Annotated in this window: 103 protein-coding genes and 3 tRNA genes (2 of these 106 running past the window's edge); 34 read left to right on the top strand and 72 right to left on the bottom strand. The window is 62.8% G+C overall.

Annotated elements, in window-relative coordinates:
* A protein-coding gene (locus AC5ZG5_RS09105; RefSeq protein ID WP_456644395.1) for a S41 family peptidase crosses the window boundary here: on the bottom strand, positions 1-542 show its 5' portion. The gene continues 793 nt to the left of window position 1, outside the view; the window shows 542 of its 1335 coding nt (coding positions 1-542); it begins with the start codon at positions 540-542; its stop codon lies off the left edge, out of view.
* A 154-nt stretch (positions 543-696) separates the two neighbouring features.
* On the bottom strand, positions 697-1863 hold the full coding sequence (locus AC5ZG5_RS09100) for an NADH:flavin oxidoreductase/NADH oxidase (RefSeq protein WP_456644396.1): 1167 nt from the start codon (positions 1861-1863) through the stop codon (positions 697-699).
* Positions 1864-3109: 1246 nt separating this feature from the next.
* On the opposite strand from AC5ZG5_RS09100, the gene AC5ZG5_RS09095 reads away from it, so the two are divergent.
* The 5 genes from AC5ZG5_RS09095 (at position 3110) to AC5ZG5_RS09075 (ending at position 6944) form a co-directional block, all read left to right on the top strand.
* Positions 3110-3739, top strand: coding sequence for an HAD-IA family hydrolase (locus AC5ZG5_RS09095; RefSeq protein WP_456642377.1), 630 nt, complete (start codon positions 3110-3112; stop codon positions 3737-3739).
* 9 nt (positions 3740-3748) lie between these two features.
* Entirely contained in the window at positions 3749-4960 is a 1212-nt protein-coding gene (locus AC5ZG5_RS09090) for a molybdopterin molybdotransferase MoeA (RefSeq protein WP_456642376.1), read from the top strand.
* Positions 4961-5161: 201 nt separating this feature from the next.
* Entirely contained in the window at positions 5162-5863 is a 702-nt protein-coding gene (gene lexA, locus AC5ZG5_RS09085; RefSeq protein ID WP_028162734.1) for a transcriptional repressor LexA, read from the top strand.
* 293 nt (positions 5864-6156) lie between these two features.
* Positions 6157-6582, top strand: coding sequence for a hypothetical protein (locus tag AC5ZG5_RS09080; RefSeq protein ID WP_456642375.1), 426 nt, complete (start codon positions 6157-6159; stop codon positions 6580-6582).
* A gap of 140 nt (positions 6583-6722) precedes the next feature.
* Entirely contained in the window at positions 6723-6944 is a 222-nt protein-coding gene (locus AC5ZG5_RS09075; RefSeq protein WP_028162736.1) for a hypothetical protein, read from the top strand.
* Between the two features lie 9 nt (positions 6945-6953).
* Here AC5ZG5_RS09075 and AC5ZG5_RS09070 read toward each other — a convergent pair whose 3' ends face one another.
* Positions 6954-9242 carry a ComEC/Rec2 family competence protein gene (locus tag AC5ZG5_RS09070; RefSeq protein WP_456642374.1) on the bottom strand — a complete coding sequence of 763 codons (2289 nt, stop codon included), beginning with the start codon at positions 9240-9242 and terminating at the stop codon, positions 6954-6956.
* A gap of 400 nt (positions 9243-9642) precedes the next feature.
* Here AC5ZG5_RS09070 and AC5ZG5_RS09065 point away from each other — a divergent pair, with 400 nt between their 5' ends.
* Positions 9643-10971, top strand: a complete 1329-nt coding sequence (locus AC5ZG5_RS09065; RefSeq protein ID WP_456642373.1) for an MFS transporter — start codon at positions 9643-9645, stop codon at positions 10969-10971.
* A 153-nt stretch (positions 10972-11124) separates the two neighbouring features.
* On the opposite strand, the gene AC5ZG5_RS09060 is transcribed toward AC5ZG5_RS09065, so the two are convergent.
* Positions 11125-11487, bottom strand: coding sequence for an SPW repeat domain-containing protein (locus tag AC5ZG5_RS09060; RefSeq protein ID WP_063623362.1), 363 nt, complete (start codon positions 11485-11487; stop codon positions 11125-11127).
* 251 nt (positions 11488-11738) lie between these two features.
* On the opposite strand from AC5ZG5_RS09060, the gene AC5ZG5_RS09055 reads away from it, so the two are divergent.
* Together AC5ZG5_RS09055 and glnA (AC5ZG5_RS09050) are read left to right on the top strand one after the other, a co-directional pair.
* Complete coding sequence (locus AC5ZG5_RS09055; protein WP_028162740.1) at positions 11739-11921, top strand: hypothetical protein; 183 nt, start codon at positions 11739-11741, stop codon at positions 11919-11921.
* 115 nt (positions 11922-12036) lie between these two features.
* Positions 12037-13467 (top strand): type I glutamate--ammonia ligase, encoded by a 1431-nt coding sequence (gene glnA / locus AC5ZG5_RS09050; RefSeq protein ID WP_028162741.1) that lies wholly within the window; start codon positions 12037-12039, stop codon positions 13465-13467.
* 23 nt (positions 13468-13490) lie between these two features.
* Here the strand turns inward: glnA (AC5ZG5_RS09050) and AC5ZG5_RS09045 are convergent, their stop codons facing one another.
* Complete coding sequence (locus AC5ZG5_RS09045; RefSeq protein ID WP_130229556.1) at positions 13491-13883, bottom strand: YybH family protein; 393 nt, start codon at positions 13881-13883, stop codon at positions 13491-13493.
* 11 nt (positions 13884-13894) lie between these two features.
* A complete protein-coding gene (locus AC5ZG5_RS09040) occupies positions 13895-15592 on the bottom strand; it encodes a glutamine--tRNA ligase/YqeY domain fusion protein (RefSeq protein ID WP_456642372.1) in 1698 nt (565 codons plus the stop codon).
* 265 nt (positions 15593-15857) lie between these two features.
* Here AC5ZG5_RS09040 and gltX point away from each other — a divergent pair, with 265 nt between their 5' ends.
* On the top strand, positions 15858-17282 hold the full coding sequence (gene gltX / locus AC5ZG5_RS09035) for a glutamate--tRNA ligase (RefSeq protein WP_130229554.1): 1425 nt from the start codon (positions 15858-15860) through the stop codon (positions 17280-17282).
* A 164-nt stretch (positions 17283-17446) separates the two neighbouring features.
* Positions 17447-18751, top strand: coding sequence for a citrate synthase (gene gltA / locus AC5ZG5_RS09030; protein WP_028162745.1), 1305 nt, complete (start codon positions 17447-17449; stop codon positions 18749-18751).
* Positions 18752-18846: 95 nt separating this feature from the next.
* On the opposite strand, the gene AC5ZG5_RS09025 is transcribed toward gltA, so the two are convergent.
* From AC5ZG5_RS09025 to AC5ZG5_RS08945, 17 genes are all read right to left on the bottom strand, one after another.
* Positions 18847-20181 carry a carbohydrate porin gene (locus AC5ZG5_RS09025; RefSeq protein ID WP_456642371.1) on the bottom strand — a complete coding sequence of 445 codons (1335 nt, stop codon included), beginning with the start codon at positions 20179-20181 and terminating at the stop codon, positions 18847-18849.
* A 338-nt stretch (positions 20182-20519) separates the two neighbouring features.
* Positions 20520-21707, bottom strand: a complete 1188-nt coding sequence (gene lpxB / locus AC5ZG5_RS09020) for a lipid-A-disaccharide synthase (RefSeq protein ID WP_456642370.1) — start codon at positions 21705-21707, stop codon at positions 20520-20522.
* A complete protein-coding gene (locus AC5ZG5_RS09015; RefSeq protein ID WP_456642369.1) occupies positions 21707-22564 on the bottom strand; it encodes an LpxI family protein in 858 nt (285 codons plus the stop codon). The genes lpxB and AC5ZG5_RS09015 overlap by 1 nt, the downstream gene beginning before the upstream one ends.
* 19 nt (positions 22565-22583) lie before the next feature.
* Positions 22584-23381, bottom strand: coding sequence for an acyl-ACP--UDP-N-acetylglucosamine O-acyltransferase (gene lpxA, locus AC5ZG5_RS09010; protein WP_208822696.1), 798 nt, complete (start codon positions 23379-23381; stop codon positions 22584-22586).
* Between the two features lie 156 nt (positions 23382-23537).
* Positions 23538-23996: a 3-hydroxyacyl-ACP dehydratase FabZ gene (gene fabZ, locus AC5ZG5_RS09005; protein ID WP_456642368.1), complete on the bottom strand. Its 459-nt coding sequence runs from the start codon at positions 23994-23996 to the stop codon at positions 23538-23540.
* Positions 23996-25063: a UDP-3-O-(3-hydroxymyristoyl)glucosamine N-acyltransferase gene (gene lpxD / locus AC5ZG5_RS09000; RefSeq protein ID WP_028162752.1), complete on the bottom strand. Its 1068-nt coding sequence runs from the start codon at positions 25061-25063 to the stop codon at positions 23996-23998. The genes fabZ and lpxD overlap by 1 nt, the downstream gene beginning before the upstream one ends.
* 32 nt (positions 25064-25095) lie before the next feature.
* Positions 25096-27675 carry an outer membrane protein assembly factor BamA gene (gene bamA, locus AC5ZG5_RS08995; RefSeq protein WP_130229731.1) on the bottom strand — a complete coding sequence of 860 codons (2580 nt, stop codon included), beginning with the start codon at positions 27673-27675 and terminating at the stop codon, positions 25096-25098.
* A 175-nt stretch (positions 27676-27850) separates the two neighbouring features.
* A complete protein-coding gene (gene rseP, locus AC5ZG5_RS08990) occupies positions 27851-29002 on the bottom strand; it encodes an RIP metalloprotease RseP (RefSeq protein ID WP_456642367.1) in 1152 nt (383 codons plus the stop codon).
* A 42-nt stretch (positions 29003-29044) separates the two neighbouring features.
* Entirely contained in the window at positions 29045-30268 is a 1224-nt protein-coding gene (dxr, locus tag AC5ZG5_RS08985; RefSeq protein WP_028162755.1) for a 1-deoxy-D-xylulose-5-phosphate reductoisomerase, read from the bottom strand.
* A 4-nt stretch (positions 30269-30272) separates the two neighbouring features.
* The gene (locus tag AC5ZG5_RS08980; protein WP_456642366.1) at positions 30273-31121 is read right to left on the bottom strand and encodes a phosphatidate cytidylyltransferase; all 849 of its coding nucleotides are present in this window, start codon (positions 31119-31121) and stop codon (positions 30273-30275) included.
* A complete protein-coding gene (locus AC5ZG5_RS08975) occupies positions 31118-31876 on the bottom strand; it encodes an isoprenyl transferase (RefSeq protein WP_028162757.1) in 759 nt (252 codons plus the stop codon). Before AC5ZG5_RS08975 ends, AC5ZG5_RS08980 begins: the two co-directional genes overlap by 4 nt.
* 14 nt (positions 31877-31890) lie before the next feature.
* Positions 31891-32454, bottom strand: a complete 564-nt coding sequence (gene frr, locus AC5ZG5_RS08970; protein ID WP_130229726.1) for a ribosome recycling factor — start codon at positions 32452-32454, stop codon at positions 31891-31893.
* 152 nt (positions 32455-32606) lie between these two features.
* The gene (gene pyrH / locus AC5ZG5_RS08965; protein WP_028162759.1) at positions 32607-33323 is read right to left on the bottom strand and encodes a UMP kinase; all 717 of its coding nucleotides are present in this window, start codon (positions 33321-33323) and stop codon (positions 32607-32609) included.
* Between the two features lie 66 nt (positions 33324-33389).
* Entirely contained in the window at positions 33390-34313 is a 924-nt protein-coding gene (gene tsf, locus AC5ZG5_RS08960; RefSeq protein WP_456642364.1) for a translation elongation factor Ts, read from the bottom strand.
* Positions 34314-34439: 126 nt separating this feature from the next.
* Entirely contained in the window at positions 34440-35438 is a 999-nt protein-coding gene (locus AC5ZG5_RS08955) for a 30S ribosomal protein S2 (RefSeq protein WP_130229724.1), read from the bottom strand.
* Between the two features lie 324 nt (positions 35439-35762).
* Positions 35763-39209 (bottom strand): DNA polymerase III subunit alpha, encoded by a 3447-nt coding sequence (dnaE, locus tag AC5ZG5_RS08950; RefSeq protein WP_456642363.1) that lies wholly within the window; start codon positions 39207-39209, stop codon positions 35763-35765.
* Between the two features lie 768 nt (positions 39210-39977).
* Positions 39978-40724 (bottom strand): outer membrane protein, encoded by a 747-nt coding sequence (locus AC5ZG5_RS08945; RefSeq protein WP_456642362.1) that lies wholly within the window; start codon positions 40722-40724, stop codon positions 39978-39980.
* A 302-nt stretch (positions 40725-41026) separates the two neighbouring features.
* Here AC5ZG5_RS08945 and AC5ZG5_RS08940 point away from each other — a divergent pair, with 302 nt between their 5' ends.
* Together AC5ZG5_RS08940 and AC5ZG5_RS08935 are read left to right on the top strand one after the other, a co-directional pair.
* Positions 41027-41323 carry a DUF3551 domain-containing protein gene (locus AC5ZG5_RS08940; protein WP_130226896.1) on the top strand — a complete coding sequence of 99 codons (297 nt, stop codon included), beginning with the start codon at positions 41027-41029 and terminating at the stop codon, positions 41321-41323.
* Positions 41324-41435: 112 nt separating this feature from the next.
* A complete protein-coding gene (locus AC5ZG5_RS08935) occupies positions 41436-41756 on the top strand; it encodes a DUF3551 domain-containing protein (RefSeq protein ID WP_456642361.1) in 321 nt (106 codons plus the stop codon).
* Between the two features lie 65 nt (positions 41757-41821).
* On the opposite strand, the gene AC5ZG5_RS08930 is transcribed toward AC5ZG5_RS08935, so the two are convergent.
* The 8 genes from AC5ZG5_RS08930 to AC5ZG5_RS08895 all read right to left on the bottom strand — a co-directional run bounded on the left by AC5ZG5_RS08930 (position 41822) and on the right by AC5ZG5_RS08895 (position 50560).
* The gene (locus AC5ZG5_RS08930) at positions 41822-42520 is read right to left on the bottom strand and encodes an ABC transporter ATP-binding protein (protein ID WP_028162765.1); all 699 of its coding nucleotides are present in this window, start codon (positions 42518-42520) and stop codon (positions 41822-41824) included.
* An 8-nt stretch (positions 42521-42528) separates the two neighbouring features.
* Positions 42529-43809 (bottom strand): lipoprotein-releasing ABC transporter permease subunit, encoded by a 1281-nt coding sequence (locus AC5ZG5_RS08925; protein ID WP_130226894.1) that lies wholly within the window; start codon positions 43807-43809, stop codon positions 42529-42531.
* Between the two features lie 74 nt (positions 43810-43883).
* Positions 43884-45203 (bottom strand): proline--tRNA ligase, encoded by a 1320-nt coding sequence (gene proS, locus AC5ZG5_RS08920; protein ID WP_456642360.1) that lies wholly within the window; start codon positions 45201-45203, stop codon positions 43884-43886.
* Positions 45204-45413: 210 nt separating this feature from the next.
* Positions 45414-45941: a copper chaperone PCu(A)C gene (locus tag AC5ZG5_RS08915; RefSeq protein WP_456642359.1), complete on the bottom strand. Its 528-nt coding sequence runs from the start codon at positions 45939-45941 to the stop codon at positions 45414-45416.
* A 31-nt stretch (positions 45942-45972) separates the two neighbouring features.
* Positions 45973-46476: a TlpA family protein disulfide reductase gene (locus tag AC5ZG5_RS08910; RefSeq protein ID WP_028162769.1), complete on the bottom strand. Its 504-nt coding sequence runs from the start codon at positions 46474-46476 to the stop codon at positions 45973-45975.
* Positions 46473-47663, bottom strand: coding sequence for a sialidase family protein (locus tag AC5ZG5_RS08905; protein WP_456642382.1), 1191 nt, complete (start codon positions 47661-47663; stop codon positions 46473-46475). The genes AC5ZG5_RS08910 and AC5ZG5_RS08905 overlap by 4 nt, the downstream gene beginning before the upstream one ends.
* Before the next feature lie 47 nt (positions 47664-47710).
* Positions 47711-50104 (bottom strand): TonB-dependent receptor family protein, encoded by a 2394-nt coding sequence (locus AC5ZG5_RS08900; RefSeq protein WP_456642358.1) that lies wholly within the window; start codon positions 50102-50104, stop codon positions 47711-47713.
* 87 nt (positions 50105-50191) lie between these two features.
* Positions 50192-50560: a DUF2946 domain-containing protein gene (locus tag AC5ZG5_RS08895; RefSeq protein WP_456642357.1), complete on the bottom strand. Its 369-nt coding sequence runs from the start codon at positions 50558-50560 to the stop codon at positions 50192-50194.
* A 447-nt stretch (positions 50561-51007) separates the two neighbouring features.
* Between AC5ZG5_RS08895 and AC5ZG5_RS08890 the strand changes: the two genes are divergently transcribed.
* The 4 genes from AC5ZG5_RS08890 to AC5ZG5_RS08875 all read left to right on the top strand — a co-directional run bounded on the left by AC5ZG5_RS08890 (position 51008) and on the right by AC5ZG5_RS08875 (position 55212).
* Complete coding sequence (locus tag AC5ZG5_RS08890) at positions 51008-51421, top strand: globin (RefSeq protein WP_456642381.1); 414 nt, start codon at positions 51008-51010, stop codon at positions 51419-51421.
* A gap of 210 nt (positions 51422-51631) precedes the next feature.
* A complete protein-coding gene (locus tag AC5ZG5_RS08885) occupies positions 51632-52654 on the top strand; it encodes a sugar ABC transporter substrate-binding protein (protein ID WP_456642356.1) in 1023 nt (340 codons plus the stop codon).
* Positions 52655-52663: 9 nt separating this feature from the next.
* A complete protein-coding gene (locus AC5ZG5_RS08880) occupies positions 52664-54166 on the top strand; it encodes a sugar ABC transporter ATP-binding protein (protein WP_456642355.1) in 1503 nt (500 codons plus the stop codon).
* Between the two features lie 11 nt (positions 54167-54177).
* Complete coding sequence (locus AC5ZG5_RS08875; RefSeq protein ID WP_456642354.1) at positions 54178-55212, top strand: ABC transporter permease; 1035 nt, start codon at positions 54178-54180, stop codon at positions 55210-55212.
* 8 nt (positions 55213-55220) lie between these two features.
* On the opposite strand, the gene AC5ZG5_RS08870 is transcribed toward AC5ZG5_RS08875, so the two are convergent.
* The 3 genes from AC5ZG5_RS08870 to AC5ZG5_RS08860 all read right to left on the bottom strand — a co-directional run bounded on the left by AC5ZG5_RS08870 (position 55221) and on the right by AC5ZG5_RS08860 (position 58174).
* Positions 55221-56183, bottom strand: a complete 963-nt coding sequence (locus tag AC5ZG5_RS08870) for a GntR family transcriptional regulator (RefSeq protein WP_207231051.1) — start codon at positions 56181-56183, stop codon at positions 55221-55223.
* A gap of 123 nt (positions 56184-56306) precedes the next feature.
* On the bottom strand, positions 56307-57332 hold the full coding sequence (locus AC5ZG5_RS08865; protein WP_456642353.1) for an alpha/beta fold hydrolase: 1026 nt from the start codon (positions 57330-57332) through the stop codon (positions 56307-56309).
* Between the two features lie 17 nt (positions 57333-57349).
* A complete protein-coding gene (locus AC5ZG5_RS08860) occupies positions 57350-58174 on the bottom strand; it encodes a phytanoyl-CoA dioxygenase family protein (protein WP_028162779.1) in 825 nt (274 codons plus the stop codon).
* A 178-nt stretch (positions 58175-58352) separates the two neighbouring features.
* Between AC5ZG5_RS08860 and AC5ZG5_RS08855 the strand changes: the two genes are divergently transcribed.
* The gene (locus AC5ZG5_RS08855; protein ID WP_456642352.1) at positions 58353-59591 is read left to right on the top strand and encodes an ABC transporter substrate-binding protein; all 1239 of its coding nucleotides are present in this window, start codon (positions 58353-58355) and stop codon (positions 59589-59591) included.
* Positions 59592-59705: 114 nt separating this feature from the next.
* Here AC5ZG5_RS08855 and AC5ZG5_RS08850 read toward each other — a convergent pair whose 3' ends face one another.
* From AC5ZG5_RS08850 to AC5ZG5_RS08725, 26 genes are all read right to left on the bottom strand, one after another.
* Entirely contained in the window at positions 59706-61508 is a 1803-nt protein-coding gene (locus AC5ZG5_RS08850) for an NAD(P)/FAD-dependent oxidoreductase (RefSeq protein WP_456642351.1), read from the bottom strand.
* A gap of 87 nt (positions 61509-61595) precedes the next feature.
* The gene (locus AC5ZG5_RS08845; protein WP_456642350.1) at positions 61596-62672 is read right to left on the bottom strand and encodes a 2,3-butanediol dehydrogenase; all 1077 of its coding nucleotides are present in this window, start codon (positions 62670-62672) and stop codon (positions 61596-61598) included.
* Between the two features lie 148 nt (positions 62673-62820).
* Positions 62821-63882, bottom strand: a complete 1062-nt coding sequence (locus tag AC5ZG5_RS08840) for a hypothetical protein (RefSeq protein ID WP_456642349.1) — start codon at positions 63880-63882, stop codon at positions 62821-62823.
* A gap of 142 nt (positions 63883-64024) precedes the next feature.
* Positions 64025-64813 (bottom strand): SDR family NAD(P)-dependent oxidoreductase, encoded by a 789-nt coding sequence (locus AC5ZG5_RS08835; protein ID WP_456642348.1) that lies wholly within the window; start codon positions 64811-64813, stop codon positions 64025-64027.
* Between the two features lie 277 nt (positions 64814-65090).
* Positions 65091-66986, bottom strand: a complete 1896-nt coding sequence (locus tag AC5ZG5_RS08830; protein WP_456642347.1) for a sigma-54-dependent Fis family transcriptional regulator — start codon at positions 66984-66986, stop codon at positions 65091-65093.
* A gap of 261 nt (positions 66987-67247) precedes the next feature.
* The gene (locus AC5ZG5_RS08825) at positions 67248-67523 is read right to left on the bottom strand and encodes a DUF1467 family protein (protein WP_028162786.1); all 276 of its coding nucleotides are present in this window, start codon (positions 67521-67523) and stop codon (positions 67248-67250) included.
* Between the two features lie 106 nt (positions 67524-67629).
* Positions 67630-68034, bottom strand: a complete 405-nt coding sequence (gene mce / locus AC5ZG5_RS08820; protein WP_028162787.1) for a methylmalonyl-CoA epimerase — start codon at positions 68032-68034, stop codon at positions 67630-67632.
* A 55-nt stretch (positions 68035-68089) separates the two neighbouring features.
* Entirely contained in the window at positions 68090-69760 is a 1671-nt protein-coding gene (locus AC5ZG5_RS08815; protein ID WP_456642346.1) for a ribonuclease J, read from the bottom strand.
* Positions 69760-70572, bottom strand: coding sequence for a biotin--[acetyl-CoA-carboxylase] ligase (locus AC5ZG5_RS08810; protein WP_456642345.1), 813 nt, complete (start codon positions 70570-70572; stop codon positions 69760-69762). Before AC5ZG5_RS08810 ends, AC5ZG5_RS08815 begins: the two co-directional genes overlap by 1 nt.
* Positions 70573-72009: an NADH-quinone oxidoreductase subunit NuoN gene (gene nuoN, locus AC5ZG5_RS08805; protein WP_208822644.1), complete on the bottom strand. Its 1437-nt coding sequence runs from the start codon at positions 72007-72009 to the stop codon at positions 70573-70575.
* A gap of 11 nt (positions 72010-72020) precedes the next feature.
* The gene (locus tag AC5ZG5_RS08800; RefSeq protein WP_028162791.1) at positions 72021-73532 is read right to left on the bottom strand and encodes an NADH-quinone oxidoreductase subunit M; all 1512 of its coding nucleotides are present in this window, start codon (positions 73530-73532) and stop codon (positions 72021-72023) included.
* Positions 73532-75601, bottom strand: a complete 2070-nt coding sequence (gene nuoL, locus AC5ZG5_RS08795; protein ID WP_456642344.1) for an NADH-quinone oxidoreductase subunit L — start codon at positions 75599-75601, stop codon at positions 73532-73534. Before nuoL ends, AC5ZG5_RS08800 begins: the two co-directional genes overlap by 1 nt.
* 7 nt (positions 75602-75608) lie before the next feature.
* On the bottom strand, positions 75609-75917 hold the full coding sequence (gene nuoK / locus AC5ZG5_RS08790) for an NADH-quinone oxidoreductase subunit NuoK (RefSeq protein WP_028162793.1): 309 nt from the start codon (positions 75915-75917) through the stop codon (positions 75609-75611).
* Complete coding sequence (locus tag AC5ZG5_RS08785; protein WP_456642343.1) at positions 75914-76552, bottom strand: NADH-quinone oxidoreductase subunit J; 639 nt, start codon at positions 76550-76552, stop codon at positions 75914-75916. Before AC5ZG5_RS08785 ends, nuoK begins: the two co-directional genes overlap by 4 nt.
* 59 nt (positions 76553-76611) lie before the next feature.
* Positions 76612-77100 carry an NADH-quinone oxidoreductase subunit NuoI gene (gene nuoI, locus AC5ZG5_RS08780; RefSeq protein ID WP_027575308.1) on the bottom strand — a complete coding sequence of 163 codons (489 nt, stop codon included), beginning with the start codon at positions 77098-77100 and terminating at the stop codon, positions 76612-76614.
* Between the two features lie 7 nt (positions 77101-77107).
* The gene (gene nuoH / locus AC5ZG5_RS08775) at positions 77108-78178 is read right to left on the bottom strand and encodes an NADH-quinone oxidoreductase subunit NuoH (protein ID WP_456642342.1); all 1071 of its coding nucleotides are present in this window, start codon (positions 78176-78178) and stop codon (positions 77108-77110) included.
* A gap of 10 nt (positions 78179-78188) precedes the next feature.
* Positions 78189-80264, bottom strand: a complete 2076-nt coding sequence (gene nuoG, locus AC5ZG5_RS08770) for an NADH-quinone oxidoreductase subunit NuoG (RefSeq protein WP_456642341.1) — start codon at positions 80262-80264, stop codon at positions 78189-78191.
* A 4-nt stretch (positions 80265-80268) separates the two neighbouring features.
* A complete protein-coding gene (locus tag AC5ZG5_RS08765; protein WP_130227009.1) occupies positions 80269-80757 on the bottom strand; it encodes a hypothetical protein in 489 nt (162 codons plus the stop codon).
* Positions 80758-80762: 5 nt separating this feature from the next.
* Complete coding sequence (gene nuoF / locus AC5ZG5_RS08760) at positions 80763-82088, bottom strand: NADH-quinone oxidoreductase subunit NuoF (RefSeq protein ID WP_130227010.1); 1326 nt, start codon at positions 82086-82088, stop codon at positions 80763-80765.
* 19 nt (positions 82089-82107) lie between these two features.
* Positions 82108-82272 carry a hypothetical protein gene (locus AC5ZG5_RS08755; RefSeq protein WP_165420951.1) on the bottom strand — a complete coding sequence of 55 codons (165 nt, stop codon included), beginning with the start codon at positions 82270-82272 and terminating at the stop codon, positions 82108-82110.
* Between the two features lie 41 nt (positions 82273-82313).
* Positions 82314-82925 (bottom strand): NADH-quinone oxidoreductase subunit NuoE, encoded by a 612-nt coding sequence (gene nuoE, locus AC5ZG5_RS08750; RefSeq protein ID WP_130227011.1) that lies wholly within the window; start codon positions 82923-82925, stop codon positions 82314-82316.
* 11 nt (positions 82926-82936) lie between these two features.
* Positions 82937-83896: an FkbM family methyltransferase gene (locus tag AC5ZG5_RS08745; protein ID WP_456642340.1), complete on the bottom strand. Its 960-nt coding sequence runs from the start codon at positions 83894-83896 to the stop codon at positions 82937-82939.
* Positions 83896-85092 (bottom strand): NADH-quinone oxidoreductase subunit D, encoded by a 1197-nt coding sequence (locus tag AC5ZG5_RS08740; protein WP_028162801.1) that lies wholly within the window; start codon positions 85090-85092, stop codon positions 83896-83898. Before AC5ZG5_RS08740 ends, AC5ZG5_RS08745 begins: the two co-directional genes overlap by 1 nt.
* Positions 85093-85094: 2 nt before the next feature.
* Positions 85095-85712 (bottom strand): NADH-quinone oxidoreductase subunit C, encoded by a 618-nt coding sequence (locus AC5ZG5_RS08735; protein WP_456642339.1) that lies wholly within the window; start codon positions 85710-85712, stop codon positions 85095-85097.
* Between the two features lie 11 nt (positions 85713-85723).
* Positions 85724-86314, bottom strand: coding sequence for a NuoB/complex I 20 kDa subunit family protein (locus tag AC5ZG5_RS08730; protein WP_456642338.1), 591 nt, complete (start codon positions 86312-86314; stop codon positions 85724-85726).
* Positions 86305-86670 (bottom strand): NADH-quinone oxidoreductase subunit A, encoded by a 366-nt coding sequence (locus AC5ZG5_RS08725; protein WP_130227014.1) that lies wholly within the window; start codon positions 86668-86670, stop codon positions 86305-86307. Before AC5ZG5_RS08725 ends, AC5ZG5_RS08730 begins: the two co-directional genes overlap by 10 nt.
* Positions 86671-87205: 535 nt before the next feature.
* On the opposite strand from AC5ZG5_RS08725, the gene AC5ZG5_RS08720 reads away from it, so the two are divergent.
* From AC5ZG5_RS08720 to AC5ZG5_RS08700, 5 genes are all read left to right on the top strand, one after another.
* Positions 87206-87406 carry a hypothetical protein gene (locus AC5ZG5_RS08720; RefSeq protein ID WP_130576959.1) on the top strand — a complete coding sequence of 67 codons (201 nt, stop codon included), beginning with the start codon at positions 87206-87208 and terminating at the stop codon, positions 87404-87406.
* Between the two features lie 352 nt (positions 87407-87758).
* Positions 87759-88748, top strand: coding sequence for a UbiA family prenyltransferase (locus AC5ZG5_RS08715; RefSeq protein WP_456642337.1), 990 nt, complete (start codon positions 87759-87761; stop codon positions 88746-88748).
* Between the two features lie 2 nt (positions 88749-88750).
* A complete protein-coding gene (locus AC5ZG5_RS08710) occupies positions 88751-90376 on the top strand; it encodes a hypothetical protein (protein ID WP_456642336.1) in 1626 nt (541 codons plus the stop codon).
* A 49-nt stretch (positions 90377-90425) separates the two neighbouring features.
* Complete coding sequence (locus AC5ZG5_RS08705) at positions 90426-91007, top strand: haloacid dehalogenase-like hydrolase (RefSeq protein WP_456642335.1); 582 nt, start codon at positions 90426-90428, stop codon at positions 91005-91007.
* A 96-nt stretch (positions 91008-91103) separates the two neighbouring features.
* Positions 91104-91304: a hypothetical protein gene (locus AC5ZG5_RS08700; RefSeq protein WP_130227018.1), complete on the top strand. Its 201-nt coding sequence runs from the start codon at positions 91104-91106 to the stop codon at positions 91302-91304.
* Between the two features lie 29 nt (positions 91305-91333).
* On the opposite strand, the gene AC5ZG5_RS08695 is transcribed toward AC5ZG5_RS08700, so the two are convergent.
* Positions 91334-92701, bottom strand: a complete 1368-nt coding sequence (locus AC5ZG5_RS08695) for an O-antigen ligase family protein (RefSeq protein ID WP_456642334.1) — start codon at positions 92699-92701, stop codon at positions 91334-91336.
* A 362-nt stretch (positions 92702-93063) separates the two neighbouring features.
* On the opposite strand from AC5ZG5_RS08695, the gene AC5ZG5_RS08690 reads away from it, so the two are divergent.
* From AC5ZG5_RS08690 to pepT, 3 genes are all read left to right on the top strand, one after another.
* Positions 93064-93140: transfer RNA gene (locus AC5ZG5_RS08690), tRNA-Asp, on the top strand.
* A 368-nt stretch (positions 93141-93508) separates the two neighbouring features.
* Complete coding sequence (locus AC5ZG5_RS08685) at positions 93509-93808, top strand: HU family DNA-binding protein (RefSeq protein WP_027580650.1); 300 nt, start codon at positions 93509-93511, stop codon at positions 93806-93808.
* Positions 93809-93939: 131 nt separating this feature from the next.
* Positions 93940-95196 carry a peptidase T gene (pepT, locus tag AC5ZG5_RS08680; RefSeq protein ID WP_456642333.1) on the top strand — a complete coding sequence of 419 codons (1257 nt, stop codon included), beginning with the start codon at positions 93940-93942 and terminating at the stop codon, positions 95194-95196.
* Positions 95197-95335: 139 nt separating this feature from the next.
* Here the strand turns inward: pepT and AC5ZG5_RS08675 are convergent, their stop codons facing one another.
* Positions 95336-96196: a class I SAM-dependent methyltransferase gene (locus AC5ZG5_RS08675; RefSeq protein WP_456642380.1), complete on the bottom strand. Its 861-nt coding sequence runs from the start codon at positions 96194-96196 to the stop codon at positions 95336-95338.
* On the bottom strand, positions 96196-96486 hold the full coding sequence (locus tag AC5ZG5_RS08670; RefSeq protein ID WP_028162818.1) for a hypothetical protein: 291 nt from the start codon (positions 96484-96486) through the stop codon (positions 96196-96198). The genes AC5ZG5_RS08675 and AC5ZG5_RS08670 overlap by 1 nt, the downstream gene beginning before the upstream one ends.
* Positions 96487-96663: 177 nt before the next feature.
* Here AC5ZG5_RS08670 and AC5ZG5_RS08665 point away from each other — a divergent pair, with 177 nt between their 5' ends.
* Together AC5ZG5_RS08665 and AC5ZG5_RS08660 are read left to right on the top strand one after the other, a co-directional pair.
* Positions 96664-97032, top strand: a complete 369-nt coding sequence (locus tag AC5ZG5_RS08665) for a hypothetical protein (RefSeq protein ID WP_028162819.1) — start codon at positions 96664-96666, stop codon at positions 97030-97032.
* A gap of 229 nt (positions 97033-97261) precedes the next feature.
* On the top strand, positions 97262-97705 hold the full coding sequence (locus AC5ZG5_RS08660) for an NUDIX domain-containing protein (RefSeq protein WP_456642332.1): 444 nt from the start codon (positions 97262-97264) through the stop codon (positions 97703-97705).
* 124 nt (positions 97706-97829) lie between these two features.
* Here the strand turns inward: AC5ZG5_RS08660 and AC5ZG5_RS08655 are convergent.
* The 4 genes from AC5ZG5_RS08655 to clpX all read right to left on the bottom strand — a co-directional run bounded on the left by AC5ZG5_RS08655 (position 97830) and on the right by clpX (position 102480).
* A tRNA-Val gene (locus tag AC5ZG5_RS08655) sits at positions 97830-97906 on the bottom strand.
* A gap of 50 nt (positions 97907-97956) precedes the next feature.
* Entirely contained in the window at positions 97957-98361 is a 405-nt protein-coding gene (locus tag AC5ZG5_RS08650; RefSeq protein WP_456642331.1) for a GFA family protein, read from the bottom strand.
* Between the two features lie 113 nt (positions 98362-98474).
* Complete coding sequence (gene lon, locus AC5ZG5_RS08645) at positions 98475-100898, bottom strand: endopeptidase La (protein WP_456642330.1); 2424 nt, start codon at positions 100896-100898, stop codon at positions 98475-98477.
* Between the two features lie 307 nt (positions 100899-101205).
* On the bottom strand, positions 101206-102480 hold the full coding sequence (gene clpX, locus AC5ZG5_RS08640) for an ATP-dependent Clp protease ATP-binding subunit ClpX (RefSeq protein WP_024506813.1): 1275 nt from the start codon (positions 102478-102480) through the stop codon (positions 101206-101208).
* A 179-nt stretch (positions 102481-102659) separates the two neighbouring features.
* Between clpX and AC5ZG5_RS08635 the strand changes: the two genes are divergently transcribed.
* The gene (locus AC5ZG5_RS08635) at positions 102660-102908 is read left to right on the top strand and encodes a hypothetical protein (protein ID WP_456642329.1); all 249 of its coding nucleotides are present in this window, start codon (positions 102660-102662) and stop codon (positions 102906-102908) included.
* 2 nt (positions 102909-102910) lie between these two features.
* Here the strand turns inward: AC5ZG5_RS08635 and AC5ZG5_RS08630 are convergent, their stop codons facing one another.
* The 3 genes from AC5ZG5_RS08630 to AC5ZG5_RS08620 all read right to left on the bottom strand — a co-directional run bounded on the left by AC5ZG5_RS08630 (position 102911) and on the right by AC5ZG5_RS08620 (position 105390).
* Complete coding sequence (locus AC5ZG5_RS08630) at positions 102911-103546, bottom strand: ATP-dependent Clp protease proteolytic subunit (RefSeq protein WP_028162822.1); 636 nt, start codon at positions 103544-103546, stop codon at positions 102911-102913.
* Between the two features lie 241 nt (positions 103547-103787).
* The gene (gene tig / locus AC5ZG5_RS08625) at positions 103788-105149 is read right to left on the bottom strand and encodes a trigger factor (RefSeq protein ID WP_130227026.1); all 1362 of its coding nucleotides are present in this window, start codon (positions 105147-105149) and stop codon (positions 103788-103790) included.
* A gap of 156 nt (positions 105150-105305) precedes the next feature.
* Positions 105306-105390 (bottom strand) — tRNA-Leu (locus AC5ZG5_RS08620).
* A gap of 149 nt (positions 105391-105539) precedes the next feature.
* Here AC5ZG5_RS08620 and AC5ZG5_RS08615 point away from each other — a divergent pair.
* Entirely contained in the window at positions 105540-106835 is a 1296-nt protein-coding gene (locus AC5ZG5_RS08615; RefSeq protein ID WP_456642328.1) for a multicopper oxidase family protein, read from the top strand.
* A gap of 18 nt (positions 106836-106853) precedes the next feature.
* Entirely contained in the window at positions 106854-107939 is a 1086-nt protein-coding gene (locus tag AC5ZG5_RS08610; RefSeq protein ID WP_456642327.1) for an enolase C-terminal domain-like protein, read from the top strand.
* Positions 107940-107958: 19 nt separating this feature from the next.
* On the opposite strand, the gene AC5ZG5_RS08605 is transcribed toward AC5ZG5_RS08610, so the two are convergent.
* The gene (locus AC5ZG5_RS08605) at positions 107959-109458 is read right to left on the bottom strand and encodes an NAD(P)H-hydrate dehydratase (protein WP_456642326.1); all 1500 of its coding nucleotides are present in this window, start codon (positions 109456-109458) and stop codon (positions 107959-107961) included.
* A gap of 355 nt (positions 109459-109813) precedes the next feature.
* Here AC5ZG5_RS08605 and AC5ZG5_RS08600 point away from each other — a divergent pair, with 355 nt between their 5' ends.
* The 4 genes from AC5ZG5_RS08600 to AC5ZG5_RS08585 all read left to right on the top strand — a co-directional run bounded on the left by AC5ZG5_RS08600 (position 109814) and on the right by AC5ZG5_RS08585 (position 113431).
* Positions 109814-110152, top strand: coding sequence for a P-II family nitrogen regulator (locus AC5ZG5_RS08600; protein WP_011441447.1), 339 nt, complete (start codon positions 109814-109816; stop codon positions 110150-110152).
* 146 nt (positions 110153-110298) lie between these two features.
* Positions 110299-111708 carry a type I glutamate--ammonia ligase gene (gene glnA, locus AC5ZG5_RS08595; RefSeq protein ID WP_456642325.1) on the top strand — a complete coding sequence of 470 codons (1410 nt, stop codon included), beginning with the start codon at positions 110299-110301 and terminating at the stop codon, positions 111706-111708.
* 874 nt (positions 111709-112582) lie between these two features.
* Positions 112583-112963, top strand: a complete 381-nt coding sequence (locus tag AC5ZG5_RS08590; RefSeq protein WP_456642324.1) for a hypothetical protein — start codon at positions 112583-112585, stop codon at positions 112961-112963.
* A gap of 90 nt (positions 112964-113053) precedes the next feature.
* Positions 113054-113431, top strand: a complete 378-nt coding sequence (locus tag AC5ZG5_RS08585) for a hypothetical protein (RefSeq protein WP_456642323.1) — start codon at positions 113054-113056, stop codon at positions 113429-113431.
* Between the two features lie 297 nt (positions 113432-113728).
* Here the strand turns inward: AC5ZG5_RS08585 and AC5ZG5_RS08580 are convergent, their stop codons facing one another.
* A protein-coding gene (locus AC5ZG5_RS08580) for a tetratricopeptide repeat protein (RefSeq protein ID WP_456642322.1) crosses the window boundary here: on the bottom strand, positions 113729-114447 show its 3' portion. The gene runs 382 nt beyond the window's last position; the window shows 719 of its 1101 coding nt (coding positions 383-1101); the start codon falls outside the window, past its right edge; its stop codon occupies positions 113729-113731.

Genomic DNA, 114447 nt, shown 5'->3' with positions numbered 1-114447 from the left:
TCGATCGGCTTGTCGGCATCCTTGCGGATGATCTTCAGCTTGGTCTGGCTGTTGGGCGGGCCCTTCATCTTGTTGACGGCCTGATCCAGCGTCATGCCCTGGATCTGTTCGTCATCGATCTGGGTGATGATGTCGCCCGACATGATGCCGGCACGCGAAGCCGGCGTGTCGTCGATCGGCGCGACGACCTTGATGAAACCATCCTCCATCGTGACTTCGATGCCGAGGCCGCCGAACTCGCCGTGGGTGGTCTCCTGCATGTCGGTCCAGCCCTTCTCGTTCATGTAACGAGAATGCGGATCGAGCGAGGAGATCATGCCGTTGATCGCGCCCTCCATCAGCTTGGAGTCGTCGGGCTTCTCGACATAGTCGGTCCGGACGCGCTCGAACACGTCGCCGAACAGATTGAGCTGGGAATAGGTATCGGAGCGGACCGCGGCCTTGGCGACCGCAACCAGATTGGCGCCCTGCGGGGCGGTGACGAGAAGGGTAAGGCCGACGCCGGTGACCGTGCCGAGGAGAAAGCCAAAATTCCTACGCATGCGTGCGATCCTTCCCGCTGTAGCCGCCACGACTGTGATGAATCGTCGTTCTCACCCGACGTGGACAAACACACAATGCCTTTTTGGTCGGATCAAGGCCAATTGTACCGGAGAAATACCGTCGCTCACGACATCGTGCGTTGCTCGTGCGCCGCTATGGACGTCCCTCCTGGAGGCCGCTCTGCCAGGTCGACGGATTGGTTCCAAAGCCGCGTTTGGCGCGCGTGCCCAGCCAGTAGCCGAACTGCGGCGGAACATTACGGAATGGCCCGTCCACGCCAAGCTTCAGCGCGGCGTCCATCGGCCAGTTCGGGTTGTTGAGGATTTCGCGCCCAATCGCGATCAGATCTGCCTGTTTTTCGCGCAGGATCTGTTCCGCCTGGTCACCATGAATGATGAGGCCGACGGCCATGGTGAGGATGTCGGCGTGACGGCGGACGTATTCCGATAGGGGCACCTGGTAGTTGTACTTGATTTCCTTGCCGAGGATCGGCGCGATGTCGGTGATGCCGCCGGACGAGCAATCGATGACATCAACGCCTTTCGCCTTGAGGATGCGGGCGAGCCGCACGCTCTGCTCCGGCCCCCAGCCCGCATTGTCCTCCACCGACAGCCGCACGAACAGCGGCTTGTGGTCGGGCCAATGGCTGCGCACCGCCTCCGTCACTTCGATGATGAAGCGCATGCGCTTCTCTTCCGAGCCGCCATACTCGTCGGTGCGCTGGTTTCCGCGTTCCGACAAGAACTCATGCACGAGATAGCCGTGGGCGCCGTGCAATTCGAGCACGTCGAAGCCAGCCTCATTGGCGCGGCGCGCGGCTTGGCCCCAGGCCTGCACGAGATCTTTCACCTCGCTGCGCTCCAGCGCCCGCGGTACCGGCCAGCGCGTGCTATGCGCGATTGCGCTCGGCGCCACCGGGGTCCAGTCGTCCCAGTCCTCGATCTCAGGCGACCGCTGCAGCGGACCGTCGCCTTCCCACGGCCGCGTTGCGCGCGCCTTGCGTCCGGAATGGCCGAGCTGGATGCCGGCAAGCGCGTTCTGTTGCTTGATGAAGGTGACGAGCCGATTGAGTGGCGCGATGAACTTGTCGTCCCAGATGCCGAGATCACCGACCGTGCCGCAGCCGCGCCGCTCGACCTTGGTCGACTCGACAATGACGAGCCCCGCGCCGCCGGCGGCGAACTTGCCCGCATTCATCAAATGCCAATCGGTCGGAAATCCCTTCACGGCCGAATATTGATGCATCGGCGGCACCACGATCCGGTTCTTCAGCGTGATCCCGCGGATCGTCATTGGTGAGAACAGGAGCGTATCGGACATGGTTTTCCTCGCATCACTGGACATCGTTACCCGCTATTTCACGGGGGTCGGTTTCCTGCCGCGAACGATATATGTGCCGTCAATGACGGCAAAGCCGAAATGCGGGAGGCTTCCATGCCCAATCGGCGATTGCCGAAGCACGAGTCTTGCGCTCGTCCGTCGCACTTATGCTTCACCCGTTGCCAACTGCCGCGGTCATTCCGGGGCGGCCGCAGCGCGAGCTATGATGTGCAATTGCACATCAGAGAATCCATTCATCCGCTGGCGCAAGCTGCGAAATGGATTCCGGGCTCGTCCTTCGGACGCCCCGCAATGACAGCCTCCGTCATTGCGAGCGGAGCGAAGCAATCCATGCCTCCGTTCGCTGCGCTATGGATTGCTTCCCGGAGCCTGTCATCGGACGGCGCTTCGCGCTTATCCGTTGGCTCGCAATGATGTTGTGGTTGCTTTGGGTGCGACATATCAACCCGACGGGCAAATCAGCAGAAACGTGTCCAGACTATCAGCGAAAAACATTTCGCTTTCGCCGTCGGGCAAATCAGTGATTTAACTCCGCGCGTCTCACCCAAGAGAGGGGCGGCTCGCGATCGTCACGAACGTTGCGGTGAGATGCGGTGGACGTGATGGGTGTGACTGACGAGCACACACAGCACGGACGGCGAAGTCGTGTGGTCCTGGCGCCCCGACGCTGGCGCTAAGTTTTTGCGCGAAGAAGTTTGCGCGAGAGACGACGGTGGCAAGAAAGCCCGGTCACCGGGGAGAGTACGAAGTAAGCCGTAACACCATCGCGCAGGGAAAGCCGGAATGCTTCGGTTGAACCTGTGGTCCTACTCCCGTGCTTTTTGTTGCACGGGACCCATGGGTGCAACCAGCACCCGGCTTTCCCTGCGCCCTCTGTTCGATGAGAGGGCCGAGAGTAACGCAAAGCTCGGGCGAACAACGCCGCGAGCATGCGGACTCCTCATGCTGTTTGAAAGTTGAATCAGAACCCATCCCCGTCATTGCGAGCGCAGCGAAGCAATCCATCGCGCCACTTGCGGAGAAATGGATTGCTTCGCTGCGCTCGCAATGACGGTGGAGAGAGCGTTTCCCAGGACTACGGTCGTAGGATGGGTAGAGCGAAGCGAAACCCATCATTCGCGCCGCTTGCTCCATCGGGATGGGTTTCGCTTCGCTCTACCCATCCTGCAGGCCCGCGAACGAAGACATTGCCGCCCCCTTGGGATTTTCGTACACAACCGTCGCCATGACCCAACCGTCCCTTTCCCCCGGCTCCGCCGATGTCCTGTTGTTCGACCTCGGCCGCGTCGTGCTCGATATCGATTTCGGCAAGGTGATGACCACCTGGGCCGGCCATGCCGGCTGCGAGCCCGGCGAGCTCGCCACCCGCTTTGTCATGGACGAGAGTTACAGACATCACGAGGTTGGCAAGATCGATGACGCCGCCTTCTTCGCAGGCCTGCGGCAGTCGCTCGGCATCAGCATCTCCGACGCCCAGTTCCTGGAAGGCTGGAACGCGATCTTCGCCGGCGAGATGCCGGGAATCGCCGAGCACCTGGCGCGCGCCAAGACGCGCCTGCCGCTTTATGCGTTCTCGAACACCAATCCGCCTCATATCGAGCATTTCTCGACAGCCTATTCGGACGTGCTCGGCCACTTCCGTCAGATCTTCTTCTCCTCGACGATCGGGCTACGGAAACCTGACGCGGACGCCTATGATTACGTGATAAAGGCGATCGGCGTGCCGGCTTCGCGCATCGTGTTCTTCGACGATTCCGCCGAGAACATTCGCGGCGCACGGGCGATAGGTCTCACGGCCATTCACGTCACATCGCCGGATGATGTGACGAACGCGCTTGTCGCGCTCGGAATTTAGGAGTTGCCCGTGGCACTGATGCCGGTCGCCGATGCGCTTGCCGCGGTCCTCGCCGGCGCGGAACCATTGCCGGAAGAGATGGTCGCGCTCGATGCCGCCTATCACCGCACGCTTGCCCGTGACGTCGCGGCAAAACGTACTCAGCCGCCACTCGCGATGTCGGCGATGGATGGCTATGCGGTGCGATCCGCCGACGCCGCCGACTTGAGCGCGCGGCTGAAGGTGATCGGCGAAGTCGCCGCGGGCCGGCCGTTCGGTCGGGAACTTGGTCCGCGGGAAGCGGCACGGATCTTCACCGGAGGCGTCATTCCCGCCGGCGCCGATGCGGTCGTGATCCAGGAGGACGCCCAGGTCGATGGCGATCACATCACCATCACCGAGGCCGCTGTCGCCGGGCGGCATATCCGGCCCGCCGGCGTCGATTTCCGCGAGGGTGACGTGCTGCTCAGGCGCGGAAGCCGGCTGACCGACCGCGCGCTGTCGCTGGCGGCGTCGATGAACTATCCGGAACTCCCCGTGCGGCGCCGACCCAAGGTCGCCGTGCTCGCGACCGGCGACGAACTCGTGATGCCGGGCACCTCTCCGGGTCCAGGCCAGATCGTCTATTCCAACGGCTATGCGCTGCGGGCGATGGCGCGTGCGGAAGGCGCTGAAGCGATCGATCTGGGGGTCGCCGCCGACACGGTTGCCGCCACCACTGACGGCATCCGCCGCGCGCATGCCGCGGGCGCCGACATCCTCATCACCACCGGCGGCGCCTCGGTCGGCGACCATGACCTCGTGAAGCCGTCGCTTGAGGCCGAGGGCGTGACCATGGCGTTCTGGAAGATCGCGATGCGGCCGGGCAAGCCGATGATGCATGGCCGGCTCGGCGCGATGCGAGTGATCGGCCTGCCCGGCAATCCGGTGTCGTCCTATGTCTGCGCCTATCTGTTCCTGGTGCCGTTGATTCGGGCCCTGCTCGGCCGCTCGGCGATTCATCACGTGACGGAAAGCGCCCTGCTCGGCCGCGATCTCGCCGCCAACGATCAGCGCGAAGATTATCTTCGTGCGCTACTCGAAGAGCGCGACGACGGCACGCTGATCGCAACGCCGGTCACCAAGCAAGACAGTTCGCTGCTTGGGAATCTCACTGCGGCGCAGGCACTTGTGATCCGTCCGCCATTCGCGCCAGCCGCAGCAAAAGGCGCGCCTTGCGACATCCTCCGATTGCCCGAATGACGCTGCGACCAGCATCTGCCGGAGCATCTCTGGTCGCGTTCACCAGAAATTAAGTGGTTGCGGAACACATATCGAACATATAGTGTCCGTTCATGATTTGTTTCGAAACTCGCTGTCTACGAATGGGAGTGCGTGACTCCCGAGATCAGCTCTTCTCAAGTCTCGGATCGAACGACGCTACCAACCGGGGGAATGCTCGCGATGCTTACGCGCAAACAGTATGAACTTCTGCGTTTCATCAACGAACGGCTGAAAGAGGCCGGCGTGCCTCCTTCCTTCGACGAGATGAAGGACGCGCTCGACCTGCGCTCGAAGTCCGGCATCCACCGCCTGATCACGGCGCTGGAGGAACGGGGCTTCATCCGCCGCCTGCCGAACCGCGCCCGCGCGATCGAGGTGATCAAACTGCCTGAGCTCTCCGCTGCCGGCAACGGCCGCCGCGGCTTCACGCCGAGCGTCATCGAGGGCACGCTCGGCAAGCGCACGACCAGCGCGGCCGTGGCCGAAGACGATGGCAACCGTCCCGTCGCCGTTCCCGTGATGGGCCGGATCGCGGCGGGTACGCCGATCGAGGCGCTGCAGACCCGCAGCCACACCATCAGCGTGCCGCCCGACATGCTCGGCTCCGGCGAGCATTATGCGCTCGAGGTGCGCGGCGATTCCATGGTCGAGGCCGGCATCCTCGACGGCGACATGGCGCTGATCCAGCGTAACGACACCGCCAACACCGGCGACATCGTGGTGGCGCTGATCGATGAGGAGGAAGCGACGCTGAAGCGCTTCCGTCGCCGCGGCGCGTCAATCGCGCTTGAGCCTGCCAATGCGGCCTACGAAGTCCGCATCCTGCCGCCGAACCGGGTGCGGATCCAGGGCAAGCTGATCGGGCTTTATCGCAAGTACTGAGCCGACGAGGACGCAGCAGCTCGTCTGGTACTTTGGTGGGTGATCTGCCCTCAAGGACACTGACAAGAACGATTTAGAGTGATTAGAATAAGAGCCCCGGTAAGTTCGCCGGGGCACTCTCGGTGCAAGGAGATGTGCGGCAGCGCCTCCTATCGTGTTTGTGAACGGCTAGAGGGCGCGGGCCGTACAAATGCCAAGAACGGAGCAGAGGCTTATAAGTTATCGTCCACTCTGATAGAGGCCTGCGCCTCTTCCCAGGCACGGGTCGGCTATCTCGAATGAGGAGCAATCCGATGTGTGACTATAGCCTGCATGCCGTGGCGACGCGTCCCGCCCAAGTTGGAGAGACGCTTATCACCACCACCTTCCGCGGCACTTCGACCCGCGGCTTCGCTTCGGAAAGCGATCCGACGGTCGCAGTCTGCATGCTTCCCGGGACCGAACTCGCGTTCGCCGATAACGTCCGCTACGACAATCGCTGGATCTGGACCAAGACGACCGGCTTCCGTGTCGGCAAGTTCAACCAGATCGATGCGCATATTCGGGATCGTCATCACGACGCGATCGAATTCCCCGATGGCAGCCATGTGCTGGTGACCCAGCTCTGCGAAGGGCAGCGAGCGACCGTGCTGCAATTGCCAGTGACGCATCATGTTGCAGAGCCGGCACCGAAGGCGGTCGACCAGCGCCCCGCGCCGAACCCGCTGTTCATCGGCTGAGAGCTTCGGGCAGCGTGCGCCGCCGGTCTCGGCCGGCGGGACGTTGCCGCGGGTGAAAAGCAAAGTATTTCGAGCGGCCCCGGAGGCCATCCGGGGGCGCATGCGATTTTTTGTTGAACTATTCGCAAGGGGCATGATCGGTGGTCACCAAGATCACATGGCAAAAAGCCGGACGGGTGGCCCAGCCCGGCCGATACATGTTCAGGTTCGGCTGGCTCACCGTCGCAGCGGAAGATCTCGCGATCTGGGAGCGATTTCCGGATGCGAGTTTCACGCTCGTGCAAGTGCCGTCGCATTCGGGCGGTCCGGACGAATTTCGGCTCGGCGCCTTCGAGCTGCCGGCCAACGCCGGTGGAGATTGACGGGAGCGCTCAGTCTTCCGGCTGCAGGTCGGACTCGGACGGGGTCGCATCGATGGCGCGCGGCGCGGGTGCCCCTTGGATCCGGATCGTGGTCTCGGGTTCGCCTTCGCCTGACACCGCAGGCGACCACGGCCGGTCGAGGCCGGCAGGCTTGACCGCATCGATGACGAAGCCGTTCCGGTTCCGCCGCAGCGCCAGCCCGCCCTGCCGCCGCAGGCGCTCGGCATCGATGACCGCCGCCGCACAGCCTTGTGGCACCGGCCGTGCGGTCACGATCAGCACCGCCCGTTCGCAATCGTCCGCGAGCGCCTCGGATCGCTGCGTGAGCGCAACGAACGCGCCGCCCGCGGCCGGGGTCACGCAGCCGCCCTCATCGCATGAGACGCCCTCCGTGAGCGACGGGTCGCTTGCAGTGCGAGCATCGGCATCCGCGGCAAGCCACTCCTTGGCGAGAAACGCGTCCTTCGCGGTGCGCATCAGGTGCAACCGCCCGTCACCGCCGCGAACGGCGACATTGCGGCCGTCGCCGGAAATCAGGATGTCGGGTTGCGGCGCCCTCACCGCCCAGACCACCGCAATGAGAAGCACCGCCGCGCCGGCGAAGCGCAGCGGCGTGCGCAACAGCCCGAGCAGGATGACGCCCAGGCTCGCGGCGATCAGCGGGCCGATCCCGAACGCACTGACGTGGCCGACTGCGCCCGGCAGCGCGGCGACCCATTGCGCAACCACGATCATCCAGTCGATGCCGCTGCCCATGATCGCCCAGAACACGCCGTCGAAACCGAACGGCATCGCCAGCAAGCCGAGGAGCCCGGCCGGCATCACCAGCGCCGACACCACCGGCATCGCCGCCAGATTGGCAAGCACGCCGAAGGGCGCCACCCGATGGAAGTGAAAGGCGGCATAGGGCGTGGTCGCCAGTCCCGCTACCAGCGAGGCCAGCAGCAGCATCGCAATCTCGCGCCCGCCCCACAGCGCGATCCGCGCGGTCGCGGAATGATCGGGCGCGGCAAACAGATGCGGCATGCCAATCTGCACCAGCGCCACCAGCCCGAGGGTCGCCGCAAAAGACATCTGGAAACTGGGGTGAACCAGCGCTTCCGGCGCGATCGCGAGCACAATCATGGCCGCGACTGCGAGCGTCCGGAACGTCACCGCGCGGCGGTCGACCATGACGGCGATCAGCACCACCGCGGTCATGAAGAACGAGCGCTGCGTCGCGACCTCCGCTCCCGACAGCAGCAGATAGAAGGCGGCAGCGACCAGCGCCGCCGCGGCGGACCATTTCTTGATCGGAAAGCCCACGGTGAGCACCGGGAACAGTGCGAGCAAGGCGCGGACTGCGAAGAAGACCACGCCCGCGACCACCGCCATGTGATAGCCCGAGATCGAGAGCACGTGGCCGAGCCCCGAGATGAACATCGCATCATTCACCGGCTCGGAGATCGCATCGCGCCGGCCGGTCAGGAGTGCGGTCGCGATCGCGCGATTGTCGCCTTCGAGCACGTTGCGGATCCGCGCATCGATCGCATCGCGCATGCCTTGCATGAACGCCGCATAGCGCAGCGCAAATCCGCGGCCTTCCGGCGACGCCGTCGTCTTGATCGCGCCGAGAACGAAACCGGAGGCGCCGATGCCCTGGAAATAGAGATCGCGGCTGAAATCGTAGCTGCCGGGCCGTAAGGGAGCGAGCGGCGGCTGCAGCCGTGCCTTCAATTCGACGAAGCCGCCGACTTCAGGGGCAGTGCCCTTCTTCACCGACAGCCTGACACGCTCGAGCTTCGGCGCGCCGCGCTGGCTTTCGATGCTCGCGACGCGCAGCACGAAACGGTCGGTACGCTCGCGGATGTCACGTGTCTCGACAAATCCGGTGAGCGACACCGAAAACATCGGCCGCGCCAGCACGCCATGTGCGACCCGCGCGGTGCGCCAGGTGGCAACCGCAAAACCCGTCGCAACGGCGGCAATGATGACGGCGGCAGCGAACGCCTGCCGCCGCCTGAGCAGGAACGCGACAGCGCATAGCGCGATGGCGACGATGACCGCGACCGACAGCACTGGCTCATGGTCGGCGGCGAAGTAAAGCGCGATGCCGCAGCCGAACGCGACCGGCACCCAGGGCAGAAGCCGTCCGGCGCCCGCTTCCGCCCGGATCCACTGACGCAACGTCTCGACGATTGGCGGCCAGGCGCCGACGCCGATCGGGGCATACCCACCCGCCGGCGCCACCGCCTCGCGGGGCGGCCAGGTGCCGGCATAGCCGCGCCTGCCGCCCGGCGTCCTGCCCTCGTCCGACATCCTGCGCCCTGGAGTATTCCTGCTTCAACAAAGCTACCGGAACCGGGTATCCGCGGGATAGCGGAACAGATGCGGAATACGGAGGAAAGAACGCGCTGCCGGCGCGTTTCCGATCTTAGCGCTCCAAGCCCGATTGAGCCGAAAGTCTCATAAGGCCACAGTCCCATTGAGGATTAGAGTACCGTTACGCCTCCACCCGGACAGATGGGAAAGAGGCAGTGGTGGCTCGCGGTTCGAAGACCGCTGGAGCCCTTCTCAGGTGGTTCAAGGCTTCCCTGAGACCGGCGTTGCCGACGCAACTCGCAAATCAGGCCTGTAGCGTCACGCATCACGCGCACTCCGCGAGCGAACAGAGCGCTGAAAAACGCGAGGAGAAGCCTTTGAACCAAAGGAGCAGCACATGGCAATTCAAGTACCGAGCGATTTTCGCCGGGTGATCGTTGCCGCGTCGGTCGGAAACATCATCGAATGGTATGACTTCTATATCTTTGGCAGCCTGGCCGCCGTTCTGTCGGTCAAGTTCTTCGAACAATCCCACCCCGTCGCAGCCCTGCTGAGCACGATCGCCCTATTCACTGCAGGATTCCTGATCCGTCCACTCGGAGCATTCCTCTTCGGATGGATGGGCGACCGAGTCGGCCGCAAGTACACGTTCCTCATCACGCTCACCGGAATGGGACTGGGAACGGGCGCGATCGGCCTGATCCCGACTTACCAGTCGATCGGTCTCACCGCAGCGTTCGTGCTGTTCGGGCTGCGCATGATCCAGGGCCTGTGCCTCGGTGGCGAGTATGGCGGCGCCATCACCTATGTTGCCGAGCATGTGCCCGACGACAGACGCGGCTACTACACAGGCTGGCTCCAGACCTCGCCGACGCTCGGGATCGTGGTGTCGCTGGCCGTGATCATTCTGACCCGGATCTATTTCGGCGATCAGGCCTTCAACGAATGGGGATGGCGCGTTCCGTTCCTGCTGTCATTCCTGCTGGTGGCCATCGCCATCTACATCCGCCTCCAGCTCCAGGAGACGCCGATCTTCCAGGAGATCAAGGCCCGCGGGCAGATGACCAGGAATCCCTGGAAGGAGGCGTTCCTCAGCTCGAACATCAAATACATCGGAATCGCCATCATCGTCCTGATCGGACAGGGCGTGGTGTGGTACAGCGGTCAGTTCTGGGCGCTGTACTTCCTGCAGCAAGTCTCCAAGGTGGACGCGCTGACCTCGTCGTACATCGTCGGGGCTGCGCTGCTACTTGCGACGCCGAGCCTGATCTTCTTTGGCTGGCTGTCGGACCTGATCGGCCGCAAACCGGTGATCCTGGGAGGCATGCTGCTTGCCGCGATCACCTATTATCCGCTGTATCTGTGGCTCGGAACGGTCACGCAGCCCGGAAACATCAACTATCCGATCGCAATCTTCATCATCTTCGTCCTCGTCTGTTACGTCGGGATGGTGTACGGGCCGGTCGGTGCGTTCCTGGCGGAGTTCTTCCCCAGCAGAATCCGGTACACGTCGGTGTCGGTGCCGTATCACATCGGCAATGGCTGGGGCGGCGGCTTGGTGCCGTTCATCACCTCCGCGGCTTTCGCCGCCACTGGCAGCGTTGGCTACGCGCTGATCTATCCGATCCTAGTTCCTGCGATCTGCTTCGTGCTCGCCGTTTTCCTGATGCCGGAAACGAACAAGACCAGCATCTGGGAGCAGGTCGAACCGCGAACCGCATCGTGACGCCCAATAGCCCTTGCCGCGGGGCTACCAAGCCCTGTGGCGGGGGAATCCAACATCCGGCAGGAGCGGGTCGACACCTCTGCCGCAACAATCCCCTCGCGCCGGCCGCTACCGCGTAGCGGTCGGACCGATGGCTCGGCCAAACCCGCCTTCTCAGCCGGCGCGGTGATGCCAGCGATCGTGCCACCAGGCGGTGAAATCACGATCCGTCAGCAGCTCCCAGCCGGCCAAGAGGATCACCAGCATGCCCGACAGCACGCTGCTTACCGTCGCCGAGACCTGCTCGTAGCCGACCGTCCACGGCGCCAAGAGCAGAGCCAGTCCGAGCAGCATCTCTCCCCATTCCTCCAGATAGGACGGAATGACAAATGCCTCGACGGCAAACAGGATGACAGCCAACCCAAGCGCGATGGTGATCCAGACGGCCGCTCCGCCGAAGCCCAGGGCAAACGGCGACCCGACCAGCCACACACCCACCAACAAGCTGGCAACGTCCTGCCAGTGTTGAATGCGCATGACGCTCACCTCCCCTCTCCCATGCATATGGTCACGCGGCGCGGCGCCGGAAAGACATCCCGCCTGACCTGCGTTGTGTTGCGGCTCTCCGTGTTCCGGAGCCGCCTCCCGCCGCCCATCACCCGGAAAGCACGCTTGCAAGTGCGCCGCAGCAGGATGCAAACTGCTGCGCTCAATCAGGTGTCAACGTCTACGGCTCTCGGCCCGACCGGAATTCAAGGTTGCGTCCAGAACGAGAGGAGCATGACGCCATGCGAGAAATCGAAATCCACGATTATGCGCGGCAGCTCTTGGAAGCACATGGTGCCAAGGCCATTGCGGAAGCTGCGCAGAATGCCATCGAGCTCGAGGCAAAGGGCGAGGTCGAACTCGCCAAGACCTGGCGGCATATCGAAGACGCCATGAAGCTGATGCGCGGGCCGCACCAAAGCTGACGCTCCGGTGCGGGAACCGCGAACGTGGCGCAGGATTCGTCGCAAGCCGCTTTAACGCGCGGCGGAGCGACAACATGATCTCTAGTGACCGGCTCTCCATGACAGGAGCGAAGCCATGTTTCCCAGATGTACGACAGCCGAAGATCTCGTGAAGGCGATCACCGATGAGAAGGTGCAGATGATCGATCTGCGCTTCACCGACCTGCCGGGGGTGTGGCAGCATTTTTCCGTCCCGCCGAGCGCGGCGAGTATCGATGCTCTCAGCGAGGGCATTGGCTTCGACGGCTCATCGATCCGCGGCTTTCAGGAAATCCAGGAAAGCGACATGCTTGTCGTCGCGGATCCGACCACGGCTTTCCTCGACCCGTATTCGCTGGCATCGACGCTGGTCCTGATCTGCAACATCCGCGACCCCGTGACCGGTCAATCCTATAGCCGCGATGCTCGCTACATCGCGCAGAAGGCCGAGACCCATCTGAAGGGCACCGGGCGCGCCGATACGAGCTACTTCGGTCCGGAGGCCGAGTTCTTTGTGTTCGACGACGTCCGCTACGGACAGGGCATCAATTACGCCTTCCACGAAATCGATTCCGGTGAAGGCAGTTGGAACACGGGCAAGGAGGAAGTGCCGAATCTGGGCCACAAGCCGCGCCCGAAAGAAGGATACTTTCCCGTTCCCCCCACCGACAGCATGCAGGATCTCCGCGCCGAAATGGTGCTGACGATGGAAGAACTCGGCATCCAGATCGAAGCCCATCACCATGAAGTCGCGACCGGCGGCCAGAACGAGATCGACATGCGCTTCACCACGCTGACGCGCATGGCGGACAATCTGATGATCTACAAATACGTGGTGAAGAACACCGCGAAGCAGCATGGCATGACCGCGACGTTCATGCCCAAACCGCTGTTCGAGGACAACGCCTCAGGGATGCACGTTCACCAGTCGCTATGGAAGGGCGAGACCAATCTGTTCTACGACAGGGGCGACTATGCCGAGCTGAGCCAGCTTGCCCGCTACTATATCGGCGGTCTCCTGACCCACGCCTGGGCGCTGTGCGGGCTTTGCGCGCCCACCACGAACTCCTATCGGCGCCTGGTGCCGGGCTATGAGGCCCCGATCAACCTGGTCTACTCCCAGCGCAACCGCTCGGCCTGCTGCCGCATTCCGATGTATTCGCCGAATCCGAAGGCCAAGCGCGTCGAGTTCCGCTCGCCGGATCCTTCGTGCAATCCCTATCTGGCTTTCTCCGCGATGCTGATGGCCGGCCTTGACGGCATCAACAACCGGATCGACCCGGGCAGCCCGATCGACAAGAATCTTTACGACCTGCCGCCCGCCGAGGCGAAGGATGTGAAGTCGACGCCCGGATCGCTGGACCAGGCCCTCGACGCGCTCGAGCGCGATCACGCCTTCCTGCTCCGTGGAGACGTCTTTACCGCCGACGTGATCGAAACCTGGCTCGACTACAAGCGGAAGAAAGAGGTCGATCCAATCCGGCTACGCCCGCATCCGTACGAGTTCCACCTCTATTACGACATCTAGCGACGACCGCCCGGGTGACCGGCCTATTGGTCAATCAGCGGCGTCTTCGATGAAACGTGATGGCTGGCGATTTTCCAGTCGCCGTCTTCACGAACGATGACCCAGGTGATCTTGACTGAGAGCGTCGGATCACTCTCGCCCAGAAAGAACGACGCGGTGCCAGCCATGTTGATGAGATCAGGGCTGACCTGCGCCGCGCGCACGTCAGAGAACTGAACGGTCGGCGAGCGCCATCGCGGCAGGCCGTTGAAGTAGGCCTCAACCCCTTCCCTGCCGCGATAGAGCGTCGGATTGGAGCCGAAGAAGAACGCGCGCTCCGAATAGAGCGAAGCGAGTGCTGCGGCATCCAGCCTGCTGAAGCCGGCCGACCATTTTGCCATGATGGCGGAGACGATCTCCTCGGCTTCGCCCTGCATCTCGCCCGCCGCTAGCTCTTGCCGCCGACTTCCTTGGCGAAGGTATCGCGGAGTCCAATGGTGCGGTTGAACACCATCTTGTCCGACGTCGAGTCGGCATCGCGCACGAAATAGCCCTGGCGCTCGAACTGCATTACCTCGTTCGAATTGCTCTCGGCGATCGCCGGCTCGATGCGCGCGTCCGTCAGCACTTCCAGCGACTGCGGATTAAGGTCGGCGGCGAAGTTGCCGGCGTCCGGACTGGGCGTCGCGAAGAGCTGGTTGTAGATGCGGATCTCGGCCGGTTTCGACTGCGCCGCCGGCAGCCAGTGCATGGTCGCCTTCACCTTGCGCCCGTCGGGGGCGTTGCCGCCCTTGGTCGCGGGATCATAGGTGCAGCGCAGCTCGACGACCTCACCGGCGTCGTTCTTGATGACGCCGGTGCACTTGATGAAATAGGCGTAGCGTAGCCGCACTTCGGTTCCCGGCGAGAGGCGGAAGAATTTCTTCGGCGGGTTCTCCATGAAGTCGTCGCGCTCGATATAGAGCTCGCGGCCAAAGGCAATCTTGCGGGTGCCTGCCGAAGGATCATCGGGATGATTAATCGCCTCGATCTCCTCGACCTGCCCTTCCGGATAGTTCTCGATCACGACCTTGAGCGGCCGCAGCACCGCCATGCGCCGGAGCGCGGTGCGGTTCAGCTCCTCGCGGATGCAGAACTCCAGCATGCCGACGTCGACGACGCTGTTGGACTTGGCCACGCCGATCCGCTTGATGAACTCGCGGATCGCCGCTGGCGGCACGCCGCGCCGCTTCAAGCCTGCAATCGTGGGCATGCGGGGATCGTCCCAGCCGGCGACATGTCCCTCGCGCACGAGCTGGGTCAGCACGCGCTTGGAGAGCAGCGTGTAGGTCAGGTTCAGGCGCGCAAATTCGTACTGCCTGGGCTTGGACGGCACCGGCAGCTTGTCGAGCAGCCATTCATAGAGCGGGCGATGATCCTCGAATTCGAGCGTGCAGATCGAGTGCGTGACGCCCTCGATCGCGTCCGACTGCCCGTGGGCATAGTCATAGCTCGGATAGATCGACCATGTGTCGCCGGTGCGCGGATGGTGCGCGTGCAGGATCCGGTAGAGCACCGGATCGCGCATGTTGATATTGCCCGAGGCCATGTCGATCTTGGCCCGCAGCACGCGCGCGCCGTTCGGGAACTCGCCGGCCTTCATGCGGCGGAACAGGTCGAGGTTCTCCTCTACCGAGCGGTCGCGATAGGGCGAGTTCTTGCCGGGCTCGGTCAGCGTGCCGCGCGCGAGGCGAATCTCCTCCTGGCTCTGGTCGTCGACATAGGCATCGCCCTGCTTGATCAGTTCCTCGGCCCATTCGTAGAGGCGCTCGAAATAGTCGGAGGCGAAATAGAGGTTATCGCCCCAGTCGTAGCCGAGCCAGCGCACGTCGGCCTGGATCGAGTCGATATATTCCTGCTCCTCCTTGGTCGGATTGGTGTCGTCGAAGCGCAGGTTGCAGTGGCCGGGAAACTCCTGCGCGATGCCGAAGTTAAGCGCGATCGACTTGGCGTGGCCGATGTGCAGGTAGCCGTTCGGCTCCGGCGGGAAGCGCGTCACGACGTGGCTGTGCGTCTTTGACGCGAGGTCAGCCTGGACGATGTCGCGAATGAAATCGCGTCCGGTCTCCGCCGCCACCGCTTCTGCCGCCACTGGTTCTGTCGTCATCGAGGGTTCCTATGCATGGTCCAGAAAACCGGAAGCCGCTTTCCCGAAAGATCATGCTCAAAAAAGGGATCAGCCGCCCTTCTGCCAAATTCGCCCCGGCCCGCCAAGCCCGCTTTCGAGGCCGCCGCTTTCGAGGCTGCCGCTTTCGAGGCTGCCTTTGGGACAGCCCAAGTGGACAGCCAAGGCTTTGGTAAGGCCAAGGCTTTAGTTATGCGTTGTTCCTGCTATACACCAGCGCCGTTCAAGCCCGAGTTCGCATCCGGTCATGTCTGATTCCGTCGTCACACGCTTCGCCCCCTCGCCGACCGGCTTCCTCCATATCGGGGGTGCCCGCACCGCGCTGTTCAACTGGCTCTATGCCAGGAAGCACGGCGGCAAGATGCTGCTCCGGATCGAGGATACCGACCGCGAGCGCTCCACCAAAGAGGCGATCGAGGCCATCCTGGATGGCCTGACCTGGCTCGAGCTGAATTGGGACGGCGAGGTCATCTACCAGTTCAGCCGCGCCGCCCGCCACCGCGAGGTCGCCGAGCAGTTGCTCGCCGCCGGGCGCGCCTATCGCTGCTACGCCACGGCAGAGGAACTTGCCGCCATGCGCGAGAAAGCGCGCGCCGAGGGCCGCACCCGCCTCTACGACGGAATGTGGCGCGACCGTGATCCGGCCGACGCGCCGGCCGGGATGAAACCCACGATCCGGCTGAAGGCGCCCCTGACCGGCGAGACCGTGATCGAGGATCAGGTCCAGGGCCGCGTGGTCTGGCAGAACGAGAACCTCGACGACCTCGTCCTGCTGCGCGGCGACGGCACGCCGACCTACATGCTCGCGGTGGTGGTCGACGACCACGACATGGGCGTGACACATGTCATCCGCGGCGACGATCACCTGATCAACGCCGCGCGCCAGAAGCAGATCTACGACGCACTGGAATGGAACATCCCGAGCATGTCCCATATCCCGCTGATCCATGGCCCCGACGGCTCAAAGCTCTCCAAGCGCCACGGCGCGCTCGGCGTCGATGCCTACCGGGCGATGGGCTACCTGCCGGCGGCGCTGCGCAACTACCTGGTCCGGCTCGGCTGGAGCCATGGCGACCAGGAGATATTCTCCACGCAGGAGATGATCGAGGCGTTCGACCTGCCGTCGATCGGCCGTTCAGCGGCGCGGTTCGACTTCGCCAAGCTGGAGAACCTCAACGGCCACTATATCCGGCACAGCGACGATCAATCTCTCGTGACGCAGTTCGAGAACGTGCTGGACTACGTTCCCGACGGCGCCGCCATCAAGGCCAAGCTCAACGAGGAGACGCGCGCGCAATTGCTGCGGGCGATGCCGAGCCTGAAGGAGCGCGCCAAGACGCTGCTCGAATTGATCGCGGGCGCCTCTTTCATCTTCGCCGACCGGCCGATCCAGATCGAGCCAAAGGCCGCCGCGCTGCTGACGCCGGAAACGCGCGCGCTGATCGGCAAGCTTCGCGCGGCGCTGGAGACGGTCACCGACTGGCGGCTGGAGACCACGGAAGCCGCCATGCGGAATTTCGCGGAGCAGAACAATCTCAAGCTCGGCGCCGTCGCTCAGCCGCTCCGGGTGGCATTGACGGGACGCACCACCTCGCCGGGTATTTTCGATGTCCTGGCGGTATTGGGGCGGGAGGAAAGTCTTGCCCGGCTGGGCGATCAGTCGGCTGCGTAAGCCCCCTGCCATGCCCCTCCGAGGGTCCACCTTGCAGCGCACAGGGCAATAAGCTACGCATTCCGCGAGGCCTTCTAGACAATCCGGCTTGTCCCGACATCCGCCGTAGAAACGGCAACTCGGGCAGGCTCGATTTTCGCAACAAATTCATCGGGGACTACACGATGGACGCACAATCCAGCAGCAAAACAGCTACCCTCACGATCGGCAACAAGACCTACGATTTCCCGATCCTGAGTGGCACCGTCGGCCCTGATGTCATCGACATCGGCAAGCTGTACAACCAGGCCGGCGTGTTCACCTACGACCCGGGCTTCACCTCGACGGGGAGCTGCCAGTCCAAGATCACCTATATCGACGGCGACGCCGGTATCCTCGAATACCGCGGCTATCCGATCGAGCAACTCGCCGAGCACGGCGACTTCCTGGAGACCTGCTATCTCCTGCTCTACGGGGAGCTTCCGACTCCGGCGCAGAAGAAGGATTTCGACTACCGCGTCACCCATCATACGATGGTGCACGAACAGATGGCGCGCTTCTTCCAGGGCTTCCGCCGCGACGCCCATCCGATGGCGATCATGGTCGCTGCCGTCGGCGCACTCGCCGCGTTCTACCACGACTCCACCGACATCAACGATCCGCAGCAGCGCATGATCGCTTCCATGCGCATGATCGCGAAGATCCCGACGCTGGCGGCGATGGCCTACAAATACACCATCGGCCAGCCCTTCATGTATCCGAAGAACTCGCTGAAGTTCGCCGAGAACTTCCTCAATATGTGCTTCGGCGTGCCTTGCGAGGAATACAAGATCAACCCGGTGCTCGCCGACGCGCTGGAGAAGATATTCATCCTGCACGCCGACCACGAGCAGAATGCGTCGACCTCCACGGTGCGCATCGCCGGCTCTTCGGGCGCCAACCCGTTCGCCTGCATCGCGGCCGGCATCGCCTGCCTGTGGGGACCGGCGCATGGCGGCGCCAACGAAGCCGCGCTGAACATGCTGTACGGCATCGGTAAGGTCGAGAACATTCCGGACTTCATCGCCAAGGTGAAGGACAAGAACAGCGAAGTCCGCCTGATGGGCTTTGGCCACCGCGTCTACAAGAACTACGATCCACGCGCCAAGATCATGCAGAAGATGTGTCATGCCGTGCTGAAGGAGACCGGCCACGGCGACGATCCGATGCTGAAGGTGGCGATGGAGCTGGAGAAGATCGCGCTCAGCGACCAATACTTCATCGACCGCAAGCTCTATCCGAACGTGGACTTCTATTCGGGCATCACGCTGAAGGCGATGGGTTTCCCGGTCGACATGTTCACCGTGCTGTTCGCGGTCGCCCGCACCGTCGGCTGGATCAGCCAGTGGAGCGAGATGATCGAAGATCCGCAGCAGAAGATCGGCCGTCCGCGCCAGCTCTACACCGGCGTCGCCCGCCGCGAATACGTCCCGATCGACAAGCGGAAGTAAGCTTCAAGCTTTCTGCGAAGTTTCAGACGGCGCCATCGTTCTGATGGCGCCGTTTTTGTTTGCCGCGGGCTGCGATCTCCGCCGCCGACGGCTCGCTAATACGCGATCGTGCTGCGTACGCCGATCAGTGCCCCGCTCTTCACCGGCGAATTCGGCAAGATCGGATCGGGAACGTGTCCACCGGGATGGACGATGTATTCAAAGACAGGCTGAAGCGTCCAGCCTGGCTTGATCTGAGCCTGGTAGGAGAGCTCAATCGTGAGCTCGAAATCTCTAAGCGGCTGATGGACTCCAGTTAGGTCGATGATGTCGCGATCGAGCGCGCGCGCCCGATCGGATATATGCGCGCAGATGAACGACGCTCCGAACTTGTCGTCAGGTCTCCCGGGCAGCAGTCCTGAGAACACGATTCCGGTGTCGACGAAGAAGTCGATCAAGTTGCGATCCGATGGAGTGCCCGAGATCCGGCTGAACACGGCGATGCCGCTTGCGGCATCCCCGCCCTCGGGGCGCCAGATCTGCTGATCAATGATGCCGTAGATGCCGCTCGACCCGCGAAACAGACGAGCGTTCCCGCTGCTGAACGGGCTCGCCTGCGAAAGGCCAGCATCGTCGAACCTCATGTCCGCGAACATCCCGAAGTGGTGCCATCCGCCAAGCCGTAGCGTGCCGGCCAGCCCGCGCGAATCCTTGTCCTGATTGTAGCGATACTGCAATTCCCCCATCAGCAAGGGCGGATCGTTCACGCGGAAATTGGTGCCGGCGCGATTGACGGTCGCCTGCCCGCCTGGATCGCCGTTGAACAATCCGACCAGGGTCGTCCAGCTCGGGCTGGGATCGAATTTCAGCCGGATGCCGGGCGTTGCGAGAGGATAAGCGGGACCGCCACTCGGCAAATTGCCACCGGCGATTGTCGGCCAATCGCTGCTGATGAGCGTCTTGCTGTAGTCGCTGACGAAGAACTCGGTGTCCGCCGCAAGCTGGCCGAGGCGGATGCTGAAGCGATCGTCGAACAATTTCTGCTCCAGCCATAGCTCGGACAGCCGTGTCGACGGCACAGCCTCGATGTTGCTGATCGTGATCAGGCTCTCGAAATGCTGGTCGCGCAGCCCCGCCGTATGATGAATCTGGAAGGCGTTGGCGAAGAAACCCAGCCCTGACCACCCCGCGAGCTTCTCCAGGTCGGCCGCGACGAAGGCCTCGAGCTTGCCCTCATAGAGCCCACCGCGCCGCACGCCTCCGGACAGGTTGCGCAACGCTTCGCCGGTGTAGATCAGCCCAAAAGTGATCCCGCGTTCCGCGAGCCATTTGCGCACGCCGGTGGGATCGCCCTCGTCCGGCAGGCTGGTCGCCATCGACGACGGGGGAATGCCGTTCAGCGAAGCGGCGTCGTCAGCGGCGGCAGGCGCGGAAACCAGAAACGCAGCCACCAAGCCCACCACCACTGACACCTGGGATCGTCGACTGGAACCAGGGAGATGCAATTGCGATGCATTCGCAATTTCATTGTGGACCACTCTTAAATCGTCGATCTTACGCCGCACTCCCACAGTCGCCCCACCCCAGTTGCGAGCTACTCGCAATCAGGATTGACATAAGCGGTTCCGCTAGGCAAGCTTCATGCAACTAAGTCGCAACTGCAATAAGCTGCGGAGCCTTGCTTGGGGCCAAGCACGGCTCGAGCGCGACCGACCGTAAGGCTCATAGGGATGGATGAAGACGAACCAGATGCCGGCGTGCTGGCCGGGTGTCTTGAACGACGGCTAATTTAGTTCGTCTGCCGGCCGTTCCGCATTGTCGCCAGCACGATGTCGGCGGCGCGAACGCTTGGCGGCTGGTCGCCGGTCGACATGATCGCGTCCATCGTGGCGAAGGCCTCGATCTGGCTGCGGCGCAGCGCGGAATCCGCGAGCACCTCGCCGAGCGCCTGCGACAGCTTTTCGGGCGTCGCGTTCTCCTGCAGGAATTCCGGGATCACCTCCTGGCCGATCACGAGATTGGCCAGGATCACCGATGGCACGCGGATCGCGCGGCGCAGGATGAAGGCCTCAATGGCGCCGACGCGGTAGGCCGTCACCATCGGAACGCCTGACAGCGCCAGCTCCAGCGTCACGGTGCCGGATTTGGCGAACGCGGCATGTCCGATCCTGAACGCGGCGCGCTTCTCGCTCTCGCCGACCACGATCTGCGGCTTGACCTGCCAGCCCTGCACACCCTCGCGGATCACAGCTTCCAGATGCGGCATGGTCAGCAGGACCGGCTCGAACGCAACGCCGCTTGCGCGCAATTGCGCCAGCGTTTCGCCGAACAGCGCGAGGTGATGCCTGATCTCGCTGCGCCGGCTGCCGGGCAGCACCAGCAGAACCGGCGGCTGCGCATCGCGCCGCTTTGCTTCCTCGGCATTCGGCCGCAGCGAGGCGAACTGCTCGGTCAGGGGATGGCCGACATAGCTGCAGGGCGGCCCGCGCAGCTTGCGATATTCTTCCGGCTCGAACGGCAACAGCGCCAGCACGTGATCGACATAGCCGAGCATCGCGCGCGCCCTGCCCGGCCGCCAGGCCCAGACCGACGGCGACACATAGTCGACGATCGGAATGGTAGGATTGCGCGCCCGGACGCGACGGGCGACGCGATGGGTGAAGTCGGGGCTGTCGATGATGACCAGCACGTCCGGCGCCGCATCGATCACGGCATCCGTAGCGTGCCGGATCAATCGCAGGATTTTCGGCAACTGCTGCACGACAGCGGCAAGGCCGACAATCGAAAGTTCTTCGATCGGAAACAGCGACGTGAGGCCCTCGCGCGCCATCATGCGGCCGCCGACGCCGGCAAACTGCACGGCATCGCCGAGCCGCTGGCGCAGCACCTTCATCAGCGCCGCCCCGAGGCGATCGCCGGATTCCTCAGTCGCGATCAGGAAGATCTTGCGTGTGATGTCTGGGGCGCGGCCGTGCATCAGCTTGGCACACCGATGACGAACACCCGTCTTGCGTCCGCAGCCTCGATCATCGCCTGCGGTTCGGCGGCAAGCGTATTGCCGGCAATGACGGCAATCCCGGCAAGGCCCGCTTTCGCGGCGCCCTCGACCGTGCGCGGCCCGACTGTCGGCAGATCGTAGCGCAGATCCTGGCTGCTCTTGGGCGCCTTCACCAGCACGCCGCGACCGCTCGGGGCACGGATGCGGCCGTCGGCACGCAGCCGCGCCACACGCGCCAGAAGCCCGTCGGTGCCCTCGATGTCCTCGACGGCGACCACATGCCCGTCGATCACGACCGCAGCCTGGCCGATGTCGAACGGACTGAGCGCGGCAAGCACCTCGCGCCCCCTTGCAATGTCGGCGCTGGCGTTGCCGGCCGGCGTCGTGCGCGTGATGCAACCTTCGGGCATCAGCAGATCCGGGGCGACATCCTTGATCCCGACCATGCGAAATCCATCCTGCTCGAGAATGCGGCCCACCCCCGATAGCAGATGATCGTCACCGCCTCGAAACGCGCGGATGACGTTTGCGAGAACACGGAGCGTCTTCAGATCCAGCCGGATTTCCGACAGCGCCGGCCGCATCAAGGTGCCGATGAAGATCAGGTCGCGGCAGCCCTCCTCGCGAAACAATCTGGTCGCCCGCCCGAGCTGGCCGACCGAAATCCAGCGATGGCGGAACCCCTCGACACGGACCGGATCGCACGCGCCGCGCAATGCGAACAGCACCGGCGCGATACCGCGTTTGGCAAGCGACTCCGCGACCGCAAACGGCATGGCGCCGCCGCCTGCGATGACGCCAACCGGAGAGGAAATCGCTGGAGCCGCTGACGTCATGGCTCGGGCGCCCCTCGCATCAGTGCTTGCCGTCGACAGCCGGAAGACAGAGCGGCCGCTTGCCCTTGCCGATGAAGGCGAGGATTTCGGCGATCGCCGGATCCTCGGCGGCCAGCGGCTGCACCGCGGCCAATCGCTCGGCGAAGACGCCCTCGCCATGGAATAGCTTCTGGTAGAAGGCGCGGACGGTCACCAGCCGCTCCCTGGTGAACTTGCGGCGCTTCATGCCGATGATGTTGAGACCTTCGAGCACGGCATATTGGCCGTTGGCGAGGCCGAACGGGATGATGTCGTCGCGCACGCCGCAGACGCCGCCGACCATCACCTGTCGCCCGATCCGGGTGAACTGGTGCACGGCCGAGAGCCCGCCGATATAGACGAAGTCCCCGATCTCGCAGTGACCGCCAAGCGTGGCTGATGTCGCGAAGATCACATCATTGCCGACCATGCAGTCATGACCGACATGGCTGTTGTTCATGAAATAGCCGCGGTCGCCGACGCGCGTCAGCCCGCCGCCTTTCACCGTGCCGATGTTCATCGTCACACCTTCGCGGATGGTGCAGCCGGTGCCGATCTCAAGCCGCGTCGGCTCTCCGCGGTAGCTCAGATCCTGCGGCGGCCCGCCCAGCACCGCAAACGGCGAGATCACGCATTCCGCGCCGATCGACGTATGGCCGGAGACGGTCACATGCGCATCAAGCTTGCAGTTCGCGCCGATCGCGACGTTGGGGCCGATGATGCAATAGGGGCCGATCGAGGTGCCCTCGCCGATCACGGCGCCATCCGCAATCCGCGCGGTGGGATCGATCATGCTCATTACGACAGGCCCGCTACTGGTTGATGCGCAAGCGCGCTAAACAATCGAATTTTCCGGCTGTTAGCGCGACATTGCCCGGCATGTCCAGTGACGTATCATGACTGCATATTGCAGCGCGCGGTACACGGGACGAAGATTGAAGGCGCGCCGAGCCGATCAATCCGTCAGCATCGCGCCGACATCGGCTTCGGCGACGATCTGACCGTTGACCTTGGCGTCGCCGTGAAACCACCACATGGTCTTGCGGCGGCCGATCGAGCGCATGTGGTACTCGATGGTGTCGCCGGGCATCACGGGCTTACGGAATTTGCACTTGTCGATGGTGAGGAAGTAGACCGCGCGCGGCTTCTCGGTGCCCTCCACCGACTTGATGCCGATCACGCCGGCAGTCTGCGCCATGGCCTCAATCATCATCACGCCGGGATAGACGGGACGTTCGGGAAAATGCCCGAGGAACGATGGTTCGTTGTACGTGACGTTCTTGACGCCGATGCCGCTATAGTCGGCGCGGATGTTGACGACCCGGTCGATCAACAACATCGGATAGCGGTGCGGCAGCGTCTTGAGGATGTCGTTGATGTCCACAAGCTCGAACCTGACCGGTGACTCCTCCATCACTCCCTTTCCTCGCCTTTCGAATTCGGCGCACCGTCACGCACCAGGCGCTCCACCGCAAGGATCTCCCTAAACCACTGTTTGGTCGGTTTGGCAAAGTGACCGCCCCAGCGGCCGTTGGCTGGAATGTCGTCCTTCACGGCACTCATCGCGGTGACCTGGGCGCCGTCGCCGATCTTCAGATGGTTGTTGATGCCCACCTTGGCGCCCAGCGCGACATTGTCGCCAATGGTCAGGCTGCCCGCGAGCCCGATCTGGGCCGCCAGCAAGCAGTGCCTGCCGATGGTCACATTGTGGCCGATCTGGACCTGGTTGTCGACTTTAGTACCCTCGCCGATCACGGTGTCGCGCAGGCTACCGCGGTCGATGGTGGAACCGGCGCCGATCTCGACATTGTTCTGGATCAGGACCCGACCGGTCTGCGGCACCTTCAGATGGCCGTCGGGCCCGAAGAAGATGAAGCCGTAGCCGTCCTGGCCGATGTTGCAGCCGGGATGAATCAGCACGTTGTTGCCGATCAGCGTGTTCTGGATCGTGGTCTTGGCGCCGACATTGCAGTCGCGTCCGATCTTGACATCGGCCCCGATCACGGCGCCCGCCCCGACGACAGTCCCCGAACCGATCTCGACCCTGGCCCCGATCACGGCCAACGGGTCGACGATCACGCCGTCCTCCAGATGCGCCGTGGGGTCGATAATCGCCGACGGCGCGATGCCTTCGACACCGAACCACGAGCCCGGCCTGAGCGCGTCGCTGTGCCATTGCCGGGCCAGTTGCACGAAGGCGTGGAACGGCTTTGCGGCCCGCAACACGGCCACATGGGCAGGCACGTCCGCCTCGAAGCGCGGGCTGACCAGACAAGCGCCGGCCTTGGTTGCGGCGAGCTGGTCGACATATTTGAGATTGTCGAAAAACGTCAGATGCATCGGGCCAGCCTCGTCGAGCGAGGCAAGCCCCTTGATCACATGATCGCCCCTGGCGGGATCGACCAAATGCGCCTTCGTCAACGCGGCAATGTCGGCCAGCGTCGACGAAGGGGGACTCTTGAAGAAGATCGGCAGCGCCATTCCATCCGTCGCAGTGCGGCCGACGATCGCGGTTAGAACGATGTTCCGCCGCCAAACTTGAATTGCTGCACGCGATCGAACTGACCCTTGGTAAGTGGGACCGCGTAGTCGAACCGCAGCGGACCGAACGGCGATTGCCAGATCAGGCCGACACCGACCGAGGTGCGGACGACGTTACCATTATCGTACTGCAGTCCGAGGCAGGTTCCAGGATTGGACGGGACCACCCCATTGCCGACAGTTGGCGGAATGCAGCCCGGCACGTTGACCTCGCCCGTCTGCGCCCACGACGTCGGTCCCTTGTAGTCATAGAGACCACCGGCGTCAGCATAGATCGACCCCTTGAGCCCGACTTCCTTCGGCAGGAACCAGAACGGCATCTGCAATTCCGCCGACACGCCCCAGTACTTGGTGCCGCCGAGCGCGTCCATCGTGCCGAACGGGTTGATGTCGCGCGGACCAATGCCGTTCGGAGCAAAACCGCGGACCAGGTTCGGACCCATCTGGAAGTGGTCGAGCATCCGGATCTGATCGTTGCCGACCTGGTTGAGGATACCACCCTGGGCATGGATCAGGCCGACGATATCGGCGACGAGCGGGGTGTAGTACTTCACGTCGATCGCGGACTTGATGTAGCTGACGTCGCCACCGACGCCGGCGAAGTCCTGCTTGAAGTCGACCAGCAGGCCGTCCGTCGGGTTCTTGTTGTTGTCGAGCGTGTTGTAGTTGAGCGAGTAGCCGAGCGCCGACGTGAGCGTCTTGCCGCCCTGCAACTCCTTGCGAACCGGCAGCGAAGCTTCGCCGTCGCTGTAGCACCACAGGCCGAGTCCGGAGCTGTCGGTGGCGCTCTGGCCCCCGGCCGTCGCAGTGCCTCCCGCGGGAATTCCGTTCAGTTGCGCGAAGGCCGGCGACGGGTTGAAGGCAAGCAGGCCGTTGTTGGGATTGTTGTTACAGTTCGCGAGCTGGTACGGCAGGCTGATCTTCTGCTGATAGATCGAGTAGCGGAGCTGCAACGCGAGGTCTTCACGCAGGCTGAAGCCTAGCCGCGGGCTGAAGCCGAGCGTTTCGGTACCGTACGAAATGTAGCTGTTTGCGAGTTGCTGGCGCTGGTACAGGTCGAGACCGAGCGCGACGCGATAGTCGAGCAAATACGGCTCGACGAACGACAGCGAGTAGCCGCGCGCATATTGTCCGTAGGTCACCGACGCCTTCGCAAACAGGCCTCGTCCCAGGAAGTTGCGTTCCGAGATACTGACTTCGGCGAGCGCACCGTCCGTGGTCGAATAGCCGCCCGAGACCGAGAAGTCGCCGGTCGACTTCTCCTCGAGATCGACGACCAGGACGACGCGGTCGCTGGACGAGCCCGGCTCGGTGGTGATCTTCACGCTCTTGAAGAAGTCGAGGTTCTTCAGCCGCCGCTCGGCGCGGTCGACCAGGGCGCGGTTGTAGGCGTCACCCTCGGAGAGATCGAACTCGCGGCGGATCACGTAGTCGCGGGTGCGGGTATTGCCGCGAATATTGATACGCTCGATATAGGTCCGCGGGCCCTCGTCCACGGCGAACACGATCGAGACCGTGTGATTCTCGAAATTGCGATCGCCGCGCGGCCGCACGACGGCGAAGGCGTAGCCGCGCCGCGAGGCTTCGATCTGCATTTCCTCAACCGATTTCTCCAGCGCCTCGGCGTTGTAGAGCGAGCCGACGGAAACACGCGAGAACGAGCTCAGCGAGTTCGGATCCAGCGTCGCGATCGAAGACTGGTAGCTGACGGACGCCACCCGATACTGCTGTCCCTCCTCGATCTTGAAGGTGACGAGGAAGCCCTTCTTTTCGGGATCGTATTCGGTCAGCGCGGCCACCACCTGCACGTCGGCGAAGCCGTGCTTGAGGTAGAAACGGCGAATCAGGTCGCGGTCGGCCTCGACCCGATCGGGATCGTAGGTGTCGGCGCCGCCGAGGAAGCTCAGCAGGTTTGATTCGCGGGTCTTGATGACGTCGCGCAGGCGATAAGAGGAATAGTAATTGTTGCCGATGAACTCGATCGACCGGACACCGGTCTTCTGGCCTTCGGTGATGGTGAAGATCAGGTCGACGCGGTTGTTCGGCTGCTCGATGATCTCCGGGTTGACGCGCACGTCATAGCGGCCAGAACGGCGGTAGATTTCGACGATACGCTGGGCATCGGACTGCACCATCGGGCGCGAGAAGGTACCGCGCGGCTTCGACTGGATTTCAGCCGAAAGCTGGTCGTCCTTGATCTTCTTGTTGCCCTCAAAGGCGATGCGGCCGATCACGGGGTTTTCGACCACGGTGACGACGATCCGGCCGCCGGCGGGCGTGATTCGAACGTCCTGGAACAGGCCGGTCTCGATCAGCGCCTTCAGGCCATCGTCGATGTCAGCCTGGCTCAGGCGCCCGCCCGGACCCGGCTTGAAGTAGGAGCGGATGGTCTCGACCTCGACACGGCGGTTCCCCTCCACCGTGATCGATTCCACCGTCTGCGCAACGGCAGGCGCAGACACAAACATTGCCGCCAGCGAGGCAGCTACCGGCACAGCGAACATGATCAGAGCGGCAAGCAAGCCCCCCCGCACTCGCATTCCAACAATCATGCGCACCGCGCCCTTATCATTCCACGGCCGGCCCGTTCCCCAACGGACCGGCAGATTCCCAACCTTGCTGCACAGCTTGTAGCCAATTTTGTTACGTCGGCAACCGACTGACGGCTGTGCAATTCCATTTTCATTCCAAGACGTTGCCGTTAGGCAACGCCACAAAAAAGCCGTTTCACGATGCCGCGAGATGGAGAATGTCGTTGTAGGTCGCGAACACCATCAGCATTAGCACCAGAGCGAGGCCGATTCGGAACCCCATTTCCTGAGCACGTTCAGATAACGGCCGGCCGCGGATCGCCTCGACCGCATAGAACAGAAGGTGACCGCCATCGAGCAGCGGTACCGGGAACAGGTTGAGAAGCCCGATCGAGATCGAGAGCACGGCGGCAAGGTGAATCAGAGCGGCAATGCCGATGCTGGCGACCTGGCCCGAGATTCGCGCGATCCCAAGCGGCCCGCCGACCTGGTTTGCCGCCTCGCGCCCGGTGAACACACCGCCGATATAGGACAGTGTCCGATCGACCACGAACCAGGTCTCCTTCACCCCGAGCCAGAGCGCGGTGGCGGGATCGACCCGCTCGGTCACCTGCTCGCCCGGAGCGGTGGCGCGGGTGATTCCCAGGATGCCCTGCCGGTGGGTGTTCCCGAAGGGATCCTTGATGTCGCGAAGCTCAGGCGTTGCCTGCAACTGGATCGTGGAACCGTTGCGTTTGACGGTGAAAGTGAGCTGATCGCCGCCGTGGATGCTGACGACGCGCTGCATGTCCGAGAAGCTGCCGATCGTAGTACCGTCGATCGCGGTGATGACGTCACCGACCTGAAAACCGGCGACCGCCGCGGCACTTCCCGGCTCGACCTTATCGACCTGCGCCGTGGTGCTCGGCTTGCCGAAGAAGGTGAACAGGCAGGTGAAGATCACGATCGCCAGGATGAAATTGGCAATCGGGCCGGCGGCGACGATCGCCGCGCGCGGCGCGACCTTTTTGTGATGGAAGCTGCCCTTCCGCTCCTCCGCCGTCATGCCCGAGAGGGTCTCGGTCGAGGGCGTGGAAGCTTCACTGTCATCGCCGAAGAATTTGACATAGCCGCCGAGCGGAATCGCGGAGAGCTTCCAGCGCGTGCCATGCCGGTCGTTGAAGCCGAACAGCTCCGGCCCGAAGCCGAGCGAGAAGGTCAGCACCCTGACGCCGACCCAGCGGGCGACCAGGAAATGGCCGAGCTCGTGAAAGAAGACGACGATGGTCAGGACAAACAGGAAGGGAACCACATAACCGACGAGCCCGTGGCTCAACGTGTTGAAACCATGTACGAAAAACTCGGTCATTCAGTTCCCCTCAACCAGGGCAACAGGCCCGGTTCCAACCCTCTAAGATGCCTTTAAGGCAATTTGAGGCAATAGGGAGGCAGCCCTATTTCTCGCGTTATGGTCAACGGAAATCGCATCATCTGCCGATGTCAGAGGCGCCAGATTGCCGGACCTGATCCAGTCGTCCAGGGTCGCCTCCACCAGCCGCGCGATCGCGCCGAACTTGATCTTGCCGGCGATGAAGGCGGCAACCGCCACCTCATTGGCTGCATTATATACCGTGGTCGCGCCCCGACCGGTCCTTAACGATTCGTAAGCCAGCCGCAGCCCCGGGAACCGCTCGAAATCCGGCGCCTCGAAGGTCAACTGGCCGATCTTGGCCAAATCGAGCTTGGCCGACGGCCCGACGATCCGGTCCGGCCAGCCGAGGCAATGCGCGATCGGGATGCGCATGTCGGGCGTGCCGAGCTGCGCGACCACCGAACGGTCCGAGAATTCCACCATGCCATGGATGATCGACTGCGGATGCACGAGCACGTCGATCTGATCCGGTGTCAGCGCGAACAGATAGGAGGCCTCGATCACCTCGAGCCCCTTGTTCATCATCGAGGCCGAGTCGATCGTGATCTTCTGACCCATGCTCCAGTTCGGATGCTTCAGCGCCTGCTCCAGAGTAGCCTGCTCGATGTCAGCGGGAGCCCAGGTGCGGAACGGCCCGCCGGAAGCGGTGATGATCACCCGCACCAGTTCCTCGCGATTGCCGGAGCTCAGCGCCTGAAACAGTGCGTTATGCTCGGAATCCGCCGGCAGGATGCAGGCGCCCGCCTTCAGCGCGCGCTGCATGAAGAAATCGCCGGCGCAGACCAGGCATTCCTTGTTGGCGAGCGCGACCGTCGCTCCGCGATCGACCGCCGCGAGCGCCGGCTTCAGGCCCGCTGCGCCACTGACCGCCGCCATCACCCAATCCGCCGGCCGTGCGGCGGCCTCGATGATCGCGCTGTCGCCGGCGCCGCATTCGATCCGGGTGCCCGCCAGCGCATCCTTCAATTCGGACAGCTTGCTCGGATCGGCCACGGCCGCAAAACGCACGTTGAATTCCCGGGCGAGCTTGGCCAGGGCCTGCGCATTGCCGTTGGCGGTCAGCGCCTCGACGCGGAAACGGTCGCGCGCACCGCGCAGCAAGTCCATGGTGCTGTCGCCGATCGAGCCGGTGGCGCCCAGCACGGTCACCGTGCGGACCGCGGAGGCCGCAGCCTTGTTGTTTCGCAATGGGACAGCACTCATTTTCTCACCAAACCATAAGACCGCGGCCGACGCCATCCGCGCCGCCCCGCAAGAAGCCAAAAATTGCGGCAACGGCAACCGCGGCGACGAAGCCGTCCAGCCGGTCCATCAGCCCGCCATGGCCGGGAATGAGATGGCTGGAATCCTTCACGCCGAACCGCCGCTTCACTGCGGACTCGAAGAGATCGCCGAACTGGGAAACCACCGAGAGCACCGCGCCCAAGACCAGCAGCGGCACAACCGCGCCGAGGCCGAACACCGCAAAACCCGCCGCGACGACGAGACTACCGACGAAGCTGCCGACCGCGCCCGCCCAGGTCTTCTTCGGGCTGACCCGTGGCCAGAGTTTTGGGCCCCCAATGCTGCGACCGGCGAAATAGCCGCCGATGTCGGTCGCCCAGACGACCAACAACACGAACAGCAGCGCCACAAAGCCTTCTTCCGGATCCTGCCGCAGCAGGACCGAGGCGACTTCCGCGACGGCGGCGTAACAAAATCCAGCGATCGTCCACCGACGTTGCTCGGATGAAATCACAGCGATCACGATCAGCCCGATCGCCAGCACCGATACCGCGGCGTCAAGCCGCCCTGCCCCGAGACAGAGCCCAGCAGCCGCCAGCGCAAGCGCACCGGCCATGGTCATGCGCAGCGTGTGTCCGGCGCCAATGACCATCAGCCATTCGACATAGAGGCCGATCGCGGCGAGCGTGACCAGAAGCGTCCAGAGAACACCGCCCGCATAGGCGATTGCAATCGCAACCGGCGCCAAGACCAGCGCCGCGATGATGCGCATCAAGAGATTGCGCGAGGACGGCTCGCTCCTTGCCGCGGGTGCGGCTTTATCTTGGGTCACGATGCGGTTTTCGCAGCCAGACCGCCGAAGCGGCGCTCGCGTCTGGCGTATTCGGCGATCGCACTTTCCAGCGCCGCCTTGTCGAAGTCCGGCCAATGGATCGGCACAAACACGAGCTCGCTATAGGCCGCCTGCCACATCAGGAAATTCGACAGCCGCTGTTCGCCGCTGGTGCGGATGATCAGATCGGGATCAGGAATGTCGGGCGTGCCGAGATATTGCCCGAGCGTGTCGGCGTCGATCGATGCGGGATCGCGCCTTCCTTCCGCCACCTCCCGCGCCAGCCGCCGCGCGGCGCCGGCGATCTCCTGGCGCGAGCCATAATTGAAGGCGACGACGAGATTGAGCTTGGTGTTTGCCCTGGTCAGCTCTTCGGCTTCGTTGAGCAGCGCGCAGATATCCGGATCGAGTCCCTCGCGCTCGCCGATGACGCGCACCCTCACCCCGTCCCGGTGCAACGTCGCCAGATCGTTGCGGATGAAGCGGCGCAACAGGCCGAAGAGATCGCCGATCTCGGTCGCCGGACGCGACCAGTTCTCCGACGAGAACGAGAAGATGGTGAGATAGAGGATGCCGAGTTCGTGCGAGGCCCGCACCACCCGGCGCAACGCCTCCACGCCGCGCCGATGTCCCTCCGCGCGCGGCAGGCCGCGTGCCGCCGCCCAGCGCCCGTTGCCGTCCATGATGATCGCCACATGCAACGGACTGCCGGTTCGATCCGGTCCGGCAGTTGCAGGTGCGGGGGCGTTCGACATTGGCGCTGTCCAAATCAAACGGTCAGGATTTCCTTTTCCTTGGCCGCCAGCAACTGATCGATCTCGGCGATCACGCCGTCGGTCGCCTTCTGCACCTCGGCGGCGAGCCGCTCCTGATCGTCCTCGGAGATCTCGTGATTCTTCTCGAGCTTCTTGACGACATCGAGCCCGTCGCGGCGGACATGGCGGACCGCCACCTTGGCCGCTTCCGCATATTTATGCGCGACCTTGACGAGTTCCTTGCGACGCTCGGCGTTGAGTTCGGGAATACGCAGCCGCAACACCTGGCCTTCGGTCGCGGGCGAGAGGCCGAGATTCGAATCGACGATCGCCTTCTCCACCGCCTTGACCATCGTCTTGTCCCAGACCTGCACCGAGAGCAGCCGCGGCTCGGGCACGCTGACGGTAGCGAGCTGGTTGAGCGGCATATGCGAGCCATAGGCCTCGACCTGGACCGGCTCCAGCATCGACGCCGCGGCACGGCCGGTACGCAGGCCGCCCAATTCGTGCTTGAGGGACTGGGTCGCACCTTGCATACGGCGCTTTACTTCGTTGATGTCAAAACCAGGCGTGGGCATGACGCTCTCCCTTCCTCTGCATCAGCGTCCGATCAGGTCGGATCGGATCACGATCTAATCACTTCGTTTGAGCATGATCTCTGCGGAAAACCGGTTTCCACTTTTCCGGATCATGCTCGAGAAACCAACCGCCTTGCCGCAACGCCCAAGCGTCAGCCGGCGACGACCGTACCGTGGCCCGTGCCGCGCAGGATGGCGCCGATCGAACCAGGCTCGGCGATCGAAAACACAATGATAGGCAGCGACGTCTCGCGGGCAAGCGCGAATGCGGTCGCGTCCATGACCTTGTAACCGCCGGCAATCGCCTGCGAATGCGTCAGGCGATCGAAACGTTTGGCCGACGGGTCCTTCTTGGGATCGGCGCTGTAGACGCCGTCGACATTGGTGGCCTTCAAGACCGCGTCCGCGCCGATCTCGGCCGCGCGCAGGACCGCGGTGGTATCGGTGGTGAAGAACGGATTGCCGGTTCCACCACCGAGCAGGATGATCTTGCCCTCGGCGAGGTATTTGTGCGCCGCACTGCGCGTGAACAATTCGGAGATTTCCGGCATCACGAAGGCTGACAGGGTGCGCGCCGGCGTGCCCTTGCGCTCGACCGCCGATTCCAGCGCGAGGCAGTTCATGACGGTCGCCAGCATGCCCATGGTGTCGCCGGTGGTGCGGGACACGCCATGGGACGACACCTGCACGCCGCGTACCATATTGCCGCCGCCGACCACGACCGCAATCTCGGTGCCGAGATGGCGCGCCGCGATCAGGTCGTCGGCAATGCGGTCGATGGTGGGCTGGTCGATGCCGAAGGATTGGCTGCCGGCGAGGTATTCGCCTGAAAGCTTGATCACCACGCGACGATAGACCGGCTCAGCCATGATGCTCCCTCATCCCGCGCAAGCAGGTTCCGGCGCGATGGCGCCGGAACCGTTCGACCCACGCGGTTACTTCTTGCCGCTGGCCGCCGCGACTTCGGCTGCGAAATCGGATTCCTGCTTCTCGATTCCCTCACCAAGAGCATAGCGCACAAAACCGGCAATCTTCACCGGGCCGCCGACCTTGCCCTCAGCTTCCTTGACCGCCTGCGCCACGGACTTTCCGCTATCGTGGATGAAAGCCTGCTCCAGCAGGCAGACTTCCTTGTAGAAGGTCTTCAGGCCGGACTCGACGATCTTCTCGATCACGTTCTCGGGCTTGCCCTGCTGACGGTACTTGTCGGCCAGCACATCTTTCTCGCGCCGGACGACGTCAGGATCGAGCCCGGCGGGATCGATCGCCTGCGGGTTGGCCGCGGCGACATGCATGGCGAGCTGGCGGCCGAGCACGGCAAGCTCATCGGTCTTGCCGGCCGATTCCAGCGCCACGATCACGCCCATCTTGCCGGCGCCCTCGATGACTGCGTTGTGGACGTAGCTCGACACCACGCCCTTGCCGACCTCGAGCGAAGCCGCGCGGCGCAGCGTCATGTTCTCGCCGATGGTCGCAATCGCATCGTTGATCGCAGCCTCAACAGTGACGTCGCCGACCTTGGCCGCCTTGATCTTCTCGACGTCGGCGCCAACCTCGAGCGCGACCTGGGCGACCATCTTGACCAGGCCCTGGAATTGATCGTTGCGCGCGACGAAGTCGGTCTCGGAATTGACCTCGACGACGACGCCCTTGGTGCCCTGGGTCAGGGCGCCGATCAGGCCCTCGGCGGCAACGCGACCGGCCTTCTTGGCGGCCTTCGACAGGCCCTTCTTGCGCAGCCAGTCCTGCGCGGCCTGCATGTCGCCGGCGGCCTCGGTCAGCGCCGCCTTGCAATCCATCATTCCCGCGCCGGTCGACTCGCGCAGGTCCTTGACCATCGCTGCTGTGATCGTTGCCATCATTGAATTCCTTCTTGCCTGTGAAGCGCGGCGGCGCCCTTAGGGCGCCGCCGTCAGCGACAGGGAATGCCTTGATCTGGGAATTGAAGCGGTGGCCGGAAAGGTCCGGCCACGCGGCCGTTCAGGTTATTCCGCTTCCGCGGTAAGCGCCTTGGCCTGGGCGACCCAAGCGTCGGCACGGCTCGGCAGACCGACCTGTTCGCCGATCTTGTGGGCGGTGTCGTGATCGAGCTCGGCGAGCTGCCAGTAGTGGAAGACGCCGAGGTCATTGAGCTTCTTCTCGATGGTGCCCGACACACCGGTGAGCTTCTTGAGGTTGTCGGCAGTGCCACGCGGCCCCGGCAGACCCTGGAAGCCGGTCGTCGCCGACGGCGCCGGGAGTTCTTCCTGTTCCGGCTGGACGGAGGCGCCGATATCGATGCCGGCATCGCCCTGCGCGCGCGAGATGCCGTCGATCGCGGCCCGCGCGACCAGGTCGCAATAGAGCGAAATCGCCCGGCCGGCGTCGTCGTTGCCCGGCACCACATAGGTGATGCCCTTCGGGTCCGAATTGGTGTCGACGATCGCGGCGACAGGGATGTTGAGCCGCTGCGCTTCCTGGATCGCGATGTCTTCCTTGTTCGTGTCGATCACAAAGATCATGTCGGGCAGGCCGCCCATGTCCTTGATGCCGCCGAGCGAACGGTCAAGCTTGTCGCGCTCGCGCTGCAGCGTCAGCCGTTCCTTCTTGGTGTAGGAATTGGCTTCGCCGGACGAGAGCACCTCGTCCAGATGGCGCAGCCGCTTGATCGAGGCCGAGATCGTCTTCCAGTTGGTCAGCGTGCCGCCGAGCCAGCGCGAATTGACGAAATACTGCGCCGAGCGCTTGGCCGCATCCGCGACCCCGTCCTGCGCCTGCCGCTTGGTGCCGACGAACAGGATACGGCCGCCCTTGGCGACGGTATCGCTGACCGCCTGCAACGCACGGTGCAGCATCGGCACGGTCTGGGCGAGATCGATGATATGGATGTTGTTGCGGGCGCCGAAAATGTACTCCGCCATTTTCGGGTTCCAGCGGTGGGCCTGGTGGCCAAAGTGCACGCCAGCTTCCAAAAGCTGACGCATGGTGAAATCGGGTACCGACATCGTTTTGATTCTCCGGTTGGTTCCTCCGGAAACGTGTGAGCAAGCGAGCCTTGTCGGCCCGGCTGCCACCGGACGGCCTTCTAGAGCCATGTTTCCGTGTGAGATGGCGCGCTGTATAGCGCGATTTCCGCCAGAAGCAAGGAAATATGGGCGGATTTGGGGGCGCCTGGCGGCTTTAGGCGATTGGCGACGATTCGCACGCCCATTTCCTCGACATCTCGGCGGCGACACCATTTCCCAATAGCAGCAATCACTTATCTCGGTTCAACAACCGAATCTGTGAAGAATGCAATCCGCCGCGCCGTCGGATCCGCAATCCGGCGCTCACAGCGTTTCGACCATCTCGACGCCGGTCACCGCCTTGATTGCGCCGGCGATCTGCGGGGATACCTGGAAGCGGCCTTCGAGCTTGAATTCGACCTCGGTCTCCAGATCGAGCCGCAGCACCAGCGCGACGTCGCCACCGGTGCCGTTGCCCGGCTGAAGCCGCTTGGCGATCGAGTCCAGCGGCTTGGTGTCGCGCAGGAAGATGCGCAGGCCCTTTTGCGTCTTGGCGGCTGCGGCATCGAGCGGCTCGGCATGCAGCACGCGGGCGCGGACGTCCTCGCCCTGCAGCTCGGCGCCGAGCTGCAGCAGCACGGCTGCGCCCGGCTCCAGCACGTCGCGGTATTGCGCCAATCCTTCGGAAAACAGCACCGCCTCGAAATGGCCCGTGGGATCGGACAGGCCCATAATGCCCATCTTGTTGCCGGTCTTCGTGCGCCGCTCCATGCGCGACACCACGGTCGCGGCGACCTTGCCCGCGGTCGCACCGGTTTTCACCGCGCGCGAGAACTCGGCCCAGGATTGCACGCGCAATCGCTTCAAGGCTGTGGCGTAGTCATCGAGCGGGTGACCCGAGAGGAAGAATCCGATGGCGTCGTATTCGCGTCGCAGCCGATCCGCCGGCAGCCACGGCTCGACCTGCGGCAGCACGATGCTCGGCGCGTCCGAAAGCCCGCCAAACATATCGTTCTGGCCCGATGTCGCGGCCTCATGGCTCCGCTGGCAGGCGGCGAGGATCGCATCGGCGCCGGCGAAGACGCGGGCCCGGTTCGGGTCGAGCGAATCGAAGGCGCCGGCGGCGGCGAGGCTTTCGATGATGCGCTTATTGATTGCGCGCGGGCTCACGCGCGCCGCGAAATCGGCCAGCGATGTGAAGGCCCCCTTGCGCCGCTCCTCCACGATCTGCTCGACCGCCTGCAGACCGACGCCTTTCAGCGCGGCCAATGCGTAGTAGATCGTCTTGTCGCCGACATCGAACGTTGCGCCGGAACGATTGACGTCGGGCGGCTCGACCTTGATCCCCAGCCGCTGTGCCTCGGCACGGAATTCGGAGAGCTTGTCCGTATTGTTGAGTTCGAGCGTCATCGACGCTGCCAGGAACTCCACGGGATGATGCGCCTTCATATAGGCGGTCTGATAGGAGACCAACGCATAGGCCGCGGCGTGGCTCTTGTTGAAGCCGTAGTCGGCGAACTTGGCGAGCAGTTCGAAGATCGTCTCCGCCTGCCCTTTCGGCACGCCATTCTTGACTGCGCCGGCGACGAAGATCTCGCGCTGCTTCTCCATCTCGGCGCGAATCTTCTTGCCCATGGCGCGGCGCAACAGGTCGGCTTGGCCGAGCGTGTAGCCCGCCATCTGCTGCGCGATCTGCATCACCTGCTCCTGGTAGATGATGACGCCGAACGTCTCTTTCAGGATCGGCTCCAGGATCGGATGCAGATATTCCGGCTCTTCGTCGCCGTGCTTGCGCGCGCAATAGGTCGGGATGTTGGCCATCGGGCCGGGGCGATACAGCGCCACCAGCGCGATGATGTCCTCGAAACGGTCCGGCCGCATGTCGATCAGCGCGCGCCGCATGCCCTGGCTTTCAACCTGGAACACGCCGACCACATCGCCCCGCGCCAGCATCTGGTAACTTTCGGCATCGTCGATCGGCAGCGTCGCCAGATCGACATGCACATCGCGCTGCTTGAGCAGCCTCACGGCGACATCAAGCACCGTCAGCGTCTTCAGGCCAAGGAAGTCGAACTTCACAAGCCCCGCCGGCTCGACCCATTTCATGTTGAACTGGGTCACCGGCATGTCGGATTTGGGATCGCGGTAGAGCGGCACGAGCTCGCTCAAGGGGCGGTCGCCGATCACGATACCGGCGGCGTGGGTCGACGCGTGCCGCGTCAGACCTTCCAGGCGCTGCGCGATATCGAAGGCGCGCGCGACCACCGGATCCTCGTCGCGGAAAGCCTGCAGCTTGGGTTCGCCCTCGATCGCCTGCGCCAGCGCCACGGGCGCGGCGGGATTTTGCGGCACCAGCTTGGTTAGCTTGTCGACCTGGCCATAGGGCATCTGCAGCACACGGCCGACGTCGCGCAGCACGCCGCGCGCCTGCAGCGTACCGAAGGTGATGATCTGCGCCACCTGGTCGCGGCCGTAGCGCTCCTGCACATAGGAGATCACCTCGCCGCGACGATCCTGGCAGAAGTCGATGTCGAAGTCCGGCATCGACACGCGTTCCGGATTGAGGAAGCGCTCGAACAGCAGCCCGAATCGGATCGGATCAAGATCGGTGATCGTCAGCGCCCAGGCAACCAGCGAGCCTGCGCCGGAGCCACGGCCCGGCCCGACCGGGATGTCGTGGGCCTTGGCCCATTTGATGAAGTCGGAGACGATCAGGAAGTAGCCCGCATAGTTCATGCGGTTGATGACGTCGATCTCGAAGGCGAGACGCTTCTGATAGTCCTCTTCCGTGATGCCCGGCGACAAGCCGTGGATCCGCAGACGCCTCGCGAGCCCCTCCTCAGCCTGGCGCATCAGCTCCGCCGCCTCCTCGCTTGCCGCATCGGAGGCCGATCCGGCGCCGACCGTGAAGCGCGGCAAGATCGGCTTGCGTGTCCTCGGCCGAAACGAGCAGCGCTCGGCGATCTCGACCGTCGACGCCAGGGCTTCCGGAATATCCGCAAACAGCACCGCCATCTCGGCGCGTGTCTTGAAGCGGTGGTCGGGCGTGAGCTGCTCGCGATCGGTCTCTGCGATCAGCCGGCCGCCGGCAATGCACAGCAGCGCATCGTGGGCCTCGTAGTCGTCGGTGCTCGCGAAATAGGGCTCGTTGGTCGCAACCAGCGGCAGCCCCTTCGTATAGGCAAGATCGATCAGGCCGGCCTCGGTGCGGCGCTCTTTGTCGATGCCGTGGCGCTGCAGCTCGATATAGAGGCGGTCGCCGAACAGGCTTGCCAGCCGGTCGCAACGCGTGGCCGCAAGGCTCGCTTGATCGGCCGCGAACGCAAGCGTGATCGGCCCGTCCGGACCGCCGGTCAGCGCGATCAGGTCCTCGGCATCGTCCGTCAGCCAGTCGAACTTGATATGCGGCAACTGGTGGACGGGCGTCTCCAGGAACGCCCGCGAGTTCAGCCGCATCAGGCTGCGATAGCCGCGTTCGCGCGCGGCGAGCAGCACGATTCGGGCCGGAGCGCCGGCCAGCACACTGCGCGAATTCGGATCGACGTCGCCGAAATCGATCGCGAGCTCACAGCCGACAATAGGCTGGATGCCATAGCCGGCCATCTTGTCGGAGAATTCCAGCGCCCCGAACATGTTGTCGGTGTCGGTCAGCGCCAGCGCCGGCTGGCGGTCCGCCTTGGCGAGTTCGCCGAGCTTGGCGATCTTGATCGAACCCTTCAGCAGCGAATAGGCCGAATGAACGTGAAGATGGACGAATCCGGCACTGGGCATGGGTGATTCGAACGGCCTTGGTTTGGTGGAGGAACGCAACTGCCGGGCCTGGGCACATGGCCGCCGATCCCGACTCGCCATTCAATGGTGATGCGTCCGATCCCCGGAGTCCACGCCGAACGCGCCATCATGATGCGGCGTCCCGCTTTTCCCCAAGGGGATGGCAACCGACGGCGGCCGACGAAATCGGCGCGGCCCTCCTCCCACTCAGAACTGCGGAATCAACTGCGCCCAGACCGCGATCATTCCAATGAACAGCGTGATCGATGCCAGCGCCGCCGCCTCTTCGACGAAAATCTTCAACATCGGCCGTCTCCTTGATGAGAACATACGCGGAACATTGTTCCTTATTTGTTCATGGAGTCAAGGCCGAGCCGTCGGGCTGCCGCGGAGAATCGAACGCGAATGAAGCGGGTGGTTAATGCGCGGCCGCAACCGGCAAGGTCATACGAACACTTTTTCCGGTTGGACCGTCAGCCTGTGAGCGACGTAGGGCTCCTCGCTGTAGCGCTCGAGGATTTCATTGCAGACGAGGCAACGGAATTCCCCCGGCTGACCGGGAAGCGAATCGACCTCGATGCGGCGGTAACCGGCTTCGCATCTCGGACATTGCACGTCGGATTTCAGCGGGGCGTTGGGGATGCGCCGCGATCGCGGCATTTTCGCGCCGCGCGGCGAGAATGATCAGGAGCCGATCGCAGGCAAACCAAGAAAAAAGCCCCGGGCAGATCGCCCGGGGCTGATTGTGCCGCGTTGGTTTCGCGAGGATCAGTACTTGCCGATGAGCGGAGCGCCACCGAAGCCGAACTTGTAGTTCAGGCGGACGGTGACGAGGTCGGCGTCCTGCTTGATGTCGTCGAGACGCGTGACGCCGAAGCCCGGGTTGACGAAGGTGTTGCGCTCGGTGTCGAGGAACAAGTGGTTGTACTCGACGCCAGCCGACCAGCCCGGAGCGAACGCGAATTCGAGGCCTGCACCAATGCTGCCACCCCAACGGGTCTTTTCCACGCTGTCGCCGACCACACCGAGGAACAAGCCCTCATGCTTGCTGTTGACGACCGCTCCACCGCCCTTCACGTAGAGCAGGACGTTGTTCCAGGCGTAACCGACCTGGCCGGTGAACAGGCCGAAGGCGTCGATCTTGGTGCGGTTGGTGACCAACAGGGCATTGCTGGCGTTGGAGCCGCTGAAGTCGGCCCAGTTGCCCTGCGCTTCCACGCCGAACACCCAGTTGCCAGTCTGCCAGCGATAGCCGACCTGACCACCGACCGTGCCGCCGGTCGAATCATGGGAACCCTCGCCGACGGGGAAACCGAAGTCCGACACGTTGGTCCAGGTGTTGTGGCTCGAGCCCCAGCCGCCGTTGACGCCGATGTAGAAGCCGCTCCAGTCATAGATGGCGGCAACCACCGGCGGAGCCTTCGTATAAGGACGCGCAGCGAGATCCGCAGCGACCGCGGGCGCAGCGGCGCCAAGGGCGACCAAGCTCGCCGTTACAAGCAAAACCTTTTTCATTTTATTTCCCGTTCCAGATGTGACGACCCCACGGCCTTCACGCGCCTCAATAAACAGGGTTCCCCAAAATTGCTGTAACTTGGCTGCAACAGATACGGCGAAACGATTCTGACGAAAACGTGAGTTAATGTTGTATTACTTACACTTAGCCCCCGAAGATCGTACCGTCCCCGCCACAAAAAATTCACAGTTCGGCCTTCGCCACACTCCTTGTGTTGCATATTTGTTTGACGTCCTCTCGGTTGTACGGCTTGGATCGGGTGACGAACGAACGAGCGACGAGCTGCGATCAAGGAGAAGAGATGCGCAACGTAATCCTGGTTTTGTCCGCGGCCGCCGCGATCGGCGCCCTTGGAACCGCGCCGGCCGCAGCGGTCGGCACGCGCTATCCATTCTGTATCCAGGGGAACGAACAGCCCGGGCTCAGCAACTGCACCTTCACCAGCTATGAGCAGTGCCAGGCAACGGCGTCCGGGCGCTTCCTGTGGTGCGTACCCAATCCCTTCTATGCCGGCGGCGGCAACGGTCCGCGGGCTTCGCGCCGGCCTCTGCCGCCGCCCCCGCCCGCAATCCCCTTCTTCGAGCCTTTCAACGATTGAGTCGGGGTGCACGTCCGCTCCGCGAAGACCATATGATCGGCGCGGGAACGTGACTTGACGGTCCCGCCCGCGAATACTCTGTTCCGCGCGGGGTTAGCGATGGGAGGACGGAATGGTCGTCCTGACGCGGGAGGAACCGATGCGCATTTCGATGTTGGCGATCCTGACGCTTGGCGCGGTCGCGGCGGCGTCATCCGCCCGCGCGCAGACTTATGACCCGAATTATCCGGTCTGCCTGCATGTCTACGGCCCCGTCACCTATTACGACTGCAGCTACACCTCGCTGCCCCAATGCGCGATGTCCGCGTCGGGCCGGGCGGCCCAGTGCGTGATCAATCCTTACGCGGCCAACGCCTACCCTCATCCTTACGCGGCCAACGCGTATGTCGACTCGTCACCGCGGCGTCACAAACGATATCGCCGGGTCTACTGAGAGACCTTTGTTTGAGCATGATCTCCGCGCAAACGCTTCGCGTTTGTCGCGAGGAAAAACGTGCTCTAATCAAGCTCGACCACCTGCCCGTTCGCCAGCGACACGCGGCGGTCCATCCGGGCGGCAAGGTCCATGTTGTGGGTCGCGATCAGCATCGCAACCCGCGTCGCCTTCACCAGTTGCATCAGCGCGTTGAAGACGTGGTCAGCAGTCTGCGGATCAAGGTTGCCGGTCGGCTCGTCGGCCAGCAGCGCCCGTGGCGCGTTCGCAACTGCGCGCGCAATCGCGACCCGCTGCTGCTCACCGCCGGAAAGCTCGGCTGGCCGATGCTTGATACGGTCGCCGAGGCCAAGATAGGACAATATCTCGGTCGAGCGTTTCACGGTCTCGGAGCGTTTGAGGCCGCGGATCATTTGCGGCAGCATCACGTTCTCCAGCGCGGAGAATTCCGGCAACAGCCGGTGCGACTGGTAGACGAAGCCGATATCGGTGCGGCGAATCTGGGTCCGGTCGATATCCGACATTTGCGAGGTCGGCGTGCCCCCGACATAGACTTCGCCGTCGTCGGGAGTCTCGAGCAGACCCGCGATGTGCAGGAGCGTCGATTTGCCCGAGCCGGACGGCGCCACCAGCGCCACGGACTGTCCCGGCCACAGCGCGAGCTTGGCGCCGTCGAGAATCGTCAGCGTCGCCTCACCCTGCCGGTACTGGCGCTTGATGTCGTGGAGATAGATGACCGGCACATCTTGCGCCCCCTCCGCCATCTCAGCCCTCATTCGTAGCGCAGTGCTTCGACGGGATCGAGCCGCGCGGCCCGCCACGACGGATAAAGCGTCGCCAGGAACGACAGCGTCAGCGCCATGATGACGACGGCCGTGGTTTCGCCGAAATCGATCTCGGCCGGCAGCTTCGACAGGAAGTAGAGCGTCGGGTCGAACAATTCGGTGCTGGTGAGCCAGGACAGGAATTGCCGGATCGATTCGATGTTCATGCAGATCAGCATGCCCACGAGGAAGCCGACGATGGTGCCCACGACACCGATCGAGGCGCCCGTGATCAGGAAGATGCGCATGATCGATCCTTGCGAGGCGCCCATCGTGCGCAGGATCGCGATATCCTGCCCCTTGTCCTTTACCAGCATGATAAGGCCGGAGACGATGTTGAGCGCCGCGACCAATACGATCATGGTCAGGATCAGGAACATCACGTTGCGCTCGACCTGCAGCGCGTTGAAGAAGGTCGAGTTGCGCTGCCGCCAGTCGACCAGGAACACTGGCCGTCCCGCGGCTTCCGTCACGGTCTTGCGAAATGTGTCGATGCGATCGGGATTGGTGGTGAATATCTCGATCGCGGTGACGTCGTTGTTGCGGTTGAAATAGGCCTGCGATTCCGCAAGCGGCATGAACACGAAACCCGAGTCATATTCGGACATGCCGATCTCGAACACCGCCGCGATCTTGTAAGGCTTGATACGCGGCGTCGTCCCCATCGGCGTCACCGCACCGCGCGGGGCCACCAGGGTGATGCTGTCGCCAGCATGCAGCGATAGTTGATCGGCCAGGCGGCGGCCGATCGCGACCCCCTGCGCTTCGTCGAAATTCTCGAGGCTGCCCTGCTTGATGTTCTTCGCGATCGAGAACAGGTTGTTCAGATCTTCCGCCCGCATGCCGCGCACGAGCACGCCGGAGGCATTGAAGGCGGAGGACGCCAGCGCCTGGCCGTCCACCACCGGCGCCGCAAGCCGGACGCCCTGCACCTGGCTGATGCGCTCGGCGACATCCTTCCAGTCGGTGAGTGGCGATTCCAGCGGCTGGACCAGGAGATGGCCATTGAGGCCGAGGATCTTGTCGAGCAATTCCTTGCGGAAACCGTTCATCACGGCCATCACCACGATCAGCGTGGCGACGCCGAGCATGATGCCGAGAAACGAAAAGCCGGCAATGACGGAAATGAAACCCTCCCTGCGACGCGCCCGCAGGTAACGTCCGGACAGCAGCCATTCGAAGGGCGCAAAAGGCGGGGTACGGACTTTTTCGGTCATGGCCTCATCCATGTGTCGATAATCCCATGATTCGGGGCCAAATGTGGCCAGACTGGCCAACCGCACGCGGGTGCGGTGGATAAACGCTATCCCGCGATCTTCACAAGCGCGTCGTCGAGCGTGAGGTTTTCGCGCGTGCCGTCGCTGCGCCGCTTGATCTCGACCTTGCCTTCGGCCAGGCCTTTCGGGCCGACCAGGACCTGCCAGGGGATGCCGATCAGGTCGGCGGCGGCGAATTTCGCGCCGGCGCGCTGGTCAGTGTCGTCATAGAGCACGTCGACGCCCTTGGCCTTCAAATCCGCGTAGAGCTTTTCGCAGGCCGCATCAACGGCGGCATCGCCCTGCTTCAGGTTCAGGAGTGCCGCCTTGAACGGCGCAACCGCCTCCGGCCATTTGATGCCGGCATCATCGTGGCAAGCCTCGATAATGGCGCCGACCAACCGCGAGACCCCGACGCCATAGGAGCCGCCGTGGATCGGCACCTCCGCGCCGTCGGGCCCCGCAACCAGCGCCTTCATGGTGTCGGAATATTTGGTGCCGAAATAGAAGATCTGGCCGACCTCGATGCCGCGGGTGTTGACCCGCTTCTCCGCCGGCACCTCACTCTCGAAGCGCGCAGCATCATGGACGTCCTCGGTCGCGGCATAGACCGAGGTCCATTGCTTGATGATGTCAGTGAGATCGCCGTCGTAGTCCACGTCATCGGGCGGAATCGGCAAATCGAGCACGTCGCGATTGCAGAACACGCCGGACTCGCCGGTCTCCGCCAGCACGATGAATTCGTGGCTCAAGTCGCCGCCGATCGGCCCGGTCTCGGCGCGCATCGGGATCGCCTTCAGCCCCATTCGCGCGAACGTGCGCAGGTAAGCCACGAACATCTTGTTGTAGGCGCGCCGCGCACCGGCCTCGTCGAGGTCGAAGGAATAGGCATCCTTCATCAGGAACTCGCGGCCGCGCATCACACCGAAGCGCGGCCGCTGCTCGTCACGGAACTTCCACTGGATGTGGTAGAGATTGAGCGGCAGGCTCTTGTACGACTTCACGTAGGCACGGAAGATTTCCGTGATCATTTCCTCGTTGGTCGGCCCGTAAAGCAGCTCGCGCTTGTGGCGGTCGGTGATGCGCAGCATTTCCGGGCCGTAGGCGTCGTAGCGGCCGCTCTCGCGCCAGAGGTCGGCGAGCTGCAGGGTCGGCATCATCAGTTCCAGCGCGCCGGCGCGGTCCTGCTCCTCGCGCACGATCTGCTCGATCTTCTGCAGGACCTTGAAGCCGAGCGGCAGCCAGGCATAGATGCCCGCGGCCTCCTGCCGGATCATGCCGGCGCGCAGCATCAGACGATGCGAGACGATCTCCGCCTCTTTCGGGTTTTCTTTCAGGATAGGCAGGAAAAACCGCGACAATCGCATGGGCGCACTCAGGAATCAGTTGAGGAGGCAAGAGAAACGCAGTGAAACCGGATCGGGTGCGAAAACACAAGGCCGGCAATTGCGAAAAAGCCGCCAAATAAGCCGATTTGCGGGCGTTGCGCCGATTTGTAATGAGATCGCCGGGGGTGGGTAAAGCGAACCTTACCAGCCGTTCACACTAAATCTGGCCCACCCCACGGCTCCATTGCCTCACTTGCTGCCGGAATGATCGTGCGACTTCTTCATTTCCATGTGGCCGCCCTGATCGCCGCCCGGCGCCTGTGCGCCGACGGCCTGCACATCGAGCGACAGCGTCACCTTGCCCGCCTTCTCGAATTCGAGCGTGACCGGCACCTTGTCGCCCTGCTTCAGCGGCTGCTTCAGGTCGAACATCATCAGATGATAGCCGCCGGGCGCGAGCTTCACGGTCTTGCCGGGCTCGATCGCGAGGCCCTTGTCCAGCGGCCGCATCTTCATCACGCCGTTCTCCGTCGCCATCTCGTGCACCTCGAGCTTGCCGGCGATGTCGCCGGAGGCCCCCACCAGCCGGTCCGGTGACGAGCCCTTGTTCTCGATCGTGAGATAGCCGCCAGCGACCTTCGCGCCGCTCGGCGTCGCCCGGCTCCAGGCCTGGCTGATGACGAGATCGCCGGCCTTGATGTCTTCGGCCTGCGCCGGGGCACCGAACAAGACGGCCAGCAGAGGAGCGAGCGTGATGATGGAAGAGAGTTTCTTCATGTTGTTCTATCCCGTATTCCAGATTGACTTGTTATCTTGATCCCGTCGTCGCGGCCTGTCCTTGTGCCCATTTGTCGAGCTCCGGCATCTCGGCCGCTCCCTCGATGGTGGTGACTGCGCCGCCGCGCGCGATCAGCATCGTGCGCGGAATATCGCCCTGCCAGGCCGGATCGATTTCAAATCGCAGCCGATCGGCAAAGCCATCGCTGAACATCCAGTTCTCGGCCGCGGAGAGCCCGGCTTTCTGCAGCATCGATTGCGTCGCCTCCGGGAGGTTGGGCACCAGGTCCGCACTGATCGTGACCACATCGATTCCAGGATGGTCCTTCATGAACTTGCCGAGCTGGGGCAACTCGACCTTGCACGGACCACAGGTCACGCCCCAGAAATGAACCAGGGTCGGACGACCGGCGTGTGAACGCAGAATTTGCTGCCAGCTTCCGCGTTCGAATGACTTGAGCTCGGCGTCATCCGCGGTTGCTGCGGCGGAAAGCGTCCCCAACAGAAATGCTGCGGCAAGCAGTTCGCGTTTCATGGCTGTCTCTCGATTGGTTGGAAACGATATCCATCGGCCTTCGTCATCCAGGAGAGATAGACTCTCCGGCTGTCCGAGACGAGCAGCGGATGGTCGGAATTGTCGGTCGTGCTGGCGATCACCCCGGATGTCGACCAGGTCGCTCCATCATCCTGTGATTTCATCAGCTTCACCTCGGTCTTCTCGCCGTCGAACTCCTTCCAGACCATCACAAGCCCTTCCGGTCCGGCGATGACCTGCGGCCGCGACGGGCTTCGGCTGGGCTCGCCGACCGGCAGCGGATTCGAGAAGGTTTTTCCGCCGTCGGTCGAGCGCGCATAGAACAGCCCCTTACGCGCCTTGCCGTTCGTGTACCAGGCGACATGATAGGTTCCATTCGGCGAGATTGACAGGCTCGGTCCGTGGTGCGGACAAGCCGCGATCTGCCAGTCATCCCGGCTAACGCGGTGAACCTCGCCCGGCGAGGCCGAACCTGAGAAGGTGACGACGGCATGATCGCGGACACCGCCTTCAAAGATGTTCCTGAATACGATGACCGGGCGGCCGCTACCATCCAGGGCCAGGCCGAGGCGACAACATTCGCAGGTGTTGTCGGCGACGAGCTGCGCCTCGGAGTAAGTCGAACCGCCGTCCTTCGATGTCGCGAAGAACAGGCCCGCGCCATCGTAGGGCTTGCCGTTCTGCCGCGCCGGCACGCGGTTGCGCTTGTCGAGCCAGGCCGCGAACACGGTGCCGTCAGGCTCCAAGGCAATGGCCTCGAAGCGCTGGCTCTCGTTATCAGCGGTGATCGGGCGCAACGGAGCAAAGCTCTTGCCGCCATCGCTCGATTGTGTCGCGAGCACCTGACCGTTGAAGGCCTTGTCCCTGAAGATCGAGAACGCCAGCACAATCCGTCCCTTGCCATCGATGGCGATCTTCGGACGAGCGTCCGGCCCCCAATCCAGATTTAAGCTCTCGCGCGTGACCTGTACCGGCGAGGAAAAGGTCTTTCCGTCGTCCTTCGAACTTGCAACGGAGATCTGGCCGCCGGCCATCCACACCAGCCAAAGCGTGCCGTCGGCACCGAACGCGGGCGTGACCTTGCTTGCACAGCGCAGGACCGTCTCCTCGCACGCGGCTTCCGATGCGTGCTGATGGTTCATCTGCGCGAATGCACCGCCGTGCCAAAGCGTGAAGACGGCCGCCATGGCGGCAGCGCCAAGGATGGCTCTGAGGTCCCTCATGACAACGCACCTCATTTGAACGCCAGTTTCATGCCGGCCACAAACGTTCTTGGCGCTCCGGCATAGATCGAGCCGGTGGTGTTGGCCAGCACGCTCGCGGGGTTTTGAATGCCCGCCGCCGTTACCGTGTCACCAATGTTGTTGGCGGAAGCCACGTATGTGCGGTCAAAGACGTTCCGCACCTCGAGGTAGAAGTTGACCGCCTTGAAGTAGTCCGAGACCAGGTCGGTGCCATAGTGGACATTGAGGTTGACCAGCTCATAGCCGGGCGCCTTCAGGAGATTGGCGTTGTCCATGTAGAAGGAGTCCTTCCACTGCACTTCCACGAACGCGCCGAGCCCCCGCAGCGGCCCAGACAACTGGTCGTAGGAAAGCCGTGCGGTCAACTCGTTCGGCGAGATGCCGGGGATCTTGTTGCCCGCGCGGTTGAAGCCGAACACCGCACCATTGGTGATGTTCTCGATGTACTCCGTGTAGATCTCATCGAGATAGGTGTAGGCTGCCGTCAGCCGCCAGCCCGAATAGAAACGCCAGTCGACGGCAAGCTCCACGCCGCGATGCTCGGATCGCGGTGCATTGAACGTATAGCTCGCATTGGGTGCTCCGACCGGCGTTGCCTGCGTCACCAGTTCGTCCTTGAAGAACTCATAGAAACCGGTGGCGCTCAGCCTGAGCGCGCTGTTCGGTGTCCAGTCGAAGCCCAGATCATAGCCGAGATTCTTCTGCGCTTGCAGCCCTGTATTGTTGCCGTTCTGGCCGTTCGGCAGCACGAAGAGATTGCTGACCTGCGGCGTCCCGTAGCCGGTCGCCACCCTGCCGCGGAATTGCCACTCGCTGTTCAGCCTGTAGAGAAGCGCAAGCTCCGGCGCGGTGTTCTGGAATTGCCGATCAGCGGTCGTCACCATCGTCGTCGTGATCGGTATCGGCCCCGTATAAGTGTACGCCGTGTTCCTTCCCTTGAGGTTGGTCGTTTCCCAGCCAATGCCCGCAATCGCCGTGAGCTGCGGGTTGAGCTTGAGTTCCTGGCGCGCGCGAACGCCGTAGTTGGATGTATCGCTATAGAGATTGCTGGATAGCGCGCCGAGCGTGGCATTGCCGCCCGGCGCGACATTGCGCGTGTCGCTGGAGGCGACGAGCGTGTTGTACCAACCCCCGAAATAGGTGGTCGATTCCATGCCAAGGATCTCGCCGCGCCGCGTGACGTCGCTCATATAATTGTAGGACGGGAAGTCGCCGATCGCGCTGGTCGCCCCGGTGGGCTGGTTGATGTTGCGGTCGTCGAACACGAACTGGTTGCGCCAGGTGGTCTGGTTGTCGAAATCGTGCTCCCAGCGGCCGCCGACGATGGTGCGGCGATCGTTGCGACCGAGGCCTGCCTGCAGCGCAGTCTCCCTGTCGATTCCTGCCGCTGCGTTGAAGCCATTGTTGAACAGCGGCACCGTTGCGCAGCCAAGCGCGGCCGTGGCTCCGGTGACGCAGCCCCGCTGGAACGGGTTTTGGTCATATTGATTCAACGACAGCCGGATCGGCAGCCGCGCGCTCAAGTCGTTGTTGATGAACTTGACGGTGAAGCGGTCATCGGGCGTGGCCTGCAGCGTGCCGAGGAAATTCACCGTCTGGGTGTTGAACCAGCTATTGGTGATGTAACCGTCGCCGCGCGCATCGCTCGCAAACAGCGAGCCCTCGAAATTGCCGACCTTCTTGCCCGCAGCCAGATAGTTGTTCAGGTAACCGAAGCTGCCGCCGTCGACGCCGTATTCGACACCGTCGATCGTACCGCCCGGCCGCGTCCGGAAATTCAGCGCGCCGCCGGTTGCGTAGTTGCCGTAGAGCGCCGAGGACGGTCCACGGATCACGTCGATCGCGCCATAGGCGTGCGGATCGATCAGGTCGCTGCGCGACAGTCCGTCCGGCTGGGTGACCGGAAAGCCGTCCTCAAAGATGACGAGGTTGCGAATCCCGAAGCCGTTGCGGGCATTCGATCCGCGGATCGAAATGCCGACGTCGCGCGGCCCGTTGCCCTGCTTGATCGAGATGCCGGGGCTCTCTCGCAGCACGTCTCCGACCGAAAACGCCGGCCGATTGTCGAACTGACTGCGGTCGACGGTAGTTTGAGTTTGGCCACTGGGAGCCTGGTTCAGCCCGTCGCGCAGAACCGTGGGCGTGACGTCGCGCTGCACCACGACGGTCGGGATGGCGGTGGTCCTTGGCGGCGTCACCCGCGGCCGAGCGGCGAGCGTGCGTCCCGCCGGCTTCGGTTTCGCCGGCTTGGCGCGGGCTTCTCGGGGAGCCTCCACGTTGACCGGCGGCAAGGCGGTTTGCGCCGTAGCCGGTGATGGATCGGTGGCGAGCATGGCACCGAGCACCATTGTGCCGGCACCGCTCAGGAAAGCGAGGCGTAACATTGAGAAATTCCTGACACCGGCTCTGCGGCCGGCTTGATGGACGACGTCAACCGGCGCAGCGAAGGCCTAACCGGCAGCGAACGGCAGTCAGGAAATCGATGGTGGGGCGCGCGCCTGCGCCTGGGAGCGTGCCCGGACATCCGCCAGACGGGAGACGAAATCGAGCCATGCCACCTGTTCGGGCGACCGCTCGACAACGCCGGCGGTCATCTCGGGTGGATCGACCGGAGTGCCGGTCTGCAGCACATTACAGATCGAGCAGCAGCCGTCGCGGACGTGCGGCCCGCCAGGGTCGGTTTCGCCGGAACCGGCGCTGTTGTCATGGCAGATGATGGCGGCGGCCAGCGGGTCGGAGGCGGCGATTCCGGCCGCCCAACAGGCCGCGATCGGCGCAAAGATTTGCACCATCAGCGCAATCAGGAAAACGGGCAGAAAATTCTTCAGCCGCCGGCGCATCGCAAAACCCATCCGATGGCGGAACTAATCACTGCGTCCGGCCGGAGTCGAGAGCGGAAACGCCGCCTTTTTGTCCCGGCACAAGGAATAGTCGGGTTCGGATCGGCAGCCCCATACCCCTACTTTCGTACCCCGTGACGGGTCTTAAACGCGGATTTACAACCGATAGTGGCGAAATCCCAATCATTTCGCAAATTGCTCGAATTTTGAACAATCGTTGCTGAAATTGATGACAAAACAAAAAAGATGGTCTACCAATTCAGGCTCAGGCCAGCCACAGGGCGGACGGTCTGGTGGTCCAAGTCTCGGGAGGAGCCCGGCGCGCAGAAGCAGCGTCACCCCATCAATCAAGATCAAATCCGAATTTTTGGGGAAATAGGGTCGACACAATTCCTCGAGCAGGGCTAGGAGCCCTGCTCTTTTTTCTTTGGGCCATCGCGATCGCTGATCATGTCATCGGCAAATCCGATCGAGCGCAGCTTCGAACTTGCGGCGGCGCGCTGCGATGATCTGACACCGCTGATCTATCGTCGCTTGTTCGAAGCGCATCCCGAAACCGTCGCAATGTTTCGCACCGAAGGCAGTGAGCTCGTCAAAGGCGCGATGCTGGCGCTGACGATCGAAGCGATTCTCGATTTCGCCGGCGAGCGGCGCGGCAACTTCCGGATGATCGAATGCGAGGTCGCCTCGCACGATGCTTACGGCACGCCCCGAGATTTATTCGTCGCGTTCTTCGCCGTGATCGCGGGCACGCTCCAGGAAATTCTTGGTGTGGAGTGGACAGCCGAGATCGATGCTGCGTGGCAAAAACTGCTGCGCGACATCGAAACGATCGTGATGCCGGATGTCGCTAAAGCATGATCCGGAAAAGTGGGTACCGGTTTTCCGAACAGATCATGCTCAAACAAAGAGCTAAAGCGGGACGACGATTCGAAGAAGCGTCGTCTCGCTTTAGCAGCCGCGGAATCGGAACCGTTGGCATGAACGCTCCGATTGTGACAGACTTTCCCTGATCCGCGGCGCGCGCAACAGACGCCGACGGCGCCAAGAACAGACATCAGGGAGCGTGCGATGCCAGGGAAGGACACATCTTCAAGGACCAGGCGCGATCTTCTTCAGACGGCGGCAGCCGGCGGCGCAGCAGCCGCGCTGCTCGGCGGGATTGGCGTGAGCCCCGCGCTCGCGGCGGAAGTGGGACGTTCCGAGAAACCGCTGAAGGCTGCATTCTCCAACGCCGGCCTGCAGGCCACCTGGTGCGCGCAAGGCAAACAGGCGGCCGAATATTGGGGCAAGCTCTTCAACGTCGAGGTCACATGGTTCGACGGCCAGCTCGATGCGGTCAAGCAGCGCGCCGCGATCGACAATATGGCGTCGCAAAAATGGGACTTCGTCGCCATCCAGGCGTTCGGCATCGGCACGCTGACCCAGCCGGTGCAGAAGATGATTGACGCCGGCATTCCCGTCATCGACATGGATACGCTGATCGCTCCGCTCGATCAGATCAACGTCCATTCCTTCCTCGCCCCGGACAATGAATTCATGGGGTCCTCGGTGACGCAGGCGCTCGTCAACGCCATCGGCGGCAAGGGCAAGATCATCATGACGCAAGGCGCACTCGGCCATACCGGCGCGCAGGGCCGCGCCAAGGGCTTCAACGCAGTCGTGAAGCAGTATCCGAACATCGAGGTGCTCGACACCCAGCCGGCCGATTGGGATGTCTCCAAGACCGCGCGTCTGTGGGAGACCTATCTCACCAAATACCCGCAGATCGACGCCGCCTTCTTCCACAATGACGACATGGCGCTCGCCGCCTACAACATCATGAAGGCGCGCAACCGCACCAACATCCTGATCGGCGGGGTCGACGCCATGCCACCGGCGATCCAGGCGGTGAGCGAAGGCCGCATGTTCGCGACCGTCCGTAATCCATCGTGCCGCATCCACGGCGGCGCCATCATCGCGGGCGTCGCCGCGGTGACCGCGGGCGAGAAGAGCGGACAGGGCATTCCAAAGAGCGTGGTGACCGACGGTCCGGTGGTAACCAAAGCCAATGCCGCTGGCATGCAATGGATGGAGGATCATTATCTGATCTGAGCCGCCCGCATGCCACAGGGACGCTCACCGATCCTCGAATTGAAGGAGATCACGAAGGCTTTCGGCGGTGTCGAAGCGCTTCGTGGGGTCGACTTCGCGCTTTACGCCGGCGAGATCCACGGTCTCGTCGGCGAAAACGGCGCGGGAAAGAGCACGCTGATGAAAATCATCGCCGGCGTGCATCCGGAATTCTCCGGCCGCTTCGTACTCGACGGACGCCAGACCCGTTTCCGCAGGGCGAGCGATGCCCATGCGGCCGGTGTCGCCATGGTGCATCAGGAACTCAGCGTCGCGCCCGATCTTTCCGTTGCCGAGAACGTCTTTCTCGGGGCGCAGCCGACCAACCGTTTCGGTATCGTTCAGTGGCGGAGGATGGCGCGCGAGGCGGGCGAGCAGCTTGCGCGCTTCGGCATCGACGTCGATCCGATGACGCGGCTGGGCGATCTGCCGATCGGCCTGCAGCAACTGATCGAGATCGCGCGTGTGCTGTTCTCCGGCGCCCGCATCGTCATCCTGGACGAGCCAACCTCGGCGCTCTCCCCGCCCGAGGTCGAGCGGTTGTTCGCGACTTTGCGACGGCTGCGCGACGAGGGCACCGGCATCGTCTTCATCTCCCATTTCATCGAGGACATCCTGCGCATTTCCGACACCGTGACGGTGTTCCGCAATGGGCGGAAGGTCCACGAAACCGAAGCCGCCGCGGCCAGCAAGGCCGCACTGATCGAAGCGATGATCGGCAAGGGCCGCGAGGCGCTGGAAGAGACCTATGCGCATGACATCACGCTGCCGCCGCGCGGTGACCGTCCAGTGGTCTTGAAAGCCGACGCACTGTCGCTCGCCCGCAGCGTCCAGGACGTCTCGTTCGACGTGCGCGCCGGCGAAGTGCTCGGCATCTACGGCTTCATGGGATGCGGCCAGTTGGAATTGGCGCGCGTCCTGTTTGGCAAGATCAAGCCCGACAGCGGCACGGTGGTCATCGACGACAACCGCACAGCCTTCCGCAGCACGGCCGCGGCCCGGCGCGCCGGAATCGCCTTTGTCCCCGAGAGCCGACGCGCGATGCTGTTTCACCAGGAGCCGGTGTACAAGAACATCTCGATCAGCGTGCTCGACCGTATATCTGCACTTCTGCTCAAGCCGTCGCGCGAGCGCTCGATTGCCGCCCGGCAGGTCGAGCAATTGCAGATCCGCCCGGCGGCGGTTGAGCTCGACCTCGGGATGCTCTCGGGCGGCAATCAGCAGAAGGTGGCGCTGGCAAAGTGGCTGAGCTATCCGCCGCGGGTGCTGGTGCTGTGTGAGCCGACCCGCGGCATGGATGTCGGCGCCAAGAACGATGTCATCAACATCGTCCGCGAGCTCAGCGCCAAAGGGCTCGCCGTCATCGTGCTCTCGACCGAACCGGAGACGGTGTTGTCGCTTGCCGATCGCATCATCGTCATGAAACGCGGCGTGGTGGTGCGCGAATTTGCGGGTGAGGTGGTCAGCAAGGACCGCCTGCTCGAGGCGGCCTGACGGAGAACAGCATGGCAAGCAGCGAAGGGGTGACTGCAACGGTGCATCGCGGCGGACAGCGCAGCGCGACTGCGATCCTGCGCTCGCAGATGCGCAACATCGCGCCGTTCCTGACACTGATCTGCCTGAGCGGGTTCTTCGCAATCGCGAGCCCCTCCTTCGCGACCCTCGACAATCTCGGCAACATCCTGACGCAAGTCTCCGTCACCGGCATCATCGCCGTCGGCCTGACCTTCGTGATCCTGTGCGCCGAGATCGATCTCTCGATCGCCGCCATCGCCAACGTCACCGGGATTGCCGTTGCCTATTTCACGCTGCAGGAATCCTATGTGAACATCGCCAATGTACCGTTGCCGGGCTGGGCGGCGATCATGCTGTCATTGGCGCTCTGCGCACTGCTCGGCCTCGTCAATGCCCTGGGGCTGACCGTGATCGGCATCCCCTCCTTCATCATGACGCTGGCGATGATGCAGATCGCGGCCGGCATCTCGGCGCTGCTGGTGCGCGGCCAGATCGCCTACAAGGTGCCCGACCTGGTCGCGACGCTCGGATCCGGATCCATCGGCGGCATTCCATGGATCGTGATCGTCGCGGCGGTGATGCTGCTCGCCGGCCACCTGGTGCTCACCTACACCCGCATCGGCCGCTACGTCTACATGGTCGGCGGCAATCGCGAAGCGGCGGAATATTCCGGGCTCAACGTCAAGCTGATCCTGGGCAGCGTGATGGTGATCTCAGCAGTCTGCTCCGGCATCGCCGGCATGCTCGGCGTCGCGCATTTCGGCAGCGCGCAGCAGAACGAATTCGACACCTACCTGCTCGATTCGATCGCCGCTGTGGTGGTCGGCGGCACCAGCCTGTTCGGCGGCCGCGGCGGCATCGGCAACACCATTGTCGGCCTGTTCGTGCTGGGCGTGCTCAACAACGGCCTCGACCACGTCAATATCGACAGCTTCCTGAAAATCCTGATCCGCGGCCTGATCCTGCTCGCCGCGCTCGTCATCAATGTCTACGCGCAGCGGCTGCGAGCACGGACGGCGGAATAGTGTGCGGATCAGCTCGAACCCGTATCCTTGAACGGAGACAGATAAGGCGGCAGCGGCGACCGGTCCGCCTTCGAAAAAATCTCGAAACGCTCGAGCCAGCGTGTTGCTGCGGAGCCCAGATGCTCGCGCAACAATCTGGCGGCCTTGCTGACATTGTCGCGACGGAGCTGCTCGACGATCGCGAGATGCTCCTCCAGGGCATCGTGCATGGTCCCCTGCGGAACGCTCAGGCTGGAGTCGAGCAGATAAAGGCTCGGCACAAAGAGGATATGCGTTCTCTGCAGCGCCTTGACGATCTCGCGGTTGGGACAATGGTCCAGCAGATTGATGTGGAGGTCAGTTTCGAGTTGCCCGACTGGTCCGATTTCGACCGGACCGTTTGATATCGCACGCCGCAGGTCCGCATGCATGCGTCCGAGTTCCGCAGCTGGCGCCAGCGGCGCGGCGCGCATCAGCGCCTCCGGCTCGAGGATCGCACGCATCTCGAACAGTTCGCGGATCTTGTCCGACGACACATGCGGCGCAATCCAATGGCCGAGCCCGTCCTTTCCGACCATCCCCACGCTGTGCATGCGGGCAAGGACATCGCGGGCGACGGTGCGGCTGACATTGAAGAAGTCAGCTAACGCCGCTTCGGTAATCCTGAGCGATCCGAACAGCACGCGAATCCAGAGTTCCTGCTCGACCTTCTTGTAAACCCGTTCCCATTGCGGCAACGGAGCGATCCGCGATTCGCCAAGCGAGGCGATCTGCCCGACATGCTCAGCCTTCGGACGGCCGGCGACCTGGTAACCCCGCCCCTCCAATGGATGGACGATCTTCGCCTCGCACAGCGCCCGCAACGCATGTCTGGCGGGTGAACGGCTGATGCCGAATGCTTTGGCGACCTGCACTTCCAGCAATTTCTCACCGGGCCGAATCCGCCCCTGCTCGATCATGTCCTTGAGCAACAGAAATGCATCCCGTTGCATCGACGTCTTCTCGAATGCTTCGGCAGTAGCGGCGGCTTGCGGTGACGCTTTCATGTTCCCAACGTCTGGTTGCAGACTTCGCCGGAACTTAACCGGCGAACAGCGCTTCGCGAAGATATACCTTCATCGCAGGAAGGCAGCTATCCGCCGGTTCAGCTCGGAGGCGGCGGCTGGATCGGTTGCACTGGCAACCTGGTGGCCGGAATCCGACATCACCTCCACCAATTCGCAATCGGCGATGTGCTGCGCCGCCCAGCGGCCGGCTTCCGTCGGATTGTAGAGGTCCAGCGGCGGGATCGCGATCAGCGTCCGCGCCCGGATCGATCGCAGCGCGGCGATCGTATCTCCCCGAAAGCCTGGCGTATCACCGACATCATGGCCGTCATACGCGAACGACTGATAGATCCAATCGAGCGGATCGAAACCCTGCTCCAGCCAGAGCCGCGTACGATCTAACAACCAGCGCCTGATCTCATCAGGACCGCTGAACTGCCTGTCAATATGCTGCGGCGTCCGCGCGCCGAGAAGCTGCATGACCGCGCTCCAGCTTTCCCAGCGGTTCGGAAGCTGGTCCGGACATGTATTCGGGTCCGCCGCATGGCTTTGCAGGGCAAGCCGCGCGGCATGGTTGACGGCGCCCGACCAGGCGGTCGTCTTCGCCATCGGCGTCATGGCCACGACCTGCCGCACAATATCGGGATAGGAAACCGCCCATTGCAGCGCCTGCATCCCGCCCATCGAGGCGCCGATCACGAGATCGACGGTTTCGATGCCGAGATGCTGCATCAGCAGCTTCTGGCTGTTCACCATGTCGCGGATGGTGAAGCGGGGGAAGTTCAGCCGCGGCTGCCTGCGCGACAGTGACGGTGAGCTGCTCAGGCCGTTGCCGATTGCATCGATCGCGAAGATCCTGGCCCGGCCGGGATCGAGCGCCCGGCCCTCCCCGATCAGGAAATCAAGCCGGTGGTGGCTGCTTCCGATGGCGCAGAGGGCGACGATGACCGGAAGCGAACGATCATCGATGTCGCCATGGACGGCATAGGACAGCTCGAAGTCCTCGATCGCTTCACCGCTCTCCAATACAAGGCGCGGCAGGCTTAGCCGTCTGTGCGGTGCATCGATCCAGCCGGGCTGCACGGGTGGGTGCATGGGGTCTTTCAGTGCCTCTATGCCGGGACCTTCACGCCCTTATAGAGGATCTTCACTGAACGTTCGTGCTGCTTGCGATGAAACTCGACCGCCACCGGGTCCATGTCGCGGCTTGGAATCGGTTCGTGCTCGAAGGTCCGGTAAGTATCGACGCCACGCACCAGCGAGGCGCTGTCTTCCCCTTCGAGCTGCCGCACCGACGTCGGCATGTAGCGGATCGCAAAGCCGATGCGGCGACGCTTCGACGGATTGGGCGCCGAGCCGTGGATCAGGCGCACATGGTGCAACGACATTTCGCCCGGCTCGAGTTCGAGCATGACCGCCATTTTCGGATCGACCTCTACCGCAACCTCCTGTCCGCGCGTCAGCATGTTGTTTTTGGAGAACGTATCGCGATGCGGGATCTGATCCTGCAGATGCGTGCCGGGCACGACTTCCAGGGCGCCGTTCGCTTTGTTGCTCTCCGACAGCGCAACCCACGCGGTGACGACATCCGGGCTCGACAGGCCCCAATAGGTGGAGTCCTGGTGCCATGACACGAATGACGGGTCCTCCGCTTCCTTGATGAAGAAACTGCTCGCCCAACACAGGATATTCTCGCCGTAGAGATCCTCGATCGCATCGACGATCCGCTCTTCGCGGATCAAGTCGTTCAGCCAGGTGAACAATAGATGGCTCCGTCCGCGCAGCGACCCGCTGAGCGGACCGCCGATGGTTCGCTCGAACGCCTCAAGCTTCGCGCGGATCGAAGCCGCTTGCTCGGTCGATATCGCGCGGATGGGAGCGACATATCCATCTTTCCAAAAGCCTTCGATTTGCGCAGGCGACAACACCTTCGGCATTTCCTTCTCCCCTTGTTCTTCCCTACCCTCTTATGATGTACATTGCATTCAATGTACATTGATGGCAGGATATCGCGTCAAGTTCGGACCGGTCAACCCTCCAGCATGACGGTCCGGCCGGACCGATCCAATGAGGCCGCGCGAAGAAAGCGGCCCGCGCAAGCTAGGGAGAGTTGGAATGTCATTGAGCCATACCGTCCGGCGGGTGTTTTTCGCGGCCGTCGCTGTGCTTGCCGCAACCAGCACGGCCTCGGCGCAGAAGAAATATGACGTCGGCGCCACCGATACCGAGATCAAGATTGGCAACATCATGCCCTATAGCGGGCCGCTGTCCGCCTATGGCGTCATCGGCGAGACCGAAGCGGCCTACTTCAGGATGATCAACGAACAGGGCGGCATCAACGGCCGCAAGATCAACTTCATCTCATATGACGACGCCTACTCACCGCCGAAGACGGTCGAGCAGGCCCGCAAGCTGGTCGAAAGCGATGAAGTGCTCCTGATTTTCCATGCATTGGGAACGCCGACCAACAGCGCCATCCACAAATACATGAACACGAAAAAAGTGCCGCATCTCTTCGTCTCCAGCGGCGCCACCAAGTGGAACGACCCGAAGCACTTCCCCTGGACCACGGGCTGGCAGCCGAACTACCAGAGCGAAGCCCGCATCTTCGCGAAATACGTTCTCAAGGAGGAGCCCGACGCCAGGATCGGCGTATTCTTCCAGAATGACGATTCCGGCGTCGACTTCATGAAAGGCTTCAGGGACGGGCTGGGCGACAAGGCTCGCTCGATGATTGTCGCCGAGGAGAGCTATGAGACCTCGGAGCCGACGATCGACTCGCACATCGTGAAGATGAAGTCAGCCAATGTCGACGTCATCGTCAACTTCGCGACTCCCAAGTTTGCAGCGCAAGCCATCAAGAAGATCGCGGAAATCGGCTGGAAGCCCATGCACGTCATGACCAGCGTCTCGATTTCGGTCGCGAGCGTGATGAAACCGGCCGGCCTGGAGAACGGCCAGGGCATCGTATCCGCCACCTATCTGAAGGATGCGACCGACGCCCAGTGGAAGGACGATCCCGGCATCCGCCGTTTCGACCAGTTTCTGGTGAAGTATTATCCGAGGGGAAATCGGGCCGACGTGCTGGTGCTGACGGGATATTCAGCCGCCCAATCGCTGGTCCATGTCCTGAAAGCCTGCGGCGACAACCTGACGCGCGAGAACGTCATGAAGCAGGCCGCTTCGCTGAAGGACGTCGAGCTTGACGGGCTGCTGCCGGGCATCAAGATGAACACGAGCGCCAACGATTTCGGCCCGATCCAGGACCTGCAGCTCATTCGCTTCAACGGCGAAAGCTGGGAGCGCTTCGGCGACGTCATATCCGGACGCCGCTCCGCGAGCGAGACGAACTAGTCTAGCGCTCGGGCGCCCCCTCTCCCTGTAAGAACGGAGAGAGGGAGGAAGAAACCCGGGCTCGCTTCGCGTGCGGCGACAGAAATCGCCGCACGCCACCCGCGCAAATGAACCTCAGGAAAGATGATGGACTTCCTGCAGGCCGTAAACCGGCGTCGCAAGTCCCTCCTTTCGGGCCTTTAGCTGCAACGAAAGATACTGCGAGTAGTGGCGCGACTGGTGCAGATTGCCGCCGTGGAACCACAGACCTTCCTGTTGCGTCGGTTTCCACATGTTGCGCTGTTCGCCTTCCCACGGACCAGGGTCCTTGGTCGTGTTGGAGCCAAGTCCCCAGCATTTGCCGACCTTGTCGGCCACGTCCTTGGAGATCAGGTCCGCAGCCCAACCATTCATCGAGCCGTAGCCGGTGGCGTAAACGATCAGATCCGCATCCAGCTCGCGGCCATCATCCAACAGGATGGAATGCTCCTTGAGCTCGCGAACGTTCACGCCGCTCACCAGCTTGATCCTTCCATCGGCAACGAGATCGCAGGCTCCGACATCTATGTAATATCCCGAGCCGCGGCGCAGATATTTCATGAACAGGCCGGACTCGTCGTCGCCGAAATCCAGCATGAAACCTGCCTTTTCCAAGCGCTTGTAGAACGCTGCATCCTTCTTGCGAATGGCGTTGTAAATCGGGATCTGGAATTCGTGCATGATGCGATAGGGGAGCGAGGCGAAAATCAGATCCGCCTTGCGGGTCGTCATGCCTGAGGCGACGGCACGCTCGGAATAGAGATCGCCAAGGCCGATTTCCATCAGCGAGTCCGATTTCACGATGTGGGTCGACGAGCGCTGCAACATCGTGACATCGGCCCCGGCTTCCCAGAGCGCCGCGCAGATATCGTGCGCGGAGTTGTTGGATCCGACGACAACCACCTTCTTTCCCTTGTAGGCGTCCGGTCCCGGATGTTGCGACGAATGCTGCTGCTCGCCCTTGAAAACATCCTGCCCCCTGAACTTCGGGATGTTTGCCTTGCCCGACATCCCGGTCGCCAACACGAGCTGTTTCGGTTTCAGCACGATCTCCTTGCCGCCACGCTCGACGACGACCGTCCACTCCTTTGCCTTCTCGTCGTACTTGGCGGATTTGCACGTCGTGGAACTCCAGTAGTTCAGCTCCATGACCTTCGTGTACATTTCCAGCCAATCGCCGATCTTGTCCTTGGGCGCGAACACCGGCCAGTTCTCCGGGAACGGGATGTAGGGCAAGTGGTCGTACCAGACCGGATCGTGCAGGCAGAGCGACTTGTAGCGCTTGCGCCAGCTATCGCCCGGCCGCTCGTTCTTCTCGACGATAATGGTCGGCACGCCGAGCTGCCGCAATCGTGCGCCAAGGGCGATGCCGCCCTGACCGCCGCCGACAATAACGACGTAGGGTTGCGTCTTGACGCCGAGCTCGGCGATCTCCTGTTCGCGCTTTTCCTTCCAGGTCTTGCGAGCAGGATCGCTGCCGTGCTCGGCCCCCATGGGCCGCATCGACCCTTTCGGCTCCTCGTGGCCTTTCAGCTCCGTCATGGTTGTGAGCAGCGTCCATATCAGTCCGTTCTTCAGCCGGATATGGCCGTAGCCGCGCGCCACTTCGGTTTCGAACTCAAACCAACCATCCGCGACGCCGTCGGCCTCGCTCGCGGGATTGCTTGCGTCCTGACGAAAATGGCGGGGTTTGATGCCGGCGAGCTGCGCCGTCAACATCTCGCGAACCTGGCCCTGACCTTCCATGGTGCGCAGGTTCCAGGTGAAGGCCACGAGATCGCGCCAGTAGCAATCGGCCTGAAACAGATTCACCGCAACATCGATCTTGCCGCCGGCGAGCGCGTCCTCCAGCTTACCGAGGGCAGCCTCCACCTTGGTGTGAGGGCTATTGTCCAGCATAGTCGTCTCCTCTCTCTTGTATTTTGGTAACATCAGTCAACGCGGGCGCTCGCCATGCATGGCGAGCGCCCGCGCCTTTCGCAGAAGCTATTTCGTCAGATCGATCAGGATTTTCAGATGCTGACCGGCGGGATCGAGCAGCACGTCGAAGCCTCCTCCGACCGCCTGATCCAGCGTGATCTTCTTGGTCACCACCTTCTTCGCCGGCAGCAGACCGGTGCTGATCAGCCTGATGACACGCGGCCAGTAATGCGTGGGATAGGCCCACGATCCGCGTATATCGATGTCCTTGAACGTGACCTGGAACCAGTCGAGCGGATTTTCGTGGGGATGAAGACCGGTCTGCACCACGACCCCCTGCTTCCGCAGCGCGTCCGTGCAGGCCTTGAGAGCCTGCTCGTTACCGACGCATTCGATCGCGACGTCGCAGCCGACATTCCCTTCGCTCAGCGAGCGGACCACATCGCCGGGATTGTCGCGCTTCGGATTGATGGTGACGACGTCAGGCAAGATGGACTTGGCGAATTTCAATCGCGCGTCGTTGATGTCTGAAACGAAAAGCTGAGCAGCACCCGCCGCCCGGGCAGCCAGCAGCGTCAGTATCCCGATTGGGCCTGCGCCGGTGACCAGCACGCTGTTGCCTGCCGTCACGCCACCGCGGTCGCAGGCGTAGACGGCCACCGCTGTCGGCTCGACAAGCGCGGCTTCCTCATCAGTCATCTCGTCTGGAATCTTCTCAACATTGTATTCGTTGAGCAGGGCATATTCCGCCATTCCGCCAGACACCCAACTCAACCCCGCCAATGCAAGTTGCGGGCTGAGATGGAAGAGACCGCGGTCGGCGAAATAGTCGCCGGCGCGTGGCATGATCAACGGCTGAACCGATACGCGGTCGCCCGGCTTCACCGATGTAACCCCCCTCCCGACCGCTTCGACCACGCCGCCGAATTCGTGACCGAGAACCTGCGGCCCGCTGACACCTGTAAACGGATGCGGTTCGACGGGGATGAAGATCGGCCCGTAGGCATACTCGTGCAGGTCGGTGCCGCAGATGCCGACGAAGCGGTTCCGGATCAGGACCTGACCCGCGGCTGGCGTTTCCGCCGGTATTGGAATCGTATCGAGACGCAGATCTTTGGCTGCATGAAATCGCAAGGCTTTCATTCTTTCCTCCTGTAACTATTTGCGTTTGTGGTTTGCTGCATTCGGCTTCAATGCCTGGTCCGGCTCATGCCGGGCTGGAGGTCATGGAAGGAAATTTGCCTGGACCGGCTATGATCGCGAGTTGCCCGGTTCGGCTTCTCTCTCATCCTCACGGGACATCATCCCATGAGCCTGGTGTCCTCTGTCCCTTCCAGAGATAGGGCTTGGCCAGCCCGTAACCGAACAGCATCGGAACTATGAAGGACCAGTGCGTGCCCATGTAGCCGTAGGTGAAGGCTTCGCTGATGTTGCCGAAAACCGGCCCGATCAGGTCAAACAAGAGTTTCGTCACCAGATAGGCGAGCAATAGGCAAAAGCTGGACGCCGCCAATCCACCCCACGGCATGGGAATCTGGGAGAACGGCCAGTTGTGAATGGGGATCAAAACGCCATAGGTAACCGAACAGGCGACCATGAACCACAGCAGCCAGTACTGATCGTCGGTGAAGTATCCGATGGACCAGAAATTCCCGACGCCGGGCTTAGCAGAATCCCACAGCCCCAAATAGCGGCTGACCCATAGGCAGAGCAGCACGGTCAGGAAGAGGATCGCCATCTGCGTAAACCCGCGACCCGGCTGTTTCATACCCCGCGTCCAGTATGCGAGCAGTCCCGTAGCGGCCCCCATCTGCACGAAGGGAAACCACCAGGCCGGTATCCACCGCACCACCGAACTCGTAACGAGATAGGTGCAGAATCCGATCAGAACCAGCAGAATGAAAAACTGCCGGTACGGCGGCATACCCGCCACGATCCAGTTCTCACCCGTGAACGAAAAGAACGCCAGAAAGAAGAAGATGCATCCGACGATCGGAAATATCCAATCGGCGCCAAGCCCGCTCCAGTAGATCGACTTTGCCGATAGCCAGCCCAACATCCACGAAGCTGCAACGATGACAAATCCGCGCGCGAGATTGCTCTTGATCCGATCAAACGGCCAGCCGCAACATACGATTGACAGCAGGGCCCACCACAGACTGAGCAATTGCCAGGTGACGTTATCCAGCCAGAACATCTGGCTGATCTGATCGCTGCTCCATGGTCCGATCGGCATCGCCTTCACGATCAGATTGACGATGAAACACGAAAGTATCGTGAGCCCGTAGACCAACGCCAATCCCTTGATCGACGAATTAAGTCGTAATGGCGCAACCTCGATCGCATACTGCATGTTTGTTTCCCCTCCTGGAGCCTTTCCGGCGCTGATGGAATCAAGCCGGGGTTCTGGTTTGTTTTGATGCGGTTTCTTCGCGCGAACCGCTTTTCACGTCGCTCAAAAACGCAATAGAGCGTGATGATTTTTCTTCGCGACCTCAGATAAGAACCATGCCTCCGTCGACGACGAGACTCTGGCCGGTCATGTAGTCGGATGCGGATGACGCCAGGAACCGCGAAACACCGCAGAGATCGTCCGCCGCGGATGGACGCCCGAGCAGAATCCCGGCAGAGAACGTCTCGAAGGCTTCGTTGTCGCGCGAGGTCAAACCCTCGTCCTTGAAGCCCTTGTCGATGAGCTTCCACATGTCCGTCGCCACGACACCCGGACAGATGGCATTGACGTTGATCTTCTGCGCTCCGAAAGCGCGGGCCGCCGCCTGCGTCAACGCCACGACGCCGAACTTGCTGGCCGAATAATGAGCGAGCGGTTCATAACCCTGCTTGCCCGCGATAGAGGCGGTGTTGATGATCTTGCCTCCGTGGCCCTGCGCGATCATCTGCTTGATCGCCTCCTGCATGCAGATGAGAACACCGAGACCGTTGGTATCCATAACCCTGCGCCAATCCTGCTCGGTGATGGACAGGAACGGCTTCGTCTGCGCTATGCCCGCATTGTTGAAGATCACATCCAGCTTGCGGTGCGCCCTCACCGTCGCGGCGATCATGGCCTTGACGCTGTCGCGGCTGGTGACATCGACGCGGACGGCAATCGCCTTGCCGCCTGCGGCGCGAATTCCTTCCGCGACTGTCGAAGCATTGCCTTCGTCAATGTCCGCGATCGTCAGCAGCGCCCCATCCGCCGCAAGACCGCGTGCGATGGCTTCGCCGATGCCGCGGCCGGATCCGGTCACGACAATCGCGCGCCCCTCGAGATCGAATGGCATGAAAATCCTCCCATTTGCTGTTGCACTCTTACGAATGCTTGCAAATGAAAGGAGCAATCGCCGTGCCAACGGCAAAACCCGAAGAAATCCTTCGTTTTCTGGAGCGTTTTCGAGCGAAGGGGACACCGGTTCGCGTGAAGAAAACGCGTCAAAACAAGAATCTAGAGCTTCGGTTCTGATTCAATCAGAACCGAAAATGCTCTAGCGAAACAGCGGCCGCTACTGTTGCACGGCCTGCAACAGATGCCACACCTGTTGCAGTCGCACCGCGACAGCGTCAGGTACGTTGGCTCAAACCGTATCGCTTGATTTGACGATGAACGGTGGACCGGTCGACACCCAGCCTGCGCGCGGCTTCCGAAATATTTCCGCCGCAGGCCGCAAGCATCGTTTCCAGCATCGTCTTCTGCGAATGCGGCTCTTTCGCCTTTGCGACGCCGGTCGTTCTCAGTAAAGCATCCGGAAGATCGTGAGGTTCGATGACGCCGTTCTGACAGAGCGCCGCGGCAACCGAGATGACATTGTCCAGTTCACGGATGTTGCCAGGCCAGGCGTATGTCTCAAGCACATCGAGCGCTGCCGGGGACACCACCAGCGAATCTTCCTTCGCCCGATGCCTCTCCACGATCTTGCCCAGCAGCCACGCAAAGTCGGATCGCTCCCTGAGCGGCGGCAAGAACAGCGTTGCGGCGTTCAGCCGGTAAAACAAGTCCTCACGAAAGGACCCTTCCCTCACGAGCGTTTCGATCATGCGGTGGGAGGCGGAGATCACGCGAACATCGACCGGCTTCGGACGGGTCGCACCGATCGGCATCAGCTCCTTCTCGGCGAGCACACGCAACAACCGGCTCTGCAGCGGCAGCGGCATGTCACCGATCTCGTCGAGGAACAACGTGCCGCCGTCAGCCTCTTCAATCAGACCCTTGCGGCCCTTGGCATTGGCCCCGGTGAAAGCCCCCGGAACATGGCCGAACAGTTCGCCTTCGATCAACTGCTCGGGAATCGCCGCACAATTGACGGCGACAAACCTGCCCTTGACGGCGCTGCTGTCATGGATCGCACGGGCGAGATATTCCTTGCCGGTCCCCGTTTCGCCCTGAATGAGGATCGACAACGGCTTTGCGGCAAGTTTTGCAGCCTTGACCTGAAGTGTCGCGATTTGCGGATCGCCTCGGCCGAGATCGCGCAACGAGGCGGGAATCTCGTGCCTGATGCTTGCGGGGGCGTGCACGGCGATGTTCGGTTCGATCGCATGGGCAAACAGCGCGTTGCCGTCGCGGGCAAAGACGAGGCGATCCTGCGTGCGGCGTTGTCGTGTCAGATTCGGCAAGTCGTTGATATCAATTTCAAAGAAGCGCGAAAGGGGCTGCCCGATCAGATCGTCGGGCTGGCGCCAGTCGCGGCTCACGGAACGTGCCAAGATCTTGGCGCCACCATTGGTCATCCCGATGATGCGTCCAGATCCGTCGATGGAAATGGCCGCCTCCGGATCGACGTCCAGAAATTCCGGCGATCGGGCGAAGCGCAGCACCCATTCCCGGCTTGCCTGCGCCATCAAGTTGGCCAGTTCGATACGCCGCACGGTCGCCGTGACCAGGTGCAAAGCGAGATTCTGGCTCGCCTTCTTGATGGGAGAACTCAGGAGCGAAATGTCGAGCACCGCCGCGAGCGCACCGCGAACATCGTAGATCGGCGCAGCAGTGCAGGACAGCGGCGTGTGCGTATTGTCGAAATGATCGGTCTGATGAATGCTTAGCGCATCCCCGCTTTCGATGCAGGCGCCGACGGCGCAGGTACCCGCCCGGGATTCCGACCACTCTGAGCCAAGATAGAGCCCCGCCTTGCGCAGATTATTGTCGAACAGCGGATCTCCAAGAAATTCGACCGTCACGCCCTGGCGGTCCGAGAGCAGCAACACATAGTTCTGGCCGGCGACCTGCCGAAACAGGTTCTCAAGTCCCGAGCGCGCGATCGATATCAGTACTTCCGACTGCTGACGGTGCTCACGCAACTCGGTATCGGGAACGATATAGGCTTCGCAAGCCTGTGCTGGATCGAGCCGGTGTTGGTTGATGCAGCGCAGCCAGCTCTGCACGACAATATCATCACGGTTGGTTGCCGCGCCGAGACTGACGCTTTCGATTTCGCGGATATGGTCAGAATGCGAAAACATGCGACAATCCGCGCTGCCTCCCAACGGCCACGGCCATATTTTCTCTTTTTTCCCAGGCCGGGCAAGTCTGCACGAGTTTTGTCGAATGTAAACACGCTTCTTCCAGCGGATCGGTTCGCATCAAGCGCCTGTGTCCACCGCATCGCACAGCAGCATCTCAAATAGACCGGACCGTGCCGGAAGGCCCAAGACCGAAGCGCCCATCCTTCCCATGAGGAACAGGCCGAAAAGTCAGTGGACTAGTCAAAAAAACAACGCGCGCTAGAACGGCGTTCCCATCAACTTCGACAATCTTTCGATGCTGAGATAGCCGGCGTTGTAGGCCCACATCGCAACAGCAAAAATGGCCGCCGAGATCAGCGTGGTCCAAAGCAGCTTGCGGCCCATCCGCGCCATGATCGGCGCGCCGGGATCGGTGCCTTCGACGCCCCCGCCCTCCTCGTGCTGGCTGCGCACGCCGAACGGCAGCGTCAGGAACAGCACGACCCACCATAAGACGAAGTAGATCGCGAACGCGGTTGAGATGCTGTAGGCCATACCGTAGCGTTTTCAAGCGAAGTGGATGCCGGTTCGCGTCAAGAAAACGCGTCGAGACAAAAGCTAGAGCCTGATCGGTTCTGATGCAATCAGAACCGATCAGGCGCTACTCCTGCTCAATCTCGACCAGCGCGCCGGAAAAATCCTTCGGATGGAAGAACAGCACCGGCTTGCCGTGGGCGCCGATCTTGGGCTGGCCGTCGCCGAGCACGCGCGCGCCTTCGGCGATCAGCCGGTCGCGCGCGGCGATGATGTCGGGCACGTCATAGCAGACGTGATGGATGCCGCCGTCGGCATTGCGCTCGACGAATTTTGCGATCGGCGAAGCATCGCCGAGCGGCTCGATGAACTCGATCTTGGTGTTGGGCAAGGTCACGAACACGGTGATGACACCGTGCTCCGGCAACGGCACTGCATCCGAAATCTCGGCGCCGAATGCCGCGCCGTAGATCTTGGCCGCCTTCTTGGCGTCCTTGACCGCTATCGCGACGTGGTTGAGCCGGCCCAGCATGTTGTCTCTCCCTCGCAGATACGCTTATTCTTGTCGCCGCCGTGCCGAACCGGCGTCAGACCGTCAGCACGTGAACGACGCAAATCGGCTTTTTGCCCCAATGCTCGTTCACGGTCCCGCGCACTGCGCGGCGGACCGACTCCGCGACCGCATCCGGGTCGCGCCGGCGCGCCCGCGGCAGGCCTTCCACGGTCGATACCACCACATCGAACACGATCTCGTCGAGCGCCTCGCCTACGCTATTTTTCTCCGGCACGCCGACCAGGTCGACCTCCGGATCCTCGGCCAATTCCCCCTGTGCCGTCATGACGATCGCGACGAAGGCGCAGCCGGCAAATCCCAGCCGCCGCCGCTCGACCACGGCGCGCGACTTGGCGTCCTCCAGAATGATGCCATCCTTGTAGAGCCGCCCTGAGGGCACCTCGGCGATGATCCCGGGCTCGCCGGGCCCGAGCTTGACCAGGTCGCCATTGCGGCACTCGATCACTTTTGGCACGCCCGCAGCACGCGCAAGCTTGGCGTGCTCGTGCAAATGCAGCGCTTCACCATGTACCGGGATCAGAATCTGCGGCCGCACCCAGGACAGCAGGTCGCGCACCTCGTCGCGGCGCGGATGGCCGGAGACGTGGACCAGATGGTCGCGATCGGTGATGACCTCGATACCCTGCTCGACCAGATCGTTGATGATCGAGCCGACCGCCTTCTCATTGCCTGGAATGGTGCGAGAGGAGAAGATCACGCAATCGCCCTTGTTGAGCGTGATCTCAGGATGATCGTCCTTGGCGATCCGCGCCAGCGCCGCGCGCGGCTCGCCCTGGCTGCCGGTGCAGATCGCCAGCACCTTGTCAGCCGGGAAGTGGCCGTAGAGATCGGGCCCGCGGAAATTCTGCACGCCGTCGAGGTAGCCGGTCTCGCGCGCGACCTGGACCACGCGGTCCATGGCGCGGCCGACCACCACGACCTCGCGGTCCGCTATCCGCGCCGCATCGGCCACCGCCCTGATGCGTGCGACGTTGGAAGCAAAGGTCGTCACCGCGACGCGGCCCTTCGCGCTCTTGACCAGCCCGGCGATGGTCTTCGACACCTCGGCTTCCGAGGGCGAACGCCCGTCGCGTACCGCGTTGGTGGAATCGCCGACCAGCGCCAGCACGCCGGCGTCGCCAAGCTCGCGCAAGCGTTTTTCATCGGTCGGCGGCCCGACGGTCGGCGTCTGGTCGAGCTTCCAGTCGCCGGTGTGCAGGACGGTGCCGACCTCGGTGTGGATCGCGAGCGCATGCGACTCAGGGATTGAATGCGCGACCGGGATGAATTCGACGTTGAACGGGCCGATATCGACGCGCCCGCCCGAGGGCACCACGGTGATCGGGATTTTCGGCGGGTTGCGCTCGGCGGCGCATTTGGCCTCGAACAGCGCCGCGCTGAACTTCGTCGCGTAGATCTTGCACTGCAGTTTCGGCCAGAGATCGATGATGGCGCCGAAGTGGTCCTCATGGGCGTGCGTCAGCACCAGGCCCATCAGGTTCTGTCGTTCCTTCTCCAGGAACGAGATGTCGGGCATGATCAGGTCGATGCCGGGCAGATGCTCCTCGTCACCGAAGGAGACGCCGAGATCGACCGCGAGCCAGGACCGTTGCTGGCGGTTGCCGAGCCCATAGATCGACAGGTTCATGCCGATCTCGCCGACGCCGCCGAGCGGCGCAAAGGTCAGTTCATCCGGCCGCGCCATCAGGCAGATCCTACTGAGGCCGCCGTACCGAAATAGACCTCGCCTGCGGTTACGGGGACGTGCTTGCCGTCGGGCAGCCGGATAATCATGCAACCTGTCTCATCGATGGTGTCGAACGTGCCTTCGAGAATAGCGTTCCCCGTCTGGACCGCCACATTCTCCCCCAGCCGGGCCGCACGCGCGAGCCAAAGCCTGCGGATTTCCGCAAAACCGCGGCCGTTGTCCCAGACGCCGCGGAATTCCACCCAGGCCTCCGAAAGCGCGGTAAACAGCTCCTCGGCGCCGACATGGATGCCAAGAGCGGCCAGCGAGGTCGCGGGCGTCGGCGTGCCCTCCGGCGCCCCTACGACATTGGTGCCGATGCCGACCACGACGGCAAGGCGGCCGCCCGCGACGATCTCGGCCTCGAGCAGGATGCCGGCGAGCTTCTTGTTCCCGGCCAGCACGTCGTTCGGCCATTTCAGGGAGAACTTCAGCGCATCCGTCCCGCCCAGACGCAGCGCCGCCTCGACGCTGATCTTTTGCAGCGCAGCCTCCAGCGACAGCCCCGCGGCAAAGCCGAGCGTCGCCGCGACCGCGGGCGCGACGTCCATGACCTCAAGGATGCTGCTGGCGAGATTGCCGCGTGGGGCGATCCAGGTCCGCTGCCGTCGGCCGCGCCCCGCCGTCTGCTCAGTCGTCACGAACCACATCGGTCCGCGCTCGCCTTCACGGGCGCGGACCAGAGCCTCCGCATTCGTCGAGCCGACCTGGTCAAAGGCGGCTAGCCTGTAGCCGGCGGAAGTGGCGCGATGACCAAGCGTAAACGGCATCTAGAAAAGTGACTTCGCCGCGGCGGTCGCAACGCTGACCAGCGGTCCTGGATAAGCGAAGAAGAAGATGTTGAAGAGGCCCGCGACCGCCAGCACCCCGCGCAATTCGATCCGGACCGGATCGAGCTTGCCCACCGGCTCGTCGAAATACATCGTCTTGATGATGGCGAGATAGTAGTAGGCGCCCACCACGCTGGTCAGCACGCCGATCACGGCGAGTGTGAACAGGTTGGCCTTGATCGCCGCGACGAAGACGTACCACTTGGCGAAGAAGCCCGCGAGTGGCGGAATGCCGGCGAGCGAGAAGAGGAGCATCGCGAAGAAGAAGGCGAGCAGCGGATTGGTGCGCGAGAGGCCTGCGAAATCGCTGATCTGCTCGACATGCTGTCCGTTGCGCTTCATCGCGAGGATGATTGCGAATGAGCCGAGCGTCATCGCGACATAGATCGCGACGTACATCAGCACGCCCTGCGCGCCTTCCACCGTGCCGGCGGCGAGCCCGACCAGCGCAAAGCCCATGTGGCCGATCGAGGAATAGGCCATCAGGCGCTTGATGTTCTTCTGCCCGATCGCAGCGAATGAGCCGAGCGCCATCGAGGCGATGGAGACGAAGACGAGGATCTGCTGCCACTGCGGCACGATGCCGGGGAATGCGGTCAGCGTCGCACGGGTGAACACTGCCATCGCCGCGACCTTCGGCGCGGAAGCGAAGAACGCCGTGACCGGCGTCGGCGCGCCCTCGTAGACGTCGGGCGTCCACATGTGGAACGGCACTGCCGAGACCTTGAAGCAGAGGCCGGCGAGCAGGAACACCAGCCCGAACACGATGCCGGGTGTGCCGGTCGTCGCAGCCGCCGCGATGCCAGCGAAGTTGACGGTGCCGGTGAAGCCATAGATCAGCGAGGCGCCATAGAGCAGCATGCCCGAGGACAGCGCGCCCAGCACAAAATACTTGAGTCCGGCTTCGGTCGACTTGGCGTTGTCGCGGTGGCTGGCGGCGACGACGTAGAGCGCAAGGCTCATCAGCTCGAGCCCGAGATAGAGCGCAATCAGGTCGCCCGCTGAGATCAGCACCATCATGCCGAGCGTCGAGAGCAGCACCAGGATCGAATATTCGAAGATGCGACGCGACGGGTCGGACAGGAATTCCGTCGACAGGATCAGCGTTGCCGCCGAGCCGATCAGCGCGAGGATCTTCAGGAAGCGGGCAAAGTCGTCGACGATGAAGCTGCCGCCGAAGGTGACGAGCTTGCCGGACGGCAGCATCAGTATGAGCACGCCGGTGAGGATGAGCAGCAACGTCGCAAGCGTGGTCACGAGCCGCGTCGTCCCCTGCCCGCGATAGGCCCCGATCATCAACAGCACCATCGAGCCGACCGCGAGCACGAGCTCGGGCAGCACCGGCTGCAACTGATAACCTGCACTCGAGAAGCTCATGGGTTAAGGCCTTACTGGAGCAGCGCGGCTGCCTTCACGGCAGTCACGGCGGTGTTGTAATTATTGACGAGCTGCTGGACCGATGCTTCGGACATGTCGAGCACCGGCTTCGGATAGACGCCGAACAGGATGGTCAGCGCCACCAGCGGGAACAGGATCAGGCATTCGCGCGCCGTCAGATCCTTGATGCTCATCAAGGACGGCTTGACCAGCGCGCCGAACACCACCTTGCGATAGAGCCACAACGCGTAGGCCGCGGACAGGATCACGCCGGTGGTGGCAAGCACCGTGGTCGGCAGCGACACCTTGAACGTGCCGAGCAGCGTCATGAATTCGCCGATGAACCCGCTGGTCCCGGGCAGGCCGACATTGGCCATGGTGAAGACCATGAACACCAGCGCATAGAGCGGCATCCGGTTCACCAGGCCGCCATAGGCGGCGATCTCGCGGGTATGCATGCGATCGTAGACGATGCCGACGCAGAGGAACAGCGCGCCGGAGACGATGCCGTGGGAGATCATCTGGAACACGCCGCCGGCGACACCCTGCATGGTCCCGGCGAAAACGCCCATGGTGACGAAGCCCATATGGGCGACGGACGAATAGGCGATCAGCTTCTTGATGTCCTCCTGCATCAGGGCCACCAGCGAGGTGTAGATGATGGCGATGACGGACAGCGCGAAGACCAGCGGCGCGAAGTCGTGCGACGCCAGCGGGAACATCGGCAGCGAGAAGCGCAGGAAGCCGTAGCCGCCCATCTTCAAGAGGATTGCGGCTAGGATCACCGACCCCGCGGTCGGCGCTTCGACGTGGGCGTCAGGCAGCCAGGTGTGCACCGGCCACATCGGCATCTTCACCGCGAAGGAGGCAAAGAACGCGAGCCACGCCCACTTCTGCAGGTTGTACGGCACGGCGGTGTGCATCAGGGTCGGAATGTCGGTCGTACCCGCGTTCCAGTACAGCGCCATGATGGCAAGCAGCATCAGCACCGAGCCGAGCAGCGTGTAGAGGAAGAACTTGAAGGAGGCATAGACCCGGCGCGGCCCGCCCCAGACGCCGATGATCAGGAACATCGGGATCAGGCCGCCTTCGAAGAACAGGTAGAACAGCACGAGGTCGAGCGCCGAGAAGGTGCCGACCATCAGCGTTTCCAGGATCAGAAACGCCATCATGTATTCGCTCACGCGCTGCGTGACCGATTTCCAGCTCGCTATGATGCAGAACGGCATGACTGCGGTGGTCAGGATCAGCAACGGCAGCGAGATGCCATCGACGCCCATGTGATAGTTGATGCCGGTGGCGAGCCACGACGCCTTCTCGACGAACTGGAAGTCGGCGTTCGCCGGATCGAACCGCACCACCAGGATCAGCGAAATCAGGAAGGTGATCAGCGTGGTCCAGAACGAAATCCAGCGGGCGTTGCGGTTCGCGGCTTCGTCCCCGCCCCGCGCGAGCAGATAGACCAGAAGCGCGCCGAGCGCCGGCAGGAAGGTAACTACGGAAAGGATGGGCCAGGTCGTCATCACTGGCCTCCCAGGCCGAACATGAACCAGGTGATCAGGCCGGCAGCCCCGATCAGCATGGCGAAAGCGTAGTGGTAGAGATAGCCGGTCTGGATCTTCACAGCATTACGGGCGACATCGAGCACACGCGCCGACACGCCATCCGGCCCGAAGCCGTCGATGATGGCGCCGTCACCCTTCTTCCAGAGCGTGTAACCGATCCACTTGGCGGGCCGCACGAAGATCAGATCGTACAGCTCGTCGAAATACCACTTGTTGAGCAGGAACTGGTAGAGCATCGGCTGCTGCTTGGCGAGCTCAACCGGCAGATAGGGCCGGCTGATGTAGAAGAGATACGCGATCAGGAAGCCCAGCACCATCATAACCGTCGGCAGGAAGGCGATGCTCTCAGGGATGTGGTGCATTTCCTCGATGATATGCGGGTTCATCTTCACGGATTCGCGGAAGAACTCCTCGATGCCGTGACCCGCGAACAATTCCTTGAACGGGAAACCGGCGAGGAAGGAGCCGACCGCGAGCACGCCGATCGGGATCAGCATCCAGATCGGGCTCTCATGTGCAGCCTCGTAGTGCTCCTCGTCGTGCGGCGTGCCGTGGAAGGTCTTGAAGATCAGGCGCCAGGAATAGAACGAGGTCAGGAGGGCAGCGAACACCGTCAGCAGGAAGCCGTAGAACGCGAACGGATTATGCGAGGCATAGGCCGACTCGATGATCGCGTCCTTGGAGAAGTAGCCGGCGGTCAGCGGGAAGCCCGTCAGCGCGAGCGTGCCGACCACCATCACCGCGTAGGTATAGGGGATCTTGCGCCACAGCCCGCCCATGTTGCGGATGTCCTGCTCGTGATGCATCGCGTAGATCACCGAGCCGGAACCCAAGAACAGCAACGCCTTGAAGAAGGCATGGGTGAACAGATGGAACATGCCGACCGAATAGGCCCCCGCTCCCATCGCCACGAACATGTAGCCGAGCTGGGAACAGGTCGAATAAGCGACGATGCGCTTGATGTCGTTCTGTACCAGGCCGATGGTCGCGGCAAAGAACGCGGTGGTCGCACCGAAGAACATCACCACGGCCTGCGCGTTCGGCGCCAGCTCAAACAGCGGCGACAGCCGCGCCACCATGAAGACGCCGGCGGTCACCATGGTCGCGGCATGGATCAGCGCCGAGACCGGCGTCGGGCCTTCCATCGCGTCCGGCAACCAGGTGTGCAGCAGGAACTGCGCCGATTTGCCCATCGCGCCCATGAACAGCAGGACGCAGGTGAGCGTCAGCGCATCGACATGCCAGCCGAAGAAATTGATGGTTTTGCCGGTCAGGCCCCCGGCGCCGCCGAAGATGGTGTCGAAATCGGTCGAGCCGATCAGCGCGAAGATCGAGAAGATGCCGAGCAAGAAGCCGAAATCGCCGATACGGTTGACGACGAACGCCTTGATCGCGGCGGCATTTGCTGTCGGTTTCTGATACCAGAAGCCAATCAACAGGTAGCTCGCCAGGCCCACGCCTTCCCAGCCGAAGAACATCTGCACCAGATTGTCCGCGGTCACCAGCATCAGCATCGCGAAGGTGAACAGCGACAAATAGGCGAAGAAGCGCGGCCGGTTCGGGTCCTCGTCCATGTAGCCGATGGAGTAGAGGTGCACGAGCGAGGACACGGTGTTGACGACGACCAGCATCACCGCAGTCAGCGTGTCGATCCGTAGCGCCCAGGAGACCTGCAGGTCGCCGGAAGTGATCCAGGGAAACAGCGGGACGCGGGCGTCGTGGTGCAGGAAGCCGACGTCGACCAGCGCGAACCAGGACAACGCCGCGGAGACGAACAACAGCCCGGTCGTGATCAACTCGGCCGCGCGTGAGCCGGCGGCCGGCGGCTCGCTCACGTGGTGGTCGTCGTGGCCATGATCGCCGTGGGCATGTTCATCGTGGGCCGTGGAGGCATGGGCATCGCCATGCGCATCGTCGTGATGTTCGACGGTGTCGCCGCTCGGGTTGCGCGCATGGGCGCCGACGATCGCGATGAGCCCTGCGAGAATGGCGCCCAGCAGCGGCAGGAAGACGATTGCCTGGTACATCGGCGCGTTAGCCCTTCATCAGATTGACGTCTTCAACCGCGATCGAACCGCGGTTGCGGAAATAGACCACCAGGACGGCAAGCCCGATCGCGGCTTCCGCGGCCGCCACCGTGAGCACCAGCAGCGCGAACACCTGGCCGACGATGTCGCCGAGGAAGGTCGAGAACGCCACCAGGTTGATGTTGACCGAAAGCAGGATCAATTCGATCGACATCAGGATGACGATGATGTTCTTGCGGTTCAGGAAGATGCCGAGGATCCCGAGCGTGAACAGGATCGCGCCAACCGAAAGATAGTGTCCGAGCCCGATCGTCATTTCACCCACTCCGCCGCATCGGCTTCCTGCAGCCCCTGCCCCGACGTCACCTTGCGCAGCGCCATCGCCATTTCGGGCGTGCGCGCGTTCTGCACGGTGATGTTCTGCCGCTTGACGTTGGCCTTGTGGCGCAGCGTCAGCACGATGGCGCCGATCATCGCGACCAGCAGCACGAGCCCCGCGATCTGGAAGTAGAAGATGTACTTCGTGTAGAGCACAAGCCCGAGCGCCTCGGTATTGGAGACGTTGGTCGGGATCGCCGCGGTGATCGTCTTGGTGACGGCGGGATTGATCACCCAGGCGCCGGCTATCAAGAGAAGCTCGAACAGGAAGATGCCGCCGATCACAAGGCCGACCGGCAGGTATTCGAGGAAGCCCTCGCGAAGCTCGGTAAAATCGACGTCGAGCATCATGATCACGAACAGGAACAGCACCGCGACCGCGCCGACATAGACGACGATCAGGATCATCGCCAGGAACTCGGCGCCCATCAGCACGAACAGGCCCGAGGCGTTGACGAAGGCCAGGATCAGATACAGCACCGAGTGGACGGGGTTGCGCGACACAACCACCATCACCGCCGACGCCACGCAGACCGCGGCAAACAGGTAGAAGAACAGTGCGGGAAGGATCATCGGCGAGCCTCCGCGCCCCGGAATGACGTGGGAATGTTCTGAAGGATCATGCCCTCACCTCAGCGGTATGGCGCGTCGAGCTCGATCGCCTTTGCGATCTCGCGCTCCCAGCGGTCGCCATTGGCGAGCAGCTTGGCCTTGTCATAGTAGAGTTCCTCGCGAGTCTCGGTCGCGAATTCGAAATTCGGTCCTTCGACGATCGCATCGACCGGGCAGGCCTCCTGGCACAGGCCGCAATAGATGCACTTCACCATGTCGATGTCGTAGCGCACGGTGCGGCGAGTGCCGTCGTTGCGGCGCGGCCCAGCCTCGATCGTGATCGCCTGGGCCGGGCAGATCGCCTCGCACAGCTTGCAGGCAATGCAGCGCTCCTCGCCGTTCGGGTAGCGGCGCAGCGCATGCTCGCCGCGAAAGCGGGGCGAGATCGGGTTCTTCTCGAAGGGATAGTTGATGGTCGGCTTCGGCTGGAAGAAATAGCGCATGGCGAGGAAGAACGCCGAGACGAATTCCGAGAGCAGAAGCGAGCGGGCTGTTGCGTTGATATTCATGACGGCCTCACTTCGGCGCGATGCCGGCGAACTGCAGCACAGCGGCAACGACCACCACCATCACCAGCGACAGCGGCAGGAACACCTTCCAGCCAAGTCGCATCAGTTGATCGTAGCGGTAGCGCGGCACGATCGCCTTCGCCATCGCGAACAGGAAGAACATGAAGAAGACTTTCAGCGCGAACCAGATCACGCCGGGGATCCAGGTGAACGGCGGCAGCGCCACCGGCGGCAGCCAGCCGCCGAGGAACAGGATCGTCGCCAGCGCGCACATCGTGGTGATCGCGACATACTCGCCAAGCATGAACAGAAGATACGGCGTCGAGCCGTATTCGACCATGAAGCCCGCGACCAGTTCGGATTCCGCTTCCACGAGGTCGAACGGCGGGCGGTTGGTTTCCGCCAGCGACGAGACGTAGAACACCACGAACATCGGCAACAGCGGCCACACATACCAGTTCAGGATGGTGAGCTGCGGCAGGCCGATCAGGTGGGCCAGCCCGCGGGTGTTCTGCGCTTCGACCACCGCGGAGAGATTGAGCGAACCGGCGCAGAGCAGCACGGTGATGATCACGAAGCCGATCGAGACTTCATAGGACACCATCTGCGCCGCCGAGCGGAGCGCGGCCAGGAACGGGTATTTCGAGTTCGACGACCAGCCGGCCATGATGATGCCGTAGATCGACAGCGAGGAGATCGCGAAGATGTAGAGCACGCCGACATTGATGTCGGAGATCACCCAGCCGAAATTCATCGGGATCACCGCCCAGGCGGCAAGCGCGAGGACGCAGGACACCAGCGGCGCCAGCAGGAACACGCCCTTGTTGGCGCTTGCCGGGATCGTCGGCTCCTTCAGCACGAACTTCAGGAGATCGGCGAAGGATTGCAGCAATCCCCAGGGTCCGACCACGTTGGGGCCGCGGCGGATCTGCACCGCCGCCCAGATCTTGCGGTCGGCGAGCAGGATGTAGGCGATCGCGATCAGGAGCACGACGAGCAGGAGCACGCTCTGGGCCAGCATGATGATCAGCGGCCACAGGAAGCCAGTCCAGAACGAGCTTGCGAAGAAATCAGCCATCAGGTCACGCTCACTCCGCTGCCGTCAGCATCCGCGCCGAGGCCAGGCGCGAACACTCCGCCATCACGGCGGACGCCCGGGCGATCGGGTTGGTCAGGTAAAAGTCCTCGACCGGACTCTGGAACACCGCCTTGTCGGCGCTTCCGCCCTTCGACGCAAGCGCCTTGATATCGTCGGCCTTGCCCGGTTCGATCTGGTCGATCCGCATCAGATGCGGCACCGCCTTGAACAGCGCCTGGCGCAAGGCAGCCAGCGAATCGTAAGGCAGCTTCTTGCCCAGCACGTCCGAGAGGGCGCGGATGATGGCCCAGTCCTCGCGCGCTTCCCCGGGCGGGAACGCGGCGCGGGCGGCCATCTGTGCCCTGCCCTCGGTGTTGACGTAGATGCCGGACTTCTCGGTGTAGGCCGCGCCCGGCAGGATCACGTCGGCGCGGTGCGCGCCGCGGTCGCCATGGGTGCCGATATAGACAACGAACGTCCCGTCCGGCACCTTGATCTCGTCGGCGCCGAGCAGGAACAGCACGTCGAGCGTGCCAGGGGTCGTCATCTGCGTCGCATTGAGGCCGCCGGCGCCGCCCGAAAAGCCGACGTCGAGGGCACCGACCCGGGAGGCGGTATCGTGCAGCACGCCGAACCCGTTCCAGTCGTCCTTCAGCGCGCCGAAATCGACCGCGAGCTTCGCCGCCTGCGCCAGCACCGCCGCGCCGTCCTGGCGCGCGAACGCGCCGGCGCCCACCAGCACGATCGGGTTCTTGGCATTCTTGAGCACGTCGGCGAAGGAATGCTTGCCGGCTGCGAGACCTGCAAGCGTCTCCGGTCCGGCGCCAAGATAGTCGTAGTCGTAGGTCAGGTCCGCCTTGGCGCCGATCACGCCGATCTTGAGTTGGCCGGTCCGCCAGCGCTTGCGGATACGCGCGTTGATGATCGCGGCTTCCTTGCGCGGGGTTGAGCCGATGATCAGGAGCGCGTCCGCCCGCTCGATGCCTGCAATCGTCGGATTGAAGATGTAGCTGCCGCGGCCCGCCTTCGGATCGAAGGCATCGCCACCCTGCACGGCAAGGTTGGACGAGCCGTATTTCGCCAGCAGCTCCTTCAGCGCGAACATCTCTTCGACCGCGGCAACGTCGCCGGCGATGGCGCCGATCCGCTTGCCGTCGATGCGGCCGGCCTTGGCCGCAATCGCTGCGAAGGCTTCCTGCCACGAGGCCGGGCGGAGCTTGCCGTTCTCGCGGATATAGGGCCGGTCGAGCCGCTGGGTACGCAGGCCGTCGACGATGTGGCGGGTCTTGTCGGAGATCCACTCCTCGTTCACGGCCTCGTTGATGCGCGGCAGGATCCGCATCACCTCGCGGCCGCGGGTATCGACCCGGATCGCCGAGCCGACGCCATCCATCACGTCGATCGACTGCGTCTTGCCGAGCTCCCAGGGCCGCGCCACGAAGGCGTAGGGTTTGGAGGTCAGCGCGCCCACCGGGCAGATGTCGACCAGATTGCCCTGCAGTTCCGAACTCAGCGCCTGCTCCAGATAGGTCGTGATCTCCATGTCCTCGCCGCGGCCGGTCGCCCCCATTTCCGGGGCGCCCGCCACTTCCGCGGAGAACCGGACGCAGCGCGTGCACTGGATGCAGCGGTTCATCGAGGTCTTGACCAGCGCGCCCAGATATTTGTCCTCGACCGCGCGCTTGTTCTCGGCGAAGCGGCTGGTGTCGACACCATAGCCCATCGCCTGGTCCTGCAGGTCGCATTCGCCGCCCTGGTCGCAGATCGGGCAGTCCAGCGGATGGTTGATCAGCAGGAACTCCATGACGCCTTCGCGCGCCTTCTTCACCATCGGCGAGCGGGTGGAGATTTCCGGCGGCTCGCCCTTGGGGCCCGGACGGCAGTCGCGCACGCCCCAGGCGCAGCTTGCGACCGGCTTCGGGCCGCCCTTCACTTCGACGAGGCACATCCGGCAGTTGCCGGCGATCGACAGCCGCTCATGGTAGCAGAAGCGCGGGATTTCGGCGCCGGCGGCCTCGCACGCCTGCAGCAGCGTGTATTCCGGCGGCACATCGATCTCTTTGCCATCGATGATCAGTTTGGTCATTTCTTTACGTCTTTCCCAGCTTGCAGTCGGGCGGCACGACGCTGGCGGTTTTCAGTGAAGCCTTCACCCATTGCTGGGTGTCGGCGCTGTAGGTCGCGAGATAGGCCGGCTCGGCGGCGACCTTGGCGCAGAGGAACGGCAGATGCGGCCTCAAATCGTAGTCGCAGGAAGCCGCCCATTCGCGCCGATTGGCAAACGCCGACATCGCCTCCTCGCAGGCATAGAGGAAGTACGAGACGAAGCTCTCGTACTGCACCTGGTCCTCCTGGCTCCCCGCCTTGATCCGCTCATAATCCGGCTGCGCATATTTCGGGTTCTTGAAGGCAAGATCGGTGTAGCCAAGAAACGCCTGGCGCGCGCTGGAGGCGCGATTGCCGGTGCGCAGCTCGTTGATCTGGAACAGGATCGCAACAAAGCCGAGCAGCGCCACGGCCGCCTGCGCCATCTGCGCCAGCGTCCCGTATCTCTGCCACCAGAAGCTCGGTTGCGACATTACCATCACTCCGCCGCCACCATGTGCGCGGGATCGAGCACGCCGACATCATCAATGTCAGCCTTGTGCGAATATTGGTCGATGCGCGCTTCGATCTCATGACGGAAGTGCGCGATCAGGCCCTGGATCGGCCAGGCCGCGGCATCGCCAAGCGCGCAGATCGTGTGACCCTCGACCTGTTTCGTCACCTCGAGCAGCATGTCGATCTCGCGCTTGTGCGCGCGCCCCTCGGCCATGCGGGTCAGCACGCGCCACATCCAGCCCGTACCTTCTCGGCACGGCGTGCACTGGCCGCAGCTCTCGTGCTTGTAGAAATAGGAGATGCGCGCGATCGCCCGGATCAGGTCGGTCGACTTGTCCATCACGATCACGGCCGCGGTGCCGAGGCCCGAGCGCAATTTGCTCAAGGAGTCGAAATCCATCGGCGTGTCGATGATCTGCTCGGCCGGCACCATGCGCACCGAGGAACCGCCGGGGATCACCGCTTTCAGATTGTCCCAGCCGCCGCGGATGCCGCCGCAATGCTTTTCGATCAGTTCGCGGAACGGAATCCCCATCGCCTCTTCGACGTTGCAGGGCCGCTCGACATGGCCGGAGACACAGAACAGCTTTGTCCCGACATTGTTGGGCCGGCCGATCCCGGCAAACCAGGCCGCGCCGCGGCGCAGGATGTCGGGAGCAACCGCGATCGACTCCACGTTGTTGACGGTGGTCGGGCAGCCGAACAGGCCGACATTGGCCGGGAACGGCGGCTTCAGCCGCGGCTGGCCCTTCTTGCCCTCGAGGCTTTCCAACAGCGCCGTCTCTTCGCCGCAGATATAGGCGCCGGCGCCATGGGCGACGTAGAGGTCGAACGGCCAGCCGTTGACGTTGTCCTTGCCGATCAGCCTGGCTTCATAGGCCTGATCGATCGCAGCCTGAAGATGCTCGCGCTCGCGGATGAATTCGCCGCGGACATAGATGTAGCAGGCATGCGCGTTCATCGCGAAGCTCGCGAGCAGGCAGCCTTCAATCAGGAGATGCGGATCGTGCCGCATGATCTCGCGATCCTTGCAGGTGCCCGGCTCGGACTCGTCGGCGTTGACCACGAGATAGCTCGGCCGGCCGTCGGTCGATTCCTTCGGCATGAACGACCATTTCAGGCCGGTCGGAAAACCAGCCCCGCCGCGGCCGCGCAGACCGGAGGCCTTCATCTCGGCGATGATCCAGTCGCGGCCCTTGTCGATGATCGCCTTGGTGCCGTCCCAGGCGCCGCGGCGGCGCGCGCCCTCGAGGCCCCAATCGTGGAGGCCGTAGAGGTTCTTGAAGATGCGGTCCTTGTCGTCGAGCATGCCTAGAACTTTCCAAACATCAACGATTGGCCTGGGCGTAAGCGAGCCCCGCAGCGCATCCGCCGAAGGTCAGCGCCCACAACAGGCTGGATTCGAGCGAGGCGTTCAGCCCATAGCGCTGCAGCAGGAAAATGAACGCGGCAGCGACTGCCGCGTGGAGAGCGATGTAACGCCAGTGTTTCATCGCGACCTCCCTTCCCGCCCGCTGCCATGCGAGACCAAGCCTCATGTGGTTTCCTTCAGCGTGGTCGGCCCGCCCGCTGGCGCCGAGAACTGACGGTCGACCTGCGGACCCGGCTTCGGCGGATTGCCCGAGGCGAAACCATCGAGCACTTTGCCGAAGCTCTCCTTGGTCAGGTCCTCGTAGGTATCCTTCCAGATCTGGACCATCGGCGCGTTCACGCAGGCGCCGAGGCACTCGACCTCTTCCCAACTGAAATTGCCGTCCTTCGACAATTCGAAGGGCTCGTGACTGATGCGATGCTGGCAAACTTCGATCAGGTCGCCGGCGCCACGCAGGCGGCAGGGCGTGGTGCCGCAGACCTGCACATGCGCCTTCTTGCCGACCGGCTGGAGCTGGAACATCGTGTAGAAGGTCGCGATCTCGAGCACGCGGATGTGGGGCATTTCGAGCATGTCGGCGACGGTGCGGATTGCGGCTTCAGAAACCCAGCCCTCGTTCTGCTCCTGCGCCCGCCACAGGATCGCGATCACAGCGGAGGCCTGACGTCCCGGCGGATACTTCGCGATCTGCTGCTTGGCGAAAGCGAGGTTCTCCTCCGTGAACGCAAAGCTCGCGGGCTGCAATTCCTTCGGGGCAAGACGACGGACCGACATTTCTTACTCTCTCATTGCATGCGGCGAACGGGCTTCGCATTCAGCGCGTTGATCCGGTCCTGCCAGAAGGCGCTTGCGGTGCCGAACACGTTGTAGCCGACATGGGTCGATACCTTGATGCGATCGAGGATCGATAGCTCGGTCACGGTTTCAAGGCGATTGGAGCTGGGATCGTAGACGATCAGCTTGAGCGGGGTCTGTTCGAGGATGTAGCGCGACACGGTGTGCTTGCGATCGCTGCCATGTTCCTCGCACAGCAGCACGCTGTCGCCCTGCATCAGCCGCAAGCCGCCCTTCATCGCCTCGATCTCGACGCCCTCGACGTCGAGCTTGATCAGATATTTTCCATCCAGCGCGATCTTGCCGTCGTCGAGCAGATTGTCGAGCGCGATCACGGGCACGTCCTCGCCGCCGGTCTGGTCGCCGGCGATGCTGAACGCCTCATGCTTGGTGCCGGAGAGCTTTCCCGTACCCCTGCCTGCGCCGATCGCGCATTTCATCGTCTCGAAGCGATTGCCGTTGATCGCGGCGTTGTTCGCAAGCTTGGGAAAATTCTGTCCCGACGGCTCGATCGCGATCGCCTTTTGCGAACCGAACGGCTTGCTCGAAACCAGCACCGACCAGTAGCCGTAATTGGCGCCGCAATCGATCAGCGTGTAGTCGACGTCGGCGGAATCCTTGAACAGCAGCTCGAGCTCATCCTCGTAATGGTAGGAGCGGTTGAGCAGCTTGCTCCAATAGCCGTCCCCATAGGGAAACTCGAACACCGCGTCCTCATTGAGCCGGATGGCGATGTTGCGCTCGGGCAGCGTCTTGCGCAGCAGGTTCGCGCAGGCGATGTAGCCCATGTGGGAAAAATGCGAGGAGATCTTCGAACCGGTCGACAGCGCCAGCGCAGCCGTCCGCTCCCACAGGTTGGCTCCTTCGAGAGCCCCTGAGGCGCGGTCAAACTGGATGGGCGGCTGCACCATCACCGATCGACCTCTCCGAACACGATGTCGAGCGAGCCGAGGATCGCCGAGACGTCGGCGAGCAGATGGCCCGTGCAGATGTGATCCATCGCCTGCAAATGGGCAAAGCCCGGCGCCCGGATCTTGCACTTGTAGGGCTTGTTGGTGCCGTCGGAGACGAGATAGACACCGAACTCGCCCTTGGGCGCTTCCACCGCGGCATAGACTTCGCCGGCCGGTACGTGCACGCCCTCGGTGTAGAGCTTGAAGTGATGGATCAGCGCTTCCATCGAGCGCTTCATCTCGCCGCGCCGCGGCGGCGCGATCTTGTTGTCCTCGACCACGACCGGCCCCTGCCCGTCGGGCGATTTCAGTTTCTGGATGCACTGCTTCATGATGCGCACCGACTGGCGCATCTCTTCCATCCGGATCAGGTAGCGGTCGTAGCAGTCGCCGTTCTTGCCGATCGGGATGTCGAAATCCATCTCGGCATAGCATTCATAGGGCTGCGACTTGCGCAGATCCCAGGCCGCGCCCGAGCCGCGCACCATCACGCCGGAAAAGCCCCACTCCCAGGCTTCCTTCAGCGACACCACGCCGATATCGACGTTGCGCTGCTTGAAGATGCGGTTACCGGTGAGCAGCGTGTCGAGGTCCGCGACCACTTTAAGGAACGGATCGCACCACGCCTCGATATCGTCGATCAGCTTCGGCGGCAGGTCCTGGTGAACACCGCCGACGCGGAAGAAGGCGGCATGCATGCGCGAGCCGGAGGCGCGCTCGTAGAACATCATCAGCTTTTCGCGTTCCTCAAACCCCCACAGCGGCGGGGTGAGCGCGCCGACGTCCATCGCCTGCGTGGTGACGTTGAGCAGATGCGACAGGATGCGGCCAATCTCGCAATAGAGCACGCGGATCAACTGCCCGCGCCGCGGCACCTCGATCCCCAGCAGCTTTTCCGCCGCGAGGCAGAAGGCATGCTCCTGGTTCATCGGCGCGACGTAATCGAGCCGGTCGAAATACGGGATCGCCTGCAGATAGGTCTTCTGCTCGATCAGCTTCTCGGTGCCGCGATGCAAGAGCCCGATATGCGGATCGACGCGCGCAACGACCTCGCCATCGAGTTCAAGCACCAAGCGCAGCACACCGTGCGCCGCCGGATGCTGCGGTCCAAAGTTGATGGTGAAGTTGCGCAGATTCTGCGGTTGCTCGTTCATGATCAGGCCTTCGGCTCCGCCTTCGCCTTCTCGTCTCCGGGCAGCGGATAATCCGCACCTTCCCAGGGCGAGAGGAAATCGAACTTGCGGAATTCCTGGTTGAGGCGCACCGGCTCGTACACCACCCGCTTCTCCTGGTCGTCGTAGCGGACCTCGACGAAGCCGGTGAGCGGAAAGTCCTTGCGCAGCGGGTGGCCGTCGAAGCCGTAATCGGTCAGCAGCCGGCGCATGTCAGGATGGCCGGTGAAGATCACGCCATAGAGGTCGTAGGTCTCGCGCTCGAACCAGTCGGAGCCAGGAAAGACCTCGATGATCGAGGGCACCTGCGTGTTCTCGTCGGCCTCCGCGCGCAGGCGGATCCGTGTGTTCAGCGTCGGTGACAGGAAGTGGTAGACGACGTCGAACCGCTTGTCCCGCTCGGGATAATCGACCGCGGTCACATCGGTGATGTTGACGAAACGGAGAGCCGGATCGTCGCGCAGGTGCCTGACGACGTCGACGATCTTCTCGGCGTCCACGTCAACCGTGAGCTGATTGAATGCAACCGAATGCGCCTTCGCAGCGCCGGGAAGCGCGCTAACGATCGTCTGCCCCAAGGCGTCAAGCTTGGCGTCGTCCATGACGTAATACCTTAGCGTTCGATAGTGCCGATGCGGCGGATCTTCTTCTGCAGCAGCAAGACGCCGTAGAGCAGCGCTTCCGCCGTCGGCGGACAGCCCGGCACGTAGATGTCGATCGGCACGATGCGGTCGCAGCCACGCACCACCGAATAGGAATAGTGGTAGTAGCCGCCGCCATTGGCGCACGAGCCCATCGAGATCACGTAGCGCGGCTCCGGCATCTGGTCGTAGACCTTGCGCAGCGCCGGCGCCATCTTGTTGGTCAGCGTGCCCGCGACGATCATCACGTCCGACTGCCGCGGCGACGCGCGTGGCGCAAAGCCGAAACGCTCGACGTCATAGCGCGGCATCGAGACCTGCATCATCTCAACCGCGCAGCAGGCCAGGCCGAACGTCATCCACATCAGCGAGCCGGTACGGGCCCAGGTGATCAGGTCGTCGGCAGCCGCGACGAAGAAGCCCTTGTCGGAGAGCTCGTGGTTGATCTCGCGGAAATACGGATCATTGGCGCCGACCGGTCTGCGGGTGGCGGGATCAAGGATGCCCTTGGGCGCTGGCGCGATCGCCGGCCGGGGCGTTGCGACGGTAGGGCTCAATCCCATTCGAGCGCGCCTTTCTTCCATTCATAGGCAAAGCCGACCGTCAGCACGGCCAGAAACACCATCATCGACCAGAACCCGGTTGCGCCCAGCTTGCCGAACGCCACCGCCCAGGGGAACAGAAACGCCACTTCGAGGTCGAAGATGATGAAGAGGATCGCCACCAGATAAAAGCGGACGTCGAACTTCATACGGGCGTCGTCAAAAGCGTTGAATCCGCATTCATAAGCGGAGAGCTTTTCCGGATCGGGCTGCTGGAATGCGAGCAGGAATGGCGCAATCAGGAGCGCCAGGCCGATCACGCTCGCGACCCCGATAAACACCACAAGTGGAAGATAATTCTGCAGGATGCCGTTCATCGGCGGTGCCTTCTTGCTGCGGTTTCGGACGGCCGCAGATTCGTGTCATTGGAATTATTCTTGAGCCTTAGCGCAGCGCAACAGAGGGCGCAAGACAAGCTATTTTAAAGCTCTGCCGGGCGGAGCCGGCTCCGATCAACCGGTGTTGAATGCTCGTTCTCGCCCCACATGAAGAACGCGTGACCTCGAAGGTTCGTGCCCCAGATTTGCAGCTCCCGATCGCTCAAATCCACGGTGGCTAATAATCGCCCGGCCGTCTCTGCGCGCCTCTCGTTTAGTTGAACCGCAGCGGTCCTGTCGGCCGACACGGTATGTTGGCCCGCCGCCCCTGTGGCAGCGTTATCCCCAGGGAATCCTCCTTCGTTTGTGACTTTTTTCCTTTAGCCCCAGCCGCCTGCGGTCAGACACGCTTCGCACGAAACCAATCCCGCCGAGCAACGAAACCATTTTGGGGAACCCGCGAAACCATCCTGAAACAGATTAAAGCTACCTGTCTTCCCGACAGGCGGCGGCAAAGTTCGCCCGGAGGCGTCAGATGAACCACTCAATTCACTCGGCGGATCGCTCGACCCACCTGAAGATCGTGGTGGTCGCGCTGGTGGCGGGCATTGCGGTCGCAGCCTTGGGTATCGCCGCGCGCAACAATTCGGAGTTCACCCAGACCGCCCAAACCCAGGTGGTGAAGGCTGGCAAGCCGGTGGCGATTACCAGCTCGGGGACCTCCACGGTCCGCTGACCCGCACATTCCCTGACAAGGCACCGAAGGCCGCCTCCGGGCGGCTTTGTTCTTGGTGGGCTTGCGAAGCTGACAGGCTGCCCGGTTTGGAACAGCCTGTACCAATCCGGCGCAGGCGCTGGCAAAATCGCCCCCACCTTTCGCCGCCGCCGACCTGGATTCGGCTGAACGACGGCTATGCGGCGGGCCGAAAACCCCGAAAACCCCGCCTCCGCTACCGCCGTTAACCGCATTACCTGGGTTTCGGCCCCCCTGATGGCCTCCCTCGTCACTTCGGCACGATCGCTGCCCTTCCAAGGCATCTTCCGTCGCATCCGCCCCGATGCGGCACAGAGGCAGCCTGGAGGATTGCATGTCCGTCACCCACTACGCGCCGCCGTCGGCGGGTCTCGCCGACTACATCGCCATCGCCCGGCCCGATCACTGGATCAAGCACGTGCTGATCGTGCCAGGCGTCGCCTTCGCGATGATCATGGCAGGGACCGGACCGGTCGACTACGCGACGGTGGGAGAACGCCTGCTCGCCTGCCTGTTCGTCGCCATGGCGCTGTCGTCCGCCAACTACACCATCAACGAATGGCTCGATGCCCCCTTCGATGCGATGCACCCGACCAAGCGGTCGCGTCCGGCAGTGCAGACCGCGATGTCGCCGAGCATCGTCTTCGCCCAGTATATCCTCTTGACCGGCCTGGGCCTGCTCGTCGCCAACCAGCTCGGCCGGAGCTTCGCCCTCACCGCCGCCGTATTCGCCGCTTTCGGCGTCATCTACAACGTGCGCCCGATCCGCGCCAAGGATCGCGCCTTCCTCGACGTCATTGTCGAGTCCCTCAACAATCCCCTGCGCTTCCTGTTCGGCTGGTTCGCGGTGGTCCCGCATATCGCCCCGCCGATCTCGATCCTGCTTGCCTACTGGTGCGGCGGCGCCTTCCTGATGGCCGCCAAGCGCGTTTCCGAACATCGCGCCATCGTCGAGGCCGGCGGCACCGCCAACCTCGCCGCCTATCGCCCCTCCTTCGCCGTCTATACGCATTCGAGCCTGGTGACGAGCTGCCTCGTCTACGCCCAGGGCTTTGCGTTCATGATGGCGATCTTCCTGATCAAGTACCGGATCGAATACATCGTCGCGATCCCGTTCCTGATCGCGCTGTTCGCCGCTTATATGCGGCTTGCGCTGACCCCGGATTCTGCGGCCGCGCGGCCTGAGGAGCTGATGCGCCAGCCGTCGATGCTGATCGCCGCCGCCGTCACCATGGCGCTGTTCGGCATCCTGACTTTCGTCGACCTGCCGCTGCTCAACAGCCTCACTAGTTCGGACCTCATCCGTCTCAGCGGGGGTCGCTGACCATGTCGATGACGGCCTCCCTGAGCGCCCCACGAAACTACGCCGGCGTCGCGGTCGCGACGCTGGCTTTTGCCGCGCTGGCGCTTTTGCTCGACGGCCCGGTCTGGTTGGTCAAGCTGGTGCCGACCCAGGATGGCCCGGTGCATCTGGCACAGGCCGACCTGATCGCCCGCTTCGGATGGGGTGGCGTGCTGCAGGAGCCTGCCGCCTCCTTCTACCAGTGGAATTCGCGCATCGAGCCGAACTCCGCGATCTATCTGTTGCTCGCCGGCCTGATCCGGCTGACCGGGAATCCGCTGCTCGCCAACACGCTGTTTCTCAGCCTCTACGGGCTGATCTGGATCGCCGCCGCCTTTGTGGTGTCCCGCACGGAAACCGAGCGGCCGCTGCTGCCGATGCTGCTGCTGTTGCCGGTTGCCTTCGGCGTCTTCATCCATTGGGGCTTCTACAATTTCGCCCTTGGCGTGCCGCTGTTCCTCTTGTTCGCAAGCTTCTGGAGCAAGGTGCGCGGGCGCGGTGACATCTTCACCTTCCTCGCCACCGCACTATTCCTGGCGGCCCTCTACCTGACCCACATCACCTCCGTGGTCGCGGCCTGCCTGCTGCTTGCGGCTGACGGTATCGCCCGTGCGCTCCGCACGCTGGAGCACGCCGGTCCGCGCGCCGGCGGCCGACGATTGCTCGTCGATGGCGTCTGGTCCGCTGCGGCCGCCATGCCGGTGCTGGTCCTGATCGCAGGGTTTCTCCTCGCCTACCAGAACATTCCCGGCGAGGTGCCGGGCGGCGAAGGCGGCATCACGCAGATCCTGCGCCGGATCCTTGCGGCCACGCACCTCTTCACGTTCACCTCCTGGGAAGTGATGGCGCTGGCGCCGCTTCTGGCGGCGGTGCTGGTGACCGGCGCCATGGCGCTGCGGCGCTTGCGGGCGGGCAACCTGACCTGGCCCATCTTCTTCGTCCTTGTCGTGCTGCTGTCGCTGCTGAACCTGAAGACCGGCTCGGCGCTGCTGTCGGAACGGCTTGCTCCCTATAGCTGGATCGCGGTCGTGCTCTTCATCGCGAGCCGCCAGCCACGCGAAGCACTGGTGCGCATCCTGTGCTTGGCCGCGATCGCCGGCCTGGTCGGCCAGACCGCGATCCGCACGGTGGCCTACAAGAGCTGGGCGCCGGTGCTGGAAAGCGAGCTTGAGATCGGCCGCGAGAACCCTGGCAGGACCTTCGTCAATGCCGATCTGATCGCCCAGCGCGACAGCTCCCTGTTCGCCTGGCGCATTCGCCCCACTTTGCATGCGGCCCAGACCGCGGCGCTGGCCGCCCGCGGCGCAGGTCTCTCGTCCACGCTGCCCTCGACCCGCTATTTCGGCTATTTCCCGCTGCAATATATGTCGTCGCACGATTTCCTGCGGGCGACCACCGACTGGGAAAGCGAGCGCGACGCCGCTGAGCTGGCAAAATTCCGCAACTCCAATCACGGCGCGCCGCAGATGCTGATCGTGTCGTCCTCCGACCGGAGCGGATCAGCCGTCGCAAGCAATCTCGGCTATGGCGACTGCAAGGCGAGCCAGAGCGGCGGACGCGAGATTGTGGCCTGCACGGTTCCGAACCAGTTGAGTGCGATGCGTGAGTGACCTTACCCTGAACGTTGCCTCAACACCGCGGAAGCAGCGGGACGCACGCATGGCTGCCGATACGCTGTTGGGACTGCCGATATCGATGCCGCTGGTGCTGGACCTCGACGGCACGCTCATCAAGGGCGATCTCCTCTATAAGAGCTTCTTCTCGATCCTGCGCCGCAATCCGCTGATCGTGCTCGCCTGCGCCAGATGGCTGTTGCGAGGACGCGCCGCGCTCAAGCGCCAGCTTGCGCTGCGCAACCGCATCGACTGGGATCGGCTCGAATTTCATCATGAGGTCATCGCGTTGGCGCGCCTGGAGCAGGCCGCCGGCCGCATGATCGTGCTCGCCACCGCCGCCGACGCCGTACTCGCCGGCCAACTCGCATTCCGCCTGCCCGTCTTCGATCAGGTGTTCGCCTCCGATGGCAAGGGAAACCTGAAGGGGCCGGCCAAGGCCACGTTGCTCCGCGAGCTATTTCCGGAAGGCTTCATCTATGCCGGCGACAGCAAATCCGATCTCGCGGTCTGGGCCCACGCCAGCGGCATCATCCTCGTCAACACGCGACGATCGGTCCGTGACGCAGCGCTGGCGCTAGGACGGCCAACGCTGGATTTAACCGCCCGGCCAGACAGCCAGCGTTAACAAGCCCTAACGCAATCGTTCGATTGCAACCGACGTTGCGATCCCAAGCTTAAATTTCGGCGCGTATAGAGAGGGCCAGTAGGACCCTCGCCGCCGATGAATCTGCATCAGGAAACATACGCCTCCAGCTTCAAGATCGTCTGCACCGATTGCGGCAGCCTATCGATCAAGCTGGAGAGACCGGCCGCCGCATCCGGTGACACGGTGATCGAATGCCGCTGCTGCAGCGCTGTCCGCGGCACATTGGCCGATCTCAGGGATCTGGCCCGCCGCGGCCGGGACCTCTACGAATTCTAGTCTGGGCCAGAATCTGGCGGTCTCCGTCGTCAGGCGGCGGTCAAGCGAGCGCCGACACCCGGTACCGGAATGGCATTGATCGGACCGTCTACCCAGGCTTGCTCTTCAATATCGAGCGCACTGCTTCGCAGCTTTGCGGCGTATCCCAGAAACAGGAACAAGGCGACGTCCCTGCTGATCCTGCCATGCGCCATGCTCAGCATGAGCGTGAATACCAGGCTGCACAGCACGAAGCGGGCTTCGCGGTTGATCCTCGCCAGCGACAACATCCGCGTTCCCATCGCGTGATAGAGCAACAGGATGAGGAAGATACCCGCCGGCCAGCCGAATTCGATGATGGCCTGCAGGATCGAGTTGTGAACCTGGAAGCCTTTCAGGCACGACCGCTGGGTGAAACCGTCCAGTCCCAGTCCCGTCAGCCCCGCTTCCGGCAGCAACGCGAAGGCGTCCTTGTAGAGCTGCTGCCGGATGATGATCGAATTGTCCAGGTCGATCGAAGGACAAGAGGCTTGCGAAGGCGGAGGCGACACTGGCGGAGCTGCCTCGGTAACGATGCGGCCTGATGCGGCGGGGGCTGGCAGTGCACTCGCCGGCGGCGAAAGCGGCGGCGCCGGCGATTCATCGTTGCCCGGCTCGGCAACCTGAAAACCCAACGCCGCTTCGGCGAGCTTGGCGAATCTGAGCGTTGTTGATGACCTGACAACTGCGCCAAGCGCAACCGAAGCGATCGTGACGCACACGATCACGGCAATGAATTTGCGCTGGCCGGCCTTGGCAACCAACATCGCTGTGAGCAGCGCCACCACGATCACGATGAAGGAGTAGCGTACCATCGACGCCGCGAAGATGACCAGTGGCACGGCCGCGAGGATCGAGATCCATGCAGTCCGTCGCCAATTGAGTTCTGTGCAGGCCAGCGCCAGAAGCAGCAAGCCAAGCGACGTCGTGAATTGCGCCGGCGCAGCGTCGTACTCGTCAAAGACCAGCGGTTTACCATGGTGGTCGTTCCATTGGCCAAGCAGCGCCACCAGCGTGACGACGGCTCCGACCGCCACGATCGCGCCTGTGACGACCACGAAGGCCTGGGGAACTTGGCCGCAACGGGAGCTCAATCTGATCGCGGGATAAGCCGCAAGCGACAACCCCAGAAGGGCGGCCTCTTTCGGCGCGGCGACGCCGTTGACGGCGAACGAGAGCGCGATGCCGCAACAAAACAGCACGAACAGCACGTCGCAAATGTCGGGCCTGAACTCACGCCATCTCGCCAGAAGAAGCAGCGCAGCAATTGGCGTGGCCAGCAGCAGACCGGTGATTGTGGAGCCAGCCCCGGCGAAACCGTGCGCGAGCACCGCAAACGGCCCAGCGGATAGCAGGATGGCGAACAATACCGATTGCAAAGCCCGGCCCTCGTGAAACTGATAGTGTCGAAGCTCAATCAGAAAAGTTCTCAGAATAGCTCTATATCGACTCCGTGACAGTTCTCGCAATTCCAAAGGTAGCAGCACGCGCCGGTCGCCACTCGACGTAAATTCGCTCTATGCTTGTGGCAACACGATGGCACCTCCAAGCGCTTTCCAGCCCGCCATCTGATGGAACCCGGCGAGTCGCCTCGGGCAGGAAACGCGGAGCCTTCCGTGCAGCGCCGCTGATTCCCTATCAACACGCTGCAAAGCCCTGCAGGACACGGGGAATCTCAACGTCCTTGACTTCAAAAGACCGCCCCTTTAAGTCCCCCACGTCTCGCGGAATTGCGCATCACGCGGGAGTAGCTCAGTTGGTTAGAGCGCCGGCCTGTCACGCCGGAGGTCGCGGGTTCGAGCCCCGTCTCTCGCGCCATTTTGGCGATGTGTTTCAAACAGTTAGCTCCGCGCTCGACTTTCGATCCGCTCCCTTCGCCAAACTTCCCGCCGGCAACTCGGCGCCTTCAGTTGTTGCGAACGGACCCGTTCGCACGACCGTTTCGTAGCCGCGACGTTTGGCGGTTTTGCGGTTTCGATGCAGGAAACGCCTGATTTTCGGGCGAAACGGCGTAGTCAGTCAGGGTCCGAATCGATTAAGGCCTGAAATGTCAGGGTTTCCTGGACCCTCGCCATCGAGACCCCCTAGGGCTCCAGATCTCCCGTCGACGCGTTTTCCCCAACGATTCAGCATCCGCTTCGTTCGAAAACGCTTCTTTAAGCCGTTCATCACGAGGAGGGCCACACATGGCGAAGAAAGCAGCGACCCCGGCGACCATCACCCTGAAGCATCTGGCGGCGGCGATCGCCGAAGACCAGGAACTCTCCAAGAAACAGGCCGAAAGCATCCTGACCGACGTCGTGACGCGAATCACCAAGCACCTGAAGAAGGGCGAGCGTATCCGCATCGTCGGCCTCGGCATCCTGCAGGTGCGCAAGCGCGCCGCCCGGATGGGCCGCAACCCCGCCACCGGCGAGCAGATCCACATCAAGGCCAGCAAGAAGGTCGCCTTCCGCCCCGCCAAGGAACTCAAGGAAGCCATCTGAAAAGTGACCGGCCGAGTGATCGGCCAAGCCCTTCGTTCAGTCAGCGCCACTCCGGCTCTTCGACGCAGCCCCCGGAGTGGCGCTTTTCTGTTATAGAGCCAGCCCACCCCTCTCCTGGACTTGCGGTCACCATGCTGGCTCCCACGCTCGATTTCAAACACACCGTCACCGAGCGCTTCCTGCGCTATGTCGTGATCGACACCCAGTCCGACCCGGAATCGCCGACCTGCCCTTCCACCGAGAAGCAGAAGGATCTCGGCCGCCTCCTCGTCTCGGAATTGCAGGCGATGGGGCTCAGCGACGCCCACCTCGACCAGCACGGCTATGTCTACGCGACCATCCCGGCCACATCAGACAAGAAGGTGCCGGTGATCTGCTTCTGCTCGCACATGGACACCTCGCCGGACTGCACCGGCAGGAATGTGCGGCCGCAGATCGTCAGGAACTATCGCGGCGGCGACATCGTGCTGCCGGCCGACCCCGCGCAGGTGATTCGGGCCGCCGAGCATCCAGCGCTGTCCGACCAGATCGGCAACGACATCATCACCACCGACGGCACCACGCTGCTGGGAGCGGACAACAAGGCCGGCGTCGCCGAGATCATGGATGCCGCCCATTTCCTCGTTAACAATCCCCAGGTGAAGCACGGCACCATCAAGATCCTGTTCACACCGGATGAGGAGATCGGCCGCGGCGTCGACAAGGTCGACCTGAAGAAACTCGGCGCCGATTTCGCCTACACAATCGACGGCGAAACCGCCGGCCATATCGAGGACGAGACCTTTTCCGCCGACGGCGCCACCATCACGATCGAAGGCGTCTCCACCCATCCCGGTTTCGCCAAGGGCAAGATGGAGCACGCGATCAAGATCGCCGCGGCGATCATCGAGCGGCTGCCGAAGACGACCTGCTCGCCGGAGACCACCGAAGGCAAGGAAGGCTTTCTGCATCCGATCGCGATCTCGGGCGCGCTGGAGCAGGCCAGGCTCGACTTCATCGTGCGCGATTTCACGGAGGCCGGGCTGAAGGAGAAGGAGGCGCTGCTGGAGGCCATCGTCAAGGACGTGATGAAGGCCTATCCGCGCTCGACCTACCGCATGGAGGTCAAGGAGCAGTACCGCAACATGAAGCAGGTGATCGACCGTCACCCCGAGATCGTCGACTACGCGGGCGAGGCCATTCGCCGCGCCGGCCTGACCCCGGTGAAGACCTCGATCCGCGGCGGCACCGACGGCTCGCGCCTCTCGTTCATGGGCCTGCCCTGCCCCAACATCTTCGCCGGCGAGCACGCCTTCCACTCGCGCCTGGAATGGGTGAGCCGGCAGGACATGGAAAAGGCGGTGCAGACCATCGTACATCTCGCGATGATCTGGGAAGAGCGGGCGTAGCGGTTACGTACGCAAGCTCTCTCCCCTCGTCATTGCGAGCCAAGCGAAGCAATCCATCCCTCCGCATGCACGGAAGCATGGATTGCTTCGTCGCTATCGCTCCTCGCAATGACGGCAAGAGCGCAATGACGGTTGGCTGCTACGAAGCCTTCGCCGTCACGATCCAGATCGAGGCAGGCAGCATCACCGAATTGCCTTTGACGAACGGCGCGAGCGCCTCGCGGATCGCACCGGCGGCAGCGGCGCGGAGTTCAGGCGGCTGATCCTGCAGCGCCCGGCTGACCGGCCCGATCTCGAGCGCGCCCTGCACGGCGCCATCGAGGCCGCTGCCGATCGCGGCATCGAGCGAGAGCGGGCACGGCTCCATCTCCACATTCGTAAAGCCGGCTGCGCCGAGGATGCGTCGCACACGCTCCTCCGAGGCGAACGCGAACGGCCCGGGATCGTCGGGCCCCTGCTGCGGCAATTTCGGCACGTGCTTGTAGGCGGCCTGCAACGGCGTCATGAAGAATGGATTCTCTCGCGGCTCGCGCCAGCAGACGAACGCAAGCCGCCCCGACGATCGCAGCGCCTTCCTCATATTCGCAAACGACACCGCGGGATCGGCAAAGAACATCACGCCGAACCGCGACGCCAACAGGTCGAAGCTTGCGGGAGCGAACGGGTACACGGTCGCGTCCGCGAGCGCGTACTCCAGCGACAATCCCGGCGTCACGCGTTGCCGCGCCCGCTCGAGCATCGGGCCTGATACGTCGATGCCGAGCACGTGGCCGGACGGCCCGACCTTCCCTGCAAACGTGACGGTGGTCGCGCCGCTGCCGCAGCCGACATCGATGACGCGCTCGCCTGTGTTCGGCCTGGCGCGATCGATCAGGATGTCGAGGACCGGAGCCAGCAGGACGTCCTGCGCTGCCTGCCGGTCAGCCCAGCGCTGGCCACCCGGCCCGTTCCAGTAGGCGATCTGGTCGGCGTTCTGCTCGTGGCCAAGGGCGGCGTTCATCATTGCGGTGCCTGCTTCGCGGCACTGCCGGTCTTGGATTTCTTCTGCGTTGTGTGGCTGGCCGGCGGAGCCGCGTTGTCACTGCGCACAGCGCCCCAGGGATCGCTGGGCCCTGCCTTGTCGGGAATGTTGCGCAACGACTTCTTGTAGGCGCGCTCGGCGTTGCGCTCCTCCTCCTTCTGCGACGGACTCTTCTCCTTGTCGATGTCACCATATTGCGGCACGGCATTCTGTGCGAACGCAGATCCGGCCATCAGTGCGATCATCACGGCGGCAACAAAGACTCGCATGGGCAGCTCCCGGGGTTTTCATGCAATGATATCACCCGGTTGCGCGCATCGCCAATCCTCCGGCGAGCGCAGCACCGCGCATTGAGGCCGTATTGCTTTCACCGAATGGCCACATGAAAAGCAGATGCCAACCAGATTTCCCGGATAGGACTCGTTTGGTCTTCAACCTGGAAAGGCATGACCATGCGCATCTTTACGGCATCCGCTATCATTGCAGCTCTCTGCCTCGGAACACCATCTTTGGTGCTGGCGCAGGGAACTCCCTCGCAACGTGGGGCGGAGTCGCCACCCGCTCAGTCCGAGCCCGGCACCGTGATACGGACCATACAGGTTGTAGACGTCAAGGAACTGCAGCCGGCGGTGCGCTCGAAAGTGGATGAGATTATCTCGCAGACGAGCGATGAGGACATGCAGTCACTTCGGAAGACCATCGACGCGACCCCGCAGGCGGTATCCGCGCTCAAGGCCAAGGGCGTGACGTCGTCGCAAGTCGTTGCCATCAACATCGCCGATGGCATCCTGACGATGTTCACCAAGACGGCCTGAGATCGGGATATCATTTCGACAGGCTGCGTCTGCATCGGTGCGGCATCGAACTTGCCGCACCAATTCGCCTTGGCTCTGCGAAACTTCGGCTCGCCGAGCCGAAGCCCGCGCAGAGCGCATTCGCGCGAGCTCAATTGTGACTGGTGCGCTATCATTGCCCATCTGAAATCCAGCCGTTGCGGCTCCGCGACGGCGAAACTATGGGTCATGCGCACCATCGAGGATCATCATGAGCTTGAGAGAAGGCGCCGCGGCCATCGTGATCGATACAGATGGTCGCTTTCTCATGCAATTGCGCGACGACAAGCCCGGTATCGTCGATCCCGGCAAGATCAGCCTTTTTGGTGGCCGACGCGAAGGCAACGAGACTTTCAGGGACTGTATTGCCCGTGAGATCCACGAAGAACTGGGCTGCCATCTGCCGGCAGAGCGCTTCCAGCATCTCGCGCGCTGCGTTGGTTCAAACCACCCGATTACCGGCGGCAACTTTCACGCCGAGATATTTATCGTCCGATCGATTTGTTCTGAAGAGCTGACGATTACTGAGGGCAAGCTAACGACGTTCACGCTCACCGAACTCTGTCAGATCAGGGAATCTCTCGCGCCGCTTGCCCAATTTGCCGTCGACGCCTTCTTGTCGGAGGCCAAAGCGACCAACATGGCGCAAGAGTAGAAAGGCCCTGCGCCACAAAAGCTGATCTTCGCGGGTGAACAAGGATGAACGCTGACGAACAGCACCAGTCCGCCTTCGCTCTCCAAGCTCCGGCTTGCCGAGCCGAAGCTCGCGGGGCGAAGGCTGGTGGGCGGCGAGAGATTCGAACTCCCGACCCTCTCGGTGTAAACGAGATGCTCTAACCAGCTGAGCTAGCCGCCCTCGCCTGCTTCTTTACCCTCGCCCTGCCCCGCGACGCAAGGTGGCTACCATCATTCAGTCGGAAGTCCCGGCAATGCCTTGAGATCATTGATCCAGGGCGCGGCCGAGCGGCACCAGATTTGGCGCCGCGGCCGCAATTGGTCGCGCTGGCGGATGCTGCCCCAACGGATACCCCAATCCTCAGGGCCACCGTCCTCGCCGCTCGTGAACAGCGGGGAACCGCATTCGGGGCAGAAATGCTGGAAGCGGATCCGGCCATTGTCGCCGGGCTTCCCATAGATTTTCGGCGATTTGCCCGTGAGGCGTATCGCTTCGCCGGCGCAGATCACTGTGACGCGGTAGGGCGAGCCGGTCAGCGTCTGGCAATCCGTGCAGTGGCAGATCGAGACCCGCTCCGGATCGATATCGGCATCAAAGGTCACGAAGCCGCAATGGCATTGTCCGTCGATCTTCATGGCGCCCTCCTCTCTGCCTGCCGCTTGTCCTGGCGCGTTATCTTCGCGCGAAACTCCCATAAACAAAAACGGCGCCCGAAGGCGCCGTTCGTTGTTCAAGCAATCCGGTCCGGTCAGTGCGCCGTCAGGCCGCCGGTCTCTTCGGCAGCTTCGGGCTTGACGTCGACCTTGGTCTCCTCTTCCCAGACGATCGGTGTGGGCACCCGCACCAACGCCCTGGCGACGACCTCGTCGAGCCGGGAGACCGGGATGATCTCCATGCCGCCCTTGATCGCATCGGAAATCTCCGTGAGATCCTTGGCGTTGTCCTCGGGGATCAGCACCGTCTTGATGCCGCCGCGGGCGGCAGCCAGGAGCTTCTCCTTCAGACCGCCGATCGGCAGCACGCGGCCCCGCAGCGTGATCTCGCCGGTCATCGCGACCTCGTGGCGGACCGGAATGCCGGTCATGACCGAGATGATCGCGGTGGCCATCGCCACGCCTGCGGACGGTCCATCCTTCGGCGTCGCACCCTCGGGCACGTGCACGTGGATGTCGCGCCTGTCGAACAGCGGCGGCTCGATGCCATAGGTGATCGCACGCGAGCGGACGTAGGACGCCGCCGCCGAGATCGATTCCTTCATGACGTCGCGCAGATTGCCCGTGACCGTCATCTTGCCCTTGCCGGGCATCATGACGCCTTCGATGGTGAGCAACTCGCCGCCGACATCGGTCCAGGCCAGACCGGTGACGATACCGACCTGGTCCTCGCTCTCGATTTCGCCGAAGCGGTACTTCGGCACGCCGAGGAACTCTTCGATGTTCTTCTCGGTGACCTTGACCGACTTCTTCTTGGAGATCATCAGCTCCTTCACCGCCTTGCGGGCGAGTGTGGAGAGCTCACGCTCCAGGTTGCGCACGCCCGCTTCGCGGGTGTAGCGGCGGATCATCAAGAGCAGCGCATCGTCATCGATCGACCATTCTTTGGAATCCAGACCATGCTTGGAGAGCGCGTTCGGGATCAGGTGCTTGCGCGCGATCTCGACCTTCTCGTTCTCGGTGTAGCCGGCGATCCGGATGATCTCCATGCGGTCCATCAGCGGTCCCGGAATATTGAGCGTATTCGCGGTCGTGATGAACATCACGTTCGACAGGTCGTAGTCGACCTCCAGGTAGTGGTCGTTGAACGTCGAGTTCTGTTCGGGGTCCAGGACCTCGAGCAGCGCCGATGACGGATCGCCGCGGAAGTCGGCGCCCATCTTGTCGATCTCGTCGAGCAGGAACAGCGGATTGGAGGTCTTCGCCTTCCGCATCGACTGGATGATCTTGCCGGGCATCGAGCCGATATAGGTGCGGCGGTGACCGCGGATCTCGGCTTCGTCGCGCACGCCGCCGAGCGAGACGCGCACGAATTCACGCCCCGTCGCCTTCGCGATCGACTTGCCGAGCGAGGTCTTGCCGACGCCGGGAGGCCCGACCAGGCACAGGATCGGTCCGGTCAGCTTGTTGGCGCGCGACTGCACCGCGAGATACTCGACGATACGGTCCTTGACCTTCTCGAGCCCGTAATGGTCGGAGTCCAACACCGCCTGCGCGGCTTCCAGATCCTTCTTGACCTTGGACTTCTTGTTCCACGGGATCGACAGCAGCCAGTCCAGATAGTTGCGCACCACGGTCGCTTCCGCGGACATCGGCGACATCTGACGCAGCTTCTTCAGCTCATGCTGCGCCTTTTCGCGCGCTTCCTTGGACAGCTTGGTCTTGTTGATGCGCTCTTCCAGATCGGCCAGCTCGTCGCGACCTTCGTCGTCGCCGAGCTCCTTCTGGATCGCCTTCATCTGCTCGTTCAGGTAATACTCGCGCTGGGTCTTCTCCATCTGGCGCTTGACGCGCGAGCGGATGCGCTTCTCGACCTGCAAGACCGAGATCTCGCTCTCCATCAGGCCCAGCACCTTCTCCAGGCGTTGGGTGACCGACAGCGTCTCCAGGATCGCCTGGCGATCGGCGATCTTGACCGCCAGATGCGAAGCGACGTTGTCGCTCAGCTTGGCGAAATCGGTGATCCCCTGAACAACGCCGACGACTTCGGCGGATATCTTCTTGTTCAGCTTCACATAGCTTTCGAAATCGGACACGACCGAGCGCGCCAGGGCTTCGGCTTCAACCGAATTGGCGTCGGTGTCGGCGAGCGCGACGGCGGTCGCCTCGTAGAACTCGCTGCGGTCGGAATATTTCTCGACGCGTGCGCGCTCGAGCCCTTCGACCAGCACCTTCACGGTGCCGTCGGGCAGCTTCAGGAGCTGCAGCACGCTGGCGAGCGTTCCCGTCTCGTAGATCGACTCGGGCGCCGGATCGTCGTCGGACGCATTCTTCTGCGTCGCGAGCAGGATCAGCGCATCGTTCTTCATCACTTCTTCAAGCGCGCGGATCGACTTCTCGCGGCCGACGAAGAGCGGCACGATCATGTGCGGGAAGACAACGATGTCACGGAGCGGCAGCACCGGATAAGAATGGCTTTCGCCGTAGACAATCGATGGCCGGGGTTTTGAGGTTGTCATGGCCTATTCCTTTCGTTGTGCCCCCTTGCACGCGGCCCGCTTGCTTGCGCAACCACCACAAGGTGCCTGTATGATCCGAATGTCGCTCGGCCCTCGGCCGCTCGTTTCAGATATCAGATGACGAATCTTGAGACGTAAATCTTCATCACCGACAGCATTAGGTGGCTATCGGCCATGGGGGTGTCAAGTACTTAGAAATACCGGAAAATCCGGAATAAACACGCAGCATTAATTACATCGAAATGGCCACCGGGAATCCGGCAGCCATCGGTATTTTCGTTCATTCAGCGGCCGCCCGCGAGCGCGATCAGGCGCTCGCGCTGCTCTCGACCGCGCGGTCGGAACGATCCGCGTAGATGTACAGCGGACGGGCCGTTCCCTCCACCACCTCGCGCGAGATCACAACCTCCTCCACGCCTTCGAGGCCCGGAAGATCGAACATGGTCTCGAGCAGGATGCTCTCCAGGATCGAGCGCAACCCGCGCGCGCCGGTCTTGCGTTCGATCGCCTTGCGGGCGACCGCGCCAAGCGCCTCATCGGCGAAGGTCAGCTCGATATTCTCCATCTCGAACAGCCGCTGATACTGCTTGACCAGGGCGTTCTTCGGATCGGTCAGGATCTTCTTCAGCGAGGTCTCGTCGAGATCCTCCAGCGTCGCGACCACCGGCAAGCGGCCGACGAATTCCGGGATCAGACCGTACTTCAGCAAATCCTCCGGTTCGACGTGGCGGAAAATCTCACCGGTGCGGCGATCTTCCGGCGCGAGCACCTGCGCCGCAAAGCCGATCGAGGTCGAGCGGCCGCGTGCGGAGATGATCTTCTCCAACCCGGAGAAGGCGCCGCCGCAGATGAACAGGATGTTGGTGGTGTCGACCTGCAGGAATTCCTGCTGCGGATGCTTTCGGCCGCCCTGCGGCGGAACGGAAGCCACCGTGCCTTCCATGATCTTGAGCAGCGCCTGCTGGACACCCTCACCCGACACGTCGCGCGTGATCGAGGGGTTGTCCGACTTGCGGCTGATCTTGTCGATCTCGTCGATGTAGACGATGCCGCGCTGCGCGCGCTCGACATTGTAGTCGGCCGCCTGCAGCAGCTTCAGGATGATGTTCTCGACGTCCTCGCCGACATAGCCGGCTTCCGTGAGCGTCGTCGCGTCCGCCATCGTGAAGGGCACATCGAGGATGCGCGCCAGCGTCTGCGCGAGCAGCGTCTTGCCCGAGCCGGTCGGACCGATCAGCAGGATGTTCGACTTCGCGAGCTCGACGTCGTTGTGCTTGGTCTGGTGATTGAGCCGCTTGTAGTGATTGTGCACGGCAACCGACAGCACCTTCTTCGCATGGCTCTGGCCGATGACGTAATCGTCCAGCACCTTGCAGATTTCTTTCGGAGTCGGGATGCCGTCGCGCGACTTCACCAGCGAGGACTTGTTCTCCTCGCGAATGATGTCCATGCAGAGCTCAACGCACTCGTCGCAGATGAAAACGGTGGGACCCGCGATCAGCTTGCGGACTTCGTGCTGGCTCTTGCCGCAGAACGAGCAATATAGCGTGTTCTTGGAATCGCTCGTGCCGACCTTACTCATTCTTATCTCCGTCCGCCGTTCGAACCCGTCGCTCCATCGACCTATTCCGGGACTGTCCGGGCTTTAGGTCTAGATAGAGCAAAAACCGTACCAAAAAAGACCCTACTTAATACTGACCCGGCGAATCGCGGTTCAGTCGAATCTCCCCCGCAACTACATCCGATACGCCAGAGCCAACCATGCTGTCATCCGACTATCAAGAATTCGCTAACCGGGTGCTTGCCGGGCACCGTGACAATACCGTGATTTATAACGTCCGCACGTGGATAACCTGTCGAAAACGCACGGTCGTTGCGACATTGCCACGCGACAGAGCGATGCGAAAGCGGAACTTTCTGCCCAACTTGGGGCATACTGCACCGCAATCGCCTGAGTTTGCCGACAGGGATTTCGTCGTCAACGCCAAAATCGCGCAAGCGATCCCGTAAGACTACGCGGCTTTTGCTGCAGCCGGATCGTCAGGACGCTTGTCGATCACCTTGTCGACGAGACCAAACGCTTTCGCGTCATCCGCCGTGAGGAACTTGTCGCGCTCGAGCGCATCCTCGATGGCCTTGTAGGTCTGGCCGGTGTGCTTGACGTAGATTTCGTTCAGCCGCTTCTTGAGATTCAGGATCTCCTGCGCGTGCAGCATGATGTCGGTGGCCTGGCCCTGGAAGCCGCCGGAGGGCTGATGCACCATGATGCGCGAGTTCGGCAGCGTGAAGCGCATGTCCTTCTCGCCTGCGGCGAGCAACAGCGATCCCATCGAAGCCGCCTGCCCCGTGCACAGCGTCGACACCGGCGGGCGGATGAATTGCATGGTGTCGTAGATCGCAAGACCCGATGTCACCACGCCGCCCGGCGAGTTGATGTACATCGAGATTTCCTTCTTCGGATTCTCGGCCTCGAGGAACAAAAGCTGCGCGACGATCAGCGTCGACATGCCATCCTCGACCGGGCCGGTCACGAAGATGATGCGCTCCTTCAGCAGGCGCGAGAAGATGTCGTAGGCGCGCTCACCGCGGTTGGTCTGTTCGACGACCATCGGCACGAGGTTCATGTAGGTTTCGACGGGATCGCGCATGGGATTACCCCTGGAGTTGGCGGGGCCGAACGTCCGCCGGCTGGCCCGGACTGACGGTCGTCCCGTGATGCAGGACTGCGTTAAGCTGCGCTCAGATATGCGCCATTTTCGCGGCGGCAAGACCGCACAGATGGCTAGGTCCGAACGCGGCAACTCAAACCGATTCGGCTGGTCCCGCCTAGCGACGGAATGCCGTCGCCGGGCCGGTTTCGCCGTTCATCATTAACACGAGGTGCCGGGATTACGCCGCAGTTTTCTCGGCGTCTTCATCCTTGAACAGATCTTCCTTCGAGACCTTCTTCTCGGTCACGTTGGCGAGTTCGAGGATGAAATCGACCACCTTGTCCTCGTAGATCGGGGCGCGGAGCTGGGCGAGCGCCTGGGCGTTATTCCGGTAGAAGTCCCAGACCTCCTTCTCGCGGCCCGGCATCTGACGCGCGCGCTCGATGACGGCGCGGCCGACCTCATCGTCGGACACCGTGATCTTGTTCTTCTCACCGATCTCCGACAGCACCAGGCCAAGCCGCACGCGACGGTCGGCGATCTTGCGGTACTCTTCCTTGGCGGCGTCCTCGGTGGTGTTCTCGTCGGCAAAGGTCTTGCCGGCGGAATCCATCTCGGCCTTGATCGAGTTCCACATCAAGTTGAACTCCTCGTCGATCAGCGACGGCGGCGCCTCGAACTTGTGGTTCTCGTCGAGCTGGTCGAGCAGCGCGCGCTTGACGCGCTGACGCGTCCCGGTGGCGAATTCGGCCGTCAGCCGCGCCCGCACGGCTTCCTTCAGCTTGTCGAGCGATTCCAGGCCGAGCGTCTTGGCGAACTCTTCATCGATCACGGTCTCGCCGGGTGCTTCCACAGCGGTCGCGGTGGTCTCGAATTCGGCCGGCTGGCCGGCGAGCTTTTCGCTCGCGTAGTTCTTCGGGAAAGTGACCTGCAGCGTGCGCGTCTCGCCTGCGCCAATGCCGATCAACTGCTCCTCGAAGCCGGGAATGAACTGGCCGGCGCCGAGCACGACCTGGATGCCCTCGCCGGTTCCGCCCTCGAAGGCTTCACCGTTGATGGTGCCCTTGAAGTTGATGGTGACGCGATCGCCGTTCTCCGCCTTCGCGCCCTCGCTCTTGGCCGAATAGGGGCGGCTCTGGTCGGCGATGCGTTTGATCGCCTCGTCGACATCGGCGTCGGTTACGTCGGCGACCGGCTTCTCGACCTGGAAGGTCTTGAAATCGGCGAGCGTGATCGGCGGCACGACCTCGATGGCCACCGTGTAGGTCAGGTCGCTCTTGCCGGCGAGCAGCTCCTCGACCTCTTTCTGCTCCGTCGGCATCGTGATCTTCGGCTCGGTGGCAAGGCGGAAGCCGCGGTCCGTGAAGATCTGCGTGTTGGTGTCGCGGATGGTCTGGTCGATGGTCTCCGCCATCACCGAGCGGCCGTAGATCTTCTTCAGATGGCTGACCGGCACCTTGCCCGGACGGAAACCGTTGATGCGGACCTTGTCCTTCAGGTCGACAAGCTTCGCGTCCGCCTTGGCATCCAGGTCGGTGGCGGGAACGCTGATCTTGAACTCGTGCTTCAGTCCCTCATTCAGGGTCTCGGTGACCTGCATCTTCTTCTTCCGCTTCTGTCGCGCCTCGGTTGGCGCGACTGTGTCAATGGTTCGACGCGTAGCTCAACGCCTGCGCCGGTGGTTCGGCGGACCCGTCTCTCGAAATAAAGAGACAGGCCCTCCAGAAAGGGATCATGCAAACGCTGGATGAGCGCTTGGTGCGGGTGGAGGGACTCGAACCCCCACAACTTTCGTCACTGGAACCTAAATCCAGCGCGTCTACCAGTTCCGCCACACCCGCTTGGCGCATCATCTCCGGCCGCGATGCCGCGGGCGGCGGCTTATAGCATGGCCCTGCCCCCACGCAGCAAAAAAATGGCCTTTTTCGGATGTCCACTCGGCTCAATGTCCGCTGGACTCACAGGTGCAAAAATGGTCCGGATCGGGCCGATGGCAAGCCTTTTCCCGATGCTCGATCGACGCACCCTGCTCACCGGACTGGGCGCTGCTGCGCTGGAAGCAGGGCTTCCCGCCGCAACCTTGGCGCAAGCCCGCCGTTCACTTGCCCTTTCCGCGAGAGCCGACAGCCTGGTGCTGCGCCAGGGCGGCATGGCCACGCCGATCTGGTCTTTCCCAGGCGAGGACATCAGGGCGAATCGCGGTGAGACCATCGAGGTGGCGCTCAGCAACGATCTCCCCGCGCCGCTTGCAGTGTACTGCCGGGGAATCGACGGCGCCCCCGCCGGCGAGCCCCTGCTTGCCCGTCCCCCGCTTGCCGCCGGGGCAAAAGAGAGATTCCAGCTTCCGCTGCGCCATGCGGGCACTTTCCTGTGCGACCCCGGCCTCCTGAATGACGGCCAGCCGCGCCCTTTGCGCGCAAAGCCACTGATCGTCCTCGAAAGCGAGCGGGTCTCCGCCGACCGCGACGAGGTGCTCCTGATCGAGGAATGGCGGCTGCGGCCGGATGGCACCGTCGTTCCGCCGGGGACGGACGCCAAGGATGCGACGCCCGTCTATACCGTTAACGGCCAGACTTCATTCGAGCTCTCAGCACGCGCCAATGAACGCCTGCGGCTCCGCTTCATCAACGCCTCTCAACGCACTGTGCTCGCAGCGAAATTGGAAGGCCACGAGGTCCGCGTCATGGCCATCGATGGCGAGCCTGCCGAGCCGTTTCCGGCGCGCAACGGCGCGCTCGTGCTCGCGCCCGGCGGCCGCGCCGATGCCTTTGTCGATACAGCCGCGACCGCATCGATCCTGCTCCATGACGGCAAAGAGGCGCGCGCCGTCGGACGACTCGTGCTTTCCGGCGATGCTCCGCTGCGCGCCGCTCCGCAGCCATCGGCCCCTCCGCTTCCCTCCAATGGCCTGCCGGCGCACCTTGACCTCAAGAATGCGCAGCGGTTCGAACTGGTCCTCGGCGCGCCGGCCGACTGGACGCGTCCGGCCGGCTTCGCCCCGTCCGCACCGCCCGCCTTCCGTGCCAAGGCCGGCCGCGCGATGGTGCTGGCGCTCGCCAATCGCGCAGCCGTCGCCACCGTCTTCCATCTCCACGGCCATCACTTCCGCCTGCTCGACCGGCTCGACGACGGCTGGAAGCCGTTCTGGCTCGACACGCTCGCGGTCGAACCCGGCCAGACCCAGCGCATCGCCTTTCAGGCCGAGTACGCCGGCCGCTACCTCATCGAACAGGTCGCGATCGATTGGGCGGCGCCACGGCTCGTGCGATGGTACAGTGTCGAATAAGAACAAGAGGAAACGACCATGGGCCAAACAGTTCCAGCGATTCGCGGCGTCAAGGCGCGAGCCGTCGTCGTGCCGCTCAAGCGTGCTGTGAAGAACGCCTTCGGCCTGATCGATTCCGGGCCGCTGGTCCTGATCGATATCGAAACCGATCAGGGCGTTACCGGCCGTTCCTACATCTTCGCCTACACCAGCCTCACACTTAAACCGCTGGTTCATCTGGTCGAGGAGACCGGGCGCGAGCTCGTCGGCCGGCCGGTCGCCCCCTTCGACCTGATGAAGGCGATGGACGCCAAATTCCGCCTGCTGGGCTGGCAGGGTCTGGTCGGCATCGCCGTCTCCGGCCTCGACATGGCCTGTTGGGACGCGCTGGGGCAGATCGCGAACAAGCCAGTCGCCGAGTTGCTCGGCGGATCGGCGCGCCCGCTCCCCGCCTATGACAGCTATGGTGTGGTCGATCCGACAGCCGACGAGCGGGCGCTGCGTCGCTCACTCGACCAGGGCTTTCGCGGCATCAAGATCAAGGGCGGCGACGGCGATGCCGCCAATGACGAGCGCGTGGTCAAGGGCGTACGCGCCGTCATCGGGCCGGACATCGCCTTGATGATCGACTTCAACCAGTCGCTCGATCCGGCGGAGGCCAAACGCCGCATCGCCCGCCTTGCTCCTTACGACCTGCACTGGGTCGAGGAGCCCGTCCCGCAGGAAAATCTCTCCGGCCACGCCAGCGTCCGGATGGACTCGCCGATCCCGATCCAGGCCGGCGAGAACTGGTGGTTCCCGCGCGGCTTTGCCGAGGCGATCTCGGTCGGCGCCAGCGATTTCATCATGCCCGATCTGATGAAGGTCGGCGGCGTCACCGGCTGGCTGCAGGTCGCCGGTCAAGCGGATGCCGCCTCGATCCCGATGTCGAGCCATCTGTTTGCGGAAGCCAGCTCCCACGTGCTCGCGGTGACGCCGACCGCGCACTGGCTCGAATTCCTCGACCTCTCCAGCGCCATCCTGGCAAAACCGGCCGAGGTCATCGACGGCGCAGTCACCGCCCGCGGCCCGGGCTTCGGGCTGGAATGGAACGAGCCGGCGGTGGCGAAATATCAGCTCAAGTAGCGTTCCATCCTACGAATCCTCAATGCTCAATCCCCAACTCGTCATACAGGCGGCGGAAGACCGCCGGCAGCGTTTCGGGAAGGTCTTCCGCGATCAGGCCCGGCCCGGCTTCGGCCGCGGCTTCACCATGCATCCAGGCGCCGATGCTGGCGGCCTCGAACGCGGGGGTGCCCTGCGCGAGCAGCCCCGCGATGATGCCGGACAGCACGTCGCCGGCGCCGGCGGTGGCGAGCCATGGCGGCGCGTTGGAGGCGATGGTGGCACGGCCATCGGGCGCGGCCACCACCGTGTCCGGTCCCTTTAACAGCACCACCGCGCCGGAGCGCTCGGCGGCGGTGCGCACGCGCTCGAGCTTGGAGCGACCGGGATACTTGTTGCTGATATCGCTGAACAGCCGCGGGAACTCGCCCTCATGCGGCGTCAGCACCACCTGTGCACCGTGGGACGCCCTGATCGCTTCGAACAGCCGCTCCGGCGCATCGGCAAAACTGGTCAGCGCATCGGCGTCCAGCACCAGGTTACGCTTCGCCGTAAGCGCGGTGTGGACGAAATCTCGCGTACGAGGGCCGACGCCGGCGCCGGGCCCGATCACGCTCGTGTTCAGCCGCCTGTCGTTCAGGAGATCGGCGAACTGGATCGCATTGTCGACCGCGCGGACCATCACCGCCGTTAGCGCCGCGGCGTTCACCGCCAGCGCATCGCTCGGCGAGGCCAGCGTCACCAGCCCCGCTCCTGCCCGCAGCGCGCCGCGCGCGGCAAGCCGCGAGGCGCCGGTCGCGGCGATGTCGCCGGAGACGGCAAGGACGTGGCCGCGGGAATATTTGTGGCCCTCGATCTTCGGCACCGGAAACGCGTGCTGCCAGGTCGACGGAACGTTCTCGAAGGTGGCGGGGCGGATTTCCTCCAGCACCTTCGGATCGATGCCGATGTCTGCGACGCGGACGCGGCCGCAATGTACCCGGCCCGGCAACAGCAGATGCGCCGGCTTGCGCCGGAAGAAGGTCACGGTCTCGGTGGCGCGGATCGCAATCCCCATCGGAGCACCGGTGGTGCCGTTGATGCCGCTCGGCAGGTCGACGGCAAGCACCGGCACGTCATGGGCGTTGACCGCCCCGATCATGTCATAGGGTTCGCCCTTAACGGGACGGTCGAGCCCGGCGCCGAACAGCGCATCGATGATCAGCGCGGGCTTGCCGATCGCCTGCGGGTTGAACGGCAGCACCGGATATTTCCAGCCGCGTGCAGCCAGCGCCGCGTCGCCCCTCAGGCTGTCGCGCTCGCACAAAAGGATGACCGAGACTTCCCGCCCCCGGGCGGCGAGTTCGGCGGCGGCGACAAAGCCATCGCCGCCATTGTTGCCGCGGCCGGCCACCACCAGGATCGGTCCCTCCTCGAGCAGGTCCATGGCCGCTTCGGCGACCGCCTGCCCCGCGCTCATCATCAGCGAAAAGCCAGGTGTGCCCCCAGCAATGGTCAGCCGATCGGCGCGTTCCATTTCAGCCGTGGTCAGGACTTCCATGCTGAATCCTCGATCTATCAGCCTTTTCGGCAGGCATCTCGCCCGGCACGCGTCGATCTTCCGCCGATGAATGCACACCAATTCATCCGTTTGCCTATTTTGAAGGCTTCGGTATCATGGGGCGGTCGGTCCCACCTTGTCTGTCTGCCGTTAAAAGGCTGATAACATTCCGAAATCAGGGACATTTGTAACTTGGCATAGACCCTGCTTTTGAGGAAGCCGCTCAGGATGGCCGCCGTGTACGGCCGTAATGGGCGTTTCCGGCTCCGCAGGGAGTTGACGGATCGAACTGATTGCGCCACGCGCATCGCACCTAGCTACACTCTGTATTCTGGAAATGCCCGGGAGGCCTTCAGTGAAGAAAATCGAAGCCATCATCAAGCCGTTCAAGCTCGACGAGGTGAAAGAAGCGCTTCAGGAAGTCGGACTTCAGGGCATCACGGTAACGGAAGCCAAGGGGTTTGGACGGCAGAAGGGTCACGCCGAACTCTATCGCGGCGCCGAATACATCGTCGACTTCCTGCCCAAGGTGAAGATCGAGATCGTGATCGGCGACGACCTGGTCGAGAAGGCAATCGATGCGATCCGCCGCGCGGCGCAGACGGGCCGCATCGGCGACGGCAAGATTTTCGTTTCCAACATCGAGGAAGCGATCCGCATCCGAACCGGCGAATCCGGGCTGGACGCTATTTGAGCGCGGTGCTATCCGCTTGCGGCCCAATAAGAGAATAAGGCTGCCTTTGGCGGCCTGATTTCGTTTGTATCATCGCGCGAACCTGGCCAAAGCGAGAACAACGTCGCTCACCTGGAAACCGACCCGCAAAGTCAAAAGGGATACTCATGAAGACCGCCAAAGACGTCCTGAAATCGATCAAGGACAACGACGTCAAATACGTCGATCTTCGCTTCACCGATCCGCGCGGCAAGTGGCAGCACGTGACCTTCGACGTCAGCATGATCGACGAGGACATCTTCGCCGAAGGCACGATGTTCGACGGCTCCTCGATCGCCGGCTGGAAGGCGATCAACGAGTCCGACATGTGCCTGATGCCCGATCCCGTCACCGCGACGATCGACCCGTTCTTCGCCGAGACCACGATGGTGATCACCTGCGACGTGCTCGAGCCGACCACCGGCGAGCCCTACAACCGCGATCCGCGCGGCATCGCCAAGAAGGCGGAAGCGATGGTGAAGTCGATGGGTATCGGCGACGCCGTCTATGTCGGTCCCGAGGCTGAGTTCTTCGTGTTCGACGACGTGCGCTATTCGGCAACGCCCTACAACACCGGCTTCAGGCTCGACTCCTCGGAACTTCCGACCAACTCGGACACCGAATATGAAGGCGGCAATCTCGGCCACCGCATCCGCACCAAGGGCGGCTATTTCCCGGTGCCCCCGCAGGACTCGGTGCAGGACATGCGCTCGGAAATGCTCGGCGCCATGGCCAAGATGGGCGTCAAGGTCGAGAAGCATCACCATGAGGTGGCTTCCGCCCAGCACGAGCTCGGCATGAAGTTCGACACGCTGACGCTGATGGCGGACCATATGCAGATCTACAAGTACTGCATCCACCAGGTCGCGCACATCTACGGCAAGACCGCCACCTTCATGCCGAAGCCGGTCTATGGCGACAACGGCTCGGGCATGCACGTTCATCAGTCGATCTGGAAGGAAGGCAAGCCGGTGTTCGCCGGCAACAAGTACTCCGACCTCTCGGAGACCTGCCTCTCCTACATCGCCGGCATCATCAAGCACGCCAAGGCGATCAACGCCTTCACCAACCCGTCCACCAACTCCTACAAGCGTCTGGTGCCGGGCTATGAGGCCCCCGTGCTGCTCGCCTACTCCGCGCGCAACCGCTCGGCCTCCTGCCGCATCCCCTACACCGCCTCGCCGAAGGCCAAGCGCGTCGAGGTGCGCTTCCCCGATCCGATGGCCAACCCCTATCTCGGCTTCGCCGCGATGCTGATGGCCGGTCTCGACGGCATCAAGAACAAGCTCGATCCGGGCCCGGCGATGGACAAGGACCTCTACGACCTGCCGAAGGAAGAGCTGAAGTCGATCCCGACCGTGTGCGGCAGCCTGCGCGAGGCACTGGAAAACCTCGACAAGGACCGCGCGTTCCTGAAGGCCGGCGGCGTGTTCGACGACGACTTCATCGACGCCTACATCGAACTCAAGATGACCGAAGTCGAGCGCTTCGAGATGACCCCGCATCCGGTCGAGTTCGACATGTACTATTCGCAGTGAGTTTTTCGGCGGCGCTGCCGCCGATCTCGCTGTCACGACGATGCGAAGGCGCTCCATCCGGAGCGCCTTTTGTTTTTACGGAGTGACGACGACCAGACCAGTCTGTAGCTTTCCCGACGATGGATTCTGGAGGAGAGAACGGACGCTGGCTCAAGCAATCTATCAACCCGCCCTCTGCGCCATAGCGATGATTGGCGCCATCTCGGCCGCCCATGGTCTGAGCCTGAAGGAGATTGGAGCGAAGCTCGAGCGTTATTCGCAAATCCGGGAAATGAAATCCCGAAAGATTACTACTTTCAAGGCCACGAAGAACGGCAAAGTCGTATCGCTCGTTGTTGATTGCAGCGGCCACATCAAAGAGCTTCCATAAGATACTATCTTCGCGACAGCTCGTCGGATTCCGAAGTAGGGCATGCACTCATAAAGGCATAGATGTCAGCTTCTGACGACCCCGCGAAAATCTTCTGCTTAACCAGCGCATACCGCTCGTGACCCCAACCGGACTTCCGGCAAAGTGCAACCAACCACGTCACGTACTAGCGATGTAATCGCGGATCGGGAAGTGTCACAGAAAGAGACTGCACAATCCTACGATTGCGAGAAGGTAGAACAGTGCAGCGATCGGCGCGAAACAATCAAGGTCTACGCCAATCTGGCCGTTCGGCAGCCGCTTGTAAGGAGCAAGCCGGAACGGCTCGGATGAAGTATTCTGCGGCATAAGGATCACTCGACCGCCTGACACCCACGGAAGCAACCGTTTGCCGGTGACCAAGCCACAACCTGCAATAAACCAAATATCGCTTCCCCCATTGTGCTGAGCCTTTCTACCACTATCATAGGCTCTCAAACCGTTAAGTACAATTTCGCGAGGCCCATGCCCGTGGAGCTCGTATTTGTGGTTACCTATTGGGGCTGTTACATTGTTTGGCCAGTTCTCTTTGGCTGGGCGGTGATGCTCTGCTATACGATCATTCCAGGGTTTGCGTTGGGTTGGCGGCTGCAATTGGCCAATGCGAGCATTCGGACCTATATTTGGTCGGCTGAACTGCTTTTAGTAAGTTTGTTCGCGTCGATTTTGATCATCGAATCTTTTTTCGTTGGCATGCGCCGGTTCGAAAGCATGACTGCTCAGCCGCAAGGAGCGCTCTTGCTTCTTGGCTTCGTTCACGTGATCGGGTTGGTACCGGTGCGCGTTTCGATGTGGCTCGGCTGGCGCGTTGCAACAATGCTCAAGGGACATGCCAACCCTGCGTAAGAAAGCCCACATCGAGTCCGGAATGGCAGTTCCCCGCTGGCCCATCAAGGCGGCCACGATCATCGTGGCGGCGATCGGTGAGGACCAAGTGTGACTCCCGTTGATCCGGTTTGGTGGGGCGTTCTTGCTGTGCTGGGTGCGTCCGTGCTCATGGTGTTGCATCCAAAATGCTTCTTCGGTCGAAAGTTGTCATTGGAGGAAGCGCTCTCGGTTTGCTGGGTTGCGTGGTCGATCTATATGGGGGCGTTCTTAATTTACATAGGGCTAAAGCTACCATTGGGTCTTTCGCGCGATGCGCATGCTCCGGCTGTCGGCGTGGCCGTTTGTTCATCCCTGCCTGCCATTTTGTGGTTGGGGCGGGTCGTTACCGACTGGAAGAGCGCGGTGACCAAATCAATTTTCGGGCTATTGATTCTCACTCTAGTAGTGGTTTCCCTCACGCTTGACTTGGCGCTGTCTCGCAATTGAGAACTCGTGCACTTCTGCAATTGGCCCGTCGGCGAAGTGCCCGCACAGCGCGTCGAAGGCCGGAGTGTGGAGTATAGCAGATTAGATTTGCTCAGATTGAGTTATTCGCATTTTGGACCCGAAGCGGTCACTGACAGGTCTAGCGCACAGTATCAATTTTCGGCATCTAGTCTTCTTCACACATACCGGCTCACTGTCGGAAATGTCCTGAGGAAACCGCCGCCGCGCACACGGCTGGGCCGCCGGACACGAATATCGGCAACAAGTTGCGCCTGACCGTCCTGCGGGAAACCCGAGCTAACCCGACGAGTGCTTCTCCAGAGCCACCGCGATCTTCTCCAGGGCGGCATTCCTGTGCTTCATGTCGACGATCTGTTGTTCGCACATCTCGATCATCGTCCGGCCGGACCAGCGTCTGCGCGCATGCACATCTAATCGGGAACAAAGCCAGCCCGCCACCGCGAAGAGGCCTATCGTGGCGAGCCACGATAGCACCTGCCCCTGACCGAAGTCCGCGATGGCACGGCGGAAATCGCCCCTGGACAGGTACGCGCTGGCGCGACCGCTATGGGCGTCGCTATCGTTCGGATTGAGCGCGATCATCTGATCGTAGTCGGCGATGGCGCGGTCAAGATCGCCCTTGGCTTGATAAGCGTAGCCGCGGTTATAGTAGGCGTCCCTGTATCTCGGATAGAGTGCGATCGCCTGACTGCAGTCGGCGACGACGCGATCGAGGTCACCCGTTGCCCTGTACACGAGGGAACGGTTGTAATAGGCGACCGCATATTTCGGGTCGCGCGCGATCACCTGGTCGTAGTCGGCGATGGCGCGATCGAGGTCGCCTTTGCTATAGTAGGCATTGCCGCGGGCGGTGAGGGCGACATTGTTGTTCGCATCGAGCTCGAGGCTGTCGGTATAGTCGGCGATGGCACGGTCGTTGTCGCCCTTGGCCTGATAGGCGTCCCCGCGCTCGCCGTGTCCGACCCGTTTTCCGTAGTCCGACAGACCGCTTTCGA

This window comes from Bradyrhizobium sp. Ses1, assembly GCF_059512365.1.
Note: the sequence above shows the minus strand (reverse complement) of the source record. Positions and strands in the feature narration are given on the sequence as shown.

Bases quoted from the DNA above. Each gene is read 5' to 3' on its own strand.
- AC5ZG5_RS09100 (WP_456644396.1), bottom strand. From the start codon at position 1,863: ATGTCCGATACGCTCCTGTTCTCACCAATGACGATCCGCGGGATCACG.
- AC5ZG5_RS09095 (WP_456642377.1), top strand. From the start codon at position 3,110: ATGACCCAACCGTCCCTTTCCCCCGGCTCCGCCGATGTCCTGTTGTTC.
- lexA (WP_028162734.1), top strand. From the start codon at position 5,162: ATGCTTACGCGCAAACAGTATGAACTTCTGCGTTTCATCAACGAACGG.
- AC5ZG5_RS09080 (WP_456642375.1), top strand. From the start codon at position 6,157: ATGTGTGACTATAGCCTGCATGCCGTGGCGACGCGTCCCGCCCAAGTT.
- AC5ZG5_RS09070 (WP_456642374.1), bottom strand. From the start codon at position 9,242: ATGTCGGACGAGGGCAGGACGCCGGGCGGCAGGCGCGGCTATGCCGGC.
- AC5ZG5_RS09065 (WP_456642373.1), top strand. From the start codon at position 9,643: ATGGCAATTCAAGTACCGAGCGATTTTCGCCGGGTGATCGTTGCCGCG.
- AC5ZG5_RS09060 (WP_063623362.1), bottom strand. From the start codon at position 11,487: ATGCGCATTCAACACTGGCAGGACGTTGCCAGCTTGTTGGTGGGTGTG.
- AC5ZG5_RS09055 (WP_028162740.1), top strand. From the start codon at position 11,739: ATGCGAGAAATCGAAATCCACGATTATGCGCGGCAGCTCTTGGAAGCA.
- glnA (WP_028162741.1), top strand. From the start codon at position 12,037: ATGTTTCCCAGATGTACGACAGCCGAAGATCTCGTGAAGGCGATCACC.
- AC5ZG5_RS09045 (WP_130229556.1), bottom strand. From the start codon at position 13,883: ATGCAGGGCGAAGCCGAGGAGATCGTCTCCGCCATCATGGCAAAATGG.
- AC5ZG5_RS09040 (WP_456642372.1), bottom strand. From the start codon at position 15,592: ATGACGACAGAACCAGTGGCGGCAGAAGCGGTGGCGGCGGAGACCGGA.
- gltX (WP_130229554.1), top strand. From the start codon at position 15,858: ATGTCTGATTCCGTCGTCACACGCTTCGCCCCCTCGCCGACCGGCTTC.
- gltA (WP_028162745.1), top strand. From the start codon at position 17,447: ATGGACGCACAATCCAGCAGCAAAACAGCTACCCTCACGATCGGCAAC.
- lpxB (WP_456642370.1), bottom strand. From the start codon at position 21,707: ATGCACGGCCGCGCCCCAGACATCACACGCAAGATCTTCCTGATCGCG.
- AC5ZG5_RS09015 (WP_456642369.1), bottom strand. From the start codon at position 22,564: ATGACGTCAGCGGCTCCAGCGATTTCCTCTCCGGTTGGCGTCATCGCA.
- lpxA (WP_208822696.1), bottom strand. From the start codon at position 23,381: ATGAGCATGATCGATCCCACCGCGCGGATTGCGGATGGCGCCGTGATC.
- fabZ (WP_456642368.1), bottom strand. From the start codon at position 23,996: ATGGAGGAGTCACCGGTCAGGTTCGAGCTTGTGGACATCAACGACATC.
- lpxD (WP_028162752.1), bottom strand. From the start codon at position 25,063: ATGGCGCTGCCGATCTTCTTCAAGAGTCCCCCTTCGTCGACGCTGGCC.
- bamA (WP_130229731.1), bottom strand. From the start codon at position 27,675: ATGATTGTTGGAATGCGAGTGCGGGGGGGCTTGCTTGCCGCTCTGATC.
- rseP (WP_456642367.1), bottom strand. From the start codon at position 29,002: ATGACCGAGTTTTTCGTACATGGTTTCAACACGTTGAGCCACGGGCTC.
- dxr (WP_028162755.1), bottom strand. From the start codon at position 30,268: ATGAGTGCTGTCCCATTGCGAAACAACAAGGCTGCGGCCTCCGCGGTC.
- AC5ZG5_RS08975 (WP_028162757.1), bottom strand. From the start codon at position 31,876: ATGTCGAACGCCCCCGCACCTGCAACTGCCGGACCGGATCGAACCGGC.
- frr (WP_130229726.1), bottom strand. From the start codon at position 32,454: ATGCCCACGCCTGGTTTTGACATCAACGAAGTAAAGCGCCGTATGCAA.
- pyrH (WP_028162759.1), bottom strand. From the start codon at position 33,323: ATGGCTGAGCCGGTCTATCGTCGCGTGGTGATCAAGCTTTCAGGCGAA.
- tsf (WP_456642364.1), bottom strand. From the start codon at position 34,313: ATGGCAACGATCACAGCAGCGATGGTCAAGGACCTGCGCGAGTCGACC.
- AC5ZG5_RS08955 (WP_130229724.1), bottom strand. From the start codon at position 35,438: ATGTCGGTACCCGATTTCACCATGCGTCAGCTTTTGGAAGCTGGCGTG.
- dnaE (WP_456642363.1), bottom strand. From the start codon at position 39,209: ATGCCCAGTGCCGGATTCGTCCATCTTCACGTTCATTCGGCCTATTCG.
- AC5ZG5_RS08945 (WP_456642362.1), bottom strand. From the start codon at position 40,724: ATGAAAAAGGTTTTGCTTGTAACGGCGAGCTTGGTCGCCCTTGGCGCC.
- AC5ZG5_RS08940 (WP_130226896.1), top strand. From the start codon at position 41,027: ATGCGCAACGTAATCCTGGTTTTGTCCGCGGCCGCCGCGATCGGCGCC.
- AC5ZG5_RS08935 (WP_456642361.1), top strand. From the start codon at position 41,436: ATGGTCGTCCTGACGCGGGAGGAACCGATGCGCATTTCGATGTTGGCG.
- AC5ZG5_RS08930 (WP_028162765.1), bottom strand. From the start codon at position 42,520: ATGGCGGAGGGGGCGCAAGATGTGCCGGTCATCTATCTCCACGACATC.
- AC5ZG5_RS08925 (WP_130226894.1), bottom strand. From the start codon at position 43,809: ATGGATGAGGCCATGACCGAAAAAGTCCGTACCCCGCCTTTTGCGCCC.
- proS (WP_456642360.1), bottom strand. From the start codon at position 45,203: ATGCGATTGTCGCGGTTTTTCCTGCCTATCCTGAAAGAAAACCCGAAA.
- AC5ZG5_RS08915 (WP_456642359.1), bottom strand. From the start codon at position 45,941: ATGAAGAAACTCTCTTCCATCATCACGCTCGCTCCTCTGCTGGCCGTC.
- AC5ZG5_RS08910 (WP_028162769.1), bottom strand. From the start codon at position 46,476: ATGAAACGCGAACTGCTTGCCGCAGCATTTCTGTTGGGGACGCTTTCC.
- AC5ZG5_RS08905 (WP_456642382.1), bottom strand. From the start codon at position 47,663: ATGGCGGCCGTCTTCACGCTTTGGCACGGCGGTGCATTCGCGCAGATG.
- AC5ZG5_RS08900 (WP_456642358.1), bottom strand. From the start codon at position 50,104: ATGTTACGCCTCGCTTTCCTGAGCGGTGCCGGCACAATGGTGCTCGGT.
- AC5ZG5_RS08895 (WP_456642357.1), bottom strand. From the start codon at position 50,560: ATGCGCCGGCGGCTGAAGAATTTTCTGCCCGTTTTCCTGATTGCGCTG.
- AC5ZG5_RS08885 (WP_456642356.1), top strand. From the start codon at position 51,632: ATGCCAGGGAAGGACACATCTTCAAGGACCAGGCGCGATCTTCTTCAG.
- AC5ZG5_RS08880 (WP_456642355.1), top strand. From the start codon at position 52,664: ATGCCACAGGGACGCTCACCGATCCTCGAATTGAAGGAGATCACGAAG.
- AC5ZG5_RS08875 (WP_456642354.1), top strand. From the start codon at position 54,178: ATGGCAAGCAGCGAAGGGGTGACTGCAACGGTGCATCGCGGCGGACAG.
- AC5ZG5_RS08870 (WP_207231051.1), bottom strand. From the start codon at position 56,183: ATGCAACGGGATGCATTTCTGTTGCTCAAGGACATGATCGAGCAGGGG.
- AC5ZG5_RS08865 (WP_456642353.1), bottom strand. From the start codon at position 57,332: ATGCACCCACCCGTGCAGCCCGGCTGGATCGATGCACCGCACAGACGG.
- AC5ZG5_RS08860 (WP_028162779.1), bottom strand. From the start codon at position 58,174: ATGCCGAAGGTGTTGTCGCCTGCGCAAATCGAAGGCTTTTGGAAAGAT.
- AC5ZG5_RS08855 (WP_456642352.1), top strand. From the start codon at position 58,353: ATGTCATTGAGCCATACCGTCCGGCGGGTGTTTTTCGCGGCCGTCGCT.
- AC5ZG5_RS08850 (WP_456642351.1), bottom strand. From the start codon at position 61,508: ATGCTGGACAATAGCCCTCACACCAAGGTGGAGGCTGCCCTCGGTAAG.
- AC5ZG5_RS08845 (WP_456642350.1), bottom strand. From the start codon at position 62,672: ATGAAAGCCTTGCGATTTCATGCAGCCAAAGATCTGCGTCTCGATACG.
- AC5ZG5_RS08840 (WP_456642349.1), bottom strand. From the start codon at position 63,882: ATGCAGTATGCGATCGAGGTTGCGCCATTACGACTTAATTCGTCGATC.
- AC5ZG5_RS08835 (WP_456642348.1), bottom strand. From the start codon at position 64,813: ATGCCATTCGATCTCGAGGGGCGCGCGATTGTCGTGACCGGATCCGGC.
- AC5ZG5_RS08830 (WP_456642347.1), bottom strand. From the start codon at position 66,986: ATGTTTTCGCATTCTGACCATATCCGCGAAATCGAAAGCGTCAGTCTC.
- AC5ZG5_RS08825 (WP_028162786.1), bottom strand. From the start codon at position 67,523: ATGGCCTACAGCATCTCAACCGCGTTCGCGATCTACTTCGTCTTATGG.
- mce (WP_028162787.1), bottom strand. From the start codon at position 68,034: ATGCTGGGCCGGCTCAACCACGTCGCGATAGCGGTCAAGGACGCCAAG.
- AC5ZG5_RS08815 (WP_456642346.1), bottom strand. From the start codon at position 69,760: ATGGCGCGGCCGGATGAACTGACCTTTGCGCCGCTCGGCGGCGTCGGC.
- AC5ZG5_RS08810 (WP_456642345.1), bottom strand. From the start codon at position 70,572: ATGCCGTTTACGCTTGGTCATCGCGCCACTTCCGCCGGCTACAGGCTA.
- nuoN (WP_208822644.1), bottom strand. From the start codon at position 72,009: ATGAGCTTCTCGAGTGCAGGTTATCAGTTGCAGCCGGTGCTGCCCGAG.
- AC5ZG5_RS08800 (WP_028162791.1), bottom strand. From the start codon at position 73,532: ATGACGACCTGGCCCATCCTTTCCGTAGTTACCTTCCTGCCGGCGCTC.
- nuoL (WP_456642344.1), bottom strand. From the start codon at position 75,601: ATGTACCAGGCAATCGTCTTCCTGCCGCTGCTGGGCGCCATTCTCGCA.
- nuoK (WP_028162793.1), bottom strand. From the start codon at position 75,917: ATGACGATCGGGCTCGGACACTATCTTTCGGTTGGCGCGATCCTGTTC.
- AC5ZG5_RS08785 (WP_456642343.1), bottom strand. From the start codon at position 76,552: ATGATCCTTCCCGCACTGTTCTTCTACCTGTTTGCCGCGGTCTGCGTG.
- nuoI (WP_027575308.1), bottom strand. From the start codon at position 77,100: ATGAATATCAACGCAACAGCCCGCTCGCTTCTGCTCTCGGAATTCGTC.
- nuoH (WP_456642342.1), bottom strand. From the start codon at position 78,178: ATGGCTGATTTCTTCGCAAGCTCGTTCTGGACTGGCTTCCTGTGGCCG.
- nuoG (WP_456642341.1), bottom strand. From the start codon at position 80,264: ATGACCAAACTGATCATCGATGGCAAAGAGATCGATGTGCCGCCGGAA.
- AC5ZG5_RS08765 (WP_130227009.1), bottom strand. From the start codon at position 80,757: ATGTCGCAACCGAGCTTCTGGTGGCAGAGATACGGGACGCTGGCGCAG.
- nuoF (WP_130227010.1), bottom strand. From the start codon at position 82,088: ATGCTCGACGACAAGGACCGCATCTTCAAGAACCTCTACGGCCTCCAC.
- AC5ZG5_RS08755 (WP_165420951.1), bottom strand. From the start codon at position 82,272: ATGAAACACTGGCGTTACATCGCTCTCCACGCGGCAGTCGCTGCCGCG.
- nuoE (WP_130227011.1), bottom strand. From the start codon at position 82,925: ATGTCGGTCCGTCGTCTTGCCCCGAAGGAATTGCAGCCCGCGAGCTTT.
- AC5ZG5_RS08745 (WP_456642340.1), bottom strand. From the start codon at position 83,896: ATGGTGCAGCCGCCCATCCAGTTTGACCGCGCCTCAGGGGCTCTCGAA.
- AC5ZG5_RS08740 (WP_028162801.1), bottom strand. From the start codon at position 85,092: ATGAACGAGCAACCGCAGAATCTGCGCAACTTCACCATCAACTTTGGA.
- AC5ZG5_RS08735 (WP_456642339.1), bottom strand. From the start codon at position 85,712: ATGGACGACGCCAAGCTTGACGCCTTGGGGCAGACGATCGTTAGCGCG.
- AC5ZG5_RS08730 (WP_456642338.1), bottom strand. From the start codon at position 86,314: ATGGGATTGAGCCCTACCGTCGCAACGCCCCGGCCGGCGATCGCGCCA.
- AC5ZG5_RS08725 (WP_130227014.1), bottom strand. From the start codon at position 86,670: ATGAACGGCATCCTGCAGAATTATCTTCCACTTGTGGTGTTTATCGGG.
- AC5ZG5_RS08720 (WP_130576959.1), top strand. From the start codon at position 87,206: ATGAACCACTCAATTCACTCGGCGGATCGCTCGACCCACCTGAAGATC.
- AC5ZG5_RS08715 (WP_456642337.1), top strand. From the start codon at position 87,759: ATGTCCGTCACCCACTACGCGCCGCCGTCGGCGGGTCTCGCCGACTAC.
- AC5ZG5_RS08710 (WP_456642336.1), top strand. From the start codon at position 88,751: ATGTCGATGACGGCCTCCCTGAGCGCCCCACGAAACTACGCCGGCGTC.
- AC5ZG5_RS08705 (WP_456642335.1), top strand. From the start codon at position 90,426: ATGGCTGCCGATACGCTGTTGGGACTGCCGATATCGATGCCGCTGGTG.
- AC5ZG5_RS08700 (WP_130227018.1), top strand. From the start codon at position 91,104: ATGAATCTGCATCAGGAAACATACGCCTCCAGCTTCAAGATCGTCTGC.
- AC5ZG5_RS08685 (WP_027580650.1), top strand. From the start codon at position 93,509: ATGGCGAAGAAAGCAGCGACCCCGGCGACCATCACCCTGAAGCATCTG.
- pepT (WP_456642333.1), top strand. From the start codon at position 93,940: ATGCTGGCTCCCACGCTCGATTTCAAACACACCGTCACCGAGCGCTTC.
- AC5ZG5_RS08675 (WP_456642380.1), bottom strand. From the start codon at position 96,196: ATGAACGCCGCCCTTGGCCACGAGCAGAACGCCGACCAGATCGCCTAC.
- AC5ZG5_RS08670 (WP_028162818.1), bottom strand. From the start codon at position 96,486: ATGCGAGTCTTTGTTGCCGCCGTGATGATCGCACTGATGGCCGGATCT.
- AC5ZG5_RS08665 (WP_028162819.1), top strand. From the start codon at position 96,664: ATGACCATGCGCATCTTTACGGCATCCGCTATCATTGCAGCTCTCTGC.
- AC5ZG5_RS08660 (WP_456642332.1), top strand. From the start codon at position 97,262: ATGAGCTTGAGAGAAGGCGCCGCGGCCATCGTGATCGATACAGATGGT.
- AC5ZG5_RS08650 (WP_456642331.1), bottom strand. From the start codon at position 98,361: ATGAAGATCGACGGACAATGCCATTGCGGCTTCGTGACCTTTGATGCC.
- lon (WP_456642330.1), bottom strand. From the start codon at position 100,898: ATGACAACCTCAAAACCCCGGCCATCGATTGTCTACGGCGAAAGCCAT.
- clpX (WP_024506813.1), bottom strand. From the start codon at position 102,480: ATGAGTAAGGTCGGCACGAGCGATTCCAAGAACACGCTATATTGCTCG.
- AC5ZG5_RS08635 (WP_456642329.1), top strand. From the start codon at position 102,660: ATGCTGTCATCCGACTATCAAGAATTCGCTAACCGGGTGCTTGCCGGG.
- AC5ZG5_RS08630 (WP_028162822.1), bottom strand. From the start codon at position 103,546: ATGCGCGATCCCGTCGAAACCTACATGAACCTCGTGCCGATGGTCGTC.
- tig (WP_130227026.1), bottom strand. From the start codon at position 105,149: ATGCAGGTCACCGAGACCCTGAATGAGGGACTGAAGCACGAGTTCAAG.
- AC5ZG5_RS08615 (WP_456642328.1), top strand. From the start codon at position 105,540: ATGGCAAGCCTTTTCCCGATGCTCGATCGACGCACCCTGCTCACCGGA.
- AC5ZG5_RS08610 (WP_456642327.1), top strand. From the start codon at position 106,854: ATGGGCCAAACAGTTCCAGCGATTCGCGGCGTCAAGGCGCGAGCCGTC.
- AC5ZG5_RS08605 (WP_456642326.1), bottom strand. From the start codon at position 109,458: ATGGAAGTCCTGACCACGGCTGAAATGGAACGCGCCGATCGGCTGACC.
- glnA (WP_456642325.1), top strand. From the start codon at position 110,299: ATGAAGACCGCCAAAGACGTCCTGAAATCGATCAAGGACAACGACGTC.
- AC5ZG5_RS08590 (WP_456642324.1), top strand. From the start codon at position 112,583: ATGCCCGTGGAGCTCGTATTTGTGGTTACCTATTGGGGCTGTTACATT.